This window comes from Sinorhizobium numidicum, from assembly GCF_029892045.1.
Lineage (GTDB): Bacteria > Pseudomonadota > Alphaproteobacteria > Rhizobiales > Rhizobiaceae > Sinorhizobium > Sinorhizobium numidicum.
The window spans coordinates 346,028-461,370 of the sequence record NZ_CP120369.1; the positions used below are offsets into that span (position 1 = coordinate 346,028).

Annotated in this window: 87 protein-coding genes and 24 pseudogenes (1 of these 111 cut by a window edge); 46 read left to right on the forward strand and 65 right to left on the reverse strand. The window is 58.1% G+C overall.

All coding sequences use genetic code 11. The features are described 5' to 3' along the window. On the reverse strand, nt 1–1,542 hold the 5' portion of the coding sequence (locus PYH37_RS30740; protein ID WP_280736246.1) for a hybrid non-ribosomal peptide synthetase/type I polyketide synthase. The gene continues 5,508 nt to the left of window position 1, outside the view; only the first 1,542 of its 7,050 coding nucleotides appear in the window; its start codon is at nt 1,540–1,542; the stop codon falls past the left edge of the window. Between the two features lie 320 nt (nt 1,543–1,862). Between PYH37_RS30740 and PYH37_RS30745 the strand changes: the two genes are divergently transcribed. Beyond that, complete coding sequence (locus PYH37_RS30745; RefSeq protein ID WP_280736245.1) at nt 1,863–2,057, forward strand: hypothetical protein; 195 nt, start codon at nt 1,863–1,865, stop codon at nt 2,055–2,057. Between the two features lie 7 nt (nt 2,058–2,064). On the opposite strand, the gene PYH37_RS30750 is transcribed toward PYH37_RS30745, so the two are convergent. From PYH37_RS30750 to PYH37_RS30770, 6 genes and pseudogenes are all read right to left on the reverse strand, one after another. After that, the gene (locus PYH37_RS30750) at nt 2,065–2,646 is read right to left on the reverse strand and encodes a plasmid pRiA4b ORF-3 family protein (protein WP_280736243.1); all 582 of its coding nucleotides are present in this window, start codon (nt 2,644–2,646) and stop codon (nt 2,065–2,067) included. Next, nucleotides 2,603–3,399: pseudogene (locus PYH37_RS30755) on the reverse strand (IS110 family RNA-guided transposase); the annotation flags it as partial. The pseudogene PYH37_RS30755 and the gene PYH37_RS30750, both read right to left, overlap by 44 nt. Continuing rightward, nucleotides 3,373–3,779, reverse strand: a pseudogene (locus PYH37_RS30760) (recombinase family protein); the annotation flags it as partial. The pseudogenes PYH37_RS30760 and PYH37_RS30755, both read right to left, overlap by 27 nt. Then, the gene (locus PYH37_RS30765) at nt 3,757–3,945 is read right to left on the reverse strand and encodes a hypothetical protein (RefSeq protein WP_280736242.1); all 189 of its coding nucleotides are present in this window, start codon (nt 3,943–3,945) and stop codon (nt 3,757–3,759) included. The gene PYH37_RS30765 and the pseudogene PYH37_RS30760, both read right to left, overlap by 23 nt. A gap of 206 nt (nt 3,946–4,151) precedes the next feature. Beyond that, nucleotides 4,152–4,418 (reverse strand): IS66 family insertion sequence element accessory protein TnpB, encoded by a 267-nt coding sequence (gene tnpB, locus PYH37_RS32650; RefSeq protein WP_425336212.1) that lies wholly within the window; start codon nt 4,416–4,418, stop codon nt 4,152–4,154. Then, nucleotides 4,415–4,699: a transposase gene (locus PYH37_RS30770; protein WP_280736241.1), complete on the reverse strand. Its 285-nt coding sequence runs from the start codon at nt 4,697–4,699 to the stop codon at nt 4,415–4,417. Before PYH37_RS30770 ends, tnpB (PYH37_RS32650) begins: the two co-directional genes overlap by 4 nt. Nucleotides 4,700–4,895: 196 nt before the next feature. Between PYH37_RS30770 and PYH37_RS30775 the strand changes: the two genes are divergently transcribed. Then, entirely contained in the window at nt 4,896–5,234 is a 339-nt protein-coding gene (locus tag PYH37_RS30775; RefSeq protein WP_280736240.1) for a hypothetical protein, read from the forward strand. A gap of 227 nt (nt 5,235–5,461) precedes the next feature. On the opposite strand, the gene PYH37_RS32280 is transcribed toward PYH37_RS30775, so the two are convergent. Continuing rightward, on the reverse strand, nt 5,462–5,641 hold the full coding sequence (locus PYH37_RS32280) for a hypothetical protein (RefSeq protein ID WP_342394683.1): 180 nt from the start codon (nt 5,639–5,641) through the stop codon (nt 5,462–5,464). Here PYH37_RS32280 and PYH37_RS32285 point away from each other — a divergent pair. Further along, nucleotides 5,640–5,957 (forward strand): ABC transporter permease, encoded by a 318-nt coding sequence (locus PYH37_RS32285; protein WP_342394682.1) that lies wholly within the window; start codon nt 5,640–5,642, stop codon nt 5,955–5,957. The two genes, PYH37_RS32280 and PYH37_RS32285, sit on opposite strands and share 2 nt — an antisense overlap. A gap of 166 nt (nt 5,958–6,123) precedes the next feature. On the opposite strand, the pseudogene PYH37_RS30785 reads toward PYH37_RS32285, so the two are convergent. The 4 genes and pseudogenes from PYH37_RS30785 to PYH37_RS30800 form a co-directional block, all read right to left on the reverse strand. After that, a pseudogene (locus tag PYH37_RS30785) lies at nt 6,124–6,325 on the reverse strand (DDE-type integrase/transposase/recombinase); the annotation flags it as partial. Nucleotides 6,326–6,385: 60 nt separating this feature from the next. Beyond that, nucleotides 6,386–6,523, reverse strand: a complete 138-nt coding sequence (locus tag PYH37_RS30790) for a hypothetical protein (protein WP_280736239.1) — start codon at nt 6,521–6,523, stop codon at nt 6,386–6,388. Between the two features lie 98 nt (nt 6,524–6,621). After that, the gene (locus PYH37_RS30795) at nt 6,622–7,905 is read right to left on the reverse strand and encodes an aminotransferase family protein (RefSeq protein ID WP_280736238.1); all 1,284 of its coding nucleotides are present in this window, start codon (nt 7,903–7,905) and stop codon (nt 6,622–6,624) included. Between the two features lie 154 nt (nt 7,906–8,059). Continuing rightward, on the reverse strand, nt 8,060–9,430 hold the full coding sequence (locus tag PYH37_RS30800; RefSeq protein ID WP_280736237.1) for an MmgE/PrpD family protein: 1,371 nt from the start codon (nt 9,428–9,430) through the stop codon (nt 8,060–8,062). A gap of 589 nt (nt 9,431–10,019) precedes the next feature. Between PYH37_RS30800 and PYH37_RS30805 the strand changes: the two are divergent. Continuing rightward, nucleotides 10,020–10,929 (forward strand): annotated as a pseudogene (locus tag PYH37_RS30805) (IS110 family RNA-guided transposase). 158 nt (nt 10,930–11,087) lie between these two features. Here the strand turns inward: PYH37_RS30805 and PYH37_RS32655 are convergent. After that, nucleotides 11,088–11,245, reverse strand: a pseudogene (locus PYH37_RS32655) (IS481 family transposase); the annotation flags it as partial. A 500-nt stretch (nt 11,246–11,745) separates the two neighbouring features. Here PYH37_RS32655 and PYH37_RS30810 point away from each other — a divergent pair. The 3 genes and pseudogenes from PYH37_RS30810 to PYH37_RS30820 all read left to right on the forward strand — a co-directional run. After that, nucleotides 11,746–12,579: a LuxR family transcriptional regulator gene (locus tag PYH37_RS30810; RefSeq protein ID WP_280736236.1), complete on the forward strand. Its 834-nt coding sequence runs from the start codon at nt 11,746–11,748 to the stop codon at nt 12,577–12,579. 483 nt (nt 12,580–13,062) lie between these two features. Then, nucleotides 13,063–13,357: pseudogene (gene bcoG / locus PYH37_RS30815) on the forward strand (3-dehydrocarnitine:acetyl-CoA trimethylamine transferase BcoG); the annotation flags it as partial. A gap of 277 nt (nt 13,358–13,634) precedes the next feature. Further along, a pseudogene (locus PYH37_RS30820) lies at nt 13,635–13,745 on the forward strand (winged helix-turn-helix transcriptional regulator); the annotation flags it as partial. Nucleotides 13,746–14,172: 427 nt separating this feature from the next. Here the strand turns inward: PYH37_RS30820 and PYH37_RS30825 are convergent. From PYH37_RS30825 to PYH37_RS30840, 4 genes and pseudogenes are all read right to left on the reverse strand, one after another. Next, entirely contained in the window at nt 14,173–15,054 is an 882-nt protein-coding gene (locus PYH37_RS30825; protein ID WP_280736235.1) for an acyl-CoA thioesterase, read from the reverse strand. 93 nt (nt 15,055–15,147) lie between these two features. Beyond that, nucleotides 15,148–15,537 (reverse strand): annotated as a pseudogene (locus PYH37_RS30830) (ABC transporter permease); the annotation flags it as partial. A 33-nt stretch (nt 15,538–15,570) separates the two neighbouring features. Then, nucleotides 15,571–15,693: pseudogene (locus PYH37_RS32290) on the reverse strand (hypothetical protein); the annotation flags it as partial. Between the two features lie 1,726 nt (nt 15,694–17,419). Next, nucleotides 17,420–18,046 (reverse strand): hypothetical protein, encoded by a 627-nt coding sequence (locus PYH37_RS30840; RefSeq protein ID WP_280736234.1) that lies wholly within the window; start codon nt 18,044–18,046, stop codon nt 17,420–17,422. 179 nt (nt 18,047–18,225) lie between these two features. Between PYH37_RS30840 and PYH37_RS30845 the strand changes: the two genes are divergently transcribed. After that, nucleotides 18,226–18,426 (forward strand): hypothetical protein, encoded by a 201-nt coding sequence (locus PYH37_RS30845; protein WP_280736233.1) that lies wholly within the window; start codon nt 18,226–18,228, stop codon nt 18,424–18,426. A 387-nt stretch (nt 18,427–18,813) separates the two neighbouring features. Then, nucleotides 18,814–19,325, forward strand: a pseudogene (locus tag PYH37_RS30850) (IS21 family transposase); the annotation flags it as partial. Between the two features lie 84 nt (nt 19,326–19,409). On the opposite strand, the pseudogene PYH37_RS30855 reads toward PYH37_RS30850, so the two are convergent. The 4 genes and pseudogenes from PYH37_RS30855 to PYH37_RS30870 form a co-directional block, all read right to left on the reverse strand. Beyond that, nucleotides 19,410–19,679 (reverse strand): annotated as a pseudogene (locus PYH37_RS30855) (HAD hydrolase-like protein); the annotation flags it as partial. 1,018 nt (nt 19,680–20,697) lie between these two features. Next, nucleotides 20,698–21,465 carry a hypothetical protein gene (locus PYH37_RS30860; protein WP_280736232.1) on the reverse strand — a complete coding sequence of 256 codons (768 nt, stop codon included), beginning with the start codon at nt 21,463–21,465 and terminating at the stop codon, nt 20,698–20,700. 538 nt (nt 21,466–22,003) lie between these two features. Beyond that, nucleotides 22,004–22,522 (reverse strand): hypothetical protein, encoded by a 519-nt coding sequence (locus PYH37_RS30865; protein ID WP_280736231.1) that lies wholly within the window; start codon nt 22,520–22,522, stop codon nt 22,004–22,006. Nucleotides 22,523–22,999: 477 nt separating this feature from the next. Then, nucleotides 23,000–23,722: a winged helix-turn-helix domain-containing protein gene (locus PYH37_RS30870; protein ID WP_280736230.1), complete on the reverse strand. Its 723-nt coding sequence runs from the start codon at nt 23,720–23,722 to the stop codon at nt 23,000–23,002. A 622-nt stretch (nt 23,723–24,344) separates the two neighbouring features. Between PYH37_RS30870 and PYH37_RS30875 the strand changes: the two genes are divergently transcribed. From PYH37_RS30875 to PYH37_RS30895, 5 genes are all read left to right on the forward strand, one after another. Next, complete coding sequence (locus PYH37_RS30875) at nt 24,345–25,754, forward strand: alpha,alpha-trehalose-phosphate synthase (UDP-forming) (protein ID WP_280736229.1); 1,410 nt, start codon at nt 24,345–24,347, stop codon at nt 25,752–25,754. 513 nt (nt 25,755–26,267) lie between these two features. Next, complete coding sequence (locus PYH37_RS30880; protein WP_342394692.1) at nt 26,268–27,212, forward strand: LysR family transcriptional regulator; 945 nt, start codon at nt 26,268–26,270, stop codon at nt 27,210–27,212. A gap of 338 nt (nt 27,213–27,550) precedes the next feature. After that, nucleotides 27,551–28,192, forward strand: a complete 642-nt coding sequence (locus PYH37_RS30885) for a helix-turn-helix domain-containing protein (RefSeq protein ID WP_280736708.1) — start codon at nt 27,551–27,553, stop codon at nt 28,190–28,192. 132 nt (nt 28,193–28,324) lie between these two features. Beyond that, a complete protein-coding gene (locus PYH37_RS30890; RefSeq protein WP_280736226.1) occupies nt 28,325–29,200 on the forward strand; it encodes a hypothetical protein in 876 nt (291 codons plus the stop codon). 835 nt (nt 29,201–30,035) lie between these two features. Further along, complete coding sequence (locus PYH37_RS30895; RefSeq protein ID WP_280736225.1) at nt 30,036–30,734, forward strand: glycoside hydrolase domain-containing protein; 699 nt, start codon at nt 30,036–30,038, stop codon at nt 30,732–30,734. A 1,030-nt stretch (nt 30,735–31,764) separates the two neighbouring features. Here PYH37_RS30895 and PYH37_RS30900 read toward each other — a convergent pair. Beyond that, nucleotides 31,765–32,061: pseudogene (locus PYH37_RS30900) on the reverse strand (TCP-1/cpn60 chaperonin family protein); the annotation flags it as partial. Between the two features lie 115 nt (nt 32,062–32,176). Between PYH37_RS30900 and PYH37_RS30905 the strand changes: the two are divergent. Then, nucleotides 32,177–32,553: pseudogene (locus PYH37_RS30905) on the forward strand (carboxyl transferase domain-containing protein). A gap of 428 nt (nt 32,554–32,981) precedes the next feature. Continuing rightward, the gene (locus PYH37_RS30910) at nt 32,982–33,434 is read left to right on the forward strand and encodes a Ros/MucR family transcriptional regulator (protein WP_280736224.1); all 453 of its coding nucleotides are present in this window, start codon (nt 32,982–32,984) and stop codon (nt 33,432–33,434) included. A gap of 98 nt (nt 33,435–33,532) precedes the next feature. Here the strand turns inward: PYH37_RS30910 and PYH37_RS30915 are convergent. Continuing rightward, nucleotides 33,533–33,786: pseudogene (locus PYH37_RS30915) on the reverse strand (trehalose-6-phosphate synthase); the annotation flags it as partial. A gap of 25 nt (nt 33,787–33,811) precedes the next feature. Continuing rightward, complete coding sequence (locus PYH37_RS30920; protein WP_280736709.1) at nt 33,812–34,510, reverse strand: UTRA domain-containing protein; 699 nt, start codon at nt 34,508–34,510, stop codon at nt 33,812–33,814. Nucleotides 34,511–34,681: 171 nt separating this feature from the next. Between PYH37_RS30920 and PYH37_RS30925 the strand changes: the two genes are divergently transcribed. The 5 genes from PYH37_RS30925 to PYH37_RS30945 all read left to right on the forward strand — a co-directional run bounded on the left by PYH37_RS30925 (nt 34,682) and on the right by PYH37_RS30945 (nt 40,564). After that, on the forward strand, nt 34,682–36,238 hold the full coding sequence (locus PYH37_RS30925) for an ABC transporter substrate-binding protein (RefSeq protein ID WP_280736222.1): 1,557 nt from the start codon (nt 34,682–34,684) through the stop codon (nt 36,236–36,238). Nucleotides 36,239–36,292: 54 nt separating this feature from the next. Next, nucleotides 36,293–37,234 carry an ABC transporter permease gene (locus tag PYH37_RS30930; protein ID WP_280736221.1) on the forward strand — a complete coding sequence of 314 codons (942 nt, stop codon included), beginning with the start codon at nt 36,293–36,295 and terminating at the stop codon, nt 37,232–37,234. Between the two features lie 119 nt (nt 37,235–37,353). After that, nucleotides 37,354–38,805, forward strand: a complete 1,452-nt coding sequence (locus tag PYH37_RS30935) for an ABC transporter ATP-binding protein (protein ID WP_280736220.1) — start codon at nt 37,354–37,356, stop codon at nt 38,803–38,805. Beyond that, complete coding sequence (locus PYH37_RS30940) at nt 38,793–39,575, forward strand: ABC transporter permease (RefSeq protein ID WP_280736219.1); 783 nt, start codon at nt 38,793–38,795, stop codon at nt 39,573–39,575. Before PYH37_RS30935 ends, PYH37_RS30940 begins: the two co-directional genes overlap by 13 nt. Continuing rightward, nucleotides 39,572–40,564 carry a sugar phosphate isomerase/epimerase family protein gene (locus PYH37_RS30945; protein WP_280736218.1) on the forward strand — a complete coding sequence of 331 codons (993 nt, stop codon included), beginning with the start codon at nt 39,572–39,574 and terminating at the stop codon, nt 40,562–40,564. Before PYH37_RS30940 ends, PYH37_RS30945 begins: the two co-directional genes overlap by 4 nt. Before the next feature lie 27 nt (nt 40,565–40,591). Here the strand turns inward: PYH37_RS30945 and phnF are convergent, their stop codons facing one another. From phnF to PYH37_RS30985, 8 genes are all read right to left on the reverse strand, one after another. Next, the gene (phnF, locus tag PYH37_RS30950) at nt 40,592–41,305 is read right to left on the reverse strand and encodes a phosphonate metabolism transcriptional regulator PhnF (protein WP_280736217.1); all 714 of its coding nucleotides are present in this window, start codon (nt 41,303–41,305) and stop codon (nt 40,592–40,594) included. 49 nt (nt 41,306–41,354) lie between these two features. Next, nucleotides 41,355–42,140 carry a class I SAM-dependent methyltransferase gene (locus tag PYH37_RS30955; protein ID WP_280736216.1) on the reverse strand — a complete coding sequence of 262 codons (786 nt, stop codon included), beginning with the start codon at nt 42,138–42,140 and terminating at the stop codon, nt 41,355–41,357. Nucleotides 42,141–42,294: 154 nt separating this feature from the next. Beyond that, the gene (locus PYH37_RS30960) at nt 42,295–43,071 is read right to left on the reverse strand and encodes a class I SAM-dependent methyltransferase (protein ID WP_280736215.1); all 777 of its coding nucleotides are present in this window, start codon (nt 43,069–43,071) and stop codon (nt 42,295–42,297) included. Then, nucleotides 43,068–44,708 carry a PLP-dependent transferase gene (locus PYH37_RS30965; protein ID WP_280736214.1) on the reverse strand — a complete coding sequence of 547 codons (1,641 nt, stop codon included), beginning with the start codon at nt 44,706–44,708 and terminating at the stop codon, nt 43,068–43,070. The genes PYH37_RS30960 and PYH37_RS30965 overlap by 4 nt, the downstream gene beginning before the upstream one ends. 413 nt (nt 44,709–45,121) lie before the next feature. Continuing rightward, nucleotides 45,122–47,017: an asparagine synthase (glutamine-hydrolyzing) gene (gene asnB / locus PYH37_RS30970; protein WP_280736213.1), complete on the reverse strand. Its 1,896-nt coding sequence runs from the start codon at nt 47,015–47,017 to the stop codon at nt 45,122–45,124. A gap of 92 nt (nt 47,018–47,109) precedes the next feature. After that, the gene (locus tag PYH37_RS30975) at nt 47,110–47,745 is read right to left on the reverse strand and encodes a formyl transferase (protein WP_280736212.1); all 636 of its coding nucleotides are present in this window, start codon (nt 47,743–47,745) and stop codon (nt 47,110–47,112) included. Between the two features lie 302 nt (nt 47,746–48,047). Further along, complete coding sequence (locus PYH37_RS30980; protein ID WP_280736211.1) at nt 48,048–48,956, reverse strand: class I SAM-dependent methyltransferase; 909 nt, start codon at nt 48,954–48,956, stop codon at nt 48,048–48,050. Between the two features lie 18 nt (nt 48,957–48,974). Further along, on the reverse strand, nt 48,975–49,586 hold the full coding sequence (locus PYH37_RS30985; protein WP_280736633.1) for a CDP-alcohol phosphatidyltransferase family protein: 612 nt from the start codon (nt 49,584–49,586) through the stop codon (nt 48,975–48,977). Between the two features lie 1,544 nt (nt 49,587–51,130). Between PYH37_RS30985 and PYH37_RS30995 the strand changes: the two are divergent. Beyond that, nucleotides 51,131–51,202, forward strand: a pseudogene (locus tag PYH37_RS30995) (GntR family transcriptional regulator); the annotation flags it as partial. A 374-nt stretch (nt 51,203–51,576) separates the two neighbouring features. On the opposite strand, the gene PYH37_RS31000 reads toward PYH37_RS30995, so the two are convergent. Next, entirely contained in the window at nt 51,577–52,065 is a 489-nt protein-coding gene (locus PYH37_RS31000) for a hypothetical protein (RefSeq protein ID WP_280736648.1), read from the reverse strand. 438 nt (nt 52,066–52,503) lie between these two features. Here PYH37_RS31000 and aepX point away from each other — a divergent pair, with 438 nt between their 5' ends. From aepX to PYH37_RS31015, 3 genes are read left to right on the forward strand one after another with little or no spacing between them, the layout of a single operon-like run. Then, on the forward strand, nt 52,504–53,427 hold the full coding sequence (aepX, locus tag PYH37_RS31005; RefSeq protein ID WP_280736210.1) for a phosphoenolpyruvate mutase: 924 nt from the start codon (nt 52,504–52,506) through the stop codon (nt 53,425–53,427). 46 nt (nt 53,428–53,473) lie between these two features. After that, the gene (locus tag PYH37_RS31010) at nt 53,474–54,664 is read left to right on the forward strand and encodes an aminotransferase class I/II-fold pyridoxal phosphate-dependent enzyme (RefSeq protein ID WP_280736209.1); all 1,191 of its coding nucleotides are present in this window, start codon (nt 53,474–53,476) and stop codon (nt 54,662–54,664) included. Nucleotides 54,665–54,699: 35 nt separating this feature from the next. After that, entirely contained in the window at nt 54,700–55,473 is a 774-nt protein-coding gene (locus PYH37_RS31015) for a phosphocholine cytidylyltransferase family protein (protein ID WP_280736208.1), read from the forward strand. A gap of 712 nt (nt 55,474–56,185) precedes the next feature. On the opposite strand, the pseudogene PYH37_RS32665 reads toward PYH37_RS31015, so the two are convergent. Together PYH37_RS32665 and PYH37_RS32670 are read right to left on the reverse strand one after the other, a co-directional pair. Further along, a pseudogene (locus PYH37_RS32665) lies at nt 56,186–56,439 on the reverse strand (glycosyltransferase). Next, a complete protein-coding gene (locus PYH37_RS32670) occupies nt 56,360–56,749 on the reverse strand; it encodes a glycosyltransferase (protein WP_425336215.1) in 390 nt (129 codons plus the stop codon). Before PYH37_RS32670 ends, PYH37_RS32665 begins: the two are co-directional and overlap by 80 nt. Between PYH37_RS32670 and PYH37_RS32675 the strand changes: the two genes are divergently transcribed. The 4 genes and pseudogenes from PYH37_RS32675 to dcd all read left to right on the forward strand — a co-directional run bounded on the left by PYH37_RS32675 (nt 56,693) and on the right by dcd (nt 58,981). Beyond that, on the forward strand, nt 56,693–56,863 hold the full coding sequence (locus PYH37_RS32675) for a hypothetical protein (RefSeq protein ID WP_425336226.1): 171 nt from the start codon (nt 56,693–56,695) through the stop codon (nt 56,861–56,863). The two genes, PYH37_RS32670 and PYH37_RS32675, sit on opposite strands and share 57 nt — an antisense overlap. 109 nt (nt 56,864–56,972) lie before the next feature. Continuing rightward, nucleotides 56,973–57,407 carry a helix-turn-helix domain-containing protein gene (locus PYH37_RS31025; protein WP_280736207.1) on the forward strand — a complete coding sequence of 145 codons (435 nt, stop codon included), beginning with the start codon at nt 56,973–56,975 and terminating at the stop codon, nt 57,405–57,407. A 181-nt stretch (nt 57,408–57,588) separates the two neighbouring features. Beyond that, nucleotides 57,589–57,871 (forward strand): annotated as a pseudogene (locus PYH37_RS31030) (IS481 family transposase); the annotation flags it as partial. A 543-nt stretch (nt 57,872–58,414) separates the two neighbouring features. Further along, nucleotides 58,415–58,981 (forward strand): dCTP deaminase, encoded by a 567-nt coding sequence (gene dcd, locus PYH37_RS31035; RefSeq protein WP_280736206.1) that lies wholly within the window; start codon nt 58,415–58,417, stop codon nt 58,979–58,981. Between the two features lie 279 nt (nt 58,982–59,260). Here dcd and PYH37_RS32680 read toward each other — a convergent pair whose 3' ends face one another. After that, nucleotides 59,261–59,956, reverse strand: coding sequence for an omptin family outer membrane protease (locus PYH37_RS32680; RefSeq protein ID WP_425336202.1), 696 nt, complete (start codon nt 59,954–59,956; stop codon nt 59,261–59,263). Nucleotides 59,957–60,314: 358 nt separating this feature from the next. Between PYH37_RS32680 and PYH37_RS31045 the strand changes: the two genes are divergently transcribed. Further along, the gene (locus PYH37_RS31045) at nt 60,315–60,536 is read left to right on the forward strand and encodes a hypothetical protein (RefSeq protein ID WP_280736647.1); all 222 of its coding nucleotides are present in this window, start codon (nt 60,315–60,317) and stop codon (nt 60,534–60,536) included. Nucleotides 60,537–61,129: 593 nt separating this feature from the next. Here PYH37_RS31045 and PYH37_RS31050 read toward each other — a convergent pair. From PYH37_RS31050 to PYH37_RS31070, 5 genes and pseudogenes are all read right to left on the reverse strand, one after another. After that, a pseudogene (locus tag PYH37_RS31050) lies at nt 61,130–61,326 on the reverse strand (PfkB family carbohydrate kinase); the annotation flags it as partial. A 109-nt stretch (nt 61,327–61,435) separates the two neighbouring features. Then, nucleotides 61,436–61,699, reverse strand: coding sequence for a helix-turn-helix domain-containing protein (locus PYH37_RS31055; RefSeq protein WP_252746769.1), 264 nt, complete (start codon nt 61,697–61,699; stop codon nt 61,436–61,438). A 259-nt stretch (nt 61,700–61,958) separates the two neighbouring features. Then, the gene (locus tag PYH37_RS31060; RefSeq protein WP_280736204.1) at nt 61,959–62,510 is read right to left on the reverse strand and encodes a sugar O-acetyltransferase; all 552 of its coding nucleotides are present in this window, start codon (nt 62,508–62,510) and stop codon (nt 61,959–61,961) included. Between the two features lie 70 nt (nt 62,511–62,580). Beyond that, on the reverse strand, nt 62,581–64,656 hold the full coding sequence (locus tag PYH37_RS31065; protein WP_280736203.1) for a carbamoyltransferase family protein: 2,076 nt from the start codon (nt 64,654–64,656) through the stop codon (nt 62,581–62,583). A 327-nt stretch (nt 64,657–64,983) separates the two neighbouring features. Further along, nucleotides 64,984–65,202, reverse strand: coding sequence for a hypothetical protein (locus tag PYH37_RS31070; protein ID WP_280736202.1), 219 nt, complete (start codon nt 65,200–65,202; stop codon nt 64,984–64,986). Nucleotides 65,203–65,396: 194 nt separating this feature from the next. Between PYH37_RS31070 and PYH37_RS31075 the strand changes: the two genes are divergently transcribed. Both PYH37_RS31075 and PYH37_RS31085 read left to right on the forward strand, forming a co-directional pair. Further along, nucleotides 65,397–67,586 (forward strand): prolyl oligopeptidase family serine peptidase, encoded by a 2,190-nt coding sequence (locus PYH37_RS31075; protein ID WP_280736201.1) that lies wholly within the window; start codon nt 65,397–65,399, stop codon nt 67,584–67,586. A 1,466-nt stretch (nt 67,587–69,052) separates the two neighbouring features. Continuing rightward, nucleotides 69,053–69,526: a Ros/MucR family transcriptional regulator gene (locus PYH37_RS31085; protein ID WP_280736200.1), complete on the forward strand. Its 474-nt coding sequence runs from the start codon at nt 69,053–69,055 to the stop codon at nt 69,524–69,526. A 106-nt stretch (nt 69,527–69,632) separates the two neighbouring features. Here the strand turns inward: PYH37_RS31085 and PYH37_RS31090 are convergent, their stop codons facing one another. Continuing rightward, on the reverse strand, nt 69,633–69,764 hold the full coding sequence (locus tag PYH37_RS31090; protein WP_280736199.1) for a hypothetical protein: 132 nt from the start codon (nt 69,762–69,764) through the stop codon (nt 69,633–69,635). Between the two features lie 1,209 nt (nt 69,765–70,973). Here PYH37_RS31090 and glmS point away from each other — a divergent pair. From glmS to PYH37_RS31110, 4 genes are all read left to right on the forward strand, one after another. Continuing rightward, nucleotides 70,974–72,800 carry a glutamine--fructose-6-phosphate transaminase (isomerizing) gene (glmS, locus tag PYH37_RS31095; protein ID WP_280736198.1) on the forward strand — a complete coding sequence of 609 codons (1,827 nt, stop codon included), beginning with the start codon at nt 70,974–70,976 and terminating at the stop codon, nt 72,798–72,800. An 88-nt stretch (nt 72,801–72,888) separates the two neighbouring features. Continuing rightward, on the forward strand, nt 72,889–73,992 hold the full coding sequence (locus tag PYH37_RS31100; protein ID WP_280736197.1) for an efflux RND transporter periplasmic adaptor subunit: 1,104 nt from the start codon (nt 72,889–72,891) through the stop codon (nt 73,990–73,992). Between the two features lie 3 nt (nt 73,993–73,995). Further along, nucleotides 73,996–77,217, forward strand: coding sequence for an efflux RND transporter permease subunit (locus tag PYH37_RS31105; protein ID WP_280736196.1), 3,222 nt, complete (start codon nt 73,996–73,998; stop codon nt 77,215–77,217). Between the two features lie 6 nt (nt 77,218–77,223). Then, nucleotides 77,224–77,709 carry a MaoC family dehydratase gene (locus PYH37_RS31110; RefSeq protein WP_280736195.1) on the forward strand — a complete coding sequence of 162 codons (486 nt, stop codon included), beginning with the start codon at nt 77,224–77,226 and terminating at the stop codon, nt 77,707–77,709. Nucleotides 77,710–78,237: 528 nt separating this feature from the next. Here PYH37_RS31110 and PYH37_RS31115 read toward each other — a convergent pair. The 14 genes from PYH37_RS31115 to PYH37_RS31180 all read right to left on the reverse strand — a co-directional run bounded on the left by PYH37_RS31115 (nt 78,238) and on the right by PYH37_RS31180 (nt 92,040). Further along, a complete protein-coding gene (locus tag PYH37_RS31115; protein WP_280736194.1) occupies nt 78,238–78,930 on the reverse strand; it encodes a Crp/Fnr family transcriptional regulator in 693 nt (230 codons plus the stop codon). Between the two features lie 83 nt (nt 78,931–79,013). Then, nucleotides 79,014–79,169 carry a cbb3-type cytochrome oxidase assembly protein CcoS gene (gene ccoS, locus PYH37_RS31120; protein ID WP_280736193.1) on the reverse strand — a complete coding sequence of 52 codons (156 nt, stop codon included), beginning with the start codon at nt 79,167–79,169 and terminating at the stop codon, nt 79,014–79,016. Then, entirely contained in the window at nt 79,166–81,451 is a 2,286-nt protein-coding gene (locus PYH37_RS31125; RefSeq protein WP_280736192.1) for a cation-translocating P-type ATPase, read from the reverse strand. The genes ccoS and PYH37_RS31125 overlap by 4 nt, the downstream gene beginning before the upstream one ends. Continuing rightward, complete coding sequence (locus PYH37_RS31130) at nt 81,448–81,942, reverse strand: FixH family protein (protein ID WP_280736191.1); 495 nt, start codon at nt 81,940–81,942, stop codon at nt 81,448–81,450. The genes PYH37_RS31125 and PYH37_RS31130 overlap by 4 nt, the downstream gene beginning before the upstream one ends. A 7-nt stretch (nt 81,943–81,949) precedes the next feature. After that, complete coding sequence (gene ccoG / locus PYH37_RS31135; RefSeq protein ID WP_280736190.1) at nt 81,950–83,524, reverse strand: cytochrome c oxidase accessory protein CcoG; 1,575 nt, start codon at nt 83,522–83,524, stop codon at nt 81,950–81,952. Between the two features lie 244 nt (nt 83,525–83,768). Beyond that, nucleotides 83,769–84,638 carry a cytochrome-c oxidase, cbb3-type subunit III gene (gene ccoP, locus PYH37_RS31140; protein WP_280736189.1) on the reverse strand — a complete coding sequence of 290 codons (870 nt, stop codon included), beginning with the start codon at nt 84,636–84,638 and terminating at the stop codon, nt 83,769–83,771. A 3-nt stretch (nt 84,639–84,641) separates the two neighbouring features. Further along, on the reverse strand, nt 84,642–84,794 hold the full coding sequence (locus tag PYH37_RS31145; RefSeq protein ID WP_280736188.1) for a cbb3-type cytochrome c oxidase subunit 3: 153 nt from the start codon (nt 84,792–84,794) through the stop codon (nt 84,642–84,644). Nucleotides 84,795–84,805: 11 nt separating this feature from the next. Beyond that, entirely contained in the window at nt 84,806–85,537 is a 732-nt protein-coding gene (gene ccoO / locus PYH37_RS31150; protein WP_280736187.1) for a cytochrome-c oxidase, cbb3-type subunit II, read from the reverse strand. An 11-nt stretch (nt 85,538–85,548) separates the two neighbouring features. Beyond that, nucleotides 85,549–87,168 (reverse strand): cytochrome-c oxidase, cbb3-type subunit I, encoded by a 1,620-nt coding sequence (ccoN, locus tag PYH37_RS31155; protein ID WP_280736186.1) that lies wholly within the window; start codon nt 87,166–87,168, stop codon nt 85,549–85,551. 825 nt (nt 87,169–87,993) lie between these two features. Beyond that, on the reverse strand, nt 87,994–88,632 hold the full coding sequence (locus tag PYH37_RS31160; protein WP_280736185.1) for a helix-turn-helix domain-containing protein: 639 nt from the start codon (nt 88,630–88,632) through the stop codon (nt 87,994–87,996). Between the two features lie 79 nt (nt 88,633–88,711). Further along, nucleotides 88,712–89,056 carry a response regulator transcription factor gene (locus PYH37_RS31165; RefSeq protein WP_425336171.1) on the reverse strand — a complete coding sequence of 115 codons (345 nt, stop codon included), beginning with the start codon at nt 89,054–89,056 and terminating at the stop codon, nt 88,712–88,714. A gap of 98 nt (nt 89,057–89,154) precedes the next feature. Then, nucleotides 89,155–89,769 (reverse strand): response regulator FixJ, encoded by a 615-nt coding sequence (gene fixJ, locus PYH37_RS31170; protein WP_280736184.1) that lies wholly within the window; start codon nt 89,767–89,769, stop codon nt 89,155–89,157. Next, nucleotides 89,762–91,279, reverse strand: a complete 1,518-nt coding sequence (gene fixL / locus PYH37_RS31175; protein WP_280736183.1) for an oxygen sensor histidine kinase FixL — start codon at nt 91,277–91,279, stop codon at nt 89,762–89,764. Before fixL ends, fixJ begins: the two co-directional genes overlap by 8 nt. Nucleotides 91,280–91,596: 317 nt before the next feature. Further along, nucleotides 91,597–92,040 (reverse strand): pseudoazurin, encoded by a 444-nt coding sequence (locus tag PYH37_RS31180; protein WP_280736182.1) that lies wholly within the window; start codon nt 92,038–92,040, stop codon nt 91,597–91,599. Nucleotides 92,041–92,268: 228 nt separating this feature from the next. Here PYH37_RS31180 and hemN (PYH37_RS31185) point away from each other — a divergent pair, with 228 nt between their 5' ends. From hemN (PYH37_RS31185) to PYH37_RS32685, 4 genes and pseudogenes are all read left to right on the forward strand, one after another. Further along, nucleotides 92,269–93,621 (forward strand): oxygen-independent coproporphyrinogen III oxidase, encoded by a 1,353-nt coding sequence (gene hemN, locus PYH37_RS31185; RefSeq protein ID WP_280736181.1) that lies wholly within the window; start codon nt 92,269–92,271, stop codon nt 93,619–93,621. A gap of 462 nt (nt 93,622–94,083) precedes the next feature. Next, a complete protein-coding gene (gene hemN / locus PYH37_RS31190; protein WP_280736180.1) occupies nt 94,084–95,415 on the forward strand; it encodes an oxygen-independent coproporphyrinogen III oxidase in 1,332 nt (443 codons plus the stop codon). A 785-nt stretch (nt 95,416–96,200) separates the two neighbouring features. Next, nucleotides 96,201–96,824, forward strand: coding sequence for an OmpW/AlkL family protein (locus tag PYH37_RS31195; protein ID WP_425336201.1), 624 nt, complete (start codon nt 96,201–96,203; stop codon nt 96,822–96,824). A gap of 581 nt (nt 96,825–97,405) precedes the next feature. Next, a pseudogene (locus PYH37_RS32685) lies at nt 97,406–97,540 on the forward strand (transposase); the annotation flags it as partial. A 223-nt stretch (nt 97,541–97,763) separates the two neighbouring features. Here the strand turns inward: PYH37_RS32685 and PYH37_RS31200 are convergent. The 4 genes from PYH37_RS31200 to PYH37_RS31215 form a co-directional block, all read right to left on the reverse strand. Then, entirely contained in the window at nt 97,764–98,927 is a 1,164-nt protein-coding gene (locus tag PYH37_RS31200) for a TlpA disulfide reductase family protein (protein ID WP_280736631.1), read from the reverse strand. Between the two features lie 1,037 nt (nt 98,928–99,964). Then, entirely contained in the window at nt 99,965–101,356 is a 1,392-nt protein-coding gene (locus PYH37_RS31205; RefSeq protein WP_280736178.1) for an AAA family ATPase, read from the reverse strand. Nucleotides 101,357–101,447: 91 nt separating this feature from the next. Next, entirely contained in the window at nt 101,448–102,086 is a 639-nt protein-coding gene (locus PYH37_RS31210; RefSeq protein ID WP_280736177.1) for a helix-turn-helix domain-containing protein, read from the reverse strand. A gap of 79 nt (nt 102,087–102,165) precedes the next feature. Continuing rightward, nucleotides 102,166–102,510: a response regulator transcription factor gene (locus PYH37_RS31215; RefSeq protein WP_425336171.1), complete on the reverse strand. Its 345-nt coding sequence runs from the start codon at nt 102,508–102,510 to the stop codon at nt 102,166–102,168. A gap of 186 nt (nt 102,511–102,696) precedes the next feature. Here PYH37_RS31215 and PYH37_RS31220 point away from each other — a divergent pair. Beyond that, nucleotides 102,697–103,194, forward strand: a pseudogene (locus PYH37_RS31220) (oxygen-independent coproporphyrinogen III oxidase); the annotation flags it as partial. 415 nt (nt 103,195–103,609) lie between these two features. Here the strand turns inward: PYH37_RS31220 and PYH37_RS31225 are convergent. The 5 genes and pseudogenes from PYH37_RS31225 to PYH37_RS31245 all read right to left on the reverse strand — a co-directional run bounded on the left by PYH37_RS31225 (nt 103,610) and on the right by PYH37_RS31245 (nt 109,164). Beyond that, nucleotides 103,610–104,001, reverse strand: a pseudogene (locus PYH37_RS31225) (PIN domain-containing protein). Between the two features lie 277 nt (nt 104,002–104,278). Continuing rightward, nucleotides 104,279–105,916 (reverse strand): chaperonin GroEL, encoded by a 1,638-nt coding sequence (gene groL, locus PYH37_RS31230; protein ID WP_280736603.1) that lies wholly within the window; start codon nt 105,914–105,916, stop codon nt 104,279–104,281. 81 nt (nt 105,917–105,997) lie between these two features. Further along, entirely contained in the window at nt 105,998–106,294 is a 297-nt protein-coding gene (groES, locus tag PYH37_RS31235; protein ID WP_173510247.1) for a co-chaperone GroES, read from the reverse strand. A gap of 177 nt (nt 106,295–106,471) precedes the next feature. Continuing rightward, a complete protein-coding gene (locus PYH37_RS31240; RefSeq protein ID WP_280736630.1) occupies nt 106,472–107,836 on the reverse strand; it encodes a M16 family metallopeptidase in 1,365 nt (454 codons plus the stop codon). After that, the gene (locus PYH37_RS31245; protein ID WP_425336200.1) at nt 107,836–109,164 is read right to left on the reverse strand and encodes a M16 family metallopeptidase; all 1,329 of its coding nucleotides are present in this window, start codon (nt 109,162–109,164) and stop codon (nt 107,836–107,838) included. The genes PYH37_RS31240 and PYH37_RS31245 overlap by 1 nt, the downstream gene beginning before the upstream one ends. A gap of 848 nt (nt 109,165–110,012) precedes the next feature. On the opposite strand from PYH37_RS31245, the gene PYH37_RS31250 reads away from it, so the two are divergent. The 5 genes and pseudogenes from PYH37_RS31250 to PYH37_RS31270 form a co-directional block, all read left to right on the forward strand. Beyond that, a complete protein-coding gene (locus PYH37_RS31250) occupies nt 110,013–110,399 on the forward strand; it encodes a transposase (protein ID WP_280736602.1) in 387 nt (128 codons plus the stop codon). Continuing rightward, nucleotides 110,396–110,749, forward strand: coding sequence for an IS66 family insertion sequence element accessory protein TnpB (tnpB, locus tag PYH37_RS31255; RefSeq protein WP_280736601.1), 354 nt, complete (start codon nt 110,396–110,398; stop codon nt 110,747–110,749). Before PYH37_RS31250 ends, tnpB (PYH37_RS31255) begins: the two co-directional genes overlap by 4 nt. Nucleotides 110,750–110,818: 69 nt before the next feature. After that, a pseudogene (gene tnpC / locus PYH37_RS31260) lies at nt 110,819–112,374 on the forward strand (IS66 family transposase). Nucleotides 112,375–113,338: 964 nt separating this feature from the next. After that, a pseudogene (locus PYH37_RS31265) lies at nt 113,339–114,759 on the forward strand (acyclic terpene utilization AtuA family protein). Nucleotides 114,760–114,802: 43 nt separating this feature from the next. After that, nucleotides 114,803–115,237, forward strand: a pseudogene (locus PYH37_RS31270) (IS66 family transposase); the annotation flags it as partial. Nucleotides 115,238–115,343 lie beyond the last annotated feature (106 nt).

A 115,343-nucleotide genomic window follows, 5' to 3' on the forward strand; every position in this document is an offset into this window, starting at 1 on the left:
GCGGACACCTTTTGAAATTAGATGATGTGCAATCCTGTTTGCCTTTTGCTCAAGTGCGGCATAGCTGAGCGCCTCCGATGGGCAGCTCACAGCGATGTTGTCTGGGTAAGTGGCGGCCTGCGCTTCGATCAGGTTGTGGAGGCAAGTGTCGGACGGAAAAGGTTCACTCGTCTCGTTCCAATCCTTGAGAATCTTGCGCTCTTCCTCCGGGGTCAGAAGTCTATAATCGCCTATCCGTCGCGTTGGTGCATGTGCAATCGCCTCCAGCAGCACACAATAGTGCCTCGCAAGCTGCTCGATGGTACTGGCATCCCACAACTCGGCATTGTACACCACATCAAGGCGGAGGCTTTCTTCTCCGGCTAGGATTCGGAAATCAAGATCGATCCAGATCTCGGTCTCGCAAAATCGGATCTGTGCAGGCAAGCCGGAAAGATCGACGTCGTATCGCCTGAAGCCAAGAGAACTTATCGCCTCCGGTGTGAAGTTGAAAACCGCCTGCGCGAGCGGATCCCGACCAGGTACACGGGGTAGCTTAAGTCTCTCTAACAGCAGGGGAAGAGGAAAATGCTGGTGCCTGTGCGCGCAACGTGTCAGGTGACGGACCTGCCGTAGATGATCGGTAAAAATGGGATTTCCGGAAAGGTCCTGCCGTAAAGCGCCCATGGCAACAAAGTAGCCGAAAGTCCCGAAAAAATCTTCTGTCGGCCGACCGAGGCGTGGCATGTAAAGAGTGATGACGTCCTGGTCACTATAGCGATGCAGCAGGACGTAATAGGCAGCGAGTAGGACCGTAGCGAGGTTCACTTTTTCTTTATGCGCGAGTTGCTCCAATCGCGCGACCAAGGACATATTCAGATCCTTGGAGAAAACTGATCCGGTGTGCGCCGCGAGCGCAGCTCGCGGTCTGTCGGTGGGAAGGGCGAGGTCGGGCTCGTGATCGACAAACTGGCCGCGCCAGTAGGCCCACATTCGTTCTCCGTCGTCGCCGACAAGGTGGTTTTCCTGCCAAGCCACAAAGTCCTCGTAGGAAGCCGCCGCAGCCAGCCTCGGCATCTCCGTCTTGCCGCAGCACGCCTGATAGAGACTGCCGAATTCCTGTAGAAAAGTGCGGATACTGTAAGCGTCGGAAATGACGTGATGGAAATTGAGGAGGAGGATCTCTTCCGTGGCACTGCGGATGAACAAGTGCGCGCGAAATACCGGTCCCTGTTCGAGATCGAAAGGGACGCGAGCTTCCGCAGCAATAGATTGATAGAACTCGGCTTCGTTGAAACTCTGCAGCGGAACGACTTGCAAGTTCAAGGTGGCTGTCTCGTGGATGCGCTGAACGACGCGCCCGTCTTCCTGGTGAAAGGTTGTGCGCAGCATTCCGTGGCGATCAATCAGAAGTTGAAGCGAGCGGCGCAAAGCAGTAAGGTCGAACGTTGCCTTTATGCGTAGCTCGACCGGCAGGTTGTATTCGCTGCCGGCCGGTCTTTTTTGATGATCCAGCCAAAGGCCCATCTGACCGTGCGACAGCGGACGGGTAACGTACTCCATTGCTTTCTCCAGCGACTTTGTTGTGCGGAGCACCTTACGCGCCTTTTTCTGGAAGTGGCTTGAACGTTCTGAGAATTATCGCTACACGCGCATGACGCCTCAGAGTTCTGACGTAAATTTCCCTTCCGAATTAGAGATGCAGATGAATGTACGCATTGAGTTATGAAACGCAGAACCGAAACATGTTAAAGAGCTTGAAGCCGCTTTCCAATTCTTTAAAGCTAGTTCATGTTTCTTTCCAAATCAGAAGCTGTTGCCCGTGTACAAGTGCTCTATCCGACGTCGTCGCAGCTTTGGCCTGGTTGGAATAGACATAGCTTTTGCAAATTATCGCGCCGCGCGAGTTCCTGCTGCGCTTGATCGCAGCGGTTCCGGTTGGCCGCATGCTGGTCGGCAGCCTGTTCGACCCAGGCTTCACCCTCGACAACTACATCCGCATGTTCATCGAACCGCTTTATCTCAAGGTTCTGCTGCGTACGCTCTGGAGTAAGAATCCGGCAAAAACCGCAGCCTGAAGGACTTTCAGATTTTTCGGCATGATTTGCGGGTCCACTTTGCTGGCACATCATCGACGGCTTTGTTGAGCTCGGCGAAGTTGCCGGCCCTCTCGGGATCGTAATCCTCGCTGCCCCACCACTTGACGAGCTCGGCGTGCCGCCCGTGGGTGGGATCGGCGAGAGCCTCGCGGAACTCCTGATAGCCCCATGGCCCGCTGATGTCCTCGGGAGGGCAGCGTCCGGTTGCTTCGAGGAGCATTGGCTCTGCAAGGCCGATGACGGGGAAGGTGCGCTCGATGTTGATACTGTGCGTCCAGCCGTCGCCAAAGTCGTAAAGGTACTTGAACGATTTCGCGGCGATGTCTTCGATTGCCGCCAGCAGCGAGATCTTGCGCGCATCGAGCGGGCCATCTCCCCAGTCCTGGTCAGCCGGACCAAAGCCGACGTCGCGGATGCGGAATTCGTAAAGGTGGCTGTTGCTCCAGCCCATCGCCGCCTGCAGCACCTCATGAAGGCGAGGGAGCTTGATGCGGAACGGCACCACAACGCGCCGCATCACCGTGAAGAGCGGTCGCGCCAACCACCAACGTGCTTCGTAGCATTTCATCGCCGGCACGGGTAATCACATCAAGCCTGACCTTGCCCGCAGTCGAGTGATCCTTCGGTGTCAGCCCTATCCAGGCGGCAAAATCTTGACCTGACTTGAACATCCGCGGATCTGGGGTCTTCATCATCAAGAACGATGCGCCGACCGGTCCAACACCCGGGATTTCCGCAAGGCGCCTGCTGCATTCATCCGAGCGATGCAACGCTAATCAATTTTTCCTCGAGGACTTTGGTTTCGGTAAGTAGGTCTCGATACTCAACGCCATGCATGGCAAAAAGCTCACGGGCCGATTCAGGTAGAGATTGGTCGGCCGCTATGCGCTCCAGCAACGGCTCGATCCGGCACATGCCAGTGGCCGCGACGATGCCAAATTCCATGGCAAAACGGCGAATGGCATTGGCGAGCTGCGTCCGATTACGGATTAATCTCTCTCGTACACCGACCAGCATCAAGGCAGCCTGCTGGTCGGCGGTTTTCACGGGCACGAAGCGCATCGTCGGGCGGCTCATCGCCTCGCACAAAGCTTCAGCATCCGCAGCATCATTCTTGCCGCGCTGACATAGGCTTTGCCCGCTGCGGCGCGATTGATTTCACTTCATGGCCGAAGGTGCTCAACAATCTCGCCCAATGATGAGAGCCACCGCAGGCTTCGAGTGCGATGGTGGTCGGTGGCGCTTTCTCGAAGAATTTCACCATCTCCCTACGCTACAGCTTCTTGCGAAGGGGGGTTATCGTCCCCTTCAGCCCAAGCAGCAGACGATCGTTGACGAGCCGCGGATCATAGGCGCCATCCGGATCAATGACCAAAGTGCCGGCCAGAGCGCAGATCGATCAGATGGTGCCAGTCCCGTCCCTTGCGGGCCAGGCTGATGCCTTGATGCAATAGACCGCGCCGACATTGCCGGAACAAACCAGCGCGACGAGCCGTTCCGCTCGATGCAGCCTGAACCGGAGCGTCCGAGGTCGTCATCGATCACTATCACCGATGCAAAGCCCGCCGTTGCGGCGGCTCCCGCCAAATCATACTGCCGGCGCTGGCTTTCGAGATTGCCGGTCACCTGCGCCATGGTCGACTGACGGACATACACCACCGCGGCGCGGCCGAGATGATCAGGCGTGATCCTGGTGCTCATCCACGCCTCCCGTCTTTGTCGCCCCGCCTAATGCCAGAGCCTCCAGCAGAAGATCCGCCAAGGCTTCCACCAGCCCTTTCGTGTTCCTGACTGCCGGTGCGTGGCATTTTTTGCGCTCCAACTCGAGAACGAGTTCAGCGCGCTCCTGATACCGCCTGCTTCGCATCACCCTTCTCCTTCTTCCTCGAAGGACGGGATTTTGCGCCTGGCACCTGAGTCGCACCGAACGGTGCCAAAACAGTCGCGAACTCGTTAAGGCCTCGAGGCTGATCTGCGGTAGCCCAAGTGTCATACCGCCGCAGTAGCTCTCGTCGAACATCCAGTTTGGCCACTCGCGGGAAAGATCAGGCCGATCATCGGTGTAGATGCATGTCAAACTCTTGCCACGTCGGAAGGGCGAGACCTGCACGATGCACCCGAACATTGGGTGCTAAGGACAAGCGATCCTCGAAAAACGAAAACCGTATGCAGAATGTCCGTAGTTGGCCGGTACGACCGCGAAAGAGGAAGACGTCGCCCCGTAAACGGATCGCGGCCGAGGCTCTCCTGCACTAGCAGCGCCAGACCCTGCATGCCCTTGCGCATGTCGCAGTGACCGCTCGCGATCCACACCCGCACCCCGGAACTGATCGGGATCATTTGAGCTCATGATCGCGGCCGCCAGCTCGCACGGCGCTGCTGAGCCAATTCTCACCTTCAACGCCCTTCGGGAACTCCACCGCCATGGGCAGTTCGACCGCATCACTGCTGACAGGGTCAGCAAGCTTGGCTGGGACAAAGGCGGGCTCGGCCTCCTGGACCAAAGCTTGCCGCCGCCAGGTGTAGATCAGGCCAATCGAAACCTCGAAACGGCGTGCGACTGCGGAAACCACCGCGCCTGGCGCGAAAGCCTCCGCCAGTATCTGCGCGCGATCTTCCAACGACCATCGCCGACGCCGCTCTGGTCCCGTCAGCAAAACTGCATGTCCAATGAATTGCTCAATGCGCTCTTTAATCCACTCTTAAGAGCGCAGACCCACGGGATAAGCGGAACTTCGCAAGGCGGTCCCCGCCGGAGGGATACGCTCCGGATCATATTTGTGACGACGGTCGGCGCCTCCTGCTGGGATAATCCGATTGCCTTGGCCATGGCGCGGGCGAAGCAAGCTCAGCCTCTGGATTGCAGCCTGCGTCCTGATCCCGCTATGGACCTCGGTTCTTGTGCGCTCCTGTGCCTGGATCATTCTGTTGCAGCGCAGGGGCGTCCTCAACGACATCCCCGTTGGAACCGGCATCATCGAAGAAGCGATGAAGATGATCTATACCGAAGGCGCCGTTGATCGTAGCCATGACACATGTGCTGCTGCCGTTCATGGTACTGCCGACCTGCGGCGTTTCCGTCCCTCGTGCTCGGCAAACTCGCCGCAGGCGCTATTATTCGACCCATCCTATTCTTCCTGGTTCTGCCCACGCTGATCGACATACCAATCTCCACAATGTCATCCTTGAAAGGATCACCGTCAGGCTTGACGCGGCCGCCGTAACTCCGGGTGAGGTCCCCCGGGACCGTCTGTTCGGCAGTGCCCCCTACATCAGTTGTCGCCCTCGGGCTGACGTTGAAACGGTGCGGTGAATATTTCAGCGATCCCAACTGGATCGCGGCGACGCTCTTCAGTCTGCGTATCACTTTCTTCACCACCACTTCAGCGACGATCATCGGAACTCTCGCTGCCGTCGCCCTCGTCCAAGGCGACCTCCCGGGAAAAAAGCTGATTTTCGGTTTGGCCCTCAGGCCCCTGATCCTTCCCCACATCATCATCGCGATCGCGCTCTATCTGTTCTTCGCGCCGCTTCTTCTTCGGCTTTCTGTTGGTGCATACCATGCTGGTCATTCCCTATGTGGTCATTACCGTCTCGGCATCGCCGCAGCGCTTCGACCCCATTTTCGAAATGGCCGCTCTCAATTGTGGCGCCAGCCGCGGCCGTGCCTTCTTCGAAATTGTCCTGCCGCAAATAACCCCTGGCGTCGTCACCGGTACGGTCTTCGCCTTCGTCTTGTCGTTTGATGAGGCAACGCTGGCTTTCTTGATCTCAGGTACCGAGTGCAAGACGATAACCAGGAAGCTGGACATCGACTTCAACCTTACACCCTTCATCGCGGTCGTCTCCACCACATCGTCGCCATCTCGATCCAGCTGATGGGTTGCGATGCGCCTTGCGCAGAACAGGACGCATAGCTAACCTGTTCCGCGACGAATTTCCCTGCGGATTTATATCGGACCGAGGCTGCGGAGTCGGCGGGCGTAGTGAATGGTGACATCGTCCAGCGGAGATTTTGTTGCAGATAGGTCTGACACGGGGCCAATCACGCGACAAGGATGCGCAACTGCTCGCCCAGGGTTGGATTCGGATTGAAGGCGAAACTCGCCTGTTGCTTACGCATCATGTGAACCATTTCGATGCCGTTTAATCGCGGCAGATGCTGGTGATTTGAAGCCGAGCATTGACCGGACGCGGCGCGTGATGCGCCGATGGTCCTGCTCGATCCGGTTATTCAGGTATTTACTCTTGCGGATCCGGATCGGCTTCAGCCGACGCCGGGAACGACCTACAAGCGATTTGTGATGTCACGGGAGACGATAGCCTCGTAGGAGATCGGCGACACGAGCAGCGGTGTGGACCACGTCAAAGAGAAGCTCCGGATGACGGTGGAACTGCTGCCGCCATGCCGTCGCTTCCTCTATGAGGTCTTTGCCCAGCGTCATACCGCCAATCCCGTAGTGCGTCTCAAGAGCAGGTCTCGCGCTTGTGTTGGATCCGGCCTGTTCCGGTTCACTCAAATCAGAAGAGATTCGAACACGACTCATCGAATCTCACCTTCAAAGATACGGAATGTCTCTGTGAGCAGGTCCGTGAACAGCTCAATTTCTTGTTCGGTGATGATGAGCGGAGGAGCTGCCATGAACCATTCACCGAACTTCCCCCCCGCGGCGCGCCGCCCGTAGATGTGCAGGCCCAGATCGCGGGCGATCGCTGAAACGCGATAGGACGCTTGGCTAGAGGCAGGAAAGACTTCCTTGCTGGCTTTGTCCCTGACAATCTCTACCGCATTCAGCAATCCCATGCCCCGCACGTCTCCAATGGTCTCGGTGCGATCCTTCAGCGCGTTTAGCCGTTGCCGTAGGAGGACTCCCATCCGCTCCGCATTCTTCATCAAATCTTGATTCACCAACTCCGTGAGGACCGCGACTCCAATCGCTGATGAAAGGGGATTGCCGGAGTATGTGTGTCCGTGCAGGAAGCCGCCGGATTCAACAACCTTGTCGACGATCCAGTTAGGTGCGATCATCGCGCCAAGTGGCGTGTAACCTGCGCTCAGTCCCTTGGCGCAGGCAACGAGGTCCGGAAGCGCATCGGGCCAGTGATGGGCAGCCAAGAAGGTGCCCGTTCGGCCTGCGCCGCACATCACCTCATCGAAGATCAATAGAACACCGTAGCGATTGCAGATCTCCCGGACCTTTTTATAGTAATGATCCGGAGCCACCAGGGCACCGGTTGCGACGCCACCGACCGGCTCCATGATGAAGGCCAAGACAGTGTCCTCACCTTCCGCAAGAATTAGTCGCTCAAGTTCGTTGGCGCAGTAGTCAGCATAGGAGTCGACGTCGAAACCCTCAGGGAGGCGGTAGCTCAACGGCGCAGGGACCTTTGGCATTATCCGCATTATCGGCCCAAACATCTCGTCGCGGTCAGGATCCCCCGTAACCGCTGCCGCGCCCATCGTGGAACCATGATAGCCTGGCATTCGCGCAAGAATTTTCGACCGCTTTGGTTGGCCCGAAACGACCGCGTATTGGCGCGCGAGCTTGAGAGTAGCCTCGATGGCCTCGGAGCCGCCCGAAACCAGAAAAGTCTGATCGAAGCCTGGCCCCGCGAGATCCGCTATCATCTTGCAAAGCTTTTCGGTCGACTCGCTGGTGAAAGCTGTGCGGACCACATAGCTGAAGCGGCTGGCCTGCTCCAGCATTGCATCACGCACACGCTCGTTCCCGTGGCCGATATTCGCGGCAACCGCGCCCGAAGAACCGTCGAGATAGCGCTTGCCTTCCGTATCCCAGAAGAAAATACCTTTGGCGTGGGTAATCATCGGCGTTTTGCTAACGCCGCGACCGGCGTAGAAGGCGCCTCCCGAAGATTCCTTCTGAGCGGGCTTGGGCTGGGTGCTTTGAATTGACATTTTTACCTGATCCTAATGTGTTGGACTAGTTTTCGAAGTGGGGGTACGTCGCTCATGCAGGCCATCACGCCACGACGCAGAATTGCAGTGCTTTGCGCACGGAGAGAGCCTCCAACTGAAGGAGGTCTCCCATCAGACGCTTTGCGTTGGCTTCGCCTATGTGCGGTGTTGCCAGAGAAAGAAACTTGGCTTCGATCTCCGCTTGACCGAACGCAGGCCCACCAGGGGCGCCGGTCGGAATCTCTGCCTCAGCGGAATGGGTGGCGCCATTCTTGAGAGCGACGGTGACGCGAGCCGGCAAGAGCTTCTTCGCGTAAAACTTTTCGTCGGCGGAGGCGTCGCTAGAGAGGCTAATCTTCGCTGCAGTTTTCTTTAATTCCTCATCTGCAAGGTCTTCCTCCCGGAGCCCACTGGAGGAGGACTTGTCATGCAGCTCCAGGGCGAGCGCATAGGGGATGTGAAACGCGGCCTCGATCGTGGACTCCGGCCATGGCCCGTTGAAGTCGCGGACAAACTCAGAAACGGTTTCGACTCGAATGGAAACGATGTCATCGCGGGTGAAGGTTTGGCGCGCCAATATCGAACGAAGCGCGTCGATCGAGGTGTGTATCCACCGACACACGCCAAAGGCTCTAAACCCGGTCTCGAGGGTGAAATAGCGCTCACCCCATCGGTCAAGCATCCCATCGGGGTCAAAGCGGTCAGAACCGGCCATCACCCAAAATCCGTCATCGCCGTCAAAGATGGTACGGTTGCCGTGAAAGCCAGTGCGCACGAGATCTACCGCCATGATCGCGCCTTTGTTCGCCCAACCATAATTGTTCTTTAAAAGGCTCATGGGCCTCGAGTGGAACTTGCGCAGGAACGGCAACGGAGCATGCATCGGAACAAGGCCATAGGCATCGGCCATTTGCTCAGCATTGAATCGATGCAAAAGGCCCGCCGCGGTGCAGGCGCCATAAATTTGCCAAGTCCCGAGACCCTTGACTTCGCGGTCGCGCTTTTCACTGGGCCTGATGGCGGCACCCAGGCGCAGTGACATTTCGTAGCCGCCAACGATCGCCGCAAGCAGGTCCTTGCCCGAGGCATCAATCTCTTCGGCGACTGCAAGAGCGGCCGGAATCACCGAAGAACCCGGGTGACCAAAAAGCACATAGGAGTCGTCAAGAGTGAGCATGCTGGCGCTATTGGCGTTAGCGTGGGCGGCATTACCGGGATGGAACCGCAACGATGTGCCGAATACCGTGCAACAACCGCCGGAATCCGTAGTGGTCAGGTGCGGCATCAACTGCACGGCGCCGCGCGTTCGGCTCCCCGCGATCATGCAGCCCACCAGGTCCAGAACAAGAAGCTTTGCTTTGTCACAAACATTCTGAGGAAGTGCATCATAGGTCAACCTAGCGATTGTACCGGCGACGTCTTGAGTGAGTGACATGTTTTCGAACCCTACTAAACAACCAAAGGCAAGCGGCGGGCCCGAGCCGCCGATTGGCCGACCGCCCGCATTAGTTTGTATACAGTGGTGCAGCGCTCGATCGGCATTGATCCACTCGGCGTCTAGAGCCCTATGGAACTGAATTCCTCGGCAGACGGCATGTTGGCGGGTCTAGCCAGCAATTTCCCTCACCGTCGATGCAACTCCGCAGTAAGTAGACGTGTGAAAGTGAATGGCAACTACTAAGGTTAGCAGCGGCGCAGGGTGTGGATGAGGTGCTAGGATTACCGTGTCCATCGCGACGCACTCACTAGATAAGTGCGACGTGGAACTTCTGATACGCCTTTGTTTGCACATGTCATCACCTCTCGCGCGTGAAAAGTTCACGATCTCGCTGCCTTCAAGTCGCGTGGACGTATCAAGGGCAAAACGTTCGAGGACACCATGGTCAGTAGCAGCGGGTCTAGCAGCCAATTCTGGTCTTGGGACATCAAGTCCGCAGCAGAGTTGGACCTTCGTCCGCCGTTCCATCGACCCGAACAGGCGCCGGGGGCCGCAATCGAAGCCCGATTAGGCAAGGATGGGGAAAATGGACGCGACTTCCGTAGGGGCCGACGTTTCGCAGGACTGGTTGGACGTGTATGTGCTGCCGACGGGCGAGCGCTTCCGGGTTGGCAATGATGATGCTGGCATTGCCGAACTGCGAGAAAGGCTTGCCCGGCTTTCACCGGAGCGGATCGCACTGGAGGCCACGTGCGGCCTCGAGCGGCTGGCGGTGGCGGCCCTGGCGGCGGCGGGTCTGCCGGTTGTTGTGGTCAATCCGGCGCAGGTGCGCGCCTTCGCCGAGGCGCTCGGCAAGCGCGCCAAGGCCGGTCCGATCGACGCAGCGGTAATCGCCGCCTACGCCACCGCCGTGCGGCCGCAGTTGCGGCCGCTGCCCACCGCGACGACCCGCGCGCTGGCCGACCTCGTCGCCCGTCGGCGACAGATCGTCCAGGTACTCATGGCCGAGCAGAACCGTCTGCGCACGGCGAGCAGCCGTCAGGCCTTCAAGAGCATCAGGCGGCTGCTTGCCGCTTTGAAGCGCGAGCTGGAAGCGATCGACGCCGACATGGACGGCCACATCCGCAAGTCGCCGCTGTGGCAGGTCAGCGAGAAGCTGCTCATCTCCATGCCCGGAATGGGGCCGACGGTGGCGAGAATCCTGCTCGCCGAGCTGCGCGAACTCGGCCGCCTCGACTGCTGTCAGGTCGCGGCGCTCGCAGGACTGGCACGCCCCACCCGCCAGTGGGGCAAGTGGCGCGGCAAGAGCTTCATCGCCGACGGGCGCAGTTCCGTGCGCGCGGCGCTGTTCATGATCGCTCTCGTCGCCATCAGCCACAACCCTCACCCTCAAGGCACTGCGCGACCGCCTCGTCGCCGTCGTCGCCACCATGCGCAAACTGCTCATAATTCTCAACGCCATGATCCGAGACCAAAAACCCTGGCAAAACGCTTGACGGCCAAAAACAGTCGCTCTGGTCTCTGTACCAAACCATGATCTCATATCCTGGATGAGCAACTTGTTTTTCAGCTTGGTCCAGCTTCACCGTAAACGACAGAGTGGCTGAGGGCGTCATGATGTGCTGATTTGGAAGATTCTCGACCAAAAGGATCTTCGCTGGAGACAACGATGCAGTGATGGGCGGGTCAGATGCGGAATGGTCGGCTGCATCGCGTGAGGCGGTTTGTCCTGGGGCAGCAGCGTGTAACGCCGGAAAAAGCGACGATCATCGCTTCCTCCTCGACCGACAGAACTATCGAGCGGGGCGTTTTCTAACCGATCACCAGGTTAGTGGTCTAAGTTCGTCTTCGCGTTGGCCCGCTTCGCAAGAACCCTCGGGCGGCTTGACTATTTTGTATTGCCGGCGGATCGCCTCTGTCGTCGTGGGGCTTCCATGTGGGGATTTGCCCCCACGCGAATCTGTTCAACTTCGAGAAAAGACTGCACCGTCAAGATCAGGGACCAACATCTAGATGGCTGCCTTGTGGCGGGTTTGTCGGGTCTGCAACATCGTGACGTCGGCCTGACTCTTGCTGCAACCTCGTTAAGTCATTGATTATGATGCAGAAGAGTTTTTCCGATGTTCTTCTTGCGAGTTGGTACGACCTTTGCAAGTCCTTCGACGCGATTCAGCAGGAACCGCAGATTACTCGGACCCGCGTCGTTACTGTTGGCGATGCTGTCTACCGGCGATGATGCACCAAGCCGCAGTCTCTGTCGCAGCTTGTGCTTCAGTGACAATTTGCGGGCACGAGGCTGTGGAGGAGAGGCTATGGAACGCCCGCGGATGACTTCGTTCTCTCAAGTTGAAGGGCCGAGGGGTACAGTATCCAATCAGCTCTCGTTGGTCCCGTCGATGCATTCATTGGAGCAAGCCAAGGAGGCGTTTCCGGGCGAACTCGGCCGATTTCTGGACCAGACTGATGGTGTTGCTCGATCCGAGCAACTGTTCGGCCTGTTATCGGCTTTTGCCCTTCAGTGTGAGTGCCCGTGGGTTGCCTATAGTTCTCATTCAGCCGACCAGATCCTGAAGTCGGCCCGACAAGCATCCTCCCTCATGAGCTATCCTGATGCATGGCAGGAACATTATATCCAGATGGGCTATGACAGTATTGACCCCATCATCAAAAAGAGCCGAAAAGAGTTGGGCGCCTTTCGATGGAGTGAGGTCTACAATGACGTAAGCACGACGGAAGCGGAACGGCGCTTTTTCGACGAGGCCGCAACGTTTGGTTTAAAGTCGGGCATCAGCGTTCCATTTCACGGCCCTGGCGTCGACTTCTCCATCATGAGCTTTGCTCGACCCTCCTGCCGAGATCTTCAAAATAAAACAATCACCGACTTGCAACTTGCCGCGTTGCATTTCCATCTGAGAGTCGCGCGGATCGTGAATTCGCGTTGCGTACGGAGAGCTCCTAACCTTTCTCTGAGAGAGCAAGAGTGTATTCCGTGGGCGGCAAGAGGGAAATCGTCTTGGGACATAGGAGTTATTCTGGGAATTTCAGAGCACACGGTGAATTTCCACATAAAGAAAGTCTTACGAAAACTGGATGTCACTAGTTTGCTTAAGTGGGAAAGAGGCCTCCACACAGAGCACGCAACATAAGGCCAATCGAGTGTTTGGCGATTTGGATCAGAGTGCCGGCCACCGAGGCGAAGCGATGCTGGGGCGAGTGCGCCGGCACGAGACTAGATCCTCTCGGTTTGACCCGAAGACAACGGGTTCGATAACTGTCAACAAAACAGACCGAACCGAAGGACCCGGGGGTAACGTTCCGGTCCTTCGGTTCGAGCCGCAACTCGGTGACCGGCACGGCCAGCACCGGCGCCGACGGCCGCCCGCCCCACGCTTCCAACGATGCGCGGCCTCTAACGGAAATCGAAGATGTGCCTGATGCAGTCGGTTATTTGTGAAGTACATTGCAGTACGAGAAGCTGGTCCACTCTCCAAGCGAGGGCAACGGCCGTTGTGGACGCATTCCGCAAAGCCGGACAACGATTTCGCTAAGTCCCGTCCGGTTAATCCCGGAATCCGCAATTCGCTGCCGTCGACCCAGATCCGATGCATATCACGGCCAATTTAAGGGCGTGGGGCGCCCCTAACGACCATCAACACCTTCATGGCGATGGTCAACAACGTCCCCCCGGATTGGACCTTTTCCGCCTTTGCGATCGGACGCGACGCGATGGCTTACCCTGCGGCGGCCGTGCTAGCTGGCGGTAACGTGCGCGTCGGCCTCGAAGACAATCTGTACGTTGCCAAAGGTGAGCTTGCAACCAACGGCCAGTTAGTCGAGAAGGCTGTCAATGTCGTCGAAAACATGGGCGCCAGGATCATCGGTCCTGAGGACGTTCGGCGGAAACTTAAATTGACCAAGCGGTAAGACCCTTCCCGACGCCGCCCCATGACCGCTGTGTTCATCGAAGGAGTCATGCATCGCTGGTTGTACCGGGGCGTTCACACCGGGCACTAAGTAGATGCCGCATTTAGTTGATGCGTTGATGCCCGCTCCGGAACGACCCGTTTGTCGAGTCTCAAAGACCGGAGTGTTGATTTGCACTGAGAAGTGACCCGGCATTGCGGGATATTTTCATCGAGAATTGACCCATGTTTTGAACCTTGCTCCGCGTGTTTTCAGCGGGAGCTATGGAGTGATCGACATGGCGTTATTGAGCGTGATCCGACGCTGGCATTTTCGAGAGCATCTATCGATCCGCGAGATATGCCGCAGGACCGGCTTGTCCCGGAATACCATCCGTAAATACCTGCGCCTGAATGGTAAGCGACAAGGAGACCCCGTCTAGCAGCATCGGGGTTGGGTAAGGTATGGCGGAGAGACGATTTCACCGAGTGTGAGCATCTATGTCTGCGCCTATAGCTAGCTGTGAGCGGAACTTGACCACCACCACCGACCCGAAACATACCGAAGAGGCGGGTCAATTCTCGGCGCAAATGCCGGGTCACTTCTCAGTGCAAATCAACACATTTTTTCTACTCTTTTTTCAGAACTTGCCCCCACCGCTATCCAGGTGAGAGGTTCGGTCTTTGCAAGTTCCGCATGGACGCGGGGCAGGCACAGGGCCGTTGCCAAGGTCGTGCGTCGTCATCTTCTCCGACTTCGTGCCGAAAAACTGTTACTCCAGGAAGGCAAGCGCGTTTTGAGATCGGCACTCTCTGCATAATCCGAATAGCCCAATATTAGCGATTCACACGCAACAGACCTTCCTGGGCCACCGACGCCACTAGCGTGCCGTCTCGCCTGTAGATCAAGCCACGGGTGAAACCGCGGCTGCCTTGTGCACTCGGCGAGTCCATTGCGTAAAGGAGCCATTCATCGGCTCGGAAAGGTCGGTGAAACCACATGGCGTGGTCGAGGCTTGCAGACTGGGTGCCCTCGTCAAATAGAGAAGGACCATATCGCGTCAACACCGCATCAAGCAAAGCCCAATCCGAAGCAAGGGCCAGTGCGCAAATGTGCAGCGCTGCGTCGTCGGGTAAATTTGTGGCGGGCTTTATCCAGTAATGGATGCGGCCATCTTCGATCTTGTGGCCAGCGAAACGGCGGATCTCGACGGGTCGCGCCTCGATTATTCGGTCTGGCAAGACGACCGGTTGATCAGGTTGATACCACCGTCGGATATTTTCCGGAATCTCTGTGATGACGGGGTCATCTGACAATTCCTCAGTTGTAAGTTTTTCCGGCGGTAATACGTCAGCCATAGCTTGCTGATGGTCAAAGAACCCGGAGTCCCCCCGATGAAATGAAATATCGGTGGAAAAGATGGTCCTGTTCGCTTGTGTAGCGGCTACGCGACGGATTGAATGGTTCTTGCCATCTCGAATTGTTTCCACCTTGTAGGTGATTGGAATCTCCGCATCTCCAGGCCTGATGAAGTAGGCGTGCAGCGAGTGAGGAATCCGGCCTTCCACAGTCCGGCACGCAGCTACAATCGATTGGCCGATTAGCTGGCCGCCAAATATTGGCTGCCAACTATCCTTGGGGCTGGCACCCAGAAAGACATTGGGCTCAACCATATCTAGGCTCAGTACTTCACAAATATCAACAGTACGTGGTGGCATGGCTGCGCTTTCGACTTAGCTACTTGATTGTTTGTTGGAGGCGTAGCACCTTCCAGAGAGAAACTGTTTGTTTCCAACCGGTATACTCGGCTGTCAGGTTCGGCCGATGCCACGTGCGCGCTCGGAACGACGGCGCATTAACTCGACAATGACCAATACCGAGGCGGAAATCAGGTTCAACACGGTACCGGCCGAAATAATAGTCGGACTGATCTGCTCACGGATTCCCGAAAACATGACCATCGGCAAGGTGCGCTGTTCCGGGCCGGCGACGAAAAGAGCGACGATCACTTCATCAAATGACGTCAGAAAGGCAAAGAGCCCACCTGAGACCACACCGGGGAGAATCAGCGGGAGCGTCACTTTGAAGAAAGCCAAAATTGGCGAGGCACCAAGGCTGGCCGCTGCTCTGGTAAGCGACTGGTCATAGCCCGCAAGCGTCGCATTCACCGCGATGACCACGAGCGGCGTCGCGAGGGTTGTCCCCTTTTGGCGGTCGCAGCCCACAATGAGGATCTTCTGCCCGAGATCGACAAGTTCGGCGAGCATATTTAGAGAGATAGTGGACTTGCCGATACCCCCTGCAGTAGAATGTGGTGCGACGCAAACTTGCCATACTACCTCTTTCCTTCGTTCCATCAGTTTGCGGATGCCGGTTGGCAGCTCGTGCCTCCCAATGATGGTATCAAAACTCGTGCCAATTTGGCCGATCGAGCCGAAGGAAATGAATTTTATTTGTTTTCAGCAATGTAGCTAGGAGCAGACAAACCATCCCGCGGGATAACCCTATGTTGCGGATTCGACAAAGCCAACAGGTTGTTGGCTCATGTTTGAGTCCGGCACAAAATCCTGGTCAGCATTTCCACAAGGGGCAGCGGATCGCCAGCCACGCCCGTGCGCCCAACCGGCGCGGCCATACGACCGTTGCCGATCACATGCCGAGCGCGCATCGCCGCTACGGCAAGTGAACGCCAGGAGAATTGATCGCGGCCGGCGAGAAGATTGGTCCTTCCACCGCAGCCTCTTCCTTGGTCATCGGCCGCATGCAGCGAAGCCGAACTTTTTGACATATTTTGCTCCCTTACTCAGTTGTGCGAACGATTGGTCCGCAGCTCCGCCGCCCGCAACGAGCAATTCAAGAGTCGTGCCAACTGCAGCAGAAAGACTTTTAAGCAAGTAGTTTTCCTGTTCATGCAACGTCTTATAAGGCAATGCAACTGCAAGCGTGCGAAGGGCGAAGTGTCGCACTTTCGACAAACCCTACAGTCCTTGTTGGTTGCCTCTCACGATTGCGACTACAGGGCGCCCACCCGAAGCGCGCAACCTTGTGGTGGCAGGTGCCCCTTGGGTTGGTCGGTCCGCTGCCGGGCAAAGTGCAGAACTGACCCCGCATCATTGTTTAAGATAGGTCGCCCCAAAGGGGATGAAGCCGTTGTTATCGGCCTGGTTCGGAGGTTGGAGGGTGAGGCGGGTTGGCGTGGCGATACGCTGGAGTTCGGTTGGAGCGATTGTCGAGCGATATCAATCGAGCTGCCGGGACGACAAGCAAAGGGTTCTGGATGAGTTCGTTACCGGCTATCACCGCAACCCATGCGACTCGGGTGCTCGGCCATCGAGCGGCCGGTTGGCGAGCCTCGCGCCAAGCTGCTGACAATCGACTCTGTGAGCATGGATCGCCTCGTGTGGGAAGTGCGTGCTGTGGCTCGCGGCGGGCGACGCAGTTGCGCCGAAATGAGTTCCGCGATGCGCCACTCGGTTCTTGCGCGCACGTTCGGGGACCGGAACGATCCGCATTCAGGTTATGTCGAAGACGATTCCGGAGCCCATCGGCACCACTTCGTCCGGTAGTTTCTTAGAGGCGATGGTGCTGACCGATGTTGCCACAGCCTGGACGGAGTGACCTTGCCGGTGCGGACGCGAAGAAGCGGTCTCTTGCTCGCTGCCAATCAAGTGGGCCAGCTCGCTGTTTTACCGACCGCTGCTCGGCGTTGACGTCGACCATGACAGCGTCTCCTGTATCGTACTCCAATGTGCCGTTTGAATCGTCACCAGTTTGCTTCCGATGGACGGAAGGGGATCGGTGATCAAGCTGAAAGAGATGATGGTGATCCTGGATCTACATAGCAAGGTCTGTTGTTGTCAGCGATCGCTAGGCAGACTGGTATCGATCGCCAGACAGTTCGCAAGCACATCGAGAGAGGGCTGCAGCTCCAGTCTATGGACCTCGCAACCCAAGGGCCGTCGACTGCGATTTGCGTCGTCGTGGTCACACCCAGGAACGACATCGTCGCGACAGCGCTGCGGCAGCCTCCAAAGCAATGTCGTGGTCCTGAAGCGGCAGAGATCCAAGCAACTGACGCTGCCACTAAGAAAGCTCCCGCTCGATCGTCTCAGTCGCCGTGCGTTTGATCAGCTGCGATAATTCGCGTTGAGTTAACCAAATGAGCCAGTCATCGTCTTCAACGTCCCGGTCAGGTAAACTCAAGACCGATCCATGTGCTTCTCTGTGAACATACCCGTACTGATCGGCGATTCCCTTTTGGATCAGCCAAGGAGGCACAAGAGCATAAATGAAATCAGAGGACCATTTTGCCCAGGCCAGCCCAAAGGCAACACCGGCCAGCGTGCGAGCTAAGCCCTTTCCTCTGAAATCATCCCGGAGCCATAAATCGCCGTGATATGCGACGTCTCCCCTTATGTTGCGAGCAGTCGGGGCTCGGCAAACACATGAGGAATCTGGACCGGCATGCCTTGCAGGATCCGCGTAGCAGGCTTTCAATGACTCGAGATGCTCAGCCAAGTCGGTCGTCGTCAGATCGTACACACGTAGCGCCTGAACATGCGCTACTTTTCCAAATGCATCTTCTCCAATGACCCAAAACGCACGGCCAGATTCAAGCTGTGAACAATCCGGCCGGAAGTTCGGGAACGTGGGAGACTTTCCCCCAATCCTGCTGGTAATCGAAATGTACTCTTCAAAGTCCTCGCCCATTTTGAATTGCATTCCTTCTTTGCGGGCTTTCTCATCAAGCGAAGAAATAACCGGGTAGTTGACGACGGGAGAGCACGTCGGAACAGGTTGCGGCAAAATCGAACGTGAGGGGCATCGTCACTGGCCGGATGAAGTTAAGGCGCGGATCCGTGTCGGAGAGTTTGCGACCGGGCGGGACGGTGAACGAGGTGGCAGAGCGCTACGGGCTCGAGCCAAATCACGTGTCGTGGCTGACGAAGGCGCGGCGCTTCATGTTGATTCACCCTGCGCCTGAGTATGCGGTTGAGTTCGCAGCAAAGCCGGTGGACTTCTGCAATTTTATGGAGCGCCGGATCGTGCGGGGTCTGCAGCGGCAATCGCTTGCCGACTGCGGTGTTTGAATGGCGATCCCTCGACGTAATCTGCCGATCGGCTGAGGGACTTCAGCCTGTCAGCAGCTTATCGGGAGCGCGAAAGCGTCCGGCTTGAGCGACGGCGGCATGATCGCGGCAAGCGCCTCAGCGCCTCGAGTTTTTCGCTCGAATCGGCCCCAGGTAGATTTCTGTGCTTTGCAGGCTGCGTGAACAGATGGGTAGCAACTGTGCCGCAGCGCGTGCAAGCTGACCCGCTTGGTCAATTCCACCTGTCGATACCGGAACAATACTCCCCAAATGTGCCGTTTGAATTTTCCCCAGTTTGCGCCGTGACCGGTCTTCCGGGGCACGCCCCGGAAGACCGGTCACATGTCATCACCGATACTGCTTCCGATGGTCGGAAGGGGGATTTCGGTGATCAAGCTGCGGGAGATGATGATGATCCTGGATCTACATCGGCAACGTCTGTCGGTGTCAGCGATCGCCAGGCAGGCTGGTATTCGATCGCAAGACGGTGCGCAAGTACATCGAGCGCGGGCTGGAGGCTTCGGTCTATGGACCCGCAAGCCAAGAGCGACGGTGATCGACCACCCTTTCGCGGTCTATCTTCGCGAACGCGTGCAGACCTATCCCGGCCTGACACGCGCGGCGGCTTTTCCGCGAGATCAAGGATCTCGGCTATTCCGGCGGCTACACGGCGTTGACCGACCTCTTTGCGCGACATTCGGCCGCCGAGCGAACAAGGTTTTGAGGTTCGCTTCGAGACACCGCCGGGCGAGCAGGCGCAGGTCCATTTTGCCCAGTTTCATGTCGTCTTCACCGACGAACCGACGACGCCGAGGATCGTCTGGTTGTTTTCCATCGTGCTGGGCTACAGCCGCCTCATCTGGGCGCGCTTCGTCATGCATCAGAACCTGCCGACCGTGCAATTTACCTGCGTCCAGGTCACCAGCATCGACACGATGGATGCCGCTGGCAATAAAGACCATGTCCATGCCCTCGTTTTTAGCGCCTGCGACGTCCATGCGCAGTGAATCTCCGACTGCGAGCACTTCATGTCTTTCGTGACCGAGGAGGTCGAGCGCACGTCCGTAAGCGGATGAATATGGCTTGCCATGGTAGCGTACGTCTCCTCCCAAAGCTTCATATTGCTCTGCCAGCGTCCCCGCACTATTAGCTAGCCGATCGCCGACGAAACAGGCCTGATCGGGATTGGCGCAGATCATCGGAAGTTTGAGGAAAGCGCATTCTTTAAGCAGTTCTGGGGCTTCATCTATCACCTGTTCACCGCTTGCACCGGTATTCAGAACGAAGTCGGCGTTGTGAGGTAAAAAGACTTCGAAACGGTCCAATCCCGAAAGCAACCGTGCCAAATCAGATGTTCCGAGGTGGAATTAGCGCCGTCCGAGCGCTGCATGCCAGTCGTCAGGCATATTTTTCACAGCCTCGTAGACCCCCGACGTGATAAGATGGTTGTATTGTGATGGGGTTATGCCCATTGACGTTAGCGTTTCAGCAACCTGACGTACACGACGGGGAGCGTTCGACAGGAGCCAAATATCAACCCCGTTGGTCCGCAGCGCTTCAAGGCAGAGATCGCATCAGGAAAAGCAACTTGGCCGTCGTGCAACACGCCCCAAACATCCAGGATTACGCGATACTGGTCCGCGACCTCTGAAATGCCATCGATCATCGTTGTCAGTTGCAAACTCATACAGACCAACTCCTTTCGAAGCCGTTGGCAACAGCTTTTCGCCTCTCAAGCTGTAGTTCGAGCTACCCCGTCGAACTTGGTTAGGACGTCCGGCGAGCATATTTCGCCAACTCAATCCACGTCCAAATTGGGGCAAGCGACATCTCTCGTGCTGCAATCGGGGTGCTTGCTGTACAGGAAGCTGACGGGACTGGCCGAACTCCAGCGCCAGCGCCTCAAGTTTATCTACGGGTCGACTAAACGCAGGAAATCTGACCGGAGGCCGTGGTCGCTTGCCTTCGCACTCGAGGCAACCCGTGGCCCCCTTGCGTGACACCATCTCTCGTTGGTAATCACTTTCCCATGTTGCCCCTGATGTACCCGGCAGTTCCGCCGTGACAGCCTGCGGCTCAGCCCGTCTCCGGCGTCTAGAATCAATGAGGGTTTCAATCGCGGTTCGGCGCAGACCCGACACCCTGCTGTCTTCCCTACCTTTATTTGGGTGTGTAGCTTCAGTTGGAACCTGCCGTCACGCAAACATTAGGAGTCTTCAGAAGGCCTGCCATCTTCACAAGAAATCGCCTCGGCAGGTCTTACTACTAGTTTCAGTGCCCCAGCGTCCGTTCAACCGTAGATACCTCATGGGAACTGGACCTGAACGCGAAATTGGCCGCCGCGAGATCAACAGCATCGTTCACCATCTTAACCTGGTGAGGTTCGGCACACATGATGTGGATCGGATGTGCATGAATCCCCAATGCGGTTTCAAAGAACTCGAGATCGTCATGTGTGCGATGTCGGCTGTTTCGAGCAATCGCCCGAACGAACGCAGGGTCAAACTTATAAACGCCCAACAGGTTCGAATCTGCAGAGGCGTCATCCTGGCCTAGAGCGCGGTCGGGTAGGATTGCTGTAAGGCGCAGCGCATCGTCCGCTAATATGCGCAGGGATCGTCTGCCGTGTGTTTTGCTGACTACGGCAATGTTGCGGTCCTGCAACCGCAACAGGCGCTCGATCAACTCGAACTCGATGACCACATTTTCGGTGAACACCAGAACGTCCCGATCGACGTGAGCAATTTCCTTTATCGTTGCTGCGTCCACGAGACGTCCGGCGTTCGGCGTTGGCAGAGCTCGTAAGCAGAGCTCCATCCCATCCAGCTCGCCACCAAGATCGCTGGCGATGTCGCCCAAAGTCCCCTGGGCCAAGACCATGGCCCTCTGCACCCCCGCGCGTGCCAGTTGAGATAATAAGCGTCGCAGAACCGAGGTGCCGTCAACCACGCCCAGGGCTGCTGGAAAGCACTTTTCGCCGGTCGAGATCGTCTTTTGTGGGTCGGTGATGACAATCGCCAAGCTTTGAACTGCAAGCATTTGCCGATCCTCGAACTGAAAACGTCCTCAAATCTAGCTGAGGATCGAGCGCTCTATCCACTACCAAGCCAAATAGTTGCTAAGCGTGCTTCAAGTTGGGAGTATGGTAAGATGCGCCGAAGAGCTGGTGTGTCGAAGCATCGATGTTCTAACCAACACATGACACGGTCGGCCGTGGTGCGGGCAGGCCCTCTTCATCCCATCGACGCCAATCCTCCATTCGCGGGCTCCGCAATCAGCAGGAACCAGTGCGATTGCGCCCGCAAACAACTGTTGAACGGTTTGATGATGGCATTTTGCATTTTTGCACGGCTTTCCGAGGCCGTGAAGTCTAGGACAACAACGTTGGCATAAGTCAGAGGAGATGGCGGGACATGAAATCGGCGCGCTGCCTAGCACCTTTTCAGTGGCAGACTTCCGACACACCACCAGGTCCAGTTTCCGAGCGGGCCACAGAGCTTCCCGCGAATGACGTCCCCAGCATCTCCCCGGTCCAGCGTTGACGCCGGCTCACGAATCAAATCGCTCGAGCATCTTGTTAAGCTCCGCGTTCTGCAGATGAAGTTTTTGAGCCAGCCGTCGTCGCAGCTCTTTGATTTCTTCGTCGAGGATTGCCACTTCGTTGAAGAAAGGATCCCCGGAAGACAGGGTTGTACGCTTTGCGCTTCGTTTGTGGCGACAGCGCTTCGCGCAACACCCGGGTGCGGGCTCTCTTCGGACGTTCTCGGGGCTTGATCCGCGGTTTTCCTTGGGGCTTTTTGCTTTTCTCGCTTTTCGGCCCCAACGTCTTCGCGTCGGCACCCGAGTGATTGGTTTCACTCGGGGCCGGGGTTTGAGCAGCTTCACTATCAATCGGCAGGCTCATTGCCTGCGCGGCATTGGGATCCATTTTCGCCTGGCCCGATGACTTCGACACTTGATCAACTGAGACCTTCGCATCGTGATCAGGTGCGCCAGAAACTTCCGTTGGAGTATCGGACGAAAGTGCCGACCGGTCTTCCGCTTGGCTTTCGAGACCCTCGGGATCAGCGTCATGCGCGACCGAATTCTCTTGCACTTTCGCCGGTCGTCGCCGCGACGACCGCTCAACAAGGAATTTCCAGGTGATTTCATAGTGTTCCTACCTCGAAAACGTGGCTGCGTTCCCGCTCCAGCGCCGTGGTCTTCACACGTGGTCCGGCCACGTACCTTGACATCTGGTCAGCGAATCCCTCCCCTGCTCAACATGGACTGAGGGTCATTGTCTCGACCAGCGCCTTTTGATGATCGCATGACGGTGTCCACGAGCGGCATTGCACTATCCAAGGGCCGGCACCATCCTGGCGCCGAGAGCTTAGCGCCGGGCCGCCGCAGGGAGCGCCTGATGGGCAGCGCACTCCGACCCTCGTTCGGAAGATGCAAAACGCTAGTCCCCGTTGGGTACATTTGATTGGAATGGTTCGCTTGCATCTAACGAAAGGATTCGACGGAAATCCCCCGACCGGTCGGGTCCAACGGCAATGCGGCACAAGACGAAAACGGATAATGTGCACTGTCAGTGAGTGCGCGTCCTCAGTTCCTCAACGTTCACGACGCTGTCAAAAACATAACCCGTGCCCCGCTCCGTGCGAATATACTGCGGGCTCGAGCCAGTGCGTTGTCCCAGCTTGCGGCGAAGGCGCAGGATTTGAACATCGATGCTGCGGTCATAAACCTCTTGGTGATAGACGCGCGTTGCCACCAGAAGCTGCTCGCGCGAAAGGACCCGGCCCGGATTTTTGAGAAAGGCCATCAGGAGGTTGAACTCGCCCGCAGTGAGCTTGACCTCACGATCCGTCCCGCGGCGCAAGCGGCGACGCTTCGCGCTGACGCGCCAGTCATCGAAATGGAAGATCTTGTTGCAGTCACGCCCCGGCCACTCGCGCAAAGCGGCCCGCACGCGGGCCAGAAGCTCCGGCAAGCCGAAGGGCTTGGTGATATAGTTGCGCGCTCCGGTTTCGAGTCCGGTCACATTGCCAGCCACGTCAAGGTCGTCACCGCTGTTGATGATGATGATCGGAAGGTCTATTTTGGCGCCAAAATCCCGAACGAGCCGAAGACCATCTTCTGGGCCGAAGCTCAAATCAATAATTGCAAGATCAATCGCTTCGGAAGCCAACTTGACGGCGGCTTGCTGGCCGTTCTCCACCGCTCTGGCGCTAAACTCATGCTTAGACAAGGAGTCCACTACCAGTTCTCTCAGCGAAGCGTCCTGACTGATAACAAGAATATTCTTCATAATCACTCCCGCTGATTGCAGCTTTGTGTTCGGTAAGCAAATAGGAACGGGTGGGACAATATTCATCAGCGCATAGCAGAATAGCGCAAACAAATAGCGCTATGCGTAGCGTGCGCAGCGGACCAGGAACTGAGTTCTCCAGCCCCATCTTTGACGGCGCGTTCTGCTGATTTCACTCAGAATATTGCCGGAGCGGTACAGCTACACTGTGGGAGACCGGCCCCTCTTCCAGGTCTCCGTTGGACTCCAGTCATTTAGCACCGTCGTCGGCGTCTGTGCACCTCGTAGATTGTTTTTCCCTTCAGTCTTCAATCCCGTTCAGATTTATTTCACTTGAAACCTCGGAAAAATTGACATCCTCGTGTATTGAGCGAGACTGGTCGGCGCGAACTATCAGTAATAATTGGAAGCTTGCTTGAGGCTAACTTCTGCAAGAAAGTTCATGTGATGGACTATTTGTTACAAGAACCAAAACGCCGTGTGTCGTCACGCGACATCGCTGCATCTATTCTCACAGCTATTGCTGTTGCTGGCTCGCGGAATGAACTCTCCTGTCCGTAAGCTTTGAGCGACTGGAGAGCCGCGCCGCAATGTCGGGCGTGTCCGAAGACAGGAGTTAAAAATGAGTAGATTGATCGTTGTGTCGAACAGGGTTTCACTGCCCGATGAACATGGCTCATCGCCACCGGGCGGCTTGGCCGTTGCGCTGAACGCCGCGCTTCGGCGAAAAGGCGGTCTCTGGATGGGATGGTCGGGGAAGGTACAGGCCGAGGAACAACCGGCGGCGTTGATGGAAAAGGAGGTCGGCGGCATCACTTACGCGCTTACCGATCTCTCGCAGAAGGACCTTGAAGATTACTACTACGGCTTCACCAACCAGGTTCTTTGGCCGATCTTCCACAATCGTGCAGACCTCGCTGAATATTCCGAGGCGCGAGAGTCCGCATATTACCGCGTCAACGGACTGTTCGCAGATCAGTTGGAGCACGTCCTCAGGACGGACGACGTCATATGGGTGCACGACTATCACCTGATCCCGCTTGCTGAAAAACTGCAACAGCGTGGCCACAAAAACCGGATCGGCTTTTTCCTGCATACTCCCTGGCCGCCGGCGGACATCCTCTTCACCCTGCCCAACTATAATACTCTGCTGCGCGGGCTTTCGTGTTATGACCTCGTCGGCTTTCATACCGAAAACGACCGCAACAACTTCGCCGAATGCCTGCGCCGCCAGGAATTGGGGGATCTCCACGGAGACGACTGCCGAGCGTATGGAAAGGAGTTTCGCTGTGGCGTGTTTCCGATCAGCATCGACACGGCCGCGTTCGCGAGCCTCGCAGGGCGCGGCGACGATCTGCAGGAGAGCTTTTGCAGGCTTGCCGGATTTGACGTCGCCATCGGCGTCGACCGTCTCGATTATTCCAAGGGCATCGACCAGCGCATCGTCGCCTTTAACCGCTTCCTACGGAGCAACAAGCATCGCATGCGCAAGACTGTGCTGCTGCAGATCACCCCGAAATCCCGCGACAAAATACCGGCATATCAGGCGATGCAAAAGGACGTCGCCGAGTTGGTGGGGCGCGTCGATGGGGAACTCGGAAGCGTCGGTTGGGTGCCTGTGCACTACATCAATCAGTCGCTCGGCCAACCGGAACTGGCCAGCCTCTACCGCAGGGCACGCGTCGGTCTCGTGACGCCATTTCGCGACGGCATGAACCTGGTGGCGAAGGAATATGTCGCTGCGCAGGACCCGCGTGACCCGGGGGTTCTCGTGCTCTCGCGCTTTGCAGGTGCCGCCAGTGAATTGGGCGAAGCGATCCTCGTCAATCCTTATGACGGGGAGGACATGGCGAGAGCCATAGAAACGGCCCTGGATATGCGGCGAGATGAGCGGATTAGGCGATGGACACCGATGATGGAGAGGCTTCGCGCGCACGATGTCTATCGCTGGTGCGACGACTTTCTCTCAAGCCTGGATCCGCCCAGAGGTTCGATGCCGTCGTTGGAACCGGCCTTGCCAGTAGCAGGCTGACTTCGACTAGTAACCAGCGAGCAACGGCCTCGCGCGCGGTGGCGAACGTGTCGTGATGGTAACACCACGATGGATGACAGACCTTTCCGGGACTGGCCGGTCGGGTCTAGTCGACGGCGAGGACCGGGGCGGAGAACTCACGGTTGCGTCAGATAATCAGGCTCGTTGCGGCATCCGCGAACGCGCCGGCTCGGTCGCTGGCTCGAAGAGATCGCCTCCAACACCGTGTCGAGCGCACGACCGCCCCACCGAACCCGCAAGAGGCGCTCGTGGCGAGGTCCGCCGAGCGTCAAGCATTCCGCTGATCGCTAAGCCAATAGATTGGCCGATGTCGATCCGGCTCGTGAACTCGCTGATGGGCTCAGCACGCTCGGCCTACAGCCCGAGCACACTGAATTAGGAAGATCGGAGACGAAGGCCGTGGATAACTTCGCTTGCAATGGCAACACTTCAAATGGGCCGGGGCGGCCGCAACTGGTCGTCGCAGGCCGTCCCGCCGCACGGCGACGGCAAATGCTAGCGTCGATTGACCTGAACATGCTGTTGACTCTCGGGGCGCTGCTGGAGCACCGCAACGTGACACATGCGGCCAGACACTTGGGCCTGAGCCAACCGCCGGTAAGCCGAGCTTTGACCAGGCTGCGTGGCATTTTCAATAATGATCTTTTGGTTCGCGGCTCGGCCGGCATGGTTCCGACGCCGCACGCCGAACGCTTGGCGAAGACGCTGCCGACGGCGTTGGATTCGATCCGCGGGATGGTGAGCCGCGGCTTTGCCCAGGGCGAATGGCGGTCAACGGTAAGAGTGGCAATGCCTGATCATCAAGCGGTGGTGCTGCTGCCCCCTCTCCTACCGCTGTTGCGCGAGCGCGCGCCTAATCTAGACATAGTGACCGATGCGGTCCTAGCTGGAGCGCTCCGACGGCTTGAGCACGGCGAGATCGATTTGGCCGTTGGGCAGATCGGTACGGCTCCACAGGGCTACTTTCGGCGCAGGCTCTACACCGAGCACTTTGCTTGCCTGCTACGCAGCAACCACCCAGTCCTGGCGCAGGAATGGACAATCGACACCTTCGCGGCCTTGCGCCACGCCACCATTGCCTCTGGTACTAAGGACGGTTTCAGCCGCGTGCATGACGAGTTGGTCGAGCTGGATCTTCTCGGTCGCGATCCGGTGCTCGTTTCCAACGTCCTGACGGCCGCGTTGGCGATCGTCGCGAACGATCTGGTGCTGGTTGTACCACGCCGCGTCGCAACCAGGATCGCCGCCTTGCTGCCGCTAGCGATTGTCGATCCCCCTGTGCAGTTGACGCCCCACGAGGTCGCGCTCATCTGGCACGAGCGTTGCCATCGCGACCCGGACCATCGTTGGTTACGCCAGGAGATTGCCGCCGTGGCGGCGGGAACAGAGCTGAAGAAAGGGCGCGGGCACCCGGCTGATGCGTGGTCGAGGCAATGAGTATCACGCGATCCGAAATCTGTTCCGATTGTAGCGGAGACAGTTCGATATCTTCTTGTCCGCCGGGAGCCGATGCTGGTTACGCTGGGCCAACACAACGAACTCGACGCGAGCCCTTTTCGAGCAAGAATTTGAAGCGAGGGTTTTCGGCAATCTGCCAAACAAACGCGTATTCGCACACTCCACCATCTACACACCCTAAGTCTCCCCTCGTCGGCCGCCGTCCGGCGCGCCAAAACTTTAGTAGGCCACATCCTGAGGGTGAATCCGAGGCGCATGCATCCATTTTGGCCGCGTATCTTGGGTCCGATCCCGTCACACGTATGTTGTTGGCCCAAATGGCGAGCTCTCTGCCGCAGGTTGATATCGTTGATCACCGTTTGTTGAGGCGGGGACGCTTCGCGCAAATCGTCATCGTCGATTGCCGCGACCAGGCGCAAAACAAGTACGGTCGCGCGAAGCTCTCATCCGAACTAGTGCAACTAGCCTTGGTTGCGGAAGGCAGCCTGGACCGAAGGGCAGTTTTCTCCAACGGGTACTCCGACTACCTGCTGTGGCCGCCGGTAGAGCGGGAAGTTCTGAGTAGACTTGCCGCCTGCCTCGCCGAGATAGCGCGGCGTTCGGCGCGGCCATTCTTCTCAGCCGATCCCCTGGTGCAGGACTCATGCGATCTGCTCACCCAGCGGGTGGACCAGCAGATAACCCTCAGCAACTTGGCTCGCACCCTCGGCACCAATAAGACGACGCTCGTGAACCGCTTCGAGGCATCCTTTAACTGCGGCCCTATGACTTGGTTGCGGCACTACCGGATGACCTTGGCTGCCGCGCGCTTGCGAAGCGGGCACGAAAGCGTCGCCAACGTCGCAGAGTCCTTGGGGTATGAGAACAGCAACAACTTCTCAACAGCGTTCAAGGCGTTTCATGGCCTTTCGCCGCTACGCTACCGCAAAATGGTCGTGGGCAGAGAAAAGCCTGCCTGACGCAAAGGTCGAGACCGGAACGAACTGGTATACAGCAACGAAGTCCCGAAATGGTCTTGCACTGAAGTTGGTGCGCATGCCGGGCACCTCACGGCTCTTACAGCAACGCTCAGATCTCCCAAGGAGGCAAGCATGTCGAACGGGTTTGCAATGGATATTCACGAGTATGAACAGGGCTATTCGGACAAGAACTACGAGGCAGCGAGGGCGTTTTTCCGGGGCAAGCCCCTGGCTTTGGCCCAACTAAATGCTGCGCCCCCCAGCGACGACACGATCGCGAACGATCAAGGGACAGTACAGTTTCACCTCATCGGCCAGAAAACAGACGACCCCACCTACAGCGGCATTATGAATGAGAACCAAGACAACCTCCTGGCTATAGGAGGACTCATTCACGACTACATGCACACCCATCATCCCGCTATCGATTCGCAAAAGCTTGACATCAACACCTGGACAGATGTTGTTGCCAACATCCCCGACGTCTCGATCGGCGGCCAAAAGCAGAAGAGTTACTTAAACAGATTTGCCGGCACCTCTGTCTCGGCCGCCTTTCTCTCGTTGCTTGCCAAGGCGATCATCACCGACGGCGCATCGCTGCTGCTTGAGTTCAACACCTTCCTCGCGGCGATGGGCAACCTCACCTTCAGCGCTGGTGGCAAAGCCCAGCAATACAAGGCACTGACATGCACCTACCAGAGCTACCTTCTCGACAATGGGGTAGGCGGATATTACGATTACGGAGCAATCGTTCTGCGGCAGATCGAGTTCAAAGAGCACTTCCTTCGGCTGAAGTCCTCATGCTCATCAACGCGATACGTCAACGTCAACATGGACTATACCGAGGTCACCAATCTGGTTCAGACCCGACGGATCCGCAAAGGCGGCCCCGACCACGAAAACTTCCAGGGGCTCGTGAATGAAAACTCCACCGACCAGTTCAAGAAGGCAAAGAACTTCTTCAACGGCGGCTCGAGCCCGCAAGGAGACATCATACCGCAGGTCTGATCCTCAGACCTCTGGTGCGCGAAAGGAGCGCACCGAACCAAGGGCCCGTCGTCCGCGTCTGGACGCGAAGAGGCAGTCCGGCAAGCCTTCGCGAAGCTGCCGATGCGCTGTCGCGCCCCAGTGCTGGCGAACCGGTCTCGCAGTCAAAAGAGGAATCAAACATGAACCCCTTTGCAAAAACAACTGCCGGCCTTCATCGGTGCGCGCAGCCGTCGGGGCGAACGTCAGCCCTTGGCAGCAAGAATAACGACTTCTACCTAACTGCGCGTGATCCGAGTAGGAATGGTCTTCCGGAGGTCTTCACGTCTATGCCTGCCTGCTCGGCAGGGCTGACTGCCTGCGCTTTGCGAGATTCTACAAGAGGTCGATTTCGGCGGTGTTTTCCCAAGAATAGCCGCTGGCTGCAAACCGGTACGTCCAATGGGCCTTGCGCCGCCGACTGACAAGTCGTGGTTGAAGCGCTCGACAAGAATCCAGCGGCAACCAAAACTCGCCCATGCCAAGGCGCTCTCGGCAGCCGCTCGTTGCAAGTGAATACCGCACATACCACTGAGACCGCACTCGCCCTGCCCGCCCGAGGCGCTTCGGCACCCAAACCTGCGATGGCAACGGGCCCAGCCCTAGTTTCAGAAGAAATCGATGTGGAGCAAGGCATGCCGCTCAACAACTACGCTGTTCTCAGAGACAGATCGATCAGCAGCCGCCTCCTCCGGTTCCACACCGCGTACGAACTTCTCGCGCCCGAGAACGGTGCCCTACACCGAGTCGCAGTTACCGTTCGCTCGTGGGGTGGGACGCGAAGTCGATTGTACGCCTTGTGAGAAGGGGGAAACCGATGGGCTATCGTCACGATTTCTCGAAGGCTGACGGATGGTCCGCAGCGGATGTCAGCGTCCGCCTCAACAATAACGCGGGCCGGACATTTCTCACATTCTTGCGAAGTTCGGGGGTAAACACTGTCATTCGGTATTACGCGATTTCCGCAAGGCTAAAAACCATCACGCCCGAGGAAGCGAAACTGCTCTCTAGGGAAGGCTTTGGCATACTACCTGTTTTCCAGGACAGCAGCCGCCACATCTCCAACTTCTCGAGCGCGATCGGCACGGCGAATGCAAAGAGTGCTATGGACTTCGCAAAACGCATCGGCCAGCCAAAAGATAAAGGCAGTACGATTCTGTTCGCCGTGGACGCGGACTATACGGCTACCCAGATCGACGGCCTCATCCTCGACTACTTCCAGGCAATTAAAGACGAGATCAACGGCACTTTCGTCATTGGCGCCTATGGTAGCGGCGCCGTGCTTTCAAAATTACTCGCGGAGGGCCTGATCACGGTTCTATGGATATCCATGTCAAGGCTATTCCTTGGAACCGAGCAATTCTTCTATTCCAACCGATGGTGGATGCGGCAGGTACCTCCAGAGCTTACCCATGCCACCTCTGGGGTGGTCTATGATCGCAATATCGTAAGGCTTCCGCGGCGGGAGATCGGGGCCTACCAGGTTGATGACTCGGGCGTAGGCTCGCTGGCTTAGGACCAAGACGCCGATGCGACCCTCGACGGCACATACCGCCTTGCGGTGAGCGAAATGGATTGATGGCCGCACTCGACTAGTCAGAACAGAGGGATTGCGGCTGCGACACACGCCAAGTGGCCCGTCATTCGCCAGCTTACGATCAGAGCGCCCGTGCTGGCAGTCGACGCCACGTCTTGAGGACGGCTGGCGCAAAGCGTTAAGGAAGGCGTCGCTGCGCATCCGCGGATACCCGCGAAGGCGCAAATTCCGCTTCTTATCGGCTCAATGCCGATTTTGTCGGTATGCCCGCCGTTCTCGGCTCTCGTGTCGGCCGAGGCGTACTCGGGCATGGATATGTGTGCCGGGGTTCGCTATAGACGGAAGGTGTCGCGATTGCTCGCGATCGTGTTCGGCTAACATCCAGGTAAGTGCACAGCCGATCGGGGAAGAACTGGTGCATGAGCGATGGAAGCAACGATCGGCTCATAAGCGCTGGGCGCACGCGGAAGCGAGTGCTAGCAGTTCCGGCACAGCCTCGATGTAGAAGTAGGTATGCTCCGGGTTCGCATGCCCCGAGATAGGTCCTCGGCTTGATCGTCTCCCGGCTGGATCCATGCCCGACGGGTACCAGATCGGGCATGGTGCGGCCGGCAATGGCGTGGCCCCCATTGTGGATTCGCGGGGCGCGGGCGCGCCTATGGAACCTTAGCCATTCCGGAAAGCCAAGCGACTGGCGGACCACGGCGAAGTTGTATCTGGCCCGCCGTATTCCCGACCCGCTCGACAGGATCCGGGACGAAGAACGGCCATGAACTTCGCTCGAGCAGCCGATCCCGCTCATCTGCCTAGGGAGCGAGTTGGAGGCCAGTGCACTTCTAGACCGAGATCAGCGGGCCCTTGCGAGCTTTCCCTTCCGCAAAGTGAGAACGCATGTTTCAAGATTGACATCATTGCTGTCGAGTGAGAGAGCCTCGCTGTCCTGACGGCCGGTGACAGCCATCAGCCCAAACAGGACCGAATACATTAACGCGCGGAGGCTTTCGCCCTATCACATCATGTCCATTCCACCCATTCCGCCCATGCCGCCCGGCATTGCCGGAGCGTCCTTCTTCGGCAGTTCGGCGATCATGGCTTCGGTGGTGACGAGGAGGCCAGCAACCGAGGCTGCATCCTGGAGCGCGGTGCGAACGACCTTGACCGGGTCGATGATGCCCATGGCGATCATGTCGCCATATTCGCCGGTCTGGGCGTTGTAGCCGAAGTCGTCGCTGTTCTTCTCGAGGATCTTGCCGATAACGATGGAAGCTTCGTCACCAGCGTTTTCAACGATCTGACGGGCCGGAGCCTACAGCACCAAAATATAATGATAATCGAAGACGACGTGTACGCAACCTTCGCTGCGCTACGGCCGATCTCTGATATGCGGCTTCGCACGCCTTCATGGATACCAATTCGGTGTTGTGGCGAACAATGGCGTGCTGTTCGACTACAGTGCGCTGAAGGGCGCTCACTTCATCCAATTGTGCGATATGAACCGGACGCCGGTGTTGTTCTTGCAGAACATCACCGGCTCATGGTTGGCAGCGAATATGAGCAGCGTGGCATCATCAAAAATGGCGCCAAGCTACTCGTGGCCGTGTCTGGAGTGGCGGTGTCCAAATTCACGGTCATTTGTAACCATTCTCACGGTGCGGGAACATTCGCTATGGCAGGCCGCGCTTTCGATCCGCGTTTTCTGTTCACCCCGGCCGCAGGCTCAGATTTCAGCCATGGGTGCCGATCAGGCGACGCGAGTGCTTACGGATGTCAAGGCAAAGCAACTGGCGGTCGATGGTAGGCGCTTATCGGCGCAAGACTACGAGGTCCGAGACAGTCGATTTTGGAAGACTATAGGGAGCAATCAAGCGCATACTACGCAACGTCTGAAATCTGGGACGACGGGATCTTGATTCTGTCGACACCAGAACCACGCTCGCAATCGCCGTGAGTGCTTCGCTCAATGCTCCCCTCGAGACGCCACATTACGGCATCTTTAGAATATAGTGGTTGCAATCTGGTGAGCGTGGGCTGCGCCGATTGTACCAACAGGATGGAATCGAGCTTGATTATGCAACGAGAATGAACTCGGCGGAATCAACACGTCAAAAAAACACCGGAAAATCTCTCGGGAAAAACCAACTGGCTCCCTGTCGGCCTTCCTCCCGACCGAAATACCTGCAAATTATGCGGACGGATCTAAGTGACAGAAGACACAGGAGAAGAACATTGAGCCAATCGCGCTTGGCCAGCGAGCAACGGAAACTCGAACTGGCGAGCCGGGTCGTCGCTGCCTATCTAAGCCACAATATCGTTCCTGCCGCCGACTTGGCCAATCTTATCCAGCAGACGTATTTCTCGCTGTGTGGGACCTCTCCGCCAGATAAAGCGGAGGCTGCCGTCGAGGAACAGCGCCCCGCCGTCCCGATCAAGAAGTCGGTAACAGCAGACTTCATCATATGCCTGGAGGACGGTGAAAAGTTCAAATCGCTTAGGCGCCACCTGATGGCGAAGTACGGCCTCACGCCGCAGCAATATCGAGAAAAGTGGGGGCTCCCGACTGATTACCCCATGATTGCTTCAAGCTATGCTCACAAGCGTTCCGAGCTTGGTCGCGCTTCCGGTCTAGGAAAGAAACGGCACCAGAGCCAGGACCTCGCGCTCGCAAGAAAATCGGTCTGAGTCGGCCGCGGCAATATGGCCGAGATCAGATGGCCGGGCGCCGGATCGAATATTAGCAGGCCGTGACCGCGTAGAAATGATCTTTGACTGAAGGAGCCCTAATCACATCGATCTGGCGATTCGGTCAGACCGTTGAGAAAATCCTGACACCAGCGCGTAACATTGTGTCCCAGCAAGCGATCCGTTATCGCCTTCCAATGCTCCTTCCGGTCTTCCAGCGGCATGCTGAACACGCGCTCCATAGCGTTTGCGGTACCTTCTATCTCGTATGTATTGACGAGAAGCGCTCCTTGTAGCTCGCGGGCAGCGTCCACGAAGCGCGAACAAGCACACCCGGATCGTCGGGATCCTGCAACATCAGCCGCTGGACCTAGTGTCTATTTGCCCGGTTCGGCGCCGTCGAAAACAAATTGAATCCGGTCAGCGGCGTAGCAGGTCACGTGGCACCATACGGGTCTGCCGTCTGCGTCCACTTCCACTGCTTTTTTCTCGACCACCGGTCTTGATGGAGATTGATCGAGAAGTTTGGCTTCCTCTTCCGTCGGCATTCGCGCGATGACCTTGGCGGTGCCGGGCCACAAAGAGGCAAATCCAAATTTCGCCATGGCGATTTCGACATCCGCCTCGGGGCCCATAGCCTCCACGAAGCCTGAGAAGCGAGGCAATTCCAGAAAATTGGTGCTGAATGCCACCGGTCGACCGTTACTTTCCCCAAGTAGCTGTACTGACAGCACGGTCGTTTTGGGAGCGAGCTCGAGACACGAACATACCCATATGTCGGCTTGCCTACCTTCAGCGTAGATCAGCTTTCGACTTGGCAGCTGGTTGTTGGACCGAACATTCTGAGGAAATGTCACACGCGAGGCCAGGCGGTATTCAAGCACATCGCTTTCGATGAATGCGCCGCGGCCATGCTCGATCCTGATAAGTCCTTTATTCTGAAGGATTGCAAGCGCCTTGCGAGAGGTCATGCGGCTGACGCCAAATCGTTCGGCGACCTTCGTATCGGCAGGCAGCCGGCCTTCCTCATCGAACGCACCTACGAGGATCTCGCGATGCAAGGTCTCCACGATCATTTTCCAGCGGGGTTGTCCTGAGGTCCCAGACGCGTGTGAGCTCATGATTGATTCTTTCTGTCATGCGGCTGTTACAGAAACTCGTATATACGAGTCGCCAATCGCCCGGCAACGAAAGAGATACGTCGGCTGGACGCGCGTGCAAAGTCTCCTCAAACAATGGATTTGGCAATGCTCAATCATCCCATTTCCCGCCGCATGTTCAACATCTCACTCGGCGCCTCCGCTCTTGCGGCGATGACTCGCCCAAGTCTGGCGCAAACAAGCGCTAACCCGACCAAGGGCGGCCGGCTCAGGATCATGTTGCAAGAGACGGCTTCGTCTTCCCTGCTCGATCCCACCAAGATCGCTTCCTGGGGCGTCTACTTTGCCTACTCAACCATCGGAGAAAGATTGGTCGGCGTTGACAGCCGCCTCAACCCTGTCGCGATGCTCGCAGAGAGCTGGGAGCCGGTGAACAACAGGGTCGATGGCTGGGTATTCAAGCTGCGTCGCGGCGTCGAATTCCATAACGGCAAGAGCCTCACGGCGAAGGATGTCATCTCCAGTCTGAACCGCCTTCGCGACCCGGCTTTGCAGTCGCCGTTGCGCGTCCTTCTTGAGCACATCACCGACCTCATGGAGGAAGATGCGTATACCCTGCGGTTCACGCTTTCCCGCCCGGATGCAGATTTTCCCCTGCTCCTGGCACAGGATCGGTTCTACATCTTCCCTGAGGGCTTCTCGACCTTTGATAAGCCAATAGGCACTGGTCCTTTTGTGGCTGATGGATTGAATCCCGCTGGCGTCAATGTCTACCGCCGCTATCAAAACTACTGGCAGAGCGGTAAACCCTATCTGGACGAGGTGGCGTTCCAGGGAAACCAGGACGCCGTCGCACGCGTCTCGGCTCTCCTCGCTGGCGATGTGGATGCCGTGCAGTCGATCAACTTCACGCTCGCGACGCGCATCGCGGCAACATCTGGCTTCCAGGTTGTGTCCTCTCCAAGCGGCGTGCACAACGTCGTTGCGATGCGGACCAACGCAGCGCCCTTTTACCGGCCCGAGCTTCGCGAGGCGATGAAATACCTGTTCGACCGCGAGCAAATGCGCGATCGCCTTTGCGCCGGCCATGCGCAGATCGGCAATGATCACCCCATCCCGCCCTTCAGCTCGTTCTACCATACCGAGTTGCCGGTACGCGCCTATGATCCCGATCGCGCCAAGGCGATCCTGCAGAAAGCGGGCCTGAGCATTCCGTCACAGGTGCTGCATGCCTCCGACGCCGTGACGCCCGGCGTTGCGGTTGATCTCGCGCAAATTTACGCCGACGGTGCGCGCAAGGCGGGCATCTCGCTCGAACCGAAGCGCGATCCGGTCACCGGTTATTGGGACAATGTCTGGCTGAAGCAGCCGCTTATGGTGAGCGGATGGGGCACGCGCTTCACGCCCGACCTTATGCTGCGCGTCGCCTATCGCTCCGGCGCGAAATGGAACGAAACACACTGGAGCCATCCGAAGGTGGACGCGATGATGGACGAAGCGGTTGCCACCACCGATGTCAACCGGCGTCGCGAACTGTACTGGGCGATCCAGGAGGCGATCCACAACGGCGGCGGCGCAGGCATCCCGCTCTTCTTCGATCAACTCGACGCCATCTCCGGCAAGGTGAAAGGCGTTTCACCCTCGCCCCTTGGCTCATTGACCGGCCCAGCTATGGCTGACCTTTGGCTTGATCAGAGCGCCTGATCCGCGATGTACGATCATTCGTTGACTTATGAGCGAGACGAGCGGAGGTCGCCCTTGGCGAACCTTCCCTCGTTTGCTCTTGAATTGGCTATAAGGGTTGCCATTCTTCTGGCTGCTGCTGCCCTGATCTTCTTCGGGACGGCACTCATTCCTGGCGACTTCGTGACGGAGTTGCTTGGCCAGGACTATACGCCGGAACTTGCCGCCCAGTTGCGCCACAGCCTCGGACTGGATCGTCCCTTGCCGGAGCGCTTCGTCACCTGGCTGTTTCACTTCCTTCAAGGAGAATTCGGCCAATCGTTCACCAGCCGCATACCGGTCTGGGACGTCGTGGAGCCGCGTCTTGCCAATACGCTGATGCTTGCCGGTGCCGCTATTTGCTGGTTTCCGCTTGCCCTGGCGGCCGGCGTGGCGTCGTTCCTCGCGCCACCGCAGATCCGACGCTTCCTTCAGCTCTTGATGCAAGTCGTGCTCTGCGCACCGGAGTTTCTAATCGCCTATGTGTTCATCTACGTCTTTGCCGTCCAGCTCCAATTGCTGCCGGCCGTTTCTCGATTGGCGCCGGATCAGTCGCTATCCGAGCACATTCGCGTCCTCATTCTGCCAAGCGCGTGTCTTGGCGTCGGCATGATCGCCTATGTCGGTCGCATGCTGCTGTCGCTGTTGCTGATGGAGGAGAAAAAGGATTATTTCGAATTCGCTCGCCTGCGCGGGTTCAGCCGTAGCTGGATTGCGCTGCGCTATGCGGTTTCGGCGATCCTCCCTTCGATCATCAACCTCCTGCTCATTTACTGCGCCTATCTGCTGACTGGCGTGCTGGTGATCGAGGTAGTGTTCGGCATTTCCGGCATCGGGGAGTTAGCCGTGTCATCCGTCGTTTGGCGGGACATCCCGGTCCTGCAGTTCTGCGCGGTGTTCATCACTGCCATCTATGTGGGCATCTACTCACTGTCGGACCTGATAGCCGGCCGAATTAGCAGAAGAGGCGCGCTATGAGACCAGCCAGCTCCGAACCGCAGCACACTCGAGAAACCTCCAGTATTCTTGAGGTCAAGAATCTGTCGGCCGTCATATCCAACTCCGCCACTGGTGGTCGGCGCATTGAGAAGCTGGGCATGGAACTGAAGCCCGGCACGCTATCAACCATGACCGGGCCCTCCGGCGTCGGCAAGACAAGTCTTTGTCTCGCTCTTATGGGGTGGATGAGACCCAATGTTCGCATCCTGAATGGCGAGGTGCTTTTGGGCATGCGCCAGGTGCTGCAGATGCAGCAGCGGCAGAAACAGGCTCTGTGGGGACGCGAGATTCTCTACATTCCGCAGTCCTCCGCGACGGCGCTCGTGGCGTCGCGCGATGTTGTCAGTCAGATCTCCGAATTTGCTCGTGACACCGCGCAAAAGCGGGGGGAACGCCGCGATCTCCTCCAAGCCGCGTTTCAGCGGCTGGAGGTTCCTGGCTTCGGGGAGGATCGCTACCCGCACCAATATAGCGGCGGGCAATTGCAGCGCATCCTGATCTCGACGGTGTTTTGCGCCACGCCACGACTGATCATTCTCGACGAGCCGACAACTGCACTGCACGCAGACCTCAAGGCAGGCGTCATGCGGGACATCAAGGCCCGCGCTCAGGAAATTGGTGCTGCAGCGCTCGTGATATCGCACGAACTGCCATTCTTCGCTGAGTGTTCAGATCAGACCATCGATCTCAGCGGCTATGTCATTTCGGATGAAAAGCCGAAGCCGGTGCGTCCGGCGCCACAGGTCATTGCCACACCTCGGTCCTCACATGTATCCCGGTCTTTGCCGGCTGAGCAGCCACGATTGCAAGTCGATGGACTTTGCGTCAATGCACCGAGTGGACGTCCGCTGCTTCGCGATGTGGCCTTTCAGGTGCGGCCTGGAGCCTGCCTCGGGGTCATCGGCCGTTCTGGCGCCGGCAAGACGACGATCCTGCGTAGCTTGCTTGGGCAGCATGGCGATGCCAAGGGCACCATCGAGGTTGATGGCGAGCGGATGCCGTTGTCCTACTCCCGTCGGACGCTTGAGCAAAAGCGGCGGCTCGAATATGTGCCACAATCGGTGAAGCTGCATTTGAACCCGGCGCTCAGCGCTGACTATCTCCTCCGCAGGCGGCTACGCCAGGCTGGGCGCGATCATTCCGACGACTCCGTCGTAAACGTGCTTGGGCAAGTCCTCTTGCCCCCTGACTACCGTCACAAACGGAGCGCTGAACTTTCGGGGGGCGAGTGTCAACGGCTTGGCATTGCTCTGGCGCTAGCCACCAATCCGGCAGTTTTGCTGCTCGACGAAGTCACGGCGTCGCTCGATCCGGCGAACGCGCACGTCATCGCCGATATCCTCGACAAGCACAGGGCCAGCGGCAACATCGCCATGCTTCTCGTCTCGCACCAGCCGGAGATCGTGGCGCGCCTTGCAAGCGATGTTCTCGAACTGCGTGACGGTCAGGTCGTGCACCCCGTTCGAAAGAAGCATGGACCCTCCGCACCTCGGGTTGTGAATGGGGGAATTTCCTATCGTGAGAGTGAGCCTCGGCAATGCGCGCTTTGACATTCATTGGCTTCGTGCTGTTCTTCATGGTCACACCGTATGTCATTGGGACATCGGCGGATACATTTTCGGGCGGCGGCTTGTTCGAAAGCCCGTCGCCGGCACATCCATTGGGGACCGATTATCTCGGGCGTGACATGCTGCTCGAGATCCTTCGAGCGGGTAGCGTGACGATGTTCATCTGCGCCGCAGCGACGGTGCTGTCGTTAGTGTGCGGGCTCACCTGCGCGGCACTGTCGAGTGCTCTGCCGTCGATCCCGGGGACAATCCTTGCACGTGGCATGGACGCCCTGAACTCCATTCCCAGTCTGATCATCGCGTTCGTGCTCATTGCTGCGTTCGGATCGACCACCACGAGCCTCATCGTCATCATCACCGTGGTCGAGTTCACGCGAGCCTATCGCTCGCTCAAGGCGCCGGTCATCCAAATCTTCGCCGAGCCATTCGTCGAGCTCTCCCGAATAAGAGGGGAAGGGTTCGTCTATCTTGTCACGCGAGATGTCTGGCCGAACCTTCGCCCTTACGCAGCAGTCGAACTCGTCAATCGTTTCGTTGCCTGCCTGATGTTTCTGAGCGCGATCAGCCTGCTCGGGATTGGCGTCCAGCCGCCAACCACCGACTGGGGGACACTGATCAAACTCAATGCAACCGGTCTTTTGCTCAATTCGGCCGCGCCGCTCATCCCCGGGCTTTTCATTCTCGTCGCCTCGCTGCTCGCGCTTTTTGCTGCCTCCAATGCTTCTCGCCAACTGGACTTCTCAAAATCATGACGAAAATATTCCTGCATTCCTACGGCCTGCGTTACCAGTATCGTCACAGGCCGGGTTTCGACGTGTTCTCGCTTGTCGATCTGGCTGCCGATCTAGGGTTCGACGGGCTGAACGTCTCCTGCTTCGAACTCAACAACTATCTCGAAATCTCTGGAATCGAGCCGGCGCATCTTCGCAAGCTTCGTGCCTATCTTGAAAAGCGCGGCATCCTCATTGACATCGAGACCGCCGGAACCGAGCCGGCGCACCTCGAGAGGTTGCTCGGCATTGCACGGGAAGTCGGTGCAGGGTACTTGCGGACCTATACGAACGGAACTCCGGATAGGCGGCTTCGGGTTGAGGAAGCCAAAACCAATCTTTCCCAAGCCGCACTTGCAGCCGAGCGGGCCGGCATACCCGTGCTTCTCGAAAATCACGAGGATCTCGCGGCCTGCGAGGTCGCTGAAATCCTGGAACACGTCTGCAGCCCATGGATACAGGGCATGTTCGACTACGTGAACTCAATGCTGTTCTACGAGGATCCATTGACTTCCCTGGAGTTGATGCGTCCTTGGATAAGGTCGGCGCACCTGAAGGATTGTTTGATTCTGCCCCCAGGGGAGGGTGGCCTGCTCGGCGTGCCGATCGGCGCAGGCCATGCGCCCGTCGCTGAAATGACTGCAGCCCTTGTGAGCTCCGGTGTCGACCGCGTCTGCTTCGAGAACACCTGGGGTTATCAGGCGGCGATGCGAGATCGCCGGGGGAGCGCCAAATTGGGAAAGGGCTTTTTCCAACATCCCGGCCGGCCACTTCGTGAACCTGGTGAATATACTCACGTACACGATCTCCTGGCAAGAGACCCAGGAAGAGTCGCCGAGCTCGAACATTGGGCTCTCCGGCAATCGCTGCAGTGGCTTAAAGCTGAGCTTCCGGCATTCGCCAACATCAATATCCCCGAACTGATGATGCAACAGGATGCGGCGGAAAGCGCCGCCTTGGCGCACTACTAGTACCGCTCAAATGTGCAACTGTTGCTACTACTCGCGATCAAATACAAACTTTATTCGGTCCGCCGCATAACAGGCGACGTGGTATCGAAATGGCTCTTCTTCATCGTCTAAGTCGGCATTTTCCTTCTGTACTACCGGTCGCGCCATTGATTGATCTAAGAGAGCAGCCTCCTCAGACGTCGGCATCCGCGCAAACACTGTAATAGCCTTCGATTTGAGCCTGCTAACACCGTAGGCGAGAAGAGCGCGCTCAACGTCAACCTGCTCTCCCATTGCTTCAACAAATTTGCCGTATCGTTGAGCATCTAAGAAGCTTCGGCTAATTGCGAGAGGACGGTTGCCCACAAACCTGAGCAAATCAATGATCAACAGACCGGTCCCCTCGGGAATTCGCAAGCGATCAGCAATTTCCGGAGCTGCAGTTTCGAATCTGTGAGACAAAAGCTGCCGCCGCGTTTGGCTGTCACTCTCTAGAATGTTCTGCGAACAAGCCATTCTATGTAAAATGCGGTATTGAATGACGTCTTGTTCAATAAACGTCCCTTTTCCGTGCACAATTCGGATTAGCCCCTTACTCTGCAAACTCGCCAGCGCCTTCCGGGCGGTCAGCCGACTAGCGCCGAAGCGCTTAGCCACTTCGCTGTCCGCTGGCAGAGTCCCGTCGGGTCCAAATGCTCCTGTGAGAATTTCTTTCGAGAGGGCCTCTTCAATTACCCGCCATTTTGCTTGTTTACTATTCACCCCTTCTGACCCTGCTTTCTTGGCCGTGTCTAGGCAGTAACTTTCGCCTTCACCATCTGGTCTTCAGCTGTACAGTCCAACTCGTGGTTTCATGCGGCAATCGAAGTTCTCGAACGCCGCCAGTCTGCCCTTCAATCCAGGAAAGCAGTTCTTCCCACCGTTCTGCGCCGACCTGACTGGGGATGTCGTGCACCCCACGCCAGGACAACAAAAAGCGCTCTGGATTTTTTAAGACGATATGCTGACGATGAATCTGCAAGCACTCCGTAAATGTATCGGGGAGATGAATGACATCCTTGAGGCGCGCCATCAGGTCGCGTACGCCGGGTATGACCCGCTTAAGTCCAGGAAAAGTAGTGGAGATATGATTTTCTATCACGGTCCGTATTTCGCAGTTTTGCTGATCAGGTAAGCAAAACATGATCGAAAGAAAGCCGCCGGGCCGGAGTATTCTCCTCATCTCATGTAAAGTGGCCTGCGGATCCATCCAATGGAAAGCATTACTAACAATCGCCCAATCCACTGAATGGTCGGGCAATGAAGTGTTCTCTCCTGTTCCGGACCGCCATTCAAACGCTTGAGAAGCGGCCATTAGTCGCTTCCCTTCACTAAGCATTTCGCCATTGGGCTCGACCGCAAATCCTCTCAAGTGTCGAGACGAAAGGTCAATGGTTAGCTTCCCAGTTCCGGCCCCAATATCCGCAACAGTGAAGTCGACGTTCGACGCACATACATGACCCGTCAGAAGATCTAGGACAACGTGGTCGTAATCAGCCCGTGCAACGTAGTAGGAGGCGGTAGTGGAGAAGTCGCCGTATTTGTAGTTTACGTTCATGATCAACTCCTCTATTGAGCCCCGTCCAAAGTTAGCAACCTTCGCTCTATGATTGGAAATGCAGTGGACGAATAAATGGCTGAGATTGCCGCCAATACTGAATAACGGAACTCATACTGATCTATTCATCGACTATTATATGCGGGCTCGGATTTTAGCGTTTGCGGCTGTGCCATGCTAAGGTCTGAAATCGGATGCTCTCCGGGCTGCGCCTCAGATATGTGTCACGGATCTTTGCAAGCAGATCTTCCCAATCGGCCTGCCCTAGCTGGCTAGGGATGTCGTGTGATGTTCTCCAGTAGTTGTAATATAGTTCTGCAGTCATCGGAATCTTTTGCGAAGAACGCAACTGGATCGGCGGTTCCAAGCCTTGGCATTCGATCAGGGCTGGCTCCAACGACGGTATCAACGCCATCACGGGTGCGCGGGCCCGCCTCAACCCGGGAGCGGTTGCTCGGATAATATTCTCGATCTCGATGTGAATGGGATCGTGTTCCAGGTCAGTTAACAAGTATAGGATTGTGATGAATCCGCCTGGACGCAAAATTCGTAGGGTTTCGGATATCGCTCCTCGGAAATCCGTCCAATGGAAGGAGGAGCCGTACAAAACCCAGTCGATGCTTTCGTCGGGAAGTCCGGTACCCTCGCCCGTTCCCTTCAGCCACTCGAGTGAGGCAGAACCTTCGTCACTCCGTTGACCGGCTCTGATCATCTCTGAATCGGGCTCGACTGCGAATCCAGACAAGCCGTTTTCTACTAGCGTCCAAGCTATTGCTCCTGTTCCTGCGCCAATATCAGCAAAGAGCGCCTCGGGATACTCACGTTGAACGTCATTTATAAGATGAGACATCAGCGTTGGCGAATAGCGCGGGCGTAGAAGATATTGCTGAGCGACAGCTGAGAAGTCGCCAAAAGCCTTTGGAAGCGTCATGCGTGCGCCTCCTTGATTGTCTGCGCCCCGCTCGTTCGTACTGCTTTCCAATCTGCCGTTCCGTATTGTCTCTTAAAAGAAAGACCGGACGAGATCTCGCCTCCTGCATGAGTAGCGGTCGCAGCGCCCATCTGAACGGTACCCGCTAACTCAGTGGTACCGATGCGTCCGGCAAAGTGGTAGTAAAGATCCATTGGCGCAGCGGCGAGCTTCGACCTTAATTCGATCTGCGTCCCGTCAATTTTGCCGAGGCAGGCCCCGCTGTGCCGCTCGCCGTAATGAACGCCTCGAACCTCGTTGCCGGATGTTTCTAGTTCGAGCCGATGGATGCCGCTGCCTACAGAAAATGTTATGTCCAACAGCCACTCACCTGAGATGTCCTGAACAGGCCTCCCCAAGCTAACTTTCGTCGGAGGCACCGTATTAGTGATTACTTCGACAAGCGCCTCCGCAACGACCTCAGGCTCACCGGCTGAGAGGTTCGCGGGGTCTACAAAGAAGGACTGTTCCCGGATAGAATAATCGTTCAAAACGATGCGCGGTTCGCCGGACCGTAACCTTTCCGCGATTTCGAACCCTGTGACTGGGGTGAGATCCTTATCTAAAATAATCTGGAGGCGCGGATTGTGAAATATGTCATCGGCGGGAGCAATCTTGGCCTGGACTCCTGGCAACTCTCTTACCGCTTGCTCAATGATCGTGAGGTGATCAAGCCATTCAACAGTCCATTGCTGGCGCCGGCTCGATTCGACCCAGTCATGTATCGCCACATATGCGCCGACAATTTCGTCTTTTCCCACTTTGAGAGAGCGCCCGAAGGACTGGAATGGAGGGCCATTGCGATATGCTGCACGACAAAGAGCTTCACATCCGAGCACTAAGCCGGTGGACTGAGGGCCGCGCAGATACTTTCCGATCGAGTAAATAGTAATACTGGCACCTGAGCTTAACAATTGATCTGGGAATTGTGGAGCACTTCCTGCCGCATCTACTATTATCGGAATGTTGAATCGCCTTCCAATCTCACAGATTCTCGAATACTCAACGGAGGACGCACTAATCGCCGATCTGACCAGAAAGATGGCAGCGGCGTTACGTCTCGCTGCGATCCGCTTAATCTCTTCGCTCGAAGAAGCTATACGAATATCTGCCCCTGCAGCTCTGATGGCGGCCTCGTAGGCAGTCCTGTTGTCGTGGGGAATAATGACCGTTTTGCCAGTATTGTGCGGCAGCATGACCATCTTCTCAGGGTCGTTTCCAGCAATGGCGCCGGCGACTGCCAACGTAATGCCAGCCGCACTTCCGGCGGAGATAAAGCCCCATTGTGCGCCAGTAAGTTTTGCCAATTCTCTCCCGACGCAGTCGTTTAACTCTTCAATGTCAACGAAGGCCTCTGCCGCGGCGCGCATAGCATCCAGCACTCGTTCGGAGGGATTGCAGCCTCCGTAGCTTGTCCGCACACCGGCGCAGTTAATTAGCGGTTCCACGCCTAACGATCGATAGATCCAGCCAGGATTCGGGCGGTGGATCGGGTTCACTTGGGGACAACTGACGGTCCTCGCTGAACGAGTATTCATCCCCGAGACTTCATAGCCGCTGGCAGCGCTGCTCGGTGAAAATGACGACCTTATGAACATGGCGCGATCCCTGAAAGCGGCGGCACAATGCCTAACGTTGCCGATCAACTAGCGGCAAAGCCTTCGATGAGATAATTCACTCCCACGCCGCTCTCGACAGCGCGGGCTAGGGCATTCTTGACGGCGGCAACAGAACAGCTGCGAGCGTGACCATAGCGCGATCTGCATGGCGCGTTTGCGGAAAACCAAGCACGTACCGTGCCAGATGAAATTGCCTCTTTAAATCAATGTAATAGCTCAACGCTGCTATGTCGCATTTCCGACATTGTCTGACATCAATGAGCATCGGCGCCGCCACGGCGATCAAGAAATAAACAGACGCTGAAGATCAGACCCCGGATCAAAAATGTTCCTATCGATGCTGCGGTCCAAGTCAGCGACTATTGGTTCGCTTCTCCCCATTGTCTTTGCGATCAGACGTGCTGTTGCAGAAAGAGTTCCAGGTTACACAACAGCCAGACCTGTTTTCCAAACGCGTCGTTAGGAGACGAGCTACTGCGCCGGTACCACTCTCGGACCGCGTCCATGTCGAAGAACTGCTCGGAAGCAGAGCAGCTCGAGAACAAACGTCTCCGGAAGGAGGAAGATGCTTCGCTCGTTGCCCATTTGCCCAAGGGAAGAGCAAAACCAACTTTCCTCCGCTTAAGCACCTCAGCCGGCAGTGCGTTTCGATAAAGGTCCCGAAGAATTACCTTTGTGGTGTCGGCTCGTTCACTAAAAGCAGTTATTGGTCTGCAGAGAGCATAAAGCAGGTGGAATATCGACCGCCATCGGATGACATCCAGCTTTGGCAACGACAGAGCATGACCTATCACCCTGTCATCGACGAACGGGACCCGTGCTTCGATACCGGCTGCCATTGTAGTATTGTCCACCATTTCAAGAAGTGCCGGGAGATGATGACGCAACAAGAACTGTGTGACACGTGAAAACAGGTTGTCGCCCGCCTCTTCGAATTCGTCACGAAGCATTGATGCCTGCTTCACTCCCGCGTCGGCCAGGGCACTACGGCAGTTCTTGTTGAAAAGGGACAGCTTCGCGTCCTCGGGAAAGTGGCAATAGTGCCTAAGAAAGAAATCAAACTGCGAAGGCTGGAACGGCGCTATGCCCAGTCGTTTTCGTGCGGCTGTTGACCAGCTGCTGGGCAGCGCGGCAAGCAACCGCGCGCGGGCATAATCAAAATCGAGTCGATAAAGGCGACTATAGCCCGCGAAAAGCTCATCAGCGCCCTCGCCCGTTAGCACAACTTTGTGTTCGGCGGATACTGCTCGGGCAAGTGCAAACATTGCAACTTCATTGTGCATGCCAAGTGGGTGGCAACGAAGGGCGATCAGTTGTGATACGAGGGAAACATCATCAGGCGGTGGAATCTCAACAACCCGATGCTCAAGGCCGAACTTTGCGGCGACTGATCTGGCGTAGGGTGACTCATCGTATCCATCGCCTACGACTGCACCCGTGAAGCAAATGGGAGAGAGCATTGTCCTTTGGGCTATCTCGGAAATGATGATGCTTGAGTCTATCCCACCTGAAAGTAACGCTGCGACAGGGACGTCGCTGACGGTATGAACGGTTACGGAATCGCCAAGTTGCTCCCGCAAAGACAACTTGCCAGCGTCTTCATTCTTGGCGCTTGACAGCTGCCACCATTCATGAATAACCGAACAGCCATTGGCTATTTCCAGGTAGTGCCCCGGCGGCACCTTCTTTATACGTTCGAAAAAAGACCCGTCACCATAAACGGCGCGAAAGGAGAGGAAAGATGAAATCGCCTCTATGCTGATTGTGGTTCTGGTCTCCGGCCAACGGAGAATCGCGGAAGGTTGAGAGGCAAACAGAATACGTCCGGACAGCTCCATATAGTAAAGAGGTTTTATTCCCATACGATCACGAACGAGAAAAGAACGGCCGCTTGATCGATCATAAAGGCCGAAGGCGAACATGCCTCTGAGTCGTTGCAGACAATCCATACCCCATCGGTGGAATGCTTTACACAGGACTTCGGTATCCGAGGAACTCCGAAAATGATATCCGGCCGCCTTCAATTCGGCATGGAGATCCCGGTAATTGAAGATTTCTCCGTTGTAGGTGAGAACAACGTTGCATTCGGGATCGACGAATGGCTGATTGGAACGATCATCAACGTCGATGATCGCCAGTCGGCGGTGGCCGAATCCGACAGCCTCGTCGACGTAAACTCCCACGCCATCGGGACCGCGATGAGCAAGCGCGTCAGTGCATTTACGCACTAGTTTTGCTGAAATCGAATCACCACGCGTAAAGTTGACTAATCCGAATATTCCGCACATGTCAGCCCGCCTCGCAACTTTCTTGTTTGATGCCGCGTAACTCCGTGGGGCTACGCGCCCTCACGGCAGGAAGTGTCGAGGAATCGCAACTCTCATTTGTTCCCCTGCGCTGACGGGGGCCAGTTCAAACGCTGCAGGAGATCACTTCCGGCTAAGCGTCGGCAGAGCCAATCCGGCGGTGTGATGCGTGGAGGGAGGAAGAGTGCGCGAAACAGGCGCTGCAATTCGTCCTCCGATCGGGGCGCATCTTCTGAGGCAATCAGGTCGTCCATCGCCGACAAAGGATAAAATCTAGCGCGGCGTTGACCACTGGCTATCAGGCTGCTTTGGTCAACGGCCGTCGAGGAACCGTCCAAGAGGCGAAGCCAAGTCAAACAAAATAGCGGAAATCCGTACTCTTGAGCTCTCAGGTCGAGGCTTATCGCGGTCTCATCCGGTTGGATGGGAAATTCCAGCTCAGCGATGATGTCTCCGGTGTCGACCCGTTCAAACAGATGGTGGATCGTGACACCAAAAACCTCTTCTCGGTTAATAATGGCGTGTGTGCGAGCGAAGCTTCCACGATACTGCGGCAAAGGAGCCGGGTGAAAATTGATACCACCGTTTGACGCACGCTGCAGCACATTCTGTGGAAAGACATGATTCCACATGACGCTTACGATAAAGTTGTAATCCGCGCCGGCAGCCTCGCACTCGTCAAGATAAGGGATGTCGTGTTTATCGGACACTTCCCAAAGTTCAGGCTGCCCCTCCGAAGGCCACCAAGTCGGTCCGTCTCGGGGCGCGCCTAATATCGCAGTAACCTTATTCGTTCCAGGCGCAGAGAGGAGATAGTTGAGGCATTTGGTCGCTAACGGCCGAGTGCCCGCGAATAAAATGCGAGAAGATGCCAGTGGAACCATAGCTCGTCACCGTGGTTGCGGTCGCTTCTTTCGTAAAGTCGAGTTGAGATCGCCCGAGTTGTCTGCCATTTCGAGCCGAAAGCGAGATACCTGCTGGGCATCTTTGTATTTCCAAGCAAGCGCAGAAACTAAACCTTCCTGCCGATCATCTGGATGCAGCCGTCACCAAACCAAAATCTCGCAACCGGGTGGTCGTAGTTGAGGTACATTGGAGCGAGATAGCGGCGGAGATTGTGAAAGCCTTTGGTATACCGCGAAATTCTTCGCACATCGCTGAAGCCATTCTCGGCGAACCATGAGCGAATTTGCTCTTCGGTAAAATCGAATTCGTGATATGTCGGCGCCTGGAGCCGGTCGCGCAGAGTCACGAAAAGGTCGTCATCGAACAGGCTCCGAACGAAGTCGTCTTCGCCTTCAAGAAGAGGGCATTCGTTTTGGTTCTTGACGGCTAGCAGCCAATTGAGCGCCTCCTTCGCTGTCCGCCCGTCAAGATCGTCGATCGTCCGCCGGAACCCAGCATCGGACGTATAGAGCGCGCGTAGGTGATTGATGCAACGATAGAGAACTCCGTTTCCAGTGCCCATGATGGTCAGGAAGAAATGGCCGCTCGGTCGCGTCACTCGCGCCAGTTCATCAAAGCCCCGTCGCGGATCAGCCGTGTGGGGCAAGACACCCGCGCAATGCACCAAATCAAAATCTCGGTCATCAAAAGGCAAGTCCAACACGCTCCCGCCAACGAGCGCCGATCTCATGCCGAAACTCGAAAGGCGCCGCGCAGCACAATCCATCCACTCCTGCCCAAGCTCGAGCGAGGTGACCTTTGCGGCACCCTTTTCTAGAAATGCAAAGGATGCATTTGCGTTGGACCCGCAGCCGGCGTCGAGAATACTAAGTCCTTTGAAGCCACCGGGATCGAATCCGAAGTATTCTTCGTCGACCAACGAGACCAATCTGGTGAAGATATGCTCGTCATTCTCTTGCTGCCGCTGGTGACGATCAAAAACCGCGCGTGTTTCGATTTCAAGAGTCGTTTCCATAACTCCTCCTCCCACCGTCTACGATGTAAATGCTGTCGCCAGCAGCGCAATCGAAGCCCCTGCCGCAAGCGCGAGATTCGTCAACCTCAACGCGTTCCCGGTCCCGGGATATTTGAGATTGGAGAGATGAAGTACGGACAATATCAACGCTGCGCCGATCAAAATAGCGCCGAGTTGCTGGATCACGAAAAGGCGGTTTGCGGCAAAGATCGTCGCCAATACAAACAGGTCATTGTTCAACGGCAGCCCTCTGCTGAATCCGTCTGCATCCAGCCCAAACGTCGAAAAGTAGCTGAGGCGGAGAGCTCCTGACAGGACGAGGCAGACAGCGGCCAGAAAGGCCGGACCAGAGAACGCGTTGAAACATAAGATTAGCACAGCCGGAAACACGGCTGCGTAGACTAGATCCGCAAATCCATCGAAGGCGGCTCCGACTTGCGCCGTTGGAGCCGATCTATTTGAGGAGCTTTTGGCGATCATGCCGTCCGCGTCATCCGCAAGAAGCGCCCACAAGGCAAAACAGATGCCGATTTCAAACTGCCCAACCATAGCAAAGTATATAGCGGTCGTAGCGAAGATGAGTCCAAGCGCCGTGACGGCATTTGCAGCATCGAAGAGATATTTTATCATCGCCACTCAAATCACCTATCCATTGGTCACTCATCTCGTCAAATTAATATTGAATGTTCTTCGAGCCGCAATCAAGCACAATTCGGGCATATGATCAGATATATTCGAATACGGCTCCCTTGTGCGGCCTGTAGAGATAAGATATATTGCGCTCTACACATCGCAAATCGACCATGCTCGGCGGGCATTGAGCCCGATCTGGTGGAACAGTCAGATATGGTACCTTGCGCAATTGTGGCTGGGCCCGTGCCAGGGTAAAAGTTTTGGGCGCTGCGCTCCTGATGATGAGAGCTGGGTCGTTCCACTTCGGCACCAGCTTACGGCATTTACCCCGAGTGCGGACGGCGGAGCCGATATGGCTGGCTAACCTGCAGTCTTCAGGGCTTCCGGCTGGGGCCAGTTGAAGCTTATTTACTGGGACGGCAAAGATTTCTGACTTAAGCGAGGCGACTTTCCCTGCCCGGCGTCGAAGGGTGGCGCGGTGGACCTGACAACTTGCTATGTGGGGAGGATTGATTGGCGGCGTCCGGACCAGTGTTCGCCTCCTGCGGGTCGGGCGATTTATCTTTATGAATCTACTTGTTTTCGTGGCTAGGCTATTCTTCGTGACCTGTGGTGGCCGGATGCATGCGGAATGCCCCCGAAAATCGGATCTGGACGTATGCCCGCGGTCAACGTCCCTGGCGGGCGCTGCTGCACCAGGCGCGGTCTACTACTTTGCTCGCGAAGGAAGACCTCGTCCACCATCACCTCAGGCAGGCGAGCGGCATCCTTCAAGCTGAGCAATGGGTACGCGACTTCCATGATATCTGAAACTCGAATAAATTCGAGATCGCGTGCGAGGCCCTCGATAGCATCGGCGCGCTTTGCGACATGCCGGCGCCACAAACACTTGTGTACCGCTTCATGAAGTCGCCTCGTCTTTTCTCCTCGACAGGCGATCAAAGACTGATCACCTCTCAAACCAGTCCCACTCAAACGCGAGATTCTGCATACTGCATCACGCAAAAGCATGGCCGATTCGCCCCAACCTCGGTGCGAGATGCCGTGATCCCTTCACCCCCTCCGAGTTGTGCTGCTGCTCATGGCTTATCCTGACGCATCTGCTTGATAAACCAAAAATTATCGGGCGTGCATTTTCCTGCAAAATGAGTGAGCGCCCATGGCATGGCAGCTCAAGTGCTTGGTTTCAGAGGCTACCTGCCGTCCAGCGAAGACTGGTGACGACATACGAAACCACATGAATTGGGTCTGAACTGCTAGCACACCGTAGAATCAGCATGCTATGCTCGATTTTCGAGCATCATACGATCCTCACAATCGGTTCATCCGCTTCATTGGTGAAAATCTTATCCGCTTTCGTGGCTACGTCAGGTGACGGGTGAAGGACCTCGGGAAGGAATAGCTTGGAGATGTGGCTCTGTGAAAAATTGCCCCAGTGTCGTGGAATAGAAATGCCGAGTTTAGCTTGTGGGCCCACGATGCGCGGAAAAGCCGATCGAGCCTACGATGCGGTCCTGCAGTTGCTCTATAGCTGCACTCACATGCCAGGGCAGCATCTTAATGAAAAAGAGCTAGCCTCCAAACTCAACATCGGCCGGACTCCAGTTCGCGAAGCACTGATCCGGCTCGCTGCAGAAGGAAGGATCGTATCCGTTCCTCGAGAAGGCTTCTTCACGCGGCCATTGCTCGAGTGGGCTCTGCTGGATTCCTACATCATAGCCCGCCAAATTCTCACCTTTGCACTAACGCGTGTACAGCCCCGAGCATCCCACCACTCTTTGTCCTCCGATGTGTCATCTCCGTCGGTACTCGCTCTCCAGGCGGAAACGATATTCGCGGTGATAGCGCAGGGGTCGTCAAGCTGCGAGCTTTGCCAGATCATCGAGAAATTTTGTTTTGGCTCCCATCCTCTGCGCATGGAAATAGCCGCGTCAGAGCTCTCTCCTGGTTTCGAGGCGAGTCTCGCAAGGCTCACAGACGTCATGCCTCAGTTCGGCAAGACGCCGGACGTGGTGAAATCCGCATTGATGAACCACTTAGATTTTGAGGAAGCAGCGATACCCGGGGTTCTACAAGAGTTCAGCAGACGACGGCTGGAAAGCTTCCCGTTAATCACGTAGACGTGTGAGTGCACTGCGACGACGTCGTCGCTCCACGCACCTCTGTTGATGCCTGGTTGATGGGCGGTGTTGGCGCGAGCGTTGTCTTTCGTGGTGGCGCGACTGACGTCCTCGGCGGGATTGACGTCGAGCATCCAACGCAAGCGGTTTTCGATCTCCCACCGGGAGCGGCTGATGGTGAGCGCGCTCGGGCTGATTGCAGCAGATACCATAAACAGGCGCGACGCCCAGCATGGCCTCGTCGCGTAGGCTGGTGAGGCTGCCATCAGCGCGGTTGGTGCGGCGATGACCTCGGCCAGGCGCTCGATTTGGCCGGCTTCGCTTGTGCCACAGCCGCCTTTTCCGGCCGCTACCAAATGATGGCAGTTGCCCTTTAGCGCGAGTATGTGGTCCCGCGCGGTTCGCAGGCAGCCTCAGCCGCGGGTATGGCAGTGAGTGGCGTGACGATTTTGGCGTTCACAGCAAGCCTATCGCCTCACTGATGATGGAGTTCGGAATTCAAAAGCGCCTGCTCATCGGCATACGGACCATTATCGGCCATCGCGTGCTCTGTCTTGTAAAACATGCGGCGGTAAGTTGGAGGCCTGGATTAGACGGTAGAAACCTCTTGGAGATTGAGGACAACAAACGGATAGCTTGGGCTGGCAAAAGGTGCCTTCGCCATGCGTGTCGTTGGAATTATTTTCGCATTGTGACAAATATATCTGCTGGCACATTTATTAGAATAATCAATGGCTTACTTGCTTTTTTCTGAGATGGGGCCCACTCTCCAGTCTCAGGAAGGAAGCATAACAATGAACAGGTCAACTTCATTTCCGGCCAGCGGCGAAGTGTCGTCACCGACCATCTCATCGGCAATTCTTCGTGAACTCATTCTTTCGAGTGATCTCACATTTCTGATGGAAGCGCATGACGGACTGTCGGCAGCTATCGCTGAGCGCGCGGGGTTCAAGGGCCTGTGGGCTTCTGGCCTTTCGATCTCCTCGGTCCTTGGCTATCGGGATGCCAGCGAAGCAAGTTGGACGCAGATCGTCGACATAGTCGAACGCATCGTCGATGCAACCAGTATTCCGGTTCTCGTCGACGGCGACAGCGGTTTTGGTAATTTCAATAACGCTCGCATTGTCGCACGCAAGCTTGAACAACGCGGTGCCGCCGGGCTGTGCCTTGAGGACAAGCAGTTCCCAAAAACGAACTCCTTCGTCGGCGACAGACATGCGTTAGCCGATATCGACGAATTTTCCGGACGCCTCAAGGCTGTAAAGGACACCACCGGACCCGGTTTCGTTCTCGTCGCCCGCATCGAGGCGATGATCGCCGGCCACGGTATCGACGAGGCAATTGTTCGAGCCGACGCATATGCGGAAGCCGGTGCCGACGCCATCCTCATCCACTCCCGCAAGCCGGTTGCTGACGAGATCCTGGCCTTTGCCAAGGAATGGAACAACAAGTTGCCAGTCGTCATAGTGCCGACGAAATACTACAAGACGCCGGTTTCAGCCTATCGCGATGCCAGAATTTCCACCGTCATCTGGGCTAACCACACGATGCGAGCGGCCATTGCCGGCATGCGCCACATCTGCGGCCGAATTCATGCGGAACAAAGCGTTGCGGCTATTGAGGACGAAGTTGCCGGCCTTGATGAGCTGTTCAGGCTGATGGCCTATGACGAGCTGGCTAAGGCGGAAGAGCAGTATCTGCCGAAACAAACAACGTAGCCGCCGAAGGGGCGTGAACCCGTAGAACGGTAGTGGGGGGGTGCACATGCTTGCGCAAAGGACAAACCTGTTTAGTTCATCGGGGACGGCCGCGGCACGCGCGGCAGCAAAAGCAGCCGCCGATGCCGGCATGGAAATAATCGATCTCACCGCCGGAGAAATATGGACCAACCTCGCGCCTGTCATTCGTGATGGCGCGATCGAGGCCATCAATAAGGGCATCAACCGTTACACCGAAACGATCGGCACTATGGAGCTGCGAGAGGCGCTGGCAAGGAAGATTTCGCTCGATACTGGCCAGATCTGGAAGGCCGAAGAGATAGCTGTGACGTCCGGCGCCAAGCAGGCTTTGTTCAACGCCGCGATGGTGCTCCTGAACCCCGGCGACGCGGTGATCATCCCGGCGCCCTATTGGACGACGTTTCCGGCGCAGGTGCTGATTGCCGGCGGCACCCCAGTCTTCGTCGATACGGGCACAAGCGGCTATGTGCCTCGCGTTGTGGATATCAAGGCAGCGGTAACGGATCGGACGCGGGCTATTGTCATCAACACGCCCAACAATCCCACGGGCGCCGTTTACGACGTCCCGACACTGCGCGGCATCGCCGATCTCGCCGTCAAAAGGAATCTCTGGATCATTTTCGACGAATGCTACGGCGACTTCGTGCATGGGCACCACACGCATCACCCGATCGCCTCGATAATTCCAGGGGTGCGCTCGCGTACCCTGATCGTCAACGGGTTCAGCAAATCGCTTGCTCTAACCGGCTGGCGGATCGGCTACCTTGCGGGTCCGAAAGAGGTGATCAATGCCGTTAAAGCATTTCAGTCGCACACGACTTCCAACCCCAATGTGATCGCGCAGCACGCGGTGCTCGCCCACTTGCAACGCGGGGATGGAGCCTATGAAAGCAAGCTGCGGTCACAGCTCGCCAGTGCCAGGCAGATGGGCCTTGACGTCCTTTCCTCACTGACGCGCGTCCCTGTGCCGAAAGCCGCAGGCGGCTTCTATTTCTATCTCAATCTTTCACGTCTGCTGCAGTCGGCATCCGGAAACGGCGGCCGGACAACAGCCGATGATATAGTCGATTCGTTGCTCTCGGAAGCCGGCGTCGCAGCTGTTTCGGGTACCACATTCGGTGATCCTACCGGTCTTCGTCTCTCTTACGGGATTCCACCCGAAAGGCTTCGGATTGGCTTGAGCCGGCTTGTCGAGGTTCTCAACGCTTGGCAATGACACCCGTCACTTGTGCAACGAAGAAGGGGAATGCAATGCCCATTACTGGACCGAAAAAGGCGGTCATTCTCGCCGCCGGTTTGGGCTCACGTCTGCGTCCGCTGACCGATCTGCAACCGAAACCGCTCGTCAAGGTCAACGGCACGCCGATCCTCCACAATGCCTTGCGCAACCTCGAGGCGGTCGGCGTCCAGGAGGTGACGATCGTCGTCGGCTACCGCAAAGATGCCATTCAGTATGCCTGCGGCAGGCGCTTCGGCGGACTCGAGATCAACTATGTCGAGTCATCCCTCTTCGAGCGTACGGGCAGCGCCTATTCCCTTTGGCTGGCGCGGGACACTTTGCTGTCCGGCGACTGCTATGTTCTCGAAGGCGACGTTTTCTTCGAAGAGGATGCGCTACGCTGCCTGATGATGGCCGATGCGCTGAATGCCGCGGCGGTCGCACCTTTCGATTCTTCGATGGAAGGCTCAGGCGTTGTGGTCGCTAAGGACGGCCTAATATTCGAAGTCAGATTGAACCAGACGGCGGCCAGCCTCCTATCGGACGGGCCTTCGCTATTCAAGACGATGAATCTATTGCGCTTTTCCAGCATTGCGCTGAGCATGACGATCGTTCCGGCCCTGGACGAGCTCATCGGCTCCGGTGCGTCGAAAGCCTACACGGAGGAAGTGCTTGCTTATCTCATCGAGAAGCGCGGGCTGCAACTCGCCGCTGCACGCTGCGACGACCAAAGGTGGTACGAGATCGACAGTGTAGGTGATCTGCGAGTCGCCGAACGCATCTTCGGCACGCAAGCACTTGGATAGAGGGCGGCGTTGCGGGTCGATCCCCTTGGAGCAACGGACAAACGGTCGGCAGATGAGCTGCCTTAGGACCCTCAGACGCGCTATTTACGGCCGAGCCGGAACTAAGCTCCTGCGCGCCAGGATCCCCGCGGCCGACATCAGGTCCCGCCAACTCTCGACCGCGCCGACTGATGCATGCAAGCGGGGTCCAAGGTGACTGTAAAAAGGCGCTTTCGCTGACTTTTTACACATAGCGTCGAGCCTCGGTTGTGCAAATGGAGGTCCGCTGCGCAACAAAAGCAGTCTCGCGAGAATGTCGCATCGGAACTACAATATCCGCCTTTCATCAACGGCTTTCTGCCACCGGCGCCGGATTTTATGTGGTGCTCACGAGCGCGCTAGCTTCAAGGCGGGACTCATGCGAGCCGATCAACATTCTATTGCCTCGCCAATGTGTGCTGACTGCAACCGAACTGCGAACCCACACTATCGGGAGCAACGCATCGCGCATGAACATGGCAAAGAGCGACCCTCCGAAAGATACCAGTTCTTCCGGTACAAGAGGACGAGTTCCGGCAAGTAGCTAGCCCTTCCGACAAAACCAGCCATGGCCAGCACACCGTGGCCTGCAACAACAGCGGCGATCACCGACCGCAGAAATGGCGGCACCAGGCCAGCCAGGATTTTGTGCGAGAAGAAGTGAGGAAAGGTCACGCGTCGCAAATCTCGCCCATCAGCACTGCCGAGCCCACATCTCCCGAAATGACTTGGTGCCCAGTGGCTGCTCGAATAGCGAGGCGACCAGGTGCACTTTCAAGCCGAGGCTTCGGACGAGTTTCGTTGCGGCCGCATCCTCGACAATTTCCACGCGAGTGCCTGGACGCCGCCGCGGGCATCCAGCATGCTCTTACGCCAGAGCATGCTTTTGCCCTCCGCAGACGCGTATCCAACGGCTTCGACCGCATACTGCCAGCGCCTGGTGGGCATTGAGGAACGCACATTCAACCTCCGCCCAGAATCCAGATGGGCGTGAAACGAGTGGGGTCGAGCATACCAGCCCGGTATCCCGCTGCCACTCTGCCATTAGGCGGACGAGATAATCTCTTGGCATGAGAACGTTAGAGTCGGCGAGAACCACCCATCCATGCGAAGCCGCATTCCAGCCTTTCACGCAATTGTTCAGCTTGGGATTGGCGCTGATCAAGTCGTCACCGACAAGAGTCTTCGCAGGAATCGATGGATGGCGCTGACGCGCTTCCCCGATCAACGGGATCACCGGATCCTTGGCGTCAGCCACGCAAAGGATGATTTCGTAGTCGCCAGGCGGAACGCGCTGTCGAGCGTTTCTGGGGAGAACTCCTCGACACCGCTGGTCCCCGGCAAGCGGTTCCGTTCCTCCTTGATGACTTGACGAGCGGCCTGCTATTGCAGTTTATCGAGCCGGCGGGGGTTGGCACTGATACAGACACTGGCGGAGCGATAGGCGGGGAGTTCTATCGCTGAAAGATATGGAGAAGCGTATGCTGAATTCTAGCCCCGAAAAAGCGAAGGGAAAGCCTGAACCCGTCGATATTCATGTCGGCCGTCGAATTCGGATGCGCCGGGTGTGGATCCAGGTCACACAGGTGGCTCTTGCGGAGGCTATCGGAGTGACGTTTCAGCAGTTACAAAAATACGAGAAAGGCACCAACCGCGTAGGTGCAAGCCGCCTCCAACAGATTGCAGACGCGCTGGATGCGCCAGTTTCCTACTTCTTCGCGGATATGCCCGGCGCAGCGGCGGTCGGCGGCGACGACCGCAGTGGCCAAAAGAAGCTGCAACCAGAAATCATGGAGTTTGCGTCAAGCGATGAAGGTCTTGCGCTTATTCGCGCTTTCAGCCGGATCACAGATGAAAGAGTGCGGAGCCGGACCCTCGGCCTTGTGAAGGCGCTCGCCGAACAGGATCCGTCATAAGCGCCGGTACCGAACGGCTCAGGCACATAAAGAGCAGTCCATGAGTGTCACGACGGATTTCATTTCTGAGTTAATACCTGCCGCAAACAAGCCCGAGGAGTTGTCGCTTTAGGACGAGCTCTAGGTGTTTGATCCCAGGCTTTGATGGTGCAATGTCTTCGCCGGCTTGGAGAGAGGCACCATGGGACATGTTCTACACAGCAGCGCCACGATGACAGAGGCAATGCGTCGAGCAATACAAAATATTCAAGAGAGCCTGAGGGCGCTTTCGAAGCGGTACGGGATCAATCCGAAGACGGTGGCGAAGTGGAAGAAACGTAGCTCCGTTGCCGATCGTTCGACCGGTCCGCGGGAGCCGCGCTCGACGGTCCTGTCGCCGGAGGAAGAAGCGGTCATCGTGGCCTTTCGCAAGCACGCTCTCTTGCCGCTCGACGATTGCCTCTAATTCACTGCAGCCGACCATTCCTGGGACTGAAGGCCTAGAGCGAGAGGCTGTATCGGAGGCAACTGAGCCGATCTGAAATCACAACTTAGTCAGCGTGCGACAAGGCTTTCTGTAAAAGGATGTGATTTGCCAAGCGGCGGAAACGCTTTGTTTACTACTGAGTTAGAGAGTGTAGTGACGCCACCAGATTTTTGTTCACATTTTGTTCTCTTTATGAGATAAAGCTGTGGAGAAAAAAATCCACGATATCGAATCAGTCGATTTTCCGGTCTGATGTCCAAAATGGAGGGATATGGCTATGAAAGTTAAAGTCACCCAAGTAGGTCATGGGACACATCCCAGCGAGGTGATTGTTACCGTCGATACGACGAGTGGGCCAGAAAGGCTGGTCGTCCACCAGAGGTCCATCAAGGATAACGGACTCGACATCGGATACCCGATTAACCGAGATCGAAACAGCTTCCTAGTTGAATTGCCGAGAGAAACCATTTCTGGCTCTTGGCGTGTCTGGGTGCCTGAAGCAGTGGTGGTTGAATAATCGGGTCACTGGGGCTGACGCGCAATGATTTTGACTGATCGCGAAATACAGATTGCAATACAGACTGGCGCCATCATTGTTGATCCAGACCCAGATCTATCCTTATACAGCTCCACCAGTCTTGATTTGACGCTTGACGGAAGGCTAACTCTTTTCAAAGAGCCAAAGGGCGGATTGGCGATAACAATCGACCCTTCAGACCCCAAGTATAATCACGAAGAGATTCTGGGGGAGACTACTTCACCCCACGATATCGATGCCGTGCTAGGATATGACTTTAAGCCTGGCCAGATGTTGCTGGCATGGACCAGGGAATATGTCGAACTTAAGTCCCAATCGCGCATAGCAGCTAGGGTGGAGGGCAAGAGCTCACTTGCTAGGCTGGGGATAGGCATTCATCTGACAGCGCCTACCATTCATGCGGGTTTTTCCGGGCAGATTCGGCTTGAGATGGTGAACCACAACAAATTTCCGATTAAACTTCGCCCCGGCATGAAGATATGTCAGCTTATCTTTGAACAGACAGTTGGCACGCCTGTACGAGGCTATGAGGGCCGGTTCGCGGGACAAACGAACGCGAAGAAGGGATAACTATTCCGCTCCCAAGTCGGCTCAGAACTCCAGTTCCGACACCCGTCGATTCGCTTGACCTCTGCGCGCCCACGTCGGTGACAACCCTGCTCCGGCCTCATCCTCTACCCAGGGGGGCGTGTGCCCTTTGCGGTGTCGTCTACTTGCAGTCACCGCGTTCGTGAAACACACGCACGAACGAACCGGACAGTTAAAGCGAAGCACGTGGCGCCAACGCGTGGTTGACGGCAACACTGGCGCCGATCGTCGGCGCTGGATCCACGTCTTCCATGATCCCGGTCATTGCTCGACCAGTGGTCGCCGGTGTCCTCGATGCCGAATCTCAAGCCGCCCTGAATGCCGCCGCTGATCGTAAGAGCGCCTAACCGTGTTCGCCGCTCGGGCTGACGACGCCAACCGGAATCTTTTGCCGGTAGCTGATGATTCTTTCGCAGTCTGGAGCCTTCCAGTGGTCGTCTCGGAAGCGACCCTTGCTCGAATAGCTGCCCGATCCGCCATACGCAGTCCACTTGACGTCGGTATAGCGGATACGGCGCCGACCGCGATACTGCTGCTGTCATCGCCGTAGATGATCCCGTCCAACTCGATCGCTCCGGCGACATAGTGATCGAGTTGGATATCGGGATGGATGGAGCGGTGGCTCCATTCATCGTGCCCGCCGCTCAGCCAGTCGCAGTCAACCATGTGACCGGTGCCGCCGGTGCCGAAGTTAACGCTGCCCTTCAAGCTCCAGTCGTCGTCAATCTGCGCGTCGGCGCCGACTGTAAAAAGGGTGATGCCCTTGCTCTCCCAGTTCAGCTGGCTGCACTTGTGGCCCTTGCGCTCGCAACCCGAGTCTGTGCACTCCTCGGCGCCGCGATCGACAAATTCCTGGGCCTCGATGTTAGCAAGGCCGATTCCGCCGAAAACGATGAAATTGCCGTCGTCGGACGAAAACAGAGCGGCGTGGGAGGCAGCGAGTGACGGGGTGGCCATCAGAAAACACGAAGTGACTACGGATCCGACGATGACGCGCTTTACAAGCTGATCGCGTGCTTTGTCCAACACCTCAGTGTTGGGCCTGAGCTTTCTCGCCTGAGACGCAAGTCTCGCTCGATAGACACGATCCCCGACATGCGCGAGCAAACTGCCGCCGTAGCGGAATCGCGCACGAGACGTCCTGATCGATCTCCGGATATCGTCGGCGCCCTCGCGACCTTTCGGCTGAAGAGGTCAGAGTGTCTGGGTGGACGCGGCCGAAGAAAATCCCGTTGGACCCGGACCGAGTGAGCCGACCGTAGGCGAGCGATGTCACCGGCGCGAATACTTCGCAACAATCTTCTGAGCTCGGGCCTTGACGGCACTCGCCAATCAGAACAAAATCAGAACATTGGCGGAGGCTCTCATGGCCCATGCGGAAGAAGTGATTGAGCGCGCTCACTCGGTCTTGGCCGCGCTGCGCGCAAAAAGAGAGCGCGAGGCAGAGCGGCGCAAGGAAGTGTTTGGACGCATCGACATCAGCAAACCCTTAAGGATGCCAAAACGCGGCATTCAGCTGAGCCTGAAATTGCAATGACCTCGCAGAAAGGAAGGCCGATCGCGCAACCTCGCCTGGCCCGTCAAGATGTGCAAGCGACCCCGTGCTCGACTGCAAGCATCTGCGGGAGCAGCTCACGCTTGCTGAGCAGTACATGAGCTGCGGCCTCACGCGCGGCTGGTCACCGCAATATCAGAGGCCAGAAGACTGACGCAGCTAAAGTGGCGACTCTCGTCGAAGCGGATCCGGCGTCTTCACACGAGAGGCGGCTCGCTCCGGGGAAAAGAAGATAATCGCTATCTACCGCCGACGCACAGTTCCAGCTCAAGAAACGGACCGGGTTGCGGGTTTCGGCGGCCCTTGCTTTGCACCTGCGATCTTCCACGGGGCTTTTGTTTTTGCACGTTGGTTGCGGGGCAGGATTAAACCTGCAAGGTACGCCTCGGCCTGCTTTGCATCGGATGCGGCAGGAGACCGCAAGGGAGAAGTTGAGCACAGATCGGATGGTCGCTGCCGCTACCGGACCCGTCGGACCCGTGAAAGTCTCGCGTCAATCATCTGGAAGTGTCGCCGCCGAAAAAATCGACATCCAGCGATGCCTTGCATCGTTGTCTTTTGAACTTATATTGCACTTACTTCGGCATTCTTAAAGCGGAATAGCAGCCCCTCTGCTCACCATCGTGGGGCAGATTTGTTGCGGGCGCGGACCGATCTGCTGAGTGACGAGCCCGGCCGCCAACGACCCCAGATGGCCGCAATCCTTGAAGCTGCGACCAGTCGTGTAACCGTAGAGAAAACGGGCGGCATAGGAGTCGCCGACGCCCGTTGTGTGTCGACCAGTTCCGTCTTGGCCGTGCCTTAATGCTTGGCACTGAATTAGGTTTTCCCTCTTCCTCACTTCGTATGGTGGTGCAGTTGGTTGAGGGTAGCTGGGGGCTCTAAGGAGTCCTGGCCCCTTCCGATAGTTCAGCAGGAAACATGGAGCTTGGCACTCGAAGTGCAGCGGCGATACGCCTGAGCCTGCCCGGCTCGACATCAGCACCCTGTTCGATCCTTGTAATCTCGGCGCAAGTCAGACCGCAGGTTAATGCGAGGTCCTCAATGCTATATCCGACCGCTTCGCGGAATCGCCGGACAGTGTCACCTATATCGACCTGACCACGGCACGTGTCAAAAGCGTCCACGTTTATTAAGTTTGTCATGAGATGACTCCTTCGGTCATTGCAAGGAGCGCGCGCTCCTACCGTGAAGGGATGGACAAAGTCGGACATGAGACACTGCACTGCCAGCGTGACCACATTGCTTCAAACGATTTTCGGGTAGACACAGCAGTTGCTCCGATAAACCGAGCTGATCTCCAGTTGAGGAACTCAGATGATGCGACCTCCCAAGTCATCGCGGCCAGCCCCATCCGGCTTCAGTCCGAAGACTAGGTCCCCACAAGTTCCAGGAGGCTTTGTGTCAGCCCCTGTCCCGAGCTGGACTTCCGACGACCTTTGCCCCTGCAGGAACATCTCGCGTGACGACGCTGCCAGCGCCCACGACCGCATGATCGCCAATCGTCACGCCCGGGAGAATGATTGCTCCACCGCCAATCCAGGCGTGGCGGCCAATGCGGACAGGTCGTCCGAGCTGCAACCCGACCTGCCGCTGCTCGGGATCATGTGGATGATCGGCCGTATAGATCTGCACAGCAGGCCCAATTGCAGTTCCTTCGCCAATCGCGACCTCTGCCACGTCAAGGATGACGCAGTTGAAATTGACGTAAACATGGGCTCCGAGCCGGATGTTGAAGCCGTAGTCGCAGTAAAAGGGGGGGCGGATGACCGCTCCAAGCCCAACCTCTCCCAGCCGTTCGCAGAGGAGTACATGCCACTGATCGGGGCGGGCGTCCAGTGCATCATTATACCGCTTCAGCCAAGCCCCGGTGGCGAGCAGGTCGGCTTGGATTTCCGGATCCGCCGCATTGTACATCTCGCCTGCAAGCATCTTCTCTTTTTGACTGCGTGTCATTGTTTCTTCTCAGATCGTGTTCCATAGGCCAATCGATTTCTGCCGATTCAGAAAGTCCCCGGACGGACACTTAGTCCGGCGTTTTATCGCTGTTTTGCTGGACGCGAGCAGCTTGTGAGGGATGCAACCGAACGAGGCGCTGTTCCCACAGTCGTCGCAGGTCCTCCATCAGACCTTCACGCTTACCCTGATCCGGCCCAATTGCATCGAGGAGATCTCCCAGCACGGACTCGCCCTCAATCCGCATCAGCAGTTCAAACAAGTGATGTGAAACTCGCACACTGTCACTGTTGGAGTGGGTCGTACGGAGCTCGCAGACTGTCTCCTGACGATCTCCCGCTGTGTAAGCGCGGGCTTGATGGAGCGACGTATAAGGCGGCAATGAAACCGCGAGCGCAGTCCAATCCTGCAGCGTTGCAGCCCGCTTTTTGACTAGGAACGGCCCGACCACAAGTCCATCCAGCTCTGTCGTCAAAAATGTGGCAATCGCGTCTGCAACCGAATCCACGATCGGCTCGGCATTGTTGTTAAAGGACGTATTGAGCAGAATTGGCGTGCCTGTCCGCTTCTTGAATGCATTGATGAGCTCCCAGTAGGCGGGATTGGCCTTGCGCGATACTGTTTGCAGGCGAGCCGTACCGTCGACGTGCGTAATAGCGCCGAGTAAGGCACGCTTTGAGTCACGCACGCGAACGACGAAATTCATGAATGGAAATTCGTGCCTGCCATCCGGGAGGTCGAAAAATTCGCTCGCGTCTTCTTCCAGCACAGATGGTGCGAACGGCCGATAGCCTTCGCGCTTCTTGACCATCGCATTGATCCGGTCCTTGTTTGCGGCGGGTCGAGGGTCGGCAAGAATGCTACGGTTGCCCAGCGCCCGTGGCCCGAACTCCGAACGACCCTGCACCCAGCCGATCACGGCGCCGTTGGCGATCCAGTCGGCTGCACTACTTGCCACGTCATCAGAGCGTTCAAACTCGAGATGTCCGGCCCATGCATTCAGTTCCTGCTGCACGGCGCAGTCGCTGCCGAGATCAGGGCCCCAATAGACGTCCTGCAGTCGCTCACGGGGCGCGGGACGGCCCAGCTCGTTAGATGCGATCAGCGCAGCGCCTAACGCGCAACCGGCGTCGTGAGACGCGGGCTGCACGAAGATGTCTTCGAAAAGCCCTGAATACAGCAGCTTACCGTTCATCGTGCAGTTGTGGGCAACCCCCCCAGCCAGGCACAACCGCTTCATACCGGTGGTCTCACGGTGATGCCGGACAATGTGGAACACGATCCGCTCCAGTGCTTCCTGCAGTGATGCACTCACATCTCGATGCTGCTGGGTGAACGGCATTCCCTTTCGCCTGACCTCGAGGTTGCGGAGTAACGCCGGACCGATGCGGTCGAGGTAAACACGGTAGCCACCGTTGGCGGAGAGCTCATAAAAGCGCTCGAAGATCTCGCGATAGGGAGCGGGATCGCCGTAGGGGGCGAGTCCCATGACCTTATATTCATCGAACATGCCGTAGCCGAGATACCGGATCGTCTCGAGATAAAACAGCCCAAGGGAATTGTTCTCGGGGAAAGCCTCGAGTTGCGTAATTTCTGTGCCAGACCCCACGGCCAAGAGGCCCGACAGGAAATCACCACAGCCATCAATCGCTAGAATAAGACTTCGTTCGAAGCCCGACATTGCAAAAGCGCTCACGGCGTGCGCCTGGTGATGGCTTACGAATGAAATACGCGAACTGTCCAACTCCGAACCGAATTCACGCGCTAACAGATGCTGCACCAGCACTTTAGCACCCAGAGGAATGGAGGCGTCAGCAGTTGTGACCATCGATCCTGATCCAGCCGACTGTTGCAATCGAGCGGACATACCCTCAAGCAAGGCGTTGGCATAGGGCTCGCTAGCGTAGACGGCGACACGATCAATGTCGCTGAGCTGAACCCCCGCCGTTGAAAGACAGTATTGAATCGCACGACTTGGGAACTTGTTGGAGTGTTTGATCCGATTGAGGCGTTCCTCTTCTACGGCCGCTATCACCTGTCCGTCTCGGACGAGCACCGCGGCGCCATCGTGCATAAAGGCGTTCGGAAGCTCGGACCGGTTTTCATGGACTTGGTCAAGTCCGCCGCTAATTCCTAGACACAGCATTTCGTTCCTCATACGGTGACGGCAAGCTAAATTGGCCCGTCATCTAAATAGGGGCATTTTCTCCTTAGCGGCGCGCGTAAGGGTGGTTTTGTCCTTGCAACATTTCGGAAGAGTGATGAAATCGTTTGTTTCGATCAAACCCATCCACGTTATGGATGACTGCCGGACATGCGCTTCAAAGGGCTTCAGGCGCCAAGCTTGACTGCGGTGTGGCCCGCCGGCCCGTCGAAGGCGACATCGGTCTCATCGTCGTTCATCATGTGGCCGCCGGGTTGCGCACCAAGTTCTGCGTGGTCCAATCGTCGTTACCTACCGCGTAGTGCATGCCTACGCGGCGTTGTCGAGCGCGCCGATCTTGCCGGCAAGCGCAACGAAGCCGTCCCATTCGGTCGGGGATTTTTTCCAGCCATACTCGTCGATGAGTTCATGAAGCAGCGGCGCGTGAATCGAGTGGCGAGGTATATTCCTTTGTGCTCGGACATAGCGCTTCCCGCCGCGCGTCGCTCTATGAGACAGGAATGGCGCTGCCGACGTTAGACGCTGCATCCGGAAGCGACAAGCGAGTCGCGGTTGCGACAACACAGTGCGGCTTTTCCTACACGGCCTCCCAACAGCCCCACGAAAATCCCCCTTGAAACTCAAATATATCTGGCTGGCACGGGTCTTGCCTAGAAGTGAGGCGAAGCGGTGAGTTTGAACCGCTTCGGATACGTTCATCGAGGCTTTCGAAGGGGCAAACCATGCGCGGTGCATTTCTAAACAGCTTTATGATGGCAATCGCCTTGGCTACGGTGATTACCATGGCGGCTTCCGCCCAGCCCCGGATGACCACCGTCGCCAAGGCGATCGATTCCAACCCCAACAAGGCTCCCAAGGACGCCGCCGACCCTCGCGCCTATCTGAACGAGATCGACGGCGACAAGGCGATGACCTGGGTCAAGGCGCATAACGTGTCGACCGTCAGTAAGCTGTCGAAAGATCAGCGCTACAGCGAATACCAGGCGGACATTCTAAAGATCCTACAGGCCACCGATCGCATTGCTTCGCCCGGCTTCGCCCACGGCGGCATGATCGACAACTTTTGGCAGGACGGCACGCACGTGCAGGGTCTGTGGCGGCGTACGACGTGGGAATCCTACAGGTCCGGCAAGCCGCAATGGCGCACTATTCTCGACGTCGATGCGCTTTCCAAGGCCGAGGGCACGACCTGGGTGTTCGAAGGCGAGGACTGCCTGCCGCCTGCCAACAATCTCTGCCTGATCAGCCTGTCCGATGGCGGTAAGGATGCAGATGTGGTGCGCGAATTCGACGTTGCCAAGGGTGAATTTGTAAAGGAGGGCTTCGTCCTGCCCGAAGGCAAGCAGTCGGTGACCTGGGTGGACGAGAACACCATGTATGTGACCCGGGAATGGACGCCCGGCGAAGTGACCGCTTCCGGCTATGCCTACGTCACCAAGGTGTTGAAGCGCAGCCAGAGCCTGGATCAGGCGGTCGAGATTTTCCGCGGCGACAAGAAGCACGTCTCGGCCGCGCGCCGCGTGCTGCGCGACATCGCCGGCAAGTATGTGATGGACACCTCTTATCGCGCCCTCGACTTCTTCAATACCGAACAAGGCTTTTACCCGAACGGTCGTACCGATACCCACAAGGTGGTCCTGCCCCTCCCGACCACGGCGACCTTTAGCGGCTACTACAAGGGCCAGGCAATCTATCAGTTGAAGTCGGACTGGACCTCGGCAAAGGGCACCGTCTTCCACAATGGCGCGATCATCGCTTTCGATCTCAAGGCGGCGCTCGCCGACCCGGCGCACGTCGAGCCGCTTGTGCTGTTCATGCCAGACGAGCACCAGTCTGTCGAAGGGACTACCCAGACCAAGAACCGTCTCGTGCTGTCGATCCTGTCGAATGTCACCAGCGAGCTACGCAGCTTCGATTTCGGCAAGGGCGGCTGGTCGTCTTTTAAGTTGGCGCTGCCGCAAAATTCGACTCTGTCCCTGACGTCTAGCGACGATGAGAGCGACCACCTGTTCGTCTTCTCGGAAGGTTTCCTCGAATCTTCCAGCCTGTTTTGCGCCGATGCTGCAAGCGGCAAAGTCGAAATGATCAAGTCGACCCCGGAACGCTTCGATGCCGAGGGCCTGCAAGTACAGCAGTTCTGGGCGACCTCGAAAGATGGCACGAAGGTTCCCTACTTTCTCGTGGCCCCCAAGGACCTCAAGCTGGACGGCACGAACCCGACCATCCTCTACGCCTATGGCGGTTTCGAAATTCCAATGCAGCCCAGCTATTCGGCATCGCTTGGCATGCTATGGCTGGAAAAAGGGGGGGCCTACGCGCTGGCCAACATCCGCGGCGGCGGTGAATTCGGACCGAAATGGCACGAAGCCGGTTTGAAGACCCATCGTCAGCGCGTCTATGACGACTTCCAAGCCGTGGCGCAGGACCTGATCGCGAAGAAGCTCACCTCGCCACCGCATCTCGGGATCATGGGTGGTTCGAACGGCGGGCTGCTTATGGGCGTGCAGTTGACCGAGCGCCCCGATCTGTGGAACGCGGTCGTGATCCGGGTGCCGCTTCTCGACATGGTCAATTTCACCCACATGTCAGCAGGAGCCTCCTGGCAGGGCGAATATGGCGATCCCGACGATCCAGTCGAAGGCGCCTTCCTGCGCTCGATCTCGCCTTATCATAACGTCAGGGCGGGCGTGGCCTATCCGGAACCTTTCTTCGAGACTTCGACCAAGGATGACCGCGTCGGTCCGGTGCACGCGCGCAAGATGGCCGCCCTGTTCGAAGATATGGGTCTGCCCTTCTACTATTATGAAAATGTCGAGGGCGGTCACGCCGCCGCCGCCAACCTGCAGGAACACGCCCGCCGTTACGCGCTCGAATACACCTACATGTCTCAAAAACTCATGGACAATAAATAAGTGCGTAAGCCTCAGGCCGTGAGGGAGGCGAAGTTTCGCTTGTCTCCTCAAAGCGTAGCGCGACGCGCTTGAAGCGCTTGAGCTTGCCGACGGCCTGCTCGATGCGGGCACGACCTTTGTAGAGCATCGTCTTGGCGAAGAGGGCACGCTTACTTTCTCATGGCCTCGTGTGGAATGACAGGAACGATGCCGCGGTCTCGCGATTGGCCTTCTGGCTGGCAGCCATTGTCGCCGGTCGTCGAGCGAGAATCGACATCGAGAGCGAGGCCGAGCAGGATGGGAAAGTGCGGCGCGTTCTTCCTCTCGTCACCGGTCAGGTCGAAGGCGATGGGATGGCTTCGAGGTCGGTTCGCAGGTGGATCTTCGTCGAGAAGCGCCGCGCAAACGGCCGAGCGCTTAACATTCCTGCCCCCTTTTGCCCCTGCGGCGGATACGTGGGCGCACCACGGTGGTATCGAACATCCGCACCAGATTAAGCCGAGGATGAGAGCGCGGCGAGGTAGTCGAAGAAGATTTCGAGCACACACCCGCCTTGCTCGGCCCGTCGAACCGTTTCCAAACGCTGTTCTCAATACCGAACCGCTCCGGCAGCGCCCATTAGGTGATGTTGTGAACCGAGGAACAGTGAAGAGCCTCCCGGTACAGCCGGTCGTCCCGGCCGGTTGACCTTGTAAGAAAAAGCAAGTCACATCCGGCAGCGAGACGTCCGCTGGGCACTGAGTGAATCTCATTGCTATGTCGACTTAGCTATTACCTGATCCCACGCAACAGCGATCTCCGTTGCGCCGGTCTCGGTGTTGAATTCTGTTCACGACAGCCGCAACCGCGACCGGCGGAACGTGCCTGCGGATATTCGCGAACCTACCGGCGCCGAAATTCGACCGGCTGGCGAGAGCCGCCGCGAACAGTGCCCACTGTCCTTCCATGCGCTTCTTGGACTGTTCGCTGTGTCGCGCGACGTGAGGCGCAGCGGAACGTGGCGTGCACTATGGGCCTCGACCCGAATTGCCGTAGCCTACCGAAAGCCACCACAAGACGTCAGGCTTTAAATCGATCCACAAGCACTTAGGGGCAGCGGTATCCGCAAGCCTTCAGGCAATCCTTTGTGCCGAACAGACTGCGCTGAGCGAAGATGCGCACACGTGAATGTTGGCTCGCCTTCAGTAGCTCCGCGAAAGCGCGAAGTGGTATGATGGAATGGTTTTATGGCGGGACGCGGGAAACATTCGAGTTGTTATGGCATCGTTATCAGTATTGGTGGTGCTGATGGACCGAGTAAGCCCGGGACGAGAGCTATCGAGATAGAACGCCGGCCATGCTTGGGCAACGGAATTGGTCTAGAGCTAAGAAAACTCCTGCGGAAGCAGTCAATGAACATCGACTCCAATCTGCAGCCTTCCTTCAGACCAAAATACCTGCAAGTTATGCGATTCGTTTTTTGTTCGATTACAGGCAAGGAGAATAGCATGACCGAATCGCGCATGGACACCCGGGAACGCAGACTTGAGCTCACCAGCCGTATCGTCGCGGCCTATCTGAGCGGCAATACTGTGCCCGCCGGGGAAGTGCGACGCCTGATTGAACAGACCTACGACTCCTTATGTGGCACATCTCAGGCGGAAAAAACCGAACCGGCCAGCGAGTCGCGCCCCGCAGTGCCGATCAAGAAATCGGTCACTGCGGATTTCATCATCTGCCTGGAAAATGGCAAGAAATTCAAATCGCTGAAGCGACATCTGATGGCCAAGTACGGCCTCACTCCGGAGCAGTATCGTGAGAAGTGGAAGCTTCCCTTCGACTATCCAATGACCGCTCCAAACTACGCTCACCAGCGCTCCCAACTAGCGCGTGCGATTGGTCTCGGAAAGAACCCTGAAGGGCCGGCGCCTGCATCCGCGCCCGCCGCGGGAGCTCGTGCCCGCAAGAAGATAAACCTCTAGTTCCGGTGACATCTGTTGCTCCAGCCCACGGACACCGGTGTGCGGCGCCGACAGAAGCAGCGGCCGTCAACGACGACTGGGAGGGCAGTGCCGTTCTAGCGACGCTCTACCACCAGGATGTGTAAAAGACGGCCAAGCGTTCGCCAGCCGGTTGACAGGAATTGGCCACAAGGGCGAGATCATCGTCGATGTCGCGGCCGTCGGACATGCCGAAGCAAAAGCCTTCGGTATGGGGCATGCGACCCGAATCGCTCCGAAATGAAACGGACGAAGCTCCCTGCGAAGTCCTGCGACCGCACATCGATGGGCAGCGTTAGGGACGGCATTGTCTCATTGTTTGCCGCCTGTTTTAGATGGAAGCCTTATTTTCTTATCCGCGGGAGACTATTCCTCGAACGGCTTTCGGCCGGAAGCAGTGGCGGCTCCGCCCTATGATCCGCGTCATCGTACCATGCTCAGGAGCCTTCGGATGTTGACTTGGCCGGCCTTGGATACCCGACTAAGCCGCTCCTTACGCCCGCGGAGTGCTGTCGTGGTACAAGCCCCAATCACGGCCGCGAAATCGTGGGCAGCGGAGAAGGGATCCATGTCGGCGCGAAAGCGCCAATGGGCAGCACCACCAAGAGGCAGACACCAGGTGTGAGAAGTCGATGACCTGAATGGGCGCATGATCGAACAGATCTGGACCGGGAAAACCACGATTTAGCTGTGGGCGGGAGCTCGTTGGCAGATTTGGACCGATCCGCAGATCATACCGGCCAGCGGCTTCTCAAGTGCCATAGAGAAAGGCCTGACAAGACCGCACTCGATCGCCGGGGCCACCGGGGGTCTTGGATGAGAAGCGGGAAGAGATCATCCCACGACCATCAAGAGAGACTACCACCATCACGCGAGACCAACCAACAGTTTCGCGCTTGGTCCGGATGTGCAAACGAAGTCGATGTGCAAACGAACTGCATGTCGGCCGGGCCCGTCGAACGATCAACGCGTCTCGGGTACCTCGACCTGCAGAAGCGCGCCATGCGACCGACGAAAACGTAATCGTGGAGGAGACAATACACCGGTCCTGGAATGTTTGGGGGATATCTCGTAGTTGATGAGGAATTCCGGGTCCGATGGCTGGGTCACATGGCGATCTTCTCCGCAATTCGAATCCTCTTCGTCGCACCGCCTGGCAACGCTCGGCATTCATCCGGGGAAAGCCGTCACCGAACGCTGCCTTATCTTTAGACAGCAGCGCAATGGTTCGATCACCGCCCGACGATCTGACAACTCCTCTCAAACGCATTTTCGTATATCCATAAGGTGGATGCTTGTTATCCCAACTATCGATTATACCAATCCTGACCAATGCTATTAGAAGATCCTGAATGAAGGCGCGCCCGGCGGGTGTCCGTCCTTGTGATTACTGCGTCGGCTGAAGTGCCGGAATGAATTCGGAGAGAACATGTGCGGGATTGTTGGCATCGTGGGGACAGAGCCCGTATCGGAGCGGCTGGTCGACGCGTTGAAGCGGCTGGAATATCGCGGCTATGATTCGGCCGGCGTTGCGACGATCACCGAGGGCGCTTTGCATCGCCGGCGCGCCGAAGGCAAGCTCGTCAATCTCGAAGCGAGGCTGAAGGAAGAGGCGCTGAGTGGCACCATCGGCATCGCCCACACGCGCTGGGCAACCCACGGCGCTCCGACGGAGCGCAATGCCCACCCGCATTTCACCGACGGTGTCGCCGTGGTCCACAACGGCATCATCGAGAATTTTGCGGAAATCAAGGACGAATTGTCGGCGGTCGGAGCGGAGTTTCTGACTGAAACCGACACGGAGGTCGTCGCGCATCTTCTCGCGAAATACCGCCGCGAGGGCATGGGGCGGCGTGAGGCCATGCATGCGATGCTGAAGCGGGTCAGGGGCGCCTATGCGCTTGCGGTCCTCTTCGAGGACGATCCGTCGACCATCATGGCCGCACGCAACGGACCGCCTCTGGCGATCGGCCACGGCAACGGCGAGATGTTCCTCGGATCCGACGCGATCGCGCTCGCACCCTTCACCAACGAAATCACCTATCTGGTCGATGGCGACTGGGCCGTCATCGGCAGGACCGGCGTGCACATCTTCGACACCGAGGGCAACGTCGTCACGCGCCCGCGGCAGGTCTCGATGGCTGCCGCCTATCTGGTCGACAAGGGCAATCATCGTCACTTCATGGAGAAGGAGATCTACGAGCAACCGGAGGTGATCTCCCATGCTCTCGGCCACTACTTCAACTTCATCGACAATCGGGTCGTGCCCGTTTCCGACGGCATCGATTTTGCCAAGGCTCCGAGCCTCGCCATCTCCGCCTGTGGCACGGCCTATCTGGCCGGGCTGATCGGCAAATACTGGTTCGAGCGTTATGCGCGCCTGCCGGTCGAAATCGACGTCGCCTCAGAGTTCCGCTACCGGGAAATCCCGCTCTCGCCGCAGTCGGCCGCCCTTTTCCTTTCGCAATCGGGCGAGACGGCCGATACGCTTGCATCGCTCCGGTATTGCAAGGAGCACGGCCTAAAGATCGGTGCCGTCGTGAATGTCCGCGAATCGACCATTGCCCGGGAGTCCGACGCCGTCTTTCCGATCCTCGCCGGCCCGGAGATCGGCGTTGCGTCGACCAAGGCATTCACTTGTCAGCTTGCCGTCCTTGCTGCGCTCGCCATCGGTGCGGGCAAGGCGCGGGGCACCGTCAGCGACAAGGAGGAACAGGCGCTCGTCAGAAGTCTCGCCGAGATGCCGCGGATCATGGGCCAGGTGCTGAACAGCATCCAGCCGAAGATCGAGACTCTGTCGCGTGAGCTCTCCAAATGCCGCCACGTGCTCTATCTCGGCCGCGGCACGAGTTTCCCCTTAGCCATGGAAGGCGCGCTGAAGCTCAAGGAGATCTCCTATATCCACGCGGAAGGCTATGCCGCCGGCGAACTGAAGCATGGGCCGATCGCGCTGATTGATGAAAACATGCCGGTCATCGTCATCGCGCCGCACGACCGCTTCTTCGACAAGACCGTCTCCAATATGCAGGAGGTGGCCGCCCGGGGCGGGCGGATCATTCTCATCACCGACGAGAGGGGAGCCTCCGTATCGAAGATCGACACGATGCACACGATCGTGCTGCCGAACGTCGATGAGGTCATCGCTCCGATGATCTTCTCCTTGCCGGTGCAGCTCCTCGCTTACCATACGGCCGTCTTCACGGGGACCGATGTGGACCAGCCGCGCAATCTCGCCAAATCGGTGACCGTCGAATGATTGTGACACTTTCATAGGTGGCAAGTCTCCTCCATCGGAAAACGCCAACACTTCGTACTTAGAAATCAAAGCCCGGATAGAGATCCAGATGACGATAATTGCTCGGTGCAATTTCGGGAAACTCGCAGTCGCCATCACCATGGTAATCGCCACCCTCCTTTCCGCAGGTTGGGCGGTTGCGCAGATTAAACGTGACAGGCCGATCGAGCTTGCTCAAGCCGACGTTAGCACCGCCGTTCGGCAGGACATCGTAAACGAAGTCCGTATAGCCGGCTCTCTTACGCCCATTCGACGTTCGACAATGACATCTCGGATATCCTCGACAATCATTGAGCTGCCCGTGCAGATCGGAGACGTGGTCAAAGCCGGCGACCTCCTCGTCCGTTTTGATACGGAAGCTCTCGGATCGGCAGTGACAGCACGAACAGCAGAGATGGATGCCCTTAACGCCCAAATCGAACTCGCTGAGTCGGTGCTTGAGCGAAACACCACGCTGGGTGAACGAGGCGCGGCATCGGAGGCGACGAGGCTTTCAGCGCGGGCGAACGTGCTCAAACTTCGCGCGCAGCTCAGATCGAAACAGGCCGAGGTCGCGGATGCCGAACGCTCACTCTCCTACTCAGAATTGCGCGCCGAGTTCGATGGCGTCATTGCTGCGCGTCCGGTGGAACAGGGCCAGACCGTGCCGGTGAACACCGAACTGATGACTATTGTCGAGCTCAAGCGGATGGAGGTTGAAGCCGGGGTTCCTACGAGCCGCATCCCACTGGTTCGCCTCAAGCAGCTCGTAGACCTGACTGTAGAAGGTTTTCCGGGCCGCACGTTCCCTGGTGAGGTCGTCCGTATCTCGCCCACCGCGGTCGCCGGATCGCGCGCTGTGAGGGTATTCATCGCCATCAATAACAAGGACGGCCTATTGAGAGGCGGGATGTTCACCACCGGCATCCTCAAAATTGACGACCAGAAGGATGTTATAGCACTTCCGCTGGCCGCCATCCGGCATGACGCAGATGGATCTTTCGTTCTCAAGGTGGAAGGAGGCGTTTTGCGCAGGCAACCTGTCGAGCTCGGCAGGCGTTGGAGCGGCCGAAATCTTGTGCAGCTGTCGGGGGTGAATGAGGGTGATGTTATCGTCACCGCCCCCTTGCCCGATCTCGTCCCCGACACGCCCGTGGCCATCGAGGGCACCTGACGGATGTTCCTTACGCGTATCAGCGTCAACCATCCGGTCTTCGCCACCATGATGATGGTGACGATCCTTGTCCTTGGACTCTTTTCATATGGTCGGCTGGGCGTCGATCACTACCCCGAAACCGACGTCCCGATCGTCGTGGTCGAGACCACCTACACCGGAGCGTCACCGGTATCGGTCGAAACCGAGATCTCACGGACGATTGAATCGGCGCTCAACACGATCGGCGGCATCGACAGCATCACCTCGGAATCCTACGAAGGACGTTCGATCGTTGCGGTCCAGTTCGAACTCGATGTGGACCCACAAATCGCGGCGCAGGAGGTACGCGAGAAAGTTGCGCGGCTGCAAGCGACGTTCCCCGACGGAGTCGATACACCTCAAGTCTCGCGCTTCAAACCGGACGACCAGCCAATTCTCTCTGTTGCGGCATCCTCGCAAAGCCGGACGCTGCCCGAAATCACCACGCTTGCCAATCGCGTGATTACTAATCGCCTGAGCGTCATATCCGGCGTCGGCCAGATTTCACTGGTTGGCGGTAGCGAGCGGCAGGTTCTCGTGATGGTGGATCCTGATCGTTTGGAGGCTTATGGCGTCGGTGTCTCTACCGTCATCGATGCAATCCGACGCGAGAACCAGGACCGGGCGGCGGGAACGCTCATATCCGGCATCAACCAGCGGATCGTGACGGTCGAGGGACGCATCGCGGACGCTTCAGGCTTCAACAGCATCATCGTCGCTCAAAGCGGCGGCTATCCCGTCTACCTCTCGGATGTGGCGACTGTTCTCGACACAGGCGCTGAAGTGACCAGCCGTGCGAACTTTCAGAGCATGACATCTCTTGGGGTGGATATCGTCAAGATCCGCGGCGCGAACACGGTAGAGGTGGCGTCCGCGCTTCGCAGGGAAATCGCTGCGTTGAACGCAGAACTAGCAAAGGAGAACGTTCAGCTCACCATCACGCGTGACAACTCCCGGCCCATAGCCTCCCAGGTTTCCGAAGTTCAGCGAACGCTGATCGAAGGCGGTGTTCTGGCCGTGCTGGTCGTGTTCGTGTTTTTGAACTCCTGGCGATCCACGGTCATCACCGGCCTTGCGCTCCCCATTTCAGTCATCGGCACATTCGCGACCATCTACGCTTTCGGCTTCACGCTGAACGTCATGACGCTGATGGCACTCTCCCTGTCGATCGGTATTCTCATTGACGACGCGATAGTCGTTCGTGAAAACATCACCCGGCATCTCCATATGGGCAAGGATCATGTCAGGGCGGCGCTCGATGGCACCAACGAGATTGGCCTTGCCGTTCTGTCGACTACACTGTGCATTGTCGCGGTGTTTCTACCTGTGGCGTTCATGGGCGGGCTGATTGGTCGCTTCTTCCTGCAGTTTGGCGTTACCGTCGCCGTGGCCGTGGTGATTTCGCTCTTTGTCTCCTTTAGCCTCGATCCGATGCTGTCGAGCGTTTGGTACGACCCCCAATCTCAAAAAGGTGCTAAGCGAGGCTTCTTCGGTCGGATGATTGAGCGATTCGATCAATGGTTCGAGGGTCTCACGAGCCGGTACCGCTCTGTCATTCACTGGTCATTCGACCACCGGAAAACGACGATTGCTGTTGTCGTTGGCATGTTCGTTGGCAGCCTAGTGCTTGTGCCGCGCATCGGAACTGAGTTTTTGCCGCCAGCCGACCAGGGTGAAGTGAGCATATCGCTAGAAGCCAACGAAGGCGCTTCCCTCGATTATATGGCCGCAAAGGTCGGCCAAGTCGAACAAGTGCTGCGGGAATTCGATTATGTCGCCTCGACCTATTCCACCATCAACTCCCGCGGAGTGCGCGGCTCGAACCAGGCCATGGTGGCCGTGCAACTTGTGCCCAGCGATCAACGGAGGCTGACGACGGCGGAAACCATTGATCCCATCCGTCAGCGGCTTGCTAGAATCGCCGGCCTAGATATCTCCGTCAGACAGCCTTCCGGGCTGAGCGGATCGTTGAAGCCGCTGGAACTCTCGATTCTCGGGGATGGTGATGAAGAGCTGCGACGGCTCTCCGATCAAATCACCTCGGCGCTCGCGGCCATCCCAGGCGCGACGGAAATCGAATCTTCGATTGAAAATGTTCGACCAACGCTGGCGGTCCGGGTACGCCGAGAGGCGGCGAGCGATCTGGGCGTGTCGATCGCGATGATCGGCGATACGCTCAGGCCACTCATCGCCGGCGATGCGATATCCGTATGGAACGGCCCCGACGGAGAGCCCCATGATGTTGTGGTGCATCTGCCCCCGACCGGCCGACGGGATGCCGCACAGCTCCGCAATCTCACAATCTCGACCGGCCGTACGGACGATAACGGCAAGCCGGTAACAGTATTGCTGGATCAAGTCGCCGACGTCGTCGAGGGCACCGCGGCTGATGCAATCACCCGCAAGGATCTATCGCGGGAGGTCCGCATATCCAGTAATATCGAAGGAAGAGCTTTGGGCGACGTTGCGGCCGATCTGAACGCCGCGATCGCAAAGATGGACATCCCGGTCGGATTTCGCATCTCGTTCGGCGGTGATGCGAAGAACCTGGCCGAGAGCACCGCCTATGCACTCCAGTCGCTGGTGCTAGCCGCAATCTTCATCTACATCATTCTGGCTTCTCAGTTCGGCTCCTTCATCCAGCCAATTGCTATTATGATGACATTGCCGCTATCCCTGATGGGCGCCCTACTTGGTCTTCTGTTTACCGGCTCGACTCTCAACATGTTCTCGATGATCGGCTTCGTCATGCTGATGGGGCTGGTGACCAAGAACGCGATTCTTCTCGTCGACTACTCCAATCTGGGCGTTCGGGAAGGCAAGAGTCTGCGTCAGAGCCTTGCTGATGCCGGAGCGGTAAGGCTCCGGCCGATCGTAATGACGACCCTCGCCATGATCTTCGGTATGCTCCCGACGGCCTTGGGCTTGGGCGAAGGCGGCGCCCAGCGTGCCCCGATGGCCCATGCGGTCATCGGTGGGTTGATATCGTCGACCCTCCTCACTTTGGTCTTTGTGCCTGTCGTACTCACGTACCTCGATGCCTTTGCCAGGCGCGTCAAACGCTGGCTCACGCATCCTACAGAGACGAACGCCTCGGCTCAGCCCAATGACTTCGATAAGCACGAAAGTCGTACTGTCTCTGTCGCAGGCGATCAGACCACGATAACACCGACCGGATGTCAGTTCGGCACAGCAAATAAGTGAGGTCGTATGCATGAAATTTCCCTCGCGGACGTACCGGGTCTGGTTGGCCAGGAACTCGGTACATCCAAATGGATCACTGTCGATCAAAGAATGATCAACCTCTTCGCCGATGCGACCCATGACCATCAATTCATTCACGTGGACCCGGAGCGCGCAGCGGCCAAAAGCCCGTTCGGCGGCACGATCGCGCATGGTTTCCTGACGCTTTCTCTTCTGTCGGTGATGAACTTCAACGGTTTACCGAAGATCCGCGAACAGACCATGGGCCTCAATTACGGCTTCGAGCGCGTCCGCTTCATGTCGCCGGTGAAGACCGGCAGCCGTGTACGTGGCCGCTTCAAGTTTTCGGATTGCCGCTTTCGCGGTGCCAGCATGCTGGTGACCACCTACGAGGTGATGGTCGAGATCGAGAACGAGAATAAACCGGCACTCACTGCCACTTGGATCGCTATCGTCCAGTTCGATCCCAAGGATCGGCCCAAAGGCGTATGACGTTCGCCCGCCGGATTACATCTTCTTGTTGGTACTTATGGGGACGAGCTGGCCGCGACCGATCCCACCGAAATGAAAAAGACGTGCACCCGGTAGCGATGGCCCGCGTTTCGAACGGCACCGTCTCATTGGTTATCGTCCTGTTTTAGATGGAGGCCTTATTCCGCAGAGAACCGGTGAAGCCGGAGACATAGGCTTCGCGTTGACGCCTCCGAACCCGACGTCGCCGCCCCAACTCGCGCGCGCCGCTTCCAGGTCGGATGCTGCCGTCAGCATTAGTAAGCTGCCGCGCCTCGCTTCCTCCGCCGACGCTGCGGTGAGCAGCGCCGCCGTTTTTAGACGCAGGCGCGGTCAGCAACATGCAACAAGGTTCAGGGCCGATGTCAATCTTTTGCTGACTTTTCCTGGCGCACATCCTTGAGGCCTTGGAGCAAAGCTGTGCTGGTAAAACTTACGTCTGAGCTCAAGCACTCGAACCACCACAGTTCACTCCGCCGCTTCTGCGCCGACAATCTCCGCCGCGTCGATTCAACCATCACGTCGGAACCGCTCGAGCGCGCGCCGGTCGTGGATCTCGATCATTCGACCTTTTACCATGACGCCCGACTCGCGTAGCCTCGAAAAGGTGCGCGACAGGCCTTCCGGGGCAATGCCGAGCATGCCCGCGAGCACGCGCTTCTGGAAGGGCAGGCGGAACGAGAAGCTGGCCGTGTCTTTCGGACAATGGCTGAGAACATAGTTTGCAACACGCTGAGGGGCGGTGAGCAGGCGATCTTCCGCGAGCAGGTCCTCCGTCATCTTTCCGCGATAGCACAGGTGCTCGATCATTGCTTGCGCCATGCCGGGATCTGCCGCGGCAAGCTGCCGAAGCTTGCGGCTATCGACCCGCACTACGATCGATGCTTCGGCGGCAACGGCGCTGGTCGTGGCGCGCTGGCCCAAAAACATCGCGTTCTCGCCGAACATTTCGCCTCTTGCGAGTACGGCAACATCGGCCTGGCGCCCGTCCTTTCCCAGCCGGCAAAGCCGGACCAGACCGGAAAGCACGAAAAACACATCGGCAATGTCGTCGCCCTGATGGAACAGGACGTCCTGCTTTCCAAAGGTCGATAGCGTCGCTCCTTCGAGAATAGCCTCGACGCTGGAGCCCGGCAGCCGCGCGAAAAAACGGGACGCGGAAAAGATCGCCCGACCCCTCGAAGTCAATTGCAAGGTCTTCATGCACGTGCCCTAACTAAGATCACATCAATCTAGCCTTCTTGCGGAAAAGTTGGTTGACCTCGGTCAAACAACTGAAGAGCCTGTCAGTCTTGCGGTCTGCCGTCGCCGTCGTCGAGAACGCGCCAGGACGCACCGTCCAGATCTTCATATTGTCCGCTCTTCAGCGCCCAGAGGAAGGCGGCGAGGCCGAGACCGCCGAGGACCAACGCAATCGGCATAAGATAGACCAGCGTGTTCATCTGCCGCTGCCTGACGGTTGCGCGGCGGCGGCAGACCATCTGCCTTCGTGGGCGCTCGACGATGCGAGGCCGTTCAGCCGCAAGGCATTGGCAACGACGATCAGCGACGAGGTGGACATCGCGACCGCCGCTACCAGAGGTGTCGCATAGCCGAGGATCGCAATCGGGACGGCAATCAGATTGTAGCCGATTGCCAACGCGAAATTCTGGCGGATGAGTCTGCCCGCCCGTCGCGACGTTTCGATCGCGAAGGGGACGGCGGTCAGCGGCTGATGCATGAACACGAAATCCGCCGCCTGACGGCCCACGTCGGCCGCAGCCGCCGGCGCCATCGAAACGTGGGCGGCACGCAAAGCCGGCGCGTCATTGATGCCGTCGCCTACCATCAGCGCCCTGCCACCGCTATCAGAGACGTCAGCGCAGACTTGAACCTTGTCGCGAGGCGACAGTTCGGCCTTCCAGTCTTTGATCTCCAATTGCTCCGCGAGTGCCTGTACGACCAGCTTGCGGTCGCCGGACAATATTGCGACCGTCAGTCCCATTTCGCCGATTTGGTCAATCGCGCTCGCGGTTGCCGGACGCAGACGATCCTCGAAGCGAAAGCATGCAAGCTCCCGCCGATCAAGAGAGAGGACCGCCTCCGATTGCCCGCTTGCTGAACCCGGCCCACCAGTCGCAAAGTTCCGGCTGCCGAGCCGGTACACACCGCCCGGCGTCTCAACCTCGATTCCTGCGCCGGGGATCTCCCGGACGTCGGCCTCGAGCGGCGACACTCGCGGTGCGGCGTCCTGGATCGCCGTTGCGATCGGGTGCTTTGAGTGCACGGCAAGCGCAGCGGCCATGGCGAGGGCATCGGGCGCAATCTGCGCCGCGTTCACCAGCCGCGGTCTGCCGACCGTCAGCGTGCCGGTCTTGTCGAACAGCACCGTGTCGATTTCGGCGAGCCGCTCCATGGCCGAGCCATCCTTGACCATGACGCCGCCTCGAAAAAGCCGTCCGGCGGCAACGACCTGTACGACGGGCACTGCAAGCCCCAATGCGCAGGGGCAGGTGATGATGAGGACGGCAACGGCGACCAGCATGGCATGGCGAGCATCGCCTTCGATGATCATCCAGCCCACGAAGGTCAAAAGCGCAAGCAAGTGGACGACCGGCGAATAATATTGTGCGGCACGATCGGCAATTCGGCGATAGCGGGCCCTGCCGCCTTCGGCCGCCTCCATCAGGCCCATAATCTCGGCCAGGAAGGATTCCCGCGCACTCGCGGTCGCCTCAAGCACCAGCGGACCCGTCAGGTTGAGCGTGCCGGCCTCGACGATATCGCCGGCGGCTACCCGCATAGGCGCGCTCTCGCCGCTAACCACCGCGCGGTCGAGATCGCTGCTGCCCAAGACCACGCGTCCGTCGACCGGTATTCGCTCGCCGGCAGCGATCATCAGGCGCTCGCCGGGCTCGATCTCGTCGACAGCGCGGTATTCCCGCGAACCGTCGGCATGCAAGACTGTCGCTCCGCGCGGCGACAGCCGCGCCAGACCGCTGATCGCGGAGCGTGCACGGTCCCGCATCATGTGGTCGAGCGTCCGGCCGATGAGCAGGAAGAACAGGAGTGTGACCGTCGCATCGAACCAGGCATGCGTCCCATGGCCAATCGTCTCTAGTAGCGACATGCCGTAGGAGAGCGTGACCGCAAGCGCGATCGGTACGTCCATGTTGGTCCGCCCGTGGCGAAGCGCGTTCCAGGCGGATTGGTAGAAGAAGCGGCCGGCATAGATCAGCGTCGGCCCCGCCATCATTGCCGATACCCAGTGGAAGAGATCGCGTGTAGCCGCGTCCGCCCCCGACCAGACGGACACGGAAAGCAGCATGATATTGGCCGCAGCAAAGCCGGACACGGCGACCGCCCGGATCAATTGCTTCAGGACGGAATCGCCTTCCTCCTCGCGGGGGGTGAAGAGATGCGTCTCATAGCCCCGCTCGCTGATGGCGCGCACGAGTTCTGCAGGATCGCTGCGTTTACCGGCAACTTCCTCCTTCCAGACGATCGAAACGCGCCGGGAGGAAAGGCTGACGCGCGCCCGTTCGACTTCGGGCCTCGCCCGCAACGCCGCCTCGATCGTGGTGATGCAGGCGCCGCAGTGAACGCCCGGCACGCTGAGGTCCGTCCGACGCAACCCGCCTCGAAGCGCCCGGCTCGCGAGCCAGAGCTCTTCGGAAGTGGGCAGCGTCTGCCCCGCCTTCCCCGCATCCAAGGTGGTCGCGACTGCAGTCGCACAGCAGCTCATCGGCCCTCTCCCGGCGCGATGAAACGAACGGCCTGCCGGTAGACGAGCGCTCCACCCGCCATAGCCGTCACGTCGGCGATCCACTGGCCGGGTTTCAACGCCTGCGCGGAAACGAAAATGCCCTCGCCCTTGCGGACGAGCTCGACGCGAATATCCTCATGCGCTTCGACGGGTCGCTTGAGCACGGCGACGACCTTGTCGACCGCCCTCTCCGGCTCGCCCTTGCGGGTCAGCACGTAGTGGATGGCACCGGACTCGGCCGTGAGTTCACCCCTGATGCCGCTCTCTGCGAAGGCGCGGGTCTCGGCCACTTTCCCATTGAACTGTTGGCTGGCGACGTAGGAGTTCTCGACCACGAGGCCGCTCCAGCTTCGGCTGGCATTCCAGGCCATAACGAGATTGACGGAGATGATGGTGCCGAAGAACAGGCCCGTCACTGCCACCATGTGCCAGCCGGTGAATCCGCGCGTTTCGCTGCGTTGCCTGATCATGAGCCGCTCACTTTGCTGTTCCGGGTTGATTGAAGTTGGCTCGATAGACATCTTGTTCGTGGCTGGAAGGATCTTCCGCTCTGAGCGAGAAGCCGTCTTTGGCCTCGGCCAGCTTCTCCCGCGGCAGTGTGACGAAAATCTTGAGCGGCGTGACCTTGTCCGGATCGACGGCAACCGAGAAACTGCGGCCGTCGCCAGCCGCCTGGCCGGCAATCCGCATATCAGCCGACGGCATGCCGTCGAGGGTGAGTGTGATCCGCCGCTGCTCGGGGATCATGTTCAGCAGCTTGACCATATAGCCGTTGCGCACCGATCCGTCCGAATCGACCACGTATTGCGGATTGCGGTCATGCAGCACGTTGAGCTCGAGCCGGTCGCGCGCCACGAGCGCATAGAGCATGCCGATGCCGACGAGCGCCCAGACGCTGAAATAGAGGAGGACGCGCGGCCGGAAAATGATCCGCCAGTCGAACTGCCGGACCTGCTCGACGAAGACGCCGTTGGCGTTGCGCACGCGCCGCGGGTTGACTGCCGTCGCGCCGTTGTTGGTGGCAAGCGCCATGTTGGCGGCATAGTCGCTGAGTGTCGCATAGGAAATCAGGGCGCGTTCGCGGCCAAGCTTGTCCATGACGCCGTCGCACGCATCGATGCAGAGCGCGCAGGTGATGCATTCGAGTTGCTGGCCATCGCGGATATCGATCCCCATGGGACAGACCGCGACGCAGGCATTGCAGTCGACGCAATCACCGACGACCTCGCCGGCTGGGGCTGCCTTCTTGGCATGGCGCGAGCGCCTCTCGCCGCGCCAGTCGTTATAGGTGACGACGAGGGAGTTCTCATCCAGCATCGCCGCCTGTATGCGCGGCCAGGGGCACATATAGGTGCAGACCTGCTCGCGCATCAGCCCGCCGAAAACGTAAGTCGTGGTCGTTAGAACAGCGATGGTGGTATAAGCGACGGGCGGCGCATCGACCGTGAGCAAGCCCGCCAGAAGCGATGGCGCATCGGCAAAATAGAATATCCAGGCGCCTCCAGTCGCAACCCCGATTGCCAGCCAGATCGCATGCTTGCCAACGCGTTTGCGGATCTTGTCGAGCCTCCAGGGCGCTGCGTCGAGGCGCATTCGGGCATTGCGGTCACCTTCGATAAAGCGCTCGACGACCAGGAAGAGATCGACCCAAACCGTCTGTGGGCAGGTATAGCCACACCAGGCGCGACCGACCGCCGAGGTCACGAGGAAAAGGCCGAAGCCCGCCATCACCAGAAGCCCCGCAACGAAGAAGAATTCCTGCGGCCAGATTTCGATGAAGAAGAAATAGAAGCGCCGGGAAGCGAGATCGATGAGCACAGCCTGATCTGGCGCATGTATGCCGCGGTCCCAGCGGATCCAGGGTGTTGAATAGTAGATGCCGAGCGTCACCAGCATGACCAGCCACTTGAACCGGCGGAAGCGGCCTTCTGCCCGTTTCGGGAAGATCTTCCGCCGTTTCTCGTAAAGCGGCCTGCGGTGCCGCGCGACATTGCCCGGCTCGGCTTCGAGCCGCTCGACGGAGCCAGCATTGGAGGCGGGCTGGTGAAGCATCTGAACAGTCCCGACTGAACTCAACATCAGGTGGTTTTGCGCCAAGTGGCGGTTGCGCGCCTTGATCTGCATCAAGTTGGGGGGCGGGTGCCGCCACTCGAAGTGAAGCCACCCACTCCGGGGTAGCCGCTCGACCGTGTGTCAGACCATTGGATGGACCGGACCTTCGCGGCGGTCGTTTCGAATCGCCATTTTGCTGCGGCGGCCGCACTGCTTTCGCGCGGCCGCCAGGATTCCGCGCTTGCTATTCGCCGCCGCCCAGAGAATGGACGAAGATCGCGAGCTCTTTTACCATCGGATCGCCGATGCGCTGCAGCCAGGCGGGCATGACGCCATGCTTCGGCGACCGCATCTGGTCGATGATCGCCTGCTCGCCCTCACCCTTGAGCCAGATCGCGTCGGCGAGATTGGGCGCGCCGAATTCGCGGCTGCCCTTTGCATCTGCACCATGGCATGAGGCGCAATTGTCGGTGAAGAGCTGCTTGCCGGTTTCCACGAGTGCCGGGTTGGAGGGTATTCCGGTGAGGCTCACGACATAGGCCGCGGTTGCGCGGAGCTCCTCCGACGCCAGCATGTCGGCAAAGGCCGGCATTTCCGACACCCGCGTCTCCCCGTCACCTTGGTGACGGACGCCATGCGCGACCGTCTGGTAGATCTGCTCGGGTTTGCCTCCCCAGAGCCACTCGTCATCGTTCAGGTTCGGGAAACCCTTGCCACCGGCCCCACCCGAACCGTGACATTGCGCGCAGTTCACCTTGAAAGCGGAGGCTCCGGCCGAGATGGCGAACTGCTTCAGTTGCGGATCGGCCATGATGTCCTCGACCGTCCCCGAGGCGATGCGTTCAAGGTTGCTGGCCTGCGCGGCCTTGGCGGCGGACAACTCCGCGGTGACCTCGGCGCGGCTAGAATAGCCGAGCACGCCCTTGGTCGCCTCCGTCAGCATCGGCCAGGAGGGATAGGCGATCGCGTAGCAGACAGCCCACAGAATAGTGGCGTAGAAGGTATAGACCCACCAGCGCGGCATCGGGTTGTTGAGCTCTCGGATGCCGTCCCATTCGTGCCCGGTGGTGTCTACGCCGCTCAGCTCGTCAACGTGCTTATGCTTGTCCGCCATGGATCAGTCCTCCTTCAGGGGGATGGCAGAGGCCTGAGCGGCGGCCTTTTTGGCGCCCGGCCGGAAGTTGAAAAGGACGACACCGAGGAAGAAAAACGTCATGCCGAGCAGTCCCCAGCTATCGGCGAAATGGCGCATGGCCGTGTAGGTTTCCATCTGCGTTCCTCTCAGCGGTAGCCCGTGGTGTTGTCATAGGTGGAGAAGTCTACGAGCGTGCCCAGCATCTGCAGATAGGCGACGAGCGCGTCCATCTCCGTCAGCCTTTGCGGGTCACCGTCAAAGTCACCGAACTTGGCCTTGGGATAGCGGGCCTCGACGCCCGACGTATCGGAGTTGGGATCCGCCTGAGCTTTGAGGTCCGCGGCCGCATTGTCGATCATCTCTTCGGTGTAAGGAACGCCGACGGCTCTGTTGGCCTTGAGTTTCATGGAAACGTTCTTAACCTCGAGCGGTGCCTCCTTGAGGAAAGCATAGCTCGGCATTACCGATTCCGGCACGACCGAGCGCGGCTCGATCATGTGCTGGACGTGCCATTCGTTGGAGTAGCGGTCGCCGACACGGGCGAGGTCCGGCCCGGTGCGCTTCGACCCCCATTGGAAGGGGTGATCGTACATCGACTCCGCCGCCAGCGAATAATGGCCGTAGCGCTCGACCTCGTCGCGGAACGGGCGGATCATCTGACTGTGGCAGACATAGCAGCCTTCACGGATGTAGATGTCGCGGCCGGCAAGCTCCAGCGGCGAATAGGGCCGCATGCCTTCCACCTTCTCGATCGTGTTTTCGAGATAGAAGAGCGGCGCGATTTCCACGATTCCGCCAATGGAGACGACGAGCAGGGAGCCTACGAGCAGCAAGGTGGCGTTGCGTTCAATCAGCCCGTGTTTGTCGAAAATGGACATGATCTACACTCCTATCGCGCAGACGCGGGCTGCGGCGCGGCACCGACGATCGGGGCTTCGTCGCGCACGCGTCCGAGAATTGTCATTGTTACGTTGAAGGCCATGACGAGTGCGCCTGCGAGGAACAGGGCGCCGCCGGCGGCGCGCATGACATAGTAGGGGAACATGGCCGCGACCGTTTCCGCGAAGGAATAGACGAGGAAGCCCTGGTCGTCGTATTCGCGCCACATCAGCCCCTGCTGGATACCAGCGACCCACATGGTGGCGGCGTAAACGACGATGCCGAGGGTGGCGAGCCAGAAGTGCCAATTGACCATGCGCAGGCTGTAGAGCCGTTTGCGCTTCCAGAGCTTCGGCACCAGAAAATAGACGGCACCGAAGGTGATCAGGCCGTTCCAGCCGAGTGCGCCGGAATGCACGTGGCCGATGGTCCAGTCCGTATAGTGGCTGAGCGAGTTTACGGTCTTGATCGACATCATCGGTCCCTCGAAGGTCGCCATGCCGTAGAAGGCGACAGCCATGACCATCATTCGGACGACGGGATCGGTACGGATCTTGTCCCAGGCGCCGGAAAGGGTCATCAGGCCGTTGATCATGCCGCCCCAGGAGGGCATCCAGAGCATGACGGAAAACACCATGCCGAGCGTTTGAGCCCAGTCGGGCAGCGCCGTGTAGTGCAGGTGGTGGGGACCGGCCCAGATGTACATGAAGATCAGCGCCCAGAAATGGACGATCGACAGCCGGTAGGAATAGACGGGACGGTTCACCTGCTTGGGGATGAAGTAGTACATCATCGCCAGGAACCCGGCCGTCAGGAAGAAGCCGACGGCATTGTGCCCGTACCACCATTGCGTCAGCGCGTCCTGGACACCCGAGAAGGCGGAATAGCTCTTCGAACCGAGGAAGGAGACCGGCACCGCCAGGTTGTTGACGATGTGCAGCATGGCGATGGTGACGATGAAGGCCAGATAGAACCAGTTCGCCACATAGATGTGCGGCTCCTTGCGCTTGAGGATTGTGCCGAGAAAGACGATGAGATAGGCGACCCAGACGATCGTCAGCCAGAGATCGACATACCATTCCGGTTCCGCGTATTCGCGCGCTTGGGTGATGCCGAGCAGATAGCCGGTTGCCGCAAGCACGATGAAGAGCTGATAACCCCAGAACACGAACCAGCCGAGATTGCCGCCGAAGAGACGCGCGCGGCTGGTGCGCTGGACGACATAGAAAGAAGTCGCGATCAGCGCGTTGCCGCCGAATGCGAAGATGACGGCGGAGGTGTGCAACGGACGGACCCGGCCAAAATTAAACCAGGGTTCGACGTTAAGGTCCGGGAAAGCGAGTTGCAACGCCACGATCAAGCCAACGAGGAACCCCACTACGCCCCAGAACACGGTGGCGATGACGCCGTATTTCACGACCTCGTCGAAGTATTCTGTTTGGCGGGCTTCGCGACGCGCGGCCACCGGCCGGAAGTTGACGCGGCGCATGAGCACTAGCGTACCGCCGATCAGCGCGAAGAACAGAACCCACAGATGCGCGCCGAATAGGTGGTCCTGGGCAAAGCCGGCTCCGACCAGCGCCACGAAGGCGCCGGCAGCAAGCACGACTATCTCGACTGAATGTTTCATGAAAGGCCCCAACTCTTTTCCAAACTGGCGTACGACTCGGCACACAGGCCGCCGGAGTCTTCTGAGAATTGTCACAGCGGAGTTCTCGACACCTTGATCCAGATCAAGGTCGCGCTTCGACCGCTCGCAAAGCATGTCTCGAAAGTTGAGAACGGGGGGCGGGCGGCGAGGCAAGACGTGGGGCACCCGGGGGGTACTACGCTCGATCTGTCTATATGGAGGGAGACCAAACTCACCTCGTAGGCTGAAAGACCGGTCGTCTCGTCGGATCGGCGCACACAAGTATGCGCCGACGGCTCTGAAATCTTCCGCGGCATTAAGTGTCAGTCCGCTTGGCTCGCACCACTGGCCTTCTTTTCAACCCGGACAATGCATGAAGCTGCTTGCTGTGGCGGGCTGCCGCTGCCGGGAGCTTGCGGTGTCGATCTGTTAGGAGCGCGCTCTTTCACTCGCGCTATCAAATTGTCGATCTGAGGACGACCTTGCCACGCACTCAGTCCATTTTCTGGGCGGGGCTTGCAAAACCATAGAGCCCGTTGCTCCAGGCGCTTAGTTGATCCACATGGCTGGTCGCGTCCCAGCAGGTCGCTCGCGCCCAATCTCCGGCCGCAACGAGCCATGACTTTCCTGGCCGTTTCTGGCGAGCATCGCTCTCCTCCTCCGCTGGATCCCGGATGAGCTGGAGCGGGATGAGGTCGGATAGGACCAGCTTTCCTCATCCCGCTCCAGGCCCTGGCCACCACCCCTCCCCAAAGCGACACGGAGAGCGACGGCGCCGGTACAAAGGCAGACAGATTGCCTGCGTGCGCAGGCGCGCAGACGGCCTCAGTTGCAAAGCGACCGGAGAGCGTCCGGCTTCATGATGTCGATCGTTCTTGCGCCTCTAAGAGCGATGACGCTGCGGTCTTTGAGTTTTGTCATCACGCGCGATACTGTCTCGATCGTGAGGCCGAGATAGTCGGCAATGTCCTGCCGCAACATCGGCAATCGCAACTGCCTGCCTCCTCCTTGACGCTCGCAAATATCGATCAGGAATGCGGCAATTCGTTCCACGGCACATTGCCTGCCGATCACCAGAAGATGCTGCTGAGCCCGCGCCATGCCGATCAAGGCGAGAGCGAGAAGCTCTCGCGAACGCTCCTGCATATGCCGCCGCCCGAAGACGGCCAGGGTTGTTTCCGTGATGGCCTCGGCAAAGAAAGAATGGTTGGAGCCCGCTTCGAAACCGAACATTTCGCCTGGCAGATGAAAAGATACGACCTGTCGCCGTCCGTCCGAGAGCAGGCGATAGATACGCACGGCGCCAGTAGAAACCTGATAGCACTTCTCGATCAAATCGCCCTCGGCATAAATCTCCCGACCAGCCCTGTAGGTGGCGACAAGGTGGGGCCCCGAAATTTGGGTCCGTGCAACGTCTTCGGCCGGTCGGAAGGGCTGTTCTTTGGGTTGTGCAGCGGCGTACATGTCGTGTCCCCTGTTCAGTGTGGGGACAGATTGACAGTTCACGCGACTTGGAGAAATTCGGTTAGACCACTAAGGGAAATTACTTAGCCGCTTCGATCAGGCTGTTGATCACGCCGAGCAGGTCGGGACCGGTGAACGGCTTCGTCAAGACGTTGTCGACAGGCGCTTGGTGCGCCGACAGCCCGTCAACCAGCAGAATGGCCCTCGCTCCGAGCTTCTTGAGGAATTGCGCGGCGGCCTGCGGCTCTGATCTCAGTATCTCATCATCGAGAATTGTGCACAGCGCCTCGCGGGAAGAGTCTTCGGCCTTCTGCACGGTGTCGTAGGACTCGGTCGAATATCCTTCGACCTCAAGCGCGAAAGCCACGGACCTTCGGAGTCCGTGGTCGGCTGCAACGACGACAATGCTTCTTCCACCTAACAACTTGAAATCCCGCTCATCTGGCGTGTGTTGGCAGCCATCAGCCGGCATTAGAGCGCTTGCGGCAATGCGACGCATTGCGCGAGATCAACTCGGCCAAACTAGGGAGGACCGAAACCCGCGGCGAGAGCCATTCGAACAAGATGCGCAAGGCTCTTTGCCTTCATCTTGGTCATCACATTGGCGCGGTGCACCTCAACGGTGCGCGGGCTGATGTCCAGGTCGTAGGCGATCGACTTGTTGGGAAGGCCCGCCACCACAGCCGAGAGCACCTGGCGTTCTCTCCCACTGAGAGTCTGCAGGCGTGCCTGAATGTCGACGACTTCCTCTGCATCGGCTTCCGGAACGGCCAGATGTTCAGATGCTCTCTCGATCGCCTCGATGATCACGGAATCCTCGAAAGGTTTCTCGATGAAATCCACGGCCCCGGCTTTCATAGCCTCCACCGCCATGGGCACGTCACCGTGACCGGTGATCACAATCGAAGGTATCTTGATTTTGCGGTCGCCGAGGTTGCGCAGCAGATCGACGCCGGACATTTCCGGCATCCTCAGATCCGTCACGAGAATCCCGTCTCTGACGTTCGGTGCGAAAGCGCGAAAGGCATCGGCCGATTGATGAATTTTCACAGCGAAGCCGTTCATCGTCAGCATGAAGGCAAGCGATTTCCTGACTGCCTCTTCGTCATCGACAATGTGGACTGTAAAGTCAGTCATTGGAATCGATCCGTTCATCTTCATATGCGGGAAGCGTGAAGCGGAAAGTAGCCCCACCGGCCGTATTTTTCGAGACAATCATCTCACCGCCATGCGCCTCGACGATGCGTTTCGAAATGGAAAGCCCGATGCCCATTCCGCTTGCCTTTGTCGTAACGAACGGCTTGAAAAGCTGACCGGCGATTTCCTCTGGAATGCCTCCGCCCGTGTCCTCGACGACGACGGCAACCTCGCCCCGATCAGCCGGCATCGTCCGGATCGTGAGTTCTCGGCCCTCGACGTGGCGCATCGCCTCAATCCCGTTACGCATCAGATTGATGAGGACCTGCTGGACCTGGATTCGGTCGACCATTACCATTTCGGCACCGGGCAAATATTCGAATACGGTCCGGACCCCTTGCTCGCGAGAACCGACCAGAGCCAGCGCGGCGGCCTCCTCCACCAGCTTGCGAATGTCTTCCGGGGCCTTTTCCGTCTCGCCCTTCGTGACGAACTCCCTAAGATGCTTGATGATCTGGCCGGCCCGCAGCGACTGGCTGGCCACCTCTTCAAGCGCCTCGCGCATTCGCGTGGCGACGGCGTCGTCCATGTCACGTAACAGCCTCGTACAGCCATGCGAATAGTTGGCGATCGCCGACAACGGCTGGTTCAGTTCGTGGGCAAGCGTCGACGCCATCTCGCCCATCTCGTTTAGGCGGGCCAACCTCGCAAGTTCAGCCTGGATCTGCTCGAGCCTCGCAGCGGACTCCTCCCGCTCCGTGAGGTCTCTGATGAAGCCAGTGAAGAACCTCTCACCGCCTGACTGCATCTCCCCCACGGCGAGTTTCATCGGAAAGGTCGATCCATCCTTCCGTTGCCCGGAGACGACCCGATCGATGCCGATGATGCGCTTTTCGCCAGTTCTTAGGTAACGCTGCATGTATCCGTCGTGTTCGTGGCGATAGGGTTGCGGCATCAATATGCGCAGGTTCTGGCCAATGACTTCCTCCTCCGCATATCCGAACTGCCGCACGGCCGCGGCGTTGAAGGAGACGATTGTACCATCGGTGGTACTGACTACAGTGGCGTCCGGAACCGTATCCAAGATAGACCTCAAATGTGCATCGCGAGCCCTGACGACGTCCTCCGTCCTGTAGATGGCGCGTCTCGCCGCCTGGAGTACTTCCGCGAGAGCCATGGTTAGAAGCACCGCCACTGCGAAGGAGATCAACTCGACTAAGCTCGGATCGGAGGCGTTCTCGAGCTGCTGAAGAGTGGCCGCTGCGGCAAATGACAGCCCGGCCGCAAAGGCGACCAGACCCGATCGGCCGGCAATTGCGACGAGAAGGATCACGGGGGTGAAGGAAAGGAGAATGGCGCTACCGCCCAAGACCTTCCATAGCCCCCAGCGCAGCGCAACAACACTCAATACCGCCGCCGTCGTGAGAATGTAGGCCGAGGTGCGATCGAACTGCCATCTGATGAGCGACCGCCCCAGCCGCGTCCCTTCGACGATGCGCGTTGACTGCATTCCGTTATCCACTGCAGGAACGAACTGTCGTTGTGTACAGATTGTCGCGACTGGGTCGCGGCCCGCCGCACACTCTCGCGCATCTATAATCCATCTTGGTGCCAGTCAGCCATCCGCTCGTCTGAACAAATCGTGCCATGATTCAGCGCCGATGGGCGTCATTCATTCATGGCTTTTCACAAGTCATCTCCGGTTGAGTCTTGTCCCTACTCGGCTGCGCTAGGGTAAACTTGTCATAAATGCAAGGCGCAAAACGGGTCCGGCGACTCTGGTTCCGTTACACCAAACCCGTTCCTCATGTGACTGGTGGGCCTCAGTTACGGAAGGGCAGCTAGGAGAGCGGCGTCGAGGCGCTCCCGCGCCTTCTTCGGCAGCTTGCCGGTTTTCACCTTTTCGACGTTCGCAGGCGCATCTCCGACAATCACAACGCCGACCATGCCCATGCCGACATGCGGCGCGCATTTGACGGCGTAAATGCCGGGTGCATCGAACGTAACCTTATAGGTCTCGTTCATCTTGCTCTTGAAGGGCCTTGCGCCGTCGGGGATCATGTCCTTGATCGTCTCGACGTTATGCCCCTTGTCCTTTGGGACGAAGGTGACGCTGTCGCCCGGGTTCAGCTTGACGAATGCCGGTTCGAACACCATCGCTCCCTCAGCACCGTTGTTGAGCATGTGAACTTCGAAATCGGCCGCATATGCGCTGCCGGCGAACGCCGCAAGCAAAACGGCAGCGGCAGCGCCCTTTGAGAATGTCTGCACGGAATTCTCCTTTGGTTTAAGAACCCTACTTGGTTCCTGCAGCAAGGAGATACGATAGATACGACGCTGTCTCTTTGATGCTCGTCAAACCACTGGATGAAGCTGTGTGTTTTTGAATGCGCAGTGGAAGAGCCTTTGTCGCGAATTCTTGACATTGCTCAAAGAGAAAGACGCGGAGCGTGTCTAGGATCGTCTCAGTTCTGTTATCCGCTACAGGGGGCTGCCTTCATGCAACCGGATCTTGTCGCCAAATACGGCGAGGCACGCCTGCCCCGCTACACGAGCTATCCGACCGCACCGCGCTTTTCGCCGACCATCGACGCCGGCAACTATGGCGGTTGGCTCGCGGCCACGCCGGCGGAAAAGCCGGTATCCCTCTATCTGCATATCCCCTTCTGCCGCTCGATGTGCTGGTATTGCGGCTGTAACACGACGATCACCCAGCGCGACCAGCCGATCCTCGACTATCTGGACATGCTGCGCGAGGAAGTGCGCCTGGTCTCGGTGGCGGCGAGGAAAAACCTCGCCGTCGATCACGTGCATTTCGGAGGCGGAACGCCGACGATCATGAAGCCGCAGGAGTTTCATGATCTCATCCGCGTTCTGCGCGACCGTTTCGGGTTCACGAAAGACGCCGAAATCGCGGTGGAAATCGACCCGCAAACGCTCGAACGGGAAATGGCGACGGCTCTTGGCGAAGCAGGCGTGCGCCGCGCGAGTCTCGGCGTCCAGAGCTTCGACTCGGTCGTGCAGAAGGCGATCAACCGGAAGCAGAGCGAGGAACAGACGATGGAAGCCGTTGCCCGGTTGCGGCGGGCAGGCGTCGCCAGCATCAATTTCGATCTCATCTACGGCCTGCCGCACCAGACTGTTCAATCCTGCGTCAACACGGCCGAGGCCGCTATCGCCATGCGGCCCGACCGCTTCGCCGTCTTCGGCTATGCGCATGTTCCGTCCTTCAAGAAACACCAGAAGCTGATCGACGAGACCGCGCTTGCCGATGCGGAGGGTCGGATCGTCCAGGCGGAGGCGATCGCTGCAACGCTCGTTGCCGCCGGTTATCGCCGCATCGGCCTCGATCACTTCGCCCGCGCCGACGATAACCTGGCGGTCGCACAAGCCGTGGGGCAATTGCATCGCAACTTCCAGGGCTATACGACCGATGCCTGCGATACGCTGATCGGCTTCGGCGCTTCGGCGATCGGGCGGACGACGAAGGGCTATGCACAGAACGAGGTGCAGCCCGGCCTCTATGCGCAAAAGATCGCTGCCGGCCGTCTCGCCACGGTGAAAGGCTATCGTCTTACCGAGGAGGACCGGCTGCGGGCAGCGATCATCGAGCGGCTGATGTGCGACTTTTCCGCGGACATTCCGGCCATTGCCGCCGCGCACGGCTTCGATCCCGGCATCGTGCTCGAAAGCAATGCGAGGCTCGTCATGCTGGAAGGCGACGGCATCCTCGAAAATACCGCCGGCGTCATCAGGCTCCGCGAGGAGGGGCGCTTCCTGATCCGTGCCGTGGCGACCGCCTTCGATGCCTATCTGGATCAGTCGGCGCGCACGCACAGCAAGTCGGCGTGAGTTATCCGAGAAGACAGAGGGGCCCAGCATTGGTGGCACTACCAGGGCACTACCAGGCCCTTCCGCGACGGCCGCCCCCCGCTTATCGCACAAGCCAGTGGTAAGCGGCAGGGCTGCAGCCAGCCTACTATATGGCTTACGACGGCATAGGCGTTATGTACGAAGATCGTCGGCACGTGAGATTTCCCCTCGCGCTCAACCGGCAACTCCGAACATATGCAGCCCCGAGCGGCGCGCCGACTCTCTCATATAGACCGGGTTGCCGCACAAACGACGGAACCATCCATTCGGTCAAGCTAGCGTGGCCTGAATGCATTGACTGCGAAACATCGCCTTCCGCGCGCGTGAGCATTGGACGAGATGCAAAGCTCCCGCCGAGCGGAACAGATTTGATATAGCTCAAAGACACAGGAGGGCGCCCCGGTTAGTGAGATGGTGACATTCAGCATCGGAGTGCAACCATTGCCGACCTCCATCCTGGCAAAATACAGCGACCCCGGCCCCCCTTGGTACACCATTTATCCGACTGCACCGCAGTTCTCCGCGGCAGTTGGCGCCGAGGCTTACGAGCACTGGCTGAGGGAGCTCCCGGCTAAGGATGCGATATCGCTCTATATTCACATTCCGTTCTGCCGATCAATCTGCTGGTATTGCGGCTGCCCTACCACCATCTCCCGCCTGGATGCGCCGATCCTCCATTATCTCGCGGTACTGCGTGACGAGATCGGTTTGGTCTCGGAGCAAACGCGGCAGGCGCTGCCGGTGAGCGACGTGCACTTCGGCGGTGGAAGCCCTAACCTCATCGAGCCAGCAGAGTTCCTCGGTCTGATGGAGCTCCTGCGCCGCCGTTTCGCGTTCGTGGAAACGGCAGCCGTGGCCGTCGAGATTGATCCGCGCACGTTCACGCTCGGGATGGCCGAAGCCTTAGGAGCCACCGGCGTGAACCGCGCGAGCATCGGCATTCAGAGCTTCGATCCCTTAGTTCAAAACGCGATCAACCGCGTACAGAGTGAGGGGCAGACAGCGGCTGCCGTTGAAAACTTGCGCAGGAATGGAGTAAGCCGCATCAACTTCGACCTTATCTACGGTCTGCCGCATCAGACGGTGAAGTCCTGCGTGGAAACCGCGACGGCGGCAGTCGCCATGCGCCCGAACCAGCTTGCGGTGTTCGGGTACTCGCACATTCCATCCGCTATAAAGAATCAGCGCTTGATCGAGAAGACAGCGCTGCCGGACAACGCTGCCCGCGCCGAACAAGCTGCGGCCGTAGCTGAGACGCTGGTTGCCGCCGGTTACCGAGAGATCGGGCTCGACCATTTCGCCTTGCCGGAAGACGAGCTCACGCTGGCGCAGAAAGCCGGTCGCCTGCGGCGTAATTCCCTGGGTTATTCGGCCGACACCTGCAAAACCTTGATCGGTTTCGGCGCGTCGGCTATCGGCCGCGTTGGCGAGGGGTACGTCCAGAACGAAGTTGCGCTGGAATCATACAGCCGGCACATCTCAGCTGGCCGTCTGGCGACGTCAAAGGGCCACCGTCTCACAGACCAAGACAGCGTGCGAGCCACAATCATCGAGCGGCTGATGTGCGATTTGCAGGCCGACGTGGCGGCAATCTGCGCCGCCCATGGGCTGGACCCGGTGCCGTTTCTCGATACAGTAGAACGTTTGGCGATGCTGGCGGAGGACGGTATCGTGGACGTAGAGGACGGATTCATCCGTGTCCGCCACGACTATCGCTTTGTGATTCGCGCTGTCGCTGCCGCATTCGACGCTTATCTCGACCGCTCTCCGTAAGCACAGCCAACAGCGAGAGCAGAGATCGAGGGGAGCTCCGCGCGTCGCCAACCGACACGGCTTCGGTAAACCGTAGGCAGCACTGGCCAGCTTAGCTAGTCGCAACGCAAATGACGGCTCTAGTCAATCCGGCAGGAACACCATCTTGCGCATATTCCTGCCCGGCCGTAGCCAGGCTCCTCCCACTTGCCGGAAGGATATGGCCCCCAGCCCGCCGAACTGGATGTCGTCGGTCCCACCTTTCTAATCTAGCAGGTCACTTGGGCAAGCGAGGCCGTCGTCAAGGATTCGATGGTCACAATCTTCTTCTGCCGTTTTTCGTCGGTCAATGTTGCAGGGAACGCGTTCATTCATATGCCGGTGACAACCGCTCGCGTTGTACGATCTCCGACAAGTGTCGATCCTGCGACATAAGGCAGTGTGCTGCAGCACGTTGCTTTTGAACGGTTTTCTCCTTTGGCACGGTACATGCTTCACCGTCCAAGAACGCACACTAAGCGTTCGGAACTGCCCATCGTGTTGGTGCGAACATCGAGGCATGATTCTATGCGAGAAACTCATCTTTTCACCCTCGCCGTTGAACACTTCTATGGAAGCCACAAGCAGGTCAAGCAATGGTGTGTGGCCAATTACTGTCATTCTCCGGCGGCTCGTAGTCTCAATCCGGTACCCCCACCTTCGTCATCAAGCAGCTCTTACCACCTTCATGGCCAACACTACTAATGGAGAGAAACGTGAACATCATAAAAATTCTCTATGCGAGTATCACCGCGGCGATCGTCGCTGTGGCTTGTGAAGCTGAAGCAGGCGACTTTATCAGCGCACACGATGGGGCCGAAATCGCGGCTAGCCCTAACCCATGGCAGATACGCCTGCGCGCACTCGACGTCATCACAAGAGACTCTGGCCGCGTTGATGGATTAGCAGGCTCCGCCCTCTCGTTCTCTGACACGGTCGCCCCAGAATTCGATATCTCCTATTTCTTCAGTGACAATATAGCGGCCGAGCTCATCCTCGGCACGACATATGCAAGGGTCCAAGGCGGCGGCTCAATTGCCGGTTTAGGTGAGCTCGGCAAGACTTGGCTGCTGCCGCCGACGTTAACCCTGCAATACCATTTCACCGACTTTGGTGCCTTCCGACCCTATGTTGGCGCCGGCGTGAACTATACGATCTTCTACAATCAGTCAGGCAAATCCGCTGACAGGCTCGACGTCAAGAACGCGTTTGGTACGGTCTTGCAAGTTGGTTTTGACTACATGATCGATGATCACTGGGGTTTCAACGTCGACGCGAAGAAGATCTTCTTGAGGCCGGATTTCGATGCTAACGTCGGCGGAAGGAATGTCACGGGCAAAGCGAAGCTTGATCCCTTGCTCTTCGGCGCTGGCATTACCTATCGTTTTTAATTCGCTTCGGCGATATCAAGCATCCTCGGAGCTAGATATCGAGGAAATCGTTTGCAGCAGTCGCCCCTTGGCCGACCTTAGGGCTAAAGCTCTCCTTTAAATTAGAGCTGATGCTTTTTAGGTCCGGTCATATCCGGGTTCGGTAAGGTAATCATCGCATTCTTGCGGGGCGACGACCTTGAGGTTTGTCCACAGTCCGTCGTAGATGGCCTGCCGTGACCTGGCTTGCACCTGTTGGCGAAGAGCTTTTCGATTGATGGTGTGGGTGGCTCCTGCTCCCGGCGTTTGCGCCATAGTTGTCGTCCCGAGCGAAGGAGCCATCCATGTCTGGGCGCGGCCACAGTTGTGTCGACCTGGCAAAGAGCGTCCTCCAGTCCAGACGAGAGCGGTCGGGTTGCCGTGCGCCGTCAGCTTCGCCGCAGCCAGTTGTTTGCTTGATCGGCATGGGGGCTTGCGCAGGTTCTCATGATTTGGCGCTGCTTCAGGAAATCGCACGCAGATCCGTATCCCTCCGGTGACGGCCGCCTTGCTGAGGTAGGCTGAAGACTGCAAGTCCTAGTGCAAGCACTAGGAGTAGTCCTATGACGAAGCATCAGATTGAGGTGATCACGTCGGTCGAGCGGCGTCGGCGCTGGTCTCGCGAGGAGAAGGAGCGTCTGGTCGCGGCGACATTCGAGCCGGAGGCGCGCGTTTCCGAGATCGCGCGATCGGCCGGTATCCATGTGAGCCAGCTTTTTCGCTGGCGCAAGGAACTCTGCCAGATATCCGCGCCGACCACCCCGACCGCACTTCTTGCACTGGCGCCCGCAGCGGCAGACCAAGAGAGGGGGCGCGACATTGCGGCGTGGCTGCGGCACACGCCGCTGCAGCGTTCTACGGGCCGTCACGCCGCCGTCAGCACGGCCGCCCGGCAGGACAAGAGGTCCTGCTTATACATCTTCAAGTCAAATTCTCCTTGTCCGCCTTCGGACTGGCGCCGTTCGGGATATCCTTTTGCGGAGTCGCACGGAGAGCGCCGTAACAAACCTTCTCACCCTTGTAGTTGGCAAGGGTCTGCAGCAAATCCGGTAGAAATTCCTGTTTCAGTTCGTCCGGCATAGGCTCTGGACCGTCCAGCGCCTTTATTGCCAGCTCGACCAACGCGATCGCGCGATCTTTGTTGCCGGTCTCATGATAGTAGTGAGCGACTGCCCGATAAGACAGGAACTTAGGGACGTCGTCTGGTGGGGGATTCAGTGCCAGGATGTGTTCGGAGAGCTCCTTGCCCATCGCAAAGCGCTCAGCAGCGGGAAAACGCGAATAGTCATTTGCCGGATGAAAGAGTTGGTCTATCGCCATGATCATCCAATGCTCGGAGTTTCGGTCGATTGCATCGCGAACCAATTGGCGTATGACGGGCAAGCCGGTCTGCATGTCGCGCATCCTGTGAAGCAACAGGTGCGCATGAGCCACGCGGAAATTGATGTCGTCCGGCATCAAGGCGATGCCGTCTTCGATTGCCGAGAGGGCCGTCTTCCAATCCTTTGCCTTCACCGCCGCCCAAAATTTGTCATTGATCGGCTTCTTCAACGCTTGTTCTCGCGCTGTGTGTTCGCTTTTGGCGATCCGCTCCCTGTCGGCGGCTTTCCCTTGATCACTGGTGCGCCAGCTGCCGTCAAGCACTTGCGGCAAAACATCATAGAGTGACATCGGGTGACCTATAAAGGCAATGTGGCCGTCTCGGTCGACCACGAACGAGGTCGGAATCCCAACAGAAAAGCTCGGTTCCATCCAAAGCTTGTTCATTTCGCCTGTGGAGTCGAATGCGATCCGATAGTTCAGATTCGAGCACTTTTCGGTCAACCACGCGTCCAACTTGGTTCGGGCCTCATCGGCCGTTGGAGCGTGTTCATGTGCCGCAACACCGACGACCTCAAGTCCGCTGTCCTTGTATTGCTCCTGGAGCTGCACCAGATGCGGCATCGCCGCCACACAGGGTCCGCACCAAGTTGCCCAAAACTCGACGATGTAGACTTTGTCCGGCTGAAAGTTCGCGAGGGGCTCGCCACGCAGCCAGTTCTGCACTTTGATCGCTGGAGCCGGAGACCCCATACGCAAGACCATGTCGTTCCCCAAAGCTATTTCAGAAGGTTGCGCGATTTTATGCATGAGTTTGTTTCCCTGTTAGAGACAAGGTAAACGGGTTCAAGGGGAAGAGAGCGTCACTCCTCCTTGCGCGTCTGCTGCAAAGGGCGTGCCAGCCGCGCTTAGCAGGCAGTAAGTCTGATTGTGCTTTCGAAGCTCCCAGCATGCCCACAATGGCCGTCTGTATTGGACCTAATGTTGTCACGTTCGAGCCACACCTCCTGTCGGGTTTTAGACACGTGCTTCGCGCGCGGTGAGCGGCGCTAAGATCCAGAGATAGCGTGCGACACGCCGCATGACGTCCTTTGATGGCAGGAGACCGTGATGCAAAACGCTGGTTCCTGACATCGGCCTTACCTGGTCCAGATCACGCGTGGCCGGCTAGCAGACCGGGCTGCGCTCATCGCACTCCCAAGCGGTAGGGAAAACCCGTGACAAACACGGCAAGGGGCCCAAAAGCGCCGGCCCGAGATTTGATGAGCGTTGGCAGCGACTTCGTTTGCCGGCCACTCCGCTCCGTCCTTCGATTATATTTGACTTCCACTGCATGCATGCTGCACGCACTCGCTCCGACCCAGGTCCCCTCCAGCTGAAGCCGCACAGGCAGGGTGTAGATGAACAGGTCCAGCGAGCGGTCAGCGCCCGCTTGTCTGAATTCGTGAGATGTCGTCAATTGCTGAACTGCTAGCTCGTTTACCAGTCAATCGTTCTCTTCCGGTTTGCTCAAGCTATTGCTGTCGAGAAACCTACCCTCGCTGTTCCGATCGATGAGTTCAATGCTCATCCCCGTGTTGGGGCATCGACATACCTGTGCCAGGCCAGCACTCTCAACAGCGGTCGTGTCAAAGGACAGTCCTCCCTCTGTGAGAGTATCGACCGCCGCCGGTACATCGTCGACTGCCAAGGTTGGCTGGCGCCGGCGAAGCTCGCCACCGACGCCATGGCTCTCGCCAAATTCTCAGCTTGCTCAAACGGAGAACGACCTTTCTCATATGGAGTGTCAGGTGGTAGGACCTTTAATCGCAGCAATTTGAGTCATCTTCTTCGGCGCTTTGTCTTCGTCTTCTTGAAGTTTTCACGCTGAGGCCGACAATGCGCCTACCGAGGCGGTCGGCCAATACTGCGGAGTCGCCAACGACCACCTCCACATCCTCGCGGGAGACAAAATGACCGCCATCTCGAGCAAGGCTCCGTTGCGCGAGACGGCGGACCATCTCCTTGACATAAGCCGCGCTGCTGTCCTCTGAGCGCGCGACGGCATCGGCCATAGCTCCGTTCTCGAAAACGAGTGCATGACCATACAGCTTGATGAGCTGCTCGCGGCAAACAGCGTCGGGGAGCGGAACCTCAATAGCTTCGTCCACGCGGCCTGGGCGCGAGGCGAGCGCGTCTTCAATGTCCTCCGGCCGATTCGTCGTTAGAATGAAGAAAATGTCTGCATCTGGTGCAAGACCATCCATTTCGTTCAACAGACGATTGAGGAGGCCTTCGGCTTTGTAACTATAAATATCTTCTCGCGACCGGCCCACCAGATCGACGTCCTCCAGCACGACGATGCTCGGCTGCAGGGTACGGGCCAGCCCGATGTAGTACTGGATCGCGAACGGGATCGTCATCTGCTCAGCCGTGACCAGAATGGTGGTGCGCCCCGGTAGGTTGGCAGAAAGATAACGGATGACGTGCGTCTTGCCGGTGCCAGGTGGCCCGTAGAGCAGAATACCCTTTTTCACTGATTGGCCGCGGCGCTTCAGCCCCTCTCGGTGTCGATCAAATTCGAGGATGTGAGTATCGAGACGCGCCATAGTTGCTTCGGAAAGCACCACGTCTTCCCGGTGTATGTCAGGAAGGCGATGAACGCGCATCGTACCCTGCATCCCATCCCCGCCTGTATCGAGCTCGAAGGAGAGAACCTTGTTGCGATAATACCGTGATCTCTCGCCCGCGGCCTGGATGTTCCGAAGAAATCCGCGCGATAAGGCGGATGCCTCCTCGCCGGGCAGATGAGCGATTTCTACTTGAAGCACCCGGCGCCAGTAGTCATGGAACTGCGACAGAAGAATCGCGACCGGCTCGTGGCCGATCTGGAATAGCCACAGAGCGTTGTGCAGAGAAGCGAAAGGCTCAGCTCCGCCGATGTCGATGTCCTCATATCGCAACGGCGTCAGCGAAACGACGCCGCCTCCCTCGCGAATGACCAGGTCTGCCAGCTTCATGGGGAAGCGCTCGTCCTGCTGCTGGACGCCGACAAGCTTGGGAGACAGAGGTGCGATCTGCTCTTCAATAACGGTTTGAATGTCTGGCAGGAGATGTGGAGCAAACCTTCGGCGGGAGCTAACGAGACCGGTCAAATCATCGTTCTTGAAATGGCGATGAAGGGCTTGCCATGCGAAGCGGTCTATACTGGTCATGATACACTTTCGACGTTTGTTTCTGGGATGAGTTTTGCGGAGCCGTACATTTGCCATCCTGGCCGGGACCTTGCGCAGGCCGCGGGCACCCTCAGGTGCAAAGTTCACGGAGAGCATCCGGTTTGATGATGTCGATCGTCCTTGCGTCTTTGAGAGCAATGGCCCCGCGCACTTTCAGCTTGGTCATGACACGCGACACCGTCTCGATCGTGAGGCCGAGATAGTCGGCAATGTCCTGCCGCAACATCGGCAATCGCAACTGCCTGCCTCCTCCTTGACGCTCGCAAAGATCGGTCAGGAATGCGGCAATTCGTTCCACGGCACATTGCCTGCCGATCACCAGAAGATGCTGCTGAGCCCGCGCCATGCCGATCAAGGCGAGAGCGAGAAGCTCTCGCGAACGCTCCTGCATATGCCGCCGCCCGAAGACGGCCAGGGTTGTTTCCGTGATGGCCTCGGCAAAGAAAGAATGGTTGGAGCCCGCTTCGAAACCGAACATTTCGCCTGGCAGATGAAAAGATACGACCTGTCGCCGTCCGTCCGAGAGCAGGCGATAGATACGCACGGCGCCAGTAGAAACCTGATAGCACTTCTCGATCAAATCGCCCTCGGCATAAATCTCCCGACCAGCCCTGTAGGTGGCGACAAGGTGGGGCCCCGAAATTTGGGTCCGTGCAACGTCTTCGGCCGGTCGGAAGGGCTGTTCTTTGGGTTGTGCAGCGGCGTACATGTCGTGTCCCCTGTTCAGTGTGGGGACAGATTGACAGTTCACGCGACTTGGAGAAATTCGGTTAGACCACTAAGGGAAATTACTTAGCCGCTTCGATCAGGCTGTTGATCACGCCGAGCAGGTCGGGACCGGTGAACGGCTTCGTCAAGACGTTGTCGACAGGCGCTTGGTGCGCCGACAGCCCGTCAACCAGCAGAATGGCCCTCGCTCCGAGCTTCTTGAGGAATTGCGCGGCGGCCTGCGGCTCTGATCTCAGTATCTCATCATCGAGAATTGTGCACAGCGCCTCGCGGGAAGAGTCTTCGGCCTTCTGCACGGTGTCGTAGGACTCGGTCGAATATCCTTCGACCTCAAGCGCGAAAGCCACGGACCTTCGGAGTCCGTGGTCGGCTGCAACGACGACAATGCTTCTTCCACCTAACAACTTGAAATTCTGCTCATCTGGCGTGTGTTGGCAGCCATCAGCCGGCATTATCCCCTCGGACGGCTCGCCGCTTTGATGATGAGCAAACAATTGCGAGAAAGCCTTTGGCGCAGGTTCTTGACATTGCTCAAAGAAGAAAGACGCGGCGCGCCTCTAGGATTGCCCCAATTCTGTAATCCGTTTCAAAACTTCGCAAGGGCCGACGATAGCCTGGCGGTCGCACAGGCCGCGGGGCAATTGCATCGCAACTCTCAGGGCTACACGACCGATGCCTGCGAAACGCTGATCGGTTTCGGCGCGTCGGCCATCGGGCGGACGACGGAGGGCTATGCGCAGAACGAGGTGCCGCCGGCGCTTTATGCACAAAAGATCGCCGCCGGCCGTCTCGCGACAGTGAAAGGCTATCGTCCGACCGAAGAAGACCGGCTCCGAGCAGCGATTATCGAGCGGCTGATGTGCGATTTTTCCGCGGATGTTCCCGCCATTGCTGTTGCGCACGGTTTCGATCCCTGCATCGTGCTTGAGGGCAACACGAGGCTCGCCATGCTAGAAAGCGACGGTGTCCTCGAAAACGTCGGCGGCGTGATCCGGCTTCGCGAGGACGGCCATTTCCTCATCCGTGCCGTGGCGGCCGCCTTCGATGCCTACTTGGAGCAGTCGGCGCGCACCCACGGAAAGGCGGCATGGCGCTTCAGAGAAGACCAAGAGGCCGGCAATGCAGGCAATGCGGGCGCTTCCGTATCGTGGCTGCCCCGGCTCCACCACGAAGCCGTGATAAATCGTAGGGAACGCCCCGACTGGCGCTGCGCCTTGGGCGTGACCACGTGGCGCGTGATCTCAACTCTTCCACCCACCGCCCCGCGGCCGGGCTCGTCCTCGCGCTGATCCTTCTCGATTGTCCTCGCGCAACAGCGCGTCCGACAGAGGGGCATCGGCAGATATGGCTTGAGGGCACCCCATCCGCCTGGGTTACCGAAAGCGCCGCGTCCACTCGATGTCGTTGCTGTCTATTGTCGGCGCAAAACAAGACGAACTGGCCGGCTGGGGCATATCACGCCCGATCTTTCGATTGGCCGCGCTTCCGTTGCCGACCAAGACATCATGGAAATACCCAATGGGGACTTTTGTTACTCAGTGGACCCGCCGGCATCCGAATAGAAGGGTCGACCACAACAACGCCGCGCCTGCGAAGTTGCGTCATCACGACCATGTCGTGGAGCAGAGCCATGGCGGTAATCAGCGCGTCAGCCTCGTTGCGCCGGTCCGGGATGTGCAGAGCGAAACGTGTCGCAACCGGATCGTCAACTGACAGGATGCGACCGGCAAAGCGCAGCCGAGTGCAACCCGCTCCAGTTCAAGAACCGTGATAGCAGAAATGAAGAATTGCCGCCGCATCTTCGGCTCCGACCCACGTTAGCACATTGGCATCGGCATTCCGTCACCGCTCTTGCGTAGTTCGGAGATGACATTGGTATCCAGCAGGTACCTCAGGACTCGTCGACTCCGCGGGACGTGTTTTCAACGCCGTGCAGCTCGAAATTGAGCGCCGAGTAGGGCGGTGGCGCAAGGCGCTTTCACAGAGAGAAACGAGCATAGCAGGTCTGGCCCGCCCGCTTGTGGTGAGAAAGTGGTCAGCAGGCCGGGATGAGTAGCCGCATCGGATCGACCAGTTTCAACGGGGTCGCTGGTCTTCTGCTGAGTAACAAAAGGGCGGCCCGAGAGCCGCCCTTCAGATCCGGATGGATCCCGTGCTAAGGCTTTCGCCTTATCACATCATGTCCATTCCACCCATTCCGCCCATGCCGCCAGGCATTGCCGGAGCGTCCTTCTTCGGCAGTTCGGCGATCATGGCTTCGGTCGTGACGAGCAGGCCGGCAACCGAGGCTGCGTCCTGAAGCGCGGTGCGAACGACCTTGACCGGGTCGATGATGCCCATGGCGATCATGTCACCATATTCGCCGGTCTGCGCGTTGTAGCCGAAATCGTCGGTGTTCTTCTCGAGGATCTTGCCGACAACGATCGAGGCTTCGTCACCAGCGTTTTCCACGATCTGGCGGGCCGGAGCCTGCAGAGCGCGGCGAACTATGTTGATGCCGGCTTCCTGATCGTCGTTTTCACCCTTGACGGTGATCTTGACGGAAGAGCGCAGCAGGGCAACGCCGCCGCCCGGTACGATGCCTTCCTGAACGGCAGCGCGCGTCGCGTTGAGAGCGTCGTCGATGCGGTCCTTCTTCTCCTTCACTTCGACTTCCGTCGCACCGCCGACGCGGATGACGGCGACGCCGCCAGCGAGCTTGGCAAGGCGCTCCTGCAGCTTCTCGCGGTCGTAGTCCGAAGTGGTTTCTTCGATCTGGGCCTTGATCTGGGTAATGCGGCCTTCGATGTCGGACTTCTGGCCGGCGCCGTCGACGATCGTGGTGTTTTCCTTGGAGATCGAAACCTTCTTCGCACGGCCGAGCATGTCGAGCGTGACGTTTTCGAGCTTGATGCCGAGGTCTTCGGAGATCACCGTGCCGCCCGTCAGGATGGCGATGTCTTCGAGCATGGCCTTGCGACGGTCGCCGAAGCCCGGGGCCTTGACGGCAGCGATCTTCAGTCCGCCACGCAGCTTGTTGACGACGAGCGTTGCAAGGGCTTCGCCTTCGACGTCTTCAGCGATGATCAGGAGCGGCTTGCCGTTCTGGACGACGGCTTCGAGAACCGGGAGCATGGCCTGGAGGTTCGAGAGCTTCTTCTCGTGCAGGAGAATGAAAGCGTCTTCGAGGTCGGCGACCATCTTTTCCGGGTTGGTGACGAAGTAAGGCGACAGGTAGCCGCGGTCGAACTGCATGCCTTCGACGACTTCGAGTTCGGTTTCGGCGGTCTTGGCTTCTTCAACCGTGATGACGCCTTCGTTGCCGACCTTCTGCATCGCTTCAGCAATGTCGAGGCCGATCTGCTTTTCACCGTTTGCGGAGATCGTGCCGACCTGCGCAACTTCGTCCGAGGTGTTGATCTTCTTGGCCTTGGCGAGCAGGTCCTTAACGACTTCGGCAACGGCGAGGTCGATGCCGCGCTTCAGGTCCATCGGGTTCATGCCGGCAGCAACGGCCTTTGCGCCTTCGCGAACGATTGCCTGGGCGAGAACGGTCGCGGTCGTCGTGCCGTCGCCTGCGATATCATTGGTCTTCGAAGCGACTTCGCGGACCATCTGGGCGCCCATGTTCTCGAACTTGTCTTCGAGTTCGATTTCCTTGGCGACGGTGACGCCGTCCTTGGTGATGCGCGGAGCGCCGAAGGACTTGTCGATAACGACGTTACGGCCCTTCGGGCCGAGCGTCACCTTGACTGCATCGGCGAGGATGTCGACGCCGCGCAGCATCTTCTCGCGCGCGCTGCGGCCGAACTTGACTTCTTTAGCTGCCATTTTGATGCCTTTCTTGGTTTCGAAATTCCGGACATGCCCGGTTTCAAATTGTGGAAGTTTTGGGTAGGATTGTCGGCCCGGTCAGCCGATGATGCCCATGATGTCGGCTTCCTTCATGATCAGAAGGTCTTCGCCGTTGATCTTGACTTCGGTGCCGGACCACTTTCCGAACAGGACGCGGTCACCAGCCTTGACGTCGAGCGGTACGACCTTGCCGCTTTCGTCGCGGGCGCCCGAACCGACAGCCACGATTTCGCCTTCCTGCGGCTTTTCCTTCGCGGTGTCCGGAATGATGACGCCGCCCTTGGTCTTTTCTTCAGACTCGACGCGGCGGACCACAACGCGGTCGTGCAGCGGACGGAAATTGGTGCTTGCCATTGTCTATTCCCTTGATCAAGTGACAGTGCGGATCTTCATCGATCCGGTGGAGGTGCTAGCACTCTTCACAGGCGAGTGCTAGCGTCGCCGCGATAATCCTCAGTTCTCAAGCCTCGGCAGCGATATCTCGCGGCATGAATTCTGCCGCCGAGACGGACGGCATTTCCCAGTCGATAGTCATCCTTTCTTTCCCTCGAGCGCTTTCTTCCCCTCGAGGGGCGGTCCGACGATCATCAAGGCGGGGGCAGCGGAGAGAAGCCGTCTCGCGGCCGACCGGACGTCCGCAACGGTTACGGCCTGGATTAACTGTTCCCGCCGGTCGATATAGTCAATGTCTAGACCTTTCAGCTGGAGTTCGACCAGAGTGTCGGCGACCGCGCTCGATGAGTTGAGGTTGCCGATCGTATAACCGCCGATGATATTTTTCTTCGCCGCTGCGAGCTCCTCCTCGGTGACGTCCTCGTCCACCATCCGCCTCACCTCGGCGCGAATGAGGGAGAGCGTCTCTGCGGCGCAATCGGGGCGGGTGCTCGTGTCGATGACCAGCGCCGAGGCATGGTCACTGATCTCGAGGCTAGATTCGATGCCGTAAGCGAGCCCTCGCTTCTCGCGCACCTCGTTCCAAAGCCTGGACGTGAACGCGCCACCGCCGAGGATGTGGTTCATCAGATAGGCCGCGAAGAACTGCGGGTCTTTGTAGCTGATCCCCGGATAGGCCAGGCGCAGCCGATCCTGAGGTAAGTCATCGTGGACGCGAACTTGCTGCCCCAGCTTCGGCGTCGTTTCCGCGACGGGCATTAGAAAGGGATGGGCAGGTAAACCGCCGAAGATACGATCCAGGTCGCGCTTGAGCGCGCGGGCATCGATCGCCCCCGTCACTGCGATGATAACATTGCCGCGCGCGAAAAGCCGATTGTGAAAGGCTTTCAAATCGGAGGTCGTGACAGCGGCTAGGGTTTGCGCGGTGCCCTCCTGGCGCCTGGAATACGGATGATCGCCATAGATCGCCTTCATCCATGCAACCTCCGCGGCCGTCTGCGGATCCTTGGCTCCCGCCATGATGCCGGAGACGATCTGAGCGCGAATGCGGTCCAGCGACGCTTGGTCGAAGCGCGGCTGCTCGATGGCCAGCCGGAGCAATTCAAAGGCCTCATCCTTTCGATCGGCAAGCACCCGCATATACCCGTAAACCGCATCGCGCCCGGCGTTGAATTGCATCTCGGCGCCAACATCATCCAGCCGCTGCTGAAAGGCATTGCTGTCAAGATCTCCGGCCCCCTCGTTAAACAACCCGCTCATGAGATTGACGAGGCCTTCCTCACCCGGAAGCTCCTGCGCGCTGCCGCCCCGGAACGCGAAACGGATGGTGACGATCGGTACCGCATAATCCTCCACCAGCCAGGCCTTCATCCCGCTCGATGAGTTAACCTCTTGAATTGCCATGGCCGCCCGAGCGTGCGTCGTCGCGGCAAGGCTCAGCAATACGAGCGCGACTAGCAGTGACTTGGCCGCCCCGAGCGGCGGTCCGTTGAACATCATCATCATCGCTTTTGATCCCCCGAAAATGTGTTTGCCCGCGGCAGCAGATATCCCGCCACGGACCGGTCCGGATTAAGGTACTTCCTGGCAACCGCCTGCACCTCTCGCGCCGTTACTGCGCGGACCCTCAACGGCCATACCTGCAAGTCGTACGCAGTACTGCCGGTCGCAAGCGCCTCGCCGTAGAGCTGGGCGATTTCCTGTTGGCTGTCGCGTGCGAAGATGACCGAGCGCACCAAGCGGTTCTTGGCGTTCTCGAGCTCGACGTCGGTAACGCCGGCGTCGATGATTTTCCGAACTTCAGTGTCGATGGCGTCTTCCACCGCTTGAATCTTAGCGTCGCCCAGCGGCGAGCCAAAAATTGTGAAGCTCGTCGGATCGAGCGATCTTCCCCAGAAATAGGCACCGCCCGAGGAGGCTATCCCCTGTCTCACCACCAATTCCTGATAGATCCGGCTGCGCTTTCCTCCGCCGAGAATTTCCGACAGAAGATCGAGGGCTTCCGCTTCGCCCGGCTCGGCCGTTGCGTACGACGTGGTCACCCAAGATTTCTCGAAGCTCGCCACGGTCACACGCGGGTCGGTGAGCACGACGGTTCGTTTGGTGTTCTGCTCCGGCTCTTGCGGCCTCACCCGCGGCGGCAGTTCGCGGCCACGCGGTACGGCCCCGTAGGTCTTCTCTGCCAGCCTGCACACGGTCCCGGTGTCCACATCGCCAGCCACCACGAGTATGGCGTTGTTCGGGGCGTAGTAGCGGTCGTAGAACGCTACGGCGTCCCCGCGACTGAGCCGTTCCATCTCGTGCATCCAGCCGATGACCGGGATGCGGTAAGGATGGTTTTGATAGAGGGTCGCCCGCATTTCCTCCGTGAGGAGCGCCTCGGGAATGGCTTCGACACGGCCGCGCCGCTCCTCCAGAATGACATCGCGCTCCGGCACGATTACCGCGTCGGTGAGTACAAGCTGGCGCATCCGGTCAGCTTCTAATTCCATCATCGTCCCGAGGGACTCCGGCGTGACCGTCTGGTAATAGGCGGTGTAGTCGGACGATGTGAATGCGTTCTGCTCGCCGCCAATCTCACTGACCTTTGCGCTAAACTCGCCGGCCGGGTGCTTCTTCGTGCCCTTGAACATCAGATGCTCTAAGAAATGAGCGATCCCGGATTTGCCGGGTAGCTCATCGGCATTCCCGACCTTGTACCAGACCATTTGCGTGACGATTGGCGCCCGATGATCGGGTATGACGACCACGTGCATGCCGTTGCTCAGCATGAAATTTCCGATCTCGGACTTGCCGCGCGGTGCCTCGACGGCCGCCGCTTCCCAGGTCATGAGAGGCTGCAGCGCGATCATGCTCAGGACAAATGCCCGAATTCGCGAAACCATCCTAGCATGGGTCACCGGGCGCCCTCCCCCAGTGGCCGCGGCCGTGCGCGCTCTGCGGGCACCCAGGAAATCGTCGGTTTGAAGCGAATGTAGAGTTGGCGTTCGCGCGAGGACAACCGACGCAAAAGTGCCTGCTCAGCCTCGGCCGGATTATTCCTTGGCGAGTACGGCCTCTTCATTCTTCTGCATCTGGAACATTCTGCTGTAGAATAACCGGACGCAGACCCCGTTAGAAAGAACTTTGCTGACATTCGACATCTCCGCGAATTATGGTCCCTGTGGCAAATGACTCAACGCAACATGCGTGCCAGAGGAAAACTCTTTTAAATACAACGTGATCGATGGAACCGGCTGTGTCGCATGTCCAACATTGTCGTTCATGGGACAATGCTAAGCGACATAGACCCGTCACACGCCGGGTTGCCAAAGCTGGGCAGTCGACCATTCACGAGATGATGCGACTACGGGCCCTAGTTTGGTCGCGTAAACACTCACATTCATCGGGTCCGCCGTGGGTGTATTTGTGAATGCGTGCGGGCACCCCCACGTAGAGCCTGTGAGGTCAAGAAGTAACCCGACGATGAGCAGACATAAAAGCCCAGCGTGATCAAGGCCTGCTTTCCGCCGGCAAAAGCACTCTTAAGGCGCCTTGAAACAGGTCGGCATCACGGAACGTCCGAAGGACCTCGTTGCGCTCGAAGAGGATTACGGTAACCGGTGTTCTGCCCCCACATTGTGCTGCCTGCTTTGATCTGTGATCGGCTTTCCATGGAAGAGCGGCAAGGAGTTTCTCCATGGAGACTACGTTGGAGGTTCTCACGACACGGCGTGGCAGACGTGAGGTTCATCGCCAATGGCCGGACGAGGTGAAGGCGCGGATCGTCTCGGAAAGCCTGCGGCCGGGCGTAACGGTGAACGAGGTGGCGGATCGCTATGGGCTGAAGGCGAACCACCTGTCGTCCTGGCGAACGATGGCGCGGCAGGGAAGGCTTGTTTTGCCTGAGCCCGAGGACGCAATCGAATTCGCGGCAATGTTTGTTGAGACGCCTGCGCCGGAGCCGCTGGCCAAGCCAATCTCCCGCCCCGAGATTGTCTTCGGTTCTGTTACGATCCGGCTGGAGGAAGGCGCGTCTGCCGCCCGGATCGTTGCAATCGCGCGTGCGTTTGCGGCCTCGGCATGATCTTCCCATCAAACCGCGTGCGGATCATGGTGGCTACCAAGCCAGTGGACTTCCGAAAGGGCCATGACGGACTGGCAGCGCTGGTGAAGAACGAGCTGCGGAAGGACCCGTTCACGGGAGCAGTCTTCGTCTTCAGGTCGCGCAAGGCGGATCGTTTGAAGCTGATCTACTGGGATGGCAGCGGCATCGTGATGGCTTACAAGCGATTGGAAGAACACACGTTCACCTGGCCAGGGATCAAAGATGGCCTGATGACGCTGAGCCATGCCCAGTTCGAAGCATTGTTCGCGGGTCTCGACTGGCGGCGGGTTCGTGCCGTCGAAGCGAGAGCGCCGGAAGCCATAGAATAGCTGCGGCACGATGACTCAGCACGGCAAATTCCAGGGGCAAATCGGGTCGGGATTCGGTAGGTTCTGGTCATGCTGGACGCCACCGACCTTCCCGATGATGTTACTGCCCTGAAGGCGATGCTGATCGCGGCTCAGGCACGCGAGGTTCGCAAGGACGATCACATAGCGCGGCAGGAGGTAGGATCGAACGGCTGGAGAAACTGGTCGCGACCTTCAAGCAGGCTGCCTTCGGGCGCAAATCCGAAAAGACCGACCCAGACCAGTTCGATCTGGCGTTGGAGGACCTGGAATCAGCCATCGCGGTCGTCCATGCCGAAGAAGAGGCCGACGCTCTTCCTGGCAAACAAGTGTTCAGGCCACGCGCGATCAATCGCGGGGCGCTTCCCAAGCATCTCCCCCGTGTCGAAGAGCTCATCGAGCCGGAAAGCCTGATCTGCGCCTGCGGCGGTTGCCTACATTGTATTGGCGAGGATGTGTCCGAGCGGCTAGATGTGGTCCCGACCCAGTTCCGCATCATCGTCACCCGTCGCCCCAAATATGCGTGCCGTGTCTGCACCGACGGCGTCTTGCAGGCTCCGGCTCCAGCACGCCTGATCCAGGCGGGGCTGCCGACAGAGGCCATGGTCGCCCATGTGCTGGTTTCCAAATATGCCGATCATCTTCCGCTCTATCGGCAGGTCCAAATCATGAACCGCCAGGGGATTGATCTCGACCGCTCCACGCTTGCCGACTGGGTTGGCCGGGCAGCTTACGAATTGCGTCCCGTCTTCAATGCGTTGATTGCCGATCTGAAGCGCTCGACCAAGCTCTTCATGGACGAGACCCGTGCGCCGGTGCTCGATCCCGGCTCCCGCAAGACCAAGACCGGGTACTTCTGGGCCTTGGCGCGGGACGATCGTCCATGGAATGGAGGTGCACCGCCAGGCGTCGCCTTCACCTACGCTCCCGGTCGCGGGGGCCTGCATGCTGAGCGAATATTGCGGGGGTTCTCGGGGCTTCTGCAGGTGGACGGTTATGCCGGATACAACAGGCTGATCTCACCGGACCACACTGGTCCGAACATTCGGCTCGCCTATTGCTGGGCACACGCTCGTCGCAAGCTGGTGGAGATCACTCGCAATGCAGCCGCACCGATTGCTGAGGAAGTCATCAAACGCATTAACGAGCTGTATCGGATCGAGGCCGAGTTGCGTGGCCTTGATCCGAAGGTTCGCCTCGCCGGACGGCAGGAACGGTCAGCGCCACTGATCGCCGACATGCACACCTGGCTCGTCCATCACCGCGCCCGTGTCGCGGCGAAGTCCCCACTCGGCGAGGCTTTGGCCTACATCGACAAATACTGGGATGGCCTGAAGCTCTTCCTAACCGACGGGCGCATCGAGATCGACAACAACAGCGTCGAACGAACCATCCGGCCGATAGCACTGAACCGGAAGAACGCACTCTTTGCGGGCCACGATGCTGGAGCCGAGAACTGGGCGACCATCGCCTCGCTCGTCGATACCTGCAAACTCAATGCCGTCGACCCTCTGGCCTATCTGGCCAGCACCCTCACCGCCATCGTCAACGGACACAAGCAAAGCCGGATCGAAAGACTCCTGCCATGGAACTATCCGGTGAAGTAATGCGTGCCCCATCACCGCAGTCGACCGAGAGCGGCCTGGTGTTTGAAACCTTACAGTGGGGATGGGGCATCCAATACTAAATTTGCATAGCGTTGCCACGGTTCTGGGAATTCTGCAAACTTTCGACGCCACCAATCGACACGTCTATCTCTGGCCCTCGCGAATGGTCTGCCGGGGACGAGTAGAAATACAACTAGAAATCCAATAATGGCGGGTCCAGCGGGGTTCATGCCACGCGCCACGCCAAACCCAGTGCCTGCTGATAGGGCGAGCAACGCGAACATGGTCTTTGCTATTACCGGACGGAGGAATATCCAAAGCATTGCTTCAAAATAGAGTGCAACACAGCACAAGGTGATTAAGGTGATACGCATCCAATCTCCGACAACTGTTCCATCGGGAACTTGCCAGCACCATTATGTGTTCAGTTGCATTTAACGCCGCGTTACTGCCACGCATGTCGCTTGAGGGGTTCCAGATTGCGCCACCGCGAACCCGGTCGAGGTCGGATTCGCACCGGACTCAACGCCTGCCTGTCTAAGCACGAAATCGCGGGCCGCGCTGCAGTTGCTACCTGCCTTTCTGCCTTGAGCGTCGACATCGGCCCCCTCCCTTGTCTACTTCATGCAACAGTATCCTTCGAAGAAGCAGTGGGATGGTTATTGTTGGCCAACAAGGTGCGAGCAGCACACCGCTTACTGCTGGGGCGCAGGTTCGGTCTCCACACTACAAAGCGCGACGATCCTGAGGAGTATGTCGGGAGTCACCAGCGGACTTCCCGGAAAGTCACAGATGTATCCAAACGTCCATTCGGACTGTTCTGCTTGGAAAGGCTTTGTCGTCGAAGCACTTGGTCTGCTCGCAATGTATATACGACACCCTCTGCGACTCTACTACTCTACTTGCTGCCATGTGGCATAAATGTTGCGTTGGCCACGAGATACAACCGGAGTTTTCCGCCCTAATGGACGAGATCAGGATTCTATCTCCGACAGCGATCCTGTGGTATGGCTTTCCGGAGGCGTCGTTCGAAGAAGGCCTCCGTCGAGACCCGCACGTCATCGCTGTGGATGCCGGTTCAAGCGATCCGGGTCCCTACTACCTTGGAGCCCGGGTTCCATTCAATGACCGCAGCGCTGTGAAGCGCGACTTGCAGATTATTCTGGGGCCAGGAATCGCCCGCGGGATTCTCGTCATCATTGGTACAGCTGGCGGGGCGGGAGCAACGCTCATCTAAATTGGGCCGCCGACATTGTTCGAGAAATTGCGTCGGAAAACAAGCTCAGTTTTCGGTTCGCGACGATCAGTGCCGAACTCGACAAACGAGTCGTTGAGGTCGCCCTGAAGGAAGCTAGGATCTCCTCATGTGCCGGCTCTCCCAAGCTCACGAAACGTGACGTAAAGCAGAGCGAGCATATCGTCGCGCAGCTTGGGATCGAGCCAATCGTCCGTGCGCTGAAGCACGATTCCAATGTCGTTCTTGCGGGCCGCGCGTACCATCCTTCCGTCTTTGCTGCTTTCCCTGTGATGCACGGATTTGATCTCGGGCTTTCGTTGCATTTGGGGAAGATTCTGGAATGTGCAGCAATCGCCTGCACGCCTGGCAGCGCCAGTGATTGTATGCTTGGCACCCTTCGCCGAGACAGTTTCGAGTTGGAGCCGCTCAACCCGCTACGAAAATGCACGATCGCTTCCGTCGCGGCGCATTCACTTTACGAAAAGAGCGATCCATACCAATTGGCGGGCCCTGGAGGCATCCTTGATCTAACGGACACCCGCTTCGAACAACTCGACGAGCGCCGCGTTCGGGTAAGTGGAAGTAAGCATATCGAGACGCCTTATGCAGTCAAGCTCGAGGGTGCGAGGCGCGCGGGACACCGCTACGTATCTATCGCAGGCGTGCGTGATCCGGTTTTCATCGCCCAGGAGGCTGTAAGGGATCGCATTGCCGACAATTTCGTACAGATAAGTCCTGAGGATTACACACTGATATTTCGCGTGTATGGGCGCGATGGCGTCCTGGGCCCAGTGGAGCCGATCCGCGATGCGACGCCGCACGAGGTGGGAATCGTCGTCGAGGCTGTGGCTGACACGGCAAAGCTCCCTAAATCGATTTGCGGTTTCGCCCGCTCCACGATGCTTCATCTCGGATATCCTGGTAAAATATCGACAGCCGGTAACCTGGCTTTCCCTTATTCACCCTCAGACTTCGATGCGGGAGAGGTATTCGAGTTTAACATTTACCACTTGATGCAGGTCGACGACCCCCCGATCTTCTTTCCGATGATCATCGAGAACATCGGCCACCCCAAGGAGCAGCAAAGTGAGCGTCAGCCTCGTCGACATCGCAAACGTCGTGAGAAGCAAAAACTCCCGCCCCTTTGAAATGAAAAGCGGCATTTCGATGGAAGCGCTGCTCGCCAACGACATTGCGACACTTGTTCCCGGATCGGGGTCAGCAAGGACAGCGTATTTATGGGCGTACGCGCGGGACGATCGACCGTTCGGTGGCAGTGGCCTGCCGATGGTTGCCTATCGCTTTGAAGACAGTCGATCCGGTGATTGTGTTGCTCGGCATCTCGAAGGCTATCGCGGCATCCTGCATATCGACGGATACACTGCCTATAACCGTGTTGCCCGACCTGACCGCGGAAACACGACGGCGCTCTTTTGGCGGGGTGCTGGGCGCATAGTCGACGTCGGTTTTACGAGCTGCACGCAAACGACAGCTCAAAGGAGGTTGCAACGGCGACAATCGAAAAGATGGGCGCACTTTGGGAAAAGGTGCGCGGACAAAGCCCCGTTGCCGCCCGAGGAGTCCGCTGCCGTCATTGCCGATCTCTACAAACTCTGGCAGGACACGTCGTGCTCGTGGCGCGACAGCACTCTGAATGGCTCAAGAACCAAATCGTCACTGCAGATTTGGCGCTATTCCCGCACTTCGGGCATAGCTTGAGCCCACTCATGCC

Bases quoted from the DNA above. Each gene is read 5' to 3' on its own strand.
- PYH37_RS30750 (WP_280736243.1), bottom strand. From the start codon at position 2,646: ATGAAATGCTACGAAGCACGTTGGTGGTTGGCGCGACCGCTCTTCACG.
- PYH37_RS30765 (WP_280736242.1), bottom strand. From the start codon at position 3,945: ATGCGAAGCAGGCGGTATCAGGAGCGCGCTGAACTCGTTCTCGAGTTG.
- tnpB (WP_425336212.1), bottom strand. From the start codon at position 4,418: ATGATCCCGATCAGTTCCGGGGTGCGGGTGTGGATCGCGAGCGGTCAC.
- PYH37_RS32285 (WP_342394682.1), top strand. From the start codon at position 5,640: ATGCTGGTCATTCCCTATGTGGTCATTACCGTCTCGGCATCGCCGCAG.
- PYH37_RS32280 (WP_342394683.1), bottom strand. From the start codon at position 5,641: ATGGTATGCACCAACAGAAAGCCGAAGAAGAAGCGGCGCGAAGAACAG.
- PYH37_RS30790 (WP_280736239.1), bottom strand. From the start codon at position 6,523: ATGACGCTGGGCAAAGACCTCATAGAGGAAGCGACGGCATGGCGGCAG.
- PYH37_RS30795 (WP_280736238.1), bottom strand. From the start codon at position 7,905: ATGATTACCCACGCCAAAGGTATTTTCTTCTGGGATACGGAAGGCAAG.
- PYH37_RS30800 (WP_280736237.1), bottom strand. From the start codon at position 9,430: ATGTCACTCACTCAAGACGTCGCCGGTACAATCGCTAGGTTGACCTAT.
- PYH37_RS30810 (WP_280736236.1), top strand. From the start codon at position 11,746: ATGGAACGCCCGCGGATGACTTCGTTCTCTCAAGTTGAAGGGCCGAGG.
- PYH37_RS30825 (WP_280736235.1), bottom strand. From the start codon at position 15,054: ATGCCACCACGTACTGTTGATATTTGTGAAGTACTGAGCCTAGATATG.
- PYH37_RS30840 (WP_280736234.1), bottom strand. From the start codon at position 18,046: ATGGGCGAGGACTTTGAAGAGTACATTTCGATTACCAGCAGGATTGGG.
- PYH37_RS30860 (WP_280736232.1), bottom strand. From the start codon at position 21,465: ATGCTTGCAGTTCAAAGCTTGGCGATTGTCATCACCGACCCACAAAAG.
- PYH37_RS30870 (WP_280736230.1), bottom strand. From the start codon at position 23,722: ATGAAGAATATTCTTGTTATCAGTCAGGACGCTTCGCTGAGAGAACTG.
- PYH37_RS30875 (WP_280736229.1), top strand. From the start codon at position 24,345: ATGAGTAGATTGATCGTTGTGTCGAACAGGGTTTCACTGCCCGATGAA.
- PYH37_RS30880 (WP_342394692.1), top strand. From the start codon at position 26,268: ATGCTAGCGTCGATTGACCTGAACATGCTGTTGACTCTCGGGGCGCTG.
- PYH37_RS30885 (WP_280736708.1), top strand. From the start codon at position 27,551: ATGGCGAGCTCTCTGCCGCAGGTTGATATCGTTGATCACCGTTTGTTG.
- PYH37_RS30890 (WP_280736226.1), top strand. From the start codon at position 28,325: ATGTCGAACGGGTTTGCAATGGATATTCACGAGTATGAACAGGGCTAT.
- PYH37_RS30895 (WP_280736225.1), top strand. From the start codon at position 30,036: ATGGGCTATCGTCACGATTTCTCGAAGGCTGACGGATGGTCCGCAGCG.
- PYH37_RS30920 (WP_280736709.1), bottom strand. From the start codon at position 34,510: ATGATCGTGGAGACCTTGCATCGCGAGATCCTCGTAGGTGCGTTCGAT.
- PYH37_RS30925 (WP_280736222.1), top strand. From the start codon at position 34,682: ATGCTCAATCATCCCATTTCCCGCCGCATGTTCAACATCTCACTCGGC.
- PYH37_RS30935 (WP_280736220.1), top strand. From the start codon at position 37,354: ATGGAACTGAAGCCCGGCACGCTATCAACCATGACCGGGCCCTCCGGC.
- PYH37_RS30940 (WP_280736219.1), top strand. From the start codon at position 38,793: ATGCGCGCTTTGACATTCATTGGCTTCGTGCTGTTCTTCATGGTCACA.
- PYH37_RS30945 (WP_280736218.1), top strand. From the start codon at position 39,572: ATGACGAAAATATTCCTGCATTCCTACGGCCTGCGTTACCAGTATCGT.
- PYH37_RS30955 (WP_280736216.1), bottom strand. From the start codon at position 42,140: ATGAACGTAAACTACAAATACGGCGACTTCTCCACTACCGCCTCCTAC.
- PYH37_RS30960 (WP_280736215.1), bottom strand. From the start codon at position 43,071: ATGACGCTTCCAAAGGCTTTTGGCGACTTCTCAGCTGTCGCTCAGCAA.
- PYH37_RS30965 (WP_280736214.1), bottom strand. From the start codon at position 44,708: ATGTTCATAAGGTCGTCATTTTCACCGAGCAGCGCTGCCAGCGGCTAT.
- asnB (WP_280736213.1), bottom strand. From the start codon at position 47,017: ATGTGCGGAATATTCGGATTAGTCAACTTTACGCGTGGTGATTCGATT.
- PYH37_RS30980 (WP_280736211.1), bottom strand. From the start codon at position 48,956: ATGGAAACGACTCTTGAAATCGAAACACGCGCGGTTTTTGATCGTCAC.
- PYH37_RS30985 (WP_280736633.1), bottom strand. From the start codon at position 49,586: ATGATAAAATATCTCTTCGATGCTGCAAATGCCGTCACGGCGCTTGGA.
- aepX (WP_280736210.1), top strand. From the start codon at position 52,504: ATGAACAGGTCAACTTCATTTCCGGCCAGCGGCGAAGTGTCGTCACCG.
- PYH37_RS31010 (WP_280736209.1), top strand. From the start codon at position 53,474: ATGCTTGCGCAAAGGACAAACCTGTTTAGTTCATCGGGGACGGCCGCG.
- PYH37_RS31015 (WP_280736208.1), top strand. From the start codon at position 54,700: ATGCCCATTACTGGACCGAAAAAGGCGGTCATTCTCGCCGCCGGTTTG.
- PYH37_RS32675 (WP_425336226.1), top strand. From the start codon at position 56,693: ATGGCGCTGACGCGCTTCCCCGATCAACGGGATCACCGGATCCTTGGC.
- PYH37_RS31025 (WP_280736207.1), top strand. From the start codon at position 56,973: ATGCTGAATTCTAGCCCCGAAAAAGCGAAGGGAAAGCCTGAACCCGTC.
- dcd (WP_280736206.1), top strand. From the start codon at position 58,415: ATGATTTTGACTGATCGCGAAATACAGATTGCAATACAGACTGGCGCC.
- PYH37_RS32680 (WP_425336202.1), bottom strand. From the start codon at position 59,956: ATGGCCACCCCGTCACTCGCTGCCTCCCACGCCGCTCTGTTTTCGTCC.
- PYH37_RS31055 (WP_252746769.1), bottom strand. From the start codon at position 61,699: ATGACAAACTTAATAAACGTGGACGCTTTTGACACGTGCCGTGGTCAG.
- PYH37_RS31060 (WP_280736204.1), bottom strand. From the start codon at position 62,510: ATGACACGCAGTCAAAAAGAGAAGATGCTTGCAGGCGAGATGTACAAT.
- PYH37_RS31065 (WP_280736203.1), bottom strand. From the start codon at position 64,656: ATGCTGTGTCTAGGAATTAGCGGCGGACTTGACCAAGTCCATGAAAAC.
- PYH37_RS31070 (WP_280736202.1), bottom strand. From the start codon at position 65,202: ATGCAGCGTCTAACGTCGGCAGCGCCATTCCTGTCTCATAGAGCGACG.
- PYH37_RS31075 (WP_280736201.1), top strand. From the start codon at position 65,397: ATGCGCGGTGCATTTCTAAACAGCTTTATGATGGCAATCGCCTTGGCT.
- PYH37_RS31085 (WP_280736200.1), top strand. From the start codon at position 69,053: ATGACCGAATCGCGCATGGACACCCGGGAACGCAGACTTGAGCTCACC.
- PYH37_RS31090 (WP_280736199.1), bottom strand. From the start codon at position 69,764: ATGCCCCATACCGAAGGCTTTTGCTTCGGCATGTCCGACGGCCGCGAC.
- glmS (WP_280736198.1), top strand. From the start codon at position 70,974: ATGTGCGGGATTGTTGGCATCGTGGGGACAGAGCCCGTATCGGAGCGG.
- PYH37_RS31100 (WP_280736197.1), top strand. From the start codon at position 72,889: ATGACGATAATTGCTCGGTGCAATTTCGGGAAACTCGCAGTCGCCATC.
- PYH37_RS31105 (WP_280736196.1), top strand. From the start codon at position 73,996: ATGTTCCTTACGCGTATCAGCGTCAACCATCCGGTCTTCGCCACCATG.
- PYH37_RS31110 (WP_280736195.1), top strand. From the start codon at position 77,224: ATGCATGAAATTTCCCTCGCGGACGTACCGGGTCTGGTTGGCCAGGAA.
- PYH37_RS31115 (WP_280736194.1), bottom strand. From the start codon at position 78,930: ATGAAGACCTTGCAATTGACTTCGAGGGGTCGGGCGATCTTTTCCGCG.
- ccoS (WP_280736193.1), bottom strand. From the start codon at position 79,169: ATGAACACGCTGGTCTATCTTATGCCGATTGCGTTGGTCCTCGGCGGT.
- PYH37_RS31125 (WP_280736192.1), bottom strand. From the start codon at position 81,451: ATGAGCTGCTGTGCGACTGCAGTCGCGACCACCTTGGATGCGGGGAAG.
- PYH37_RS31130 (WP_280736191.1), bottom strand. From the start codon at position 81,942: ATGATCAGGCAACGCAGCGAAACGCGCGGATTCACCGGCTGGCACATG.
- ccoG (WP_280736190.1), bottom strand. From the start codon at position 83,524: ATGCTTCACCAGCCCGCCTCCAATGCTGGCTCCGTCGAGCGGCTCGAA.
- ccoP (WP_280736189.1), bottom strand. From the start codon at position 84,638: ATGGCGGACAAGCATAAGCACGTTGACGAGCTGAGCGGCGTAGACACC.
- PYH37_RS31145 (WP_280736188.1), bottom strand. From the start codon at position 84,794: ATGGAAACCTACACGGCCATGCGCCATTTCGCCGATAGCTGGGGACTG.
- ccoO (WP_280736187.1), bottom strand. From the start codon at position 85,537: ATGTCCATTTTCGACAAACACGGGCTGATTGAACGCAACGCCACCTTG.
- ccoN (WP_280736186.1), bottom strand. From the start codon at position 87,168: ATGAAACATTCAGTCGAGATAGTCGTGCTTGCTGCCGGCGCCTTCGTG.
- PYH37_RS31160 (WP_280736185.1), bottom strand. From the start codon at position 88,632: ATGTACGCCGCTGCACAACCCAAAGAACAGCCCTTCCGACCGGCCGAA.
- fixJ (WP_280736184.1), bottom strand. From the start codon at position 89,769: ATGACTGACTTTACAGTCCACATTGTCGATGACGAAGAGGCAGTCAGG.
- fixL (WP_280736183.1), bottom strand. From the start codon at position 91,279: ATGCAGTCAACGCGCATCGTCGAAGGGACGCGGCTGGGGCGGTCGCTC.
- hemN (WP_280736181.1), top strand. From the start codon at position 92,269: ATGCAACCGGATCTTGTCGCCAAATACGGCGAGGCACGCCTGCCCCGC.
- PYH37_RS31200 (WP_280736631.1), bottom strand. From the start codon at position 98,927: ATGGTCTTGCGTATGGGGTCTCCGGCTCCAGCGATCAAAGTGCAGAAC.
- PYH37_RS31205 (WP_280736178.1), bottom strand. From the start codon at position 101,356: ATGACCAGTATAGACCGCTTCGCATGGCAAGCCCTTCATCGCCATTTC.
- PYH37_RS31210 (WP_280736177.1), bottom strand. From the start codon at position 102,086: ATGTACGCCGCTGCACAACCCAAAGAACAGCCCTTCCGACCGGCCGAA.
- groL (WP_280736603.1), bottom strand. From the start codon at position 105,916: ATGGCAGCTAAAGAAGTCAAGTTCGGCCGCAGCGCGCGCGAGAAGATG.
- groES (WP_173510247.1), bottom strand. From the start codon at position 106,294: ATGGCAAGCACCAATTTCCGTCCGCTGCACGACCGCGTTGTGGTCCGC.
- PYH37_RS31240 (WP_280736630.1), bottom strand. From the start codon at position 107,836: ATGATGATGTTCAACGGACCGCCGCTCGGGGCGGCCAAGTCACTGCTA.
- PYH37_RS31245 (WP_425336200.1), bottom strand. From the start codon at position 109,164: ATGACCTGGGAAGCGGCGGCCGTCGAGGCACCGCGCGGCAAGTCCGAG.
- PYH37_RS31250 (WP_280736602.1), top strand. From the start codon at position 110,013: ATGGAGACTACGTTGGAGGTTCTCACGACACGGCGTGGCAGACGTGAG.
- tnpB (WP_280736601.1), top strand. From the start codon at position 110,396: ATGATCTTCCCATCAAACCGCGTGCGGATCATGGTGGCTACCAAGCCA.